This window comes from Nostoc paludosum FACHB-159, assembly GCF_014698835.1.
Lineage (GTDB): Bacteria > Cyanobacteriota > Cyanobacteriia > Cyanobacteriales > Nostocaceae > Nostoc > Nostoc paludosum.
On sequence record NZ_JACJTU010000006.1, the window covers coordinates 173,015 to 287,182 of the forward strand.

Annotated in this window: 86 protein-coding genes; 30 read left to right on the plus strand and 56 right to left on the minus strand. The window is 41.0% G+C overall.

What is annotated here, in order from left to right:
* The first annotated feature begins 297 nt into the window (after positions 1-297).
* Positions 298-570 (plus strand): hypothetical protein, encoded by a 273-nt coding sequence (locus tag H6H03_RS08535; RefSeq protein ID WP_190954702.1) that lies wholly within the window; start codon positions 298-300, stop codon positions 568-570.
* Positions 571-799: 229 nt separating this feature from the next.
* Here the strand turns inward: H6H03_RS08535 and H6H03_RS08540 are convergent, their stop codons facing one another.
* The 5 genes from H6H03_RS08540 to H6H03_RS08560 form a co-directional block, all read right to left on the minus strand.
* A complete protein-coding gene (locus H6H03_RS08540) occupies positions 800-1,459 on the minus strand; it encodes a DUF1361 domain-containing protein (RefSeq protein WP_190954703.1) in 660 nt (219 codons plus the stop codon).
* Between the two features lie 606 nt (positions 1,460-2,065).
* The gene (locus H6H03_RS08545; protein WP_190954704.1) at positions 2,066-3,313 is read right to left on the minus strand and encodes a hypothetical protein; all 1,248 of its coding nucleotides are present in this window, start codon (positions 3,311-3,313) and stop codon (positions 2,066-2,068) included.
* A gap of 139 nt (positions 3,314-3,452) precedes the next feature.
* On the minus strand, positions 3,453-5,279 hold the full coding sequence (locus tag H6H03_RS08550; protein WP_242065740.1) for an iron uptake porin: 1,827 nt from the start codon (positions 5,277-5,279) through the stop codon (positions 3,453-3,455).
* A 183-nt stretch (positions 5,280-5,462) separates the two neighbouring features.
* On the minus strand, positions 5,463-5,939 hold the full coding sequence (locus H6H03_RS08555; RefSeq protein WP_190954706.1) for a hypothetical protein: 477 nt from the start codon (positions 5,937-5,939) through the stop codon (positions 5,463-5,465).
* Positions 5,940-6,081: 142 nt separating this feature from the next.
* A complete protein-coding gene (locus H6H03_RS08560; RefSeq protein ID WP_190954707.1) occupies positions 6,082-6,312 on the minus strand; it encodes a hypothetical protein in 231 nt (76 codons plus the stop codon).
* Between the two features lie 627 nt (positions 6,313-6,939).
* Between H6H03_RS08560 and H6H03_RS08565 the strand changes: the two genes are divergently transcribed.
* Both H6H03_RS08565 and H6H03_RS08570 read left to right on the plus strand, forming a co-directional pair.
* Positions 6,940-7,731 (plus strand): hypothetical protein, encoded by a 792-nt coding sequence (locus H6H03_RS08565; protein WP_190954708.1) that lies wholly within the window; start codon positions 6,940-6,942, stop codon positions 7,729-7,731.
* Positions 7,732-8,127: 396 nt separating this feature from the next.
* Positions 8,128-8,490 (plus strand): hypothetical protein, encoded by a 363-nt coding sequence (locus tag H6H03_RS08570; protein ID WP_190954709.1) that lies wholly within the window; start codon positions 8,128-8,130, stop codon positions 8,488-8,490.
* A 396-nt stretch (positions 8,491-8,886) separates the two neighbouring features.
* Here the strand turns inward: H6H03_RS08570 and H6H03_RS08575 are convergent, their stop codons facing one another.
* The 3 genes from H6H03_RS08575 to H6H03_RS08585 all read right to left on the minus strand — a co-directional run bounded on the left by H6H03_RS08575 (position 8,887) and on the right by H6H03_RS08585 (position 11,301).
* Positions 8,887-9,651: an energy-coupling factor ABC transporter ATP-binding protein gene (locus H6H03_RS08575; protein ID WP_190954710.1), complete on the minus strand. Its 765-nt coding sequence runs from the start codon at positions 9,649-9,651 to the stop codon at positions 8,887-8,889.
* Positions 9,652-9,731: 80 nt separating this feature from the next.
* Positions 9,732-10,385, minus strand: coding sequence for an energy-coupling factor transporter transmembrane component T family protein (locus H6H03_RS08580; protein WP_190954711.1), 654 nt, complete (start codon positions 10,383-10,385; stop codon positions 9,732-9,734).
* Complete coding sequence (locus H6H03_RS08585; protein ID WP_190954712.1) at positions 10,378-11,301, minus strand: energy-coupling factor ABC transporter permease; 924 nt, start codon at positions 11,299-11,301, stop codon at positions 10,378-10,380. The genes H6H03_RS08580 and H6H03_RS08585 overlap by 8 nt, the downstream gene beginning before the upstream one ends.
* Before the next feature lie 1,427 nt (positions 11,302-12,728).
* On the opposite strand from H6H03_RS08585, the gene H6H03_RS08590 reads away from it, so the two are divergent.
* From H6H03_RS08590 to H6H03_RS08600, 3 genes are all read left to right on the plus strand, one after another.
* Positions 12,729-13,973: a glycosyltransferase gene (locus H6H03_RS08590; RefSeq protein ID WP_190954713.1), complete on the plus strand. Its 1,245-nt coding sequence runs from the start codon at positions 12,729-12,731 to the stop codon at positions 13,971-13,973.
* A 213-nt stretch (positions 13,974-14,186) separates the two neighbouring features.
* Positions 14,187-15,911, plus strand: coding sequence for a glycosyltransferase family 39 protein (locus tag H6H03_RS08595; protein ID WP_190954787.1), 1,725 nt, complete (start codon positions 14,187-14,189; stop codon positions 15,909-15,911).
* A 410-nt stretch (positions 15,912-16,321) separates the two neighbouring features.
* Entirely contained in the window at positions 16,322-18,850 is a 2,529-nt protein-coding gene (locus H6H03_RS08600) for a mannose-1-phosphate guanyltransferase (protein ID WP_190954714.1), read from the plus strand.
* Positions 18,851-18,922: 72 nt separating this feature from the next.
* Here H6H03_RS08600 and H6H03_RS08605 read toward each other — a convergent pair whose 3' ends face one another.
* Entirely contained in the window at positions 18,923-19,201 is a 279-nt protein-coding gene (locus H6H03_RS08605; protein WP_242057790.1) for a hypothetical protein, read from the minus strand.
* 805 nt (positions 19,202-20,006) lie between these two features.
* Here H6H03_RS08605 and fldA point away from each other — a divergent pair.
* Both fldA and H6H03_RS08615 read left to right on the plus strand, forming a co-directional pair.
* Positions 20,007-20,519 carry a flavodoxin FldA gene (fldA, locus tag H6H03_RS08610; protein ID WP_190954716.1) on the plus strand — a complete coding sequence of 171 codons (513 nt, stop codon included), beginning with the start codon at positions 20,007-20,009 and terminating at the stop codon, positions 20,517-20,519.
* Positions 20,520-20,704: 185 nt separating this feature from the next.
* Positions 20,705-21,457: an alpha/beta fold hydrolase gene (locus tag H6H03_RS08615; protein ID WP_190954717.1), complete on the plus strand. Its 753-nt coding sequence runs from the start codon at positions 20,705-20,707 to the stop codon at positions 21,455-21,457.
* 239 nt (positions 21,458-21,696) lie between these two features.
* Here the strand turns inward: H6H03_RS08615 and H6H03_RS08620 are convergent, their stop codons facing one another.
* Positions 21,697-21,975 (minus strand): DUF2442 domain-containing protein, encoded by a 279-nt coding sequence (locus H6H03_RS08620; protein WP_190954718.1) that lies wholly within the window; start codon positions 21,973-21,975, stop codon positions 21,697-21,699.
* Positions 21,976-21,984: 9 nt separating this feature from the next.
* Positions 21,985-23,280 (minus strand): ABC transporter ATP-binding protein, encoded by a 1,296-nt coding sequence (locus tag H6H03_RS08625; RefSeq protein ID WP_190954719.1) that lies wholly within the window; start codon positions 23,278-23,280, stop codon positions 21,985-21,987.
* Between the two features lie 322 nt (positions 23,281-23,602).
* On the opposite strand from H6H03_RS08625, the gene H6H03_RS08630 reads away from it, so the two are divergent.
* The 4 genes from H6H03_RS08630 (at position 23,603) to H6H03_RS08640 (ending at position 28,867) form a co-directional block, all read left to right on the plus strand.
* A complete protein-coding gene (locus tag H6H03_RS08630; RefSeq protein ID WP_190954720.1) occupies positions 23,603-24,859 on the plus strand; it encodes an FAD-dependent oxidoreductase in 1,257 nt (418 codons plus the stop codon).
* A gap of 389 nt (positions 24,860-25,248) precedes the next feature.
* The gene (locus H6H03_RS08635; RefSeq protein WP_190954721.1) at positions 25,249-25,815 is read left to right on the plus strand and encodes a single-stranded DNA-binding protein; all 567 of its coding nucleotides are present in this window, start codon (positions 25,249-25,251) and stop codon (positions 25,813-25,815) included.
* Between the two features lie 843 nt (positions 25,816-26,658).
* Positions 26,659-27,141 (plus strand): FHA domain-containing protein, encoded by a 483-nt coding sequence (locus H6H03_RS40180; RefSeq protein WP_242057789.1) that lies wholly within the window; start codon positions 26,659-26,661, stop codon positions 27,139-27,141.
* Positions 27,083-28,867, plus strand: coding sequence for an ABC transporter ATP-binding protein/permease (locus H6H03_RS08640; protein WP_242057788.1), 1,785 nt, complete (start codon positions 27,083-27,085; stop codon positions 28,865-28,867). Before H6H03_RS40180 ends, H6H03_RS08640 begins: the two co-directional genes overlap by 59 nt.
* Before the next feature lie 46 nt (positions 28,868-28,913).
* On the opposite strand, the gene H6H03_RS08645 is transcribed toward H6H03_RS08640, so the two are convergent.
* The 4 genes from H6H03_RS08645 to H6H03_RS08660 form a co-directional block, all read right to left on the minus strand.
* Positions 28,914-30,620 (minus strand): serine/threonine-protein kinase, encoded by a 1,707-nt coding sequence (locus H6H03_RS08645; protein WP_190954722.1) that lies wholly within the window; start codon positions 30,618-30,620, stop codon positions 28,914-28,916.
* 384 nt (positions 30,621-31,004) lie between these two features.
* Positions 31,005-31,172 carry a hypothetical protein gene (locus H6H03_RS08650; protein WP_190954723.1) on the minus strand — a complete coding sequence of 56 codons (168 nt, stop codon included), beginning with the start codon at positions 31,170-31,172 and terminating at the stop codon, positions 31,005-31,007.
* A gap of 355 nt (positions 31,173-31,527) precedes the next feature.
* A complete protein-coding gene (locus H6H03_RS08655; protein WP_190954724.1) occupies positions 31,528-32,247 on the minus strand; it encodes a Uma2 family endonuclease in 720 nt (239 codons plus the stop codon).
* Between the two features lie 52 nt (positions 32,248-32,299).
* On the minus strand, positions 32,300-33,073 hold the full coding sequence (locus tag H6H03_RS08660) for an HAD-IIB family hydrolase (RefSeq protein ID WP_190954725.1): 774 nt from the start codon (positions 33,071-33,073) through the stop codon (positions 32,300-32,302).
* A gap of 229 nt (positions 33,074-33,302) precedes the next feature.
* Between H6H03_RS08660 and H6H03_RS08665 the strand changes: the two genes are divergently transcribed.
* Entirely contained in the window at positions 33,303-34,106 is an 804-nt protein-coding gene (locus tag H6H03_RS08665) for a hypothetical protein (RefSeq protein WP_190954726.1), read from the plus strand.
* Positions 34,107-34,190: 84 nt separating this feature from the next.
* Here H6H03_RS08665 and H6H03_RS08670 read toward each other — a convergent pair whose 3' ends face one another.
* The 3 genes from H6H03_RS08670 to H6H03_RS08680 all read right to left on the minus strand — a co-directional run bounded on the left by H6H03_RS08670 (position 34,191) and on the right by H6H03_RS08680 (position 37,631).
* On the minus strand, positions 34,191-34,901 hold the full coding sequence (locus H6H03_RS08670) for a DevA family ABC transporter ATP-binding protein (RefSeq protein WP_190954727.1): 711 nt from the start codon (positions 34,899-34,901) through the stop codon (positions 34,191-34,193).
* A 126-nt stretch (positions 34,902-35,027) separates the two neighbouring features.
* The gene (gene devC / locus H6H03_RS08675; RefSeq protein ID WP_190954728.1) at positions 35,028-36,182 is read right to left on the minus strand and encodes an ABC transporter permease DevC; all 1,155 of its coding nucleotides are present in this window, start codon (positions 36,180-36,182) and stop codon (positions 35,028-35,030) included.
* A gap of 24 nt (positions 36,183-36,206) precedes the next feature.
* A complete protein-coding gene (locus tag H6H03_RS08680) occupies positions 36,207-37,631 on the minus strand; it encodes an HlyD family efflux transporter periplasmic adaptor subunit (protein WP_190954729.1) in 1,425 nt (474 codons plus the stop codon).
* Positions 37,632-38,461: 830 nt separating this feature from the next.
* Between H6H03_RS08680 and H6H03_RS08685 the strand changes: the two genes are divergently transcribed.
* The gene (locus H6H03_RS08685) at positions 38,462-38,803 is read left to right on the plus strand and encodes a hypothetical protein (RefSeq protein WP_190954730.1); all 342 of its coding nucleotides are present in this window, start codon (positions 38,462-38,464) and stop codon (positions 38,801-38,803) included.
* On the opposite strand, the gene H6H03_RS08690 is transcribed toward H6H03_RS08685, so the two are convergent.
* The gene (locus tag H6H03_RS08690; RefSeq protein WP_190954731.1) at positions 38,685-39,434 is read right to left on the minus strand and encodes a phycocyanobilin:ferredoxin oxidoreductase; all 750 of its coding nucleotides are present in this window, start codon (positions 39,432-39,434) and stop codon (positions 38,685-38,687) included. The two genes, H6H03_RS08685 and H6H03_RS08690, sit on opposite strands and share 119 nt — an antisense overlap.
* Before the next feature lie 203 nt (positions 39,435-39,637).
* On the opposite strand from H6H03_RS08690, the gene H6H03_RS08695 reads away from it, so the two are divergent.
* Complete coding sequence (locus H6H03_RS08695) at positions 39,638-39,871, plus strand: hypothetical protein (protein ID WP_190954732.1); 234 nt, start codon at positions 39,638-39,640, stop codon at positions 39,869-39,871.
* Here H6H03_RS08695 and H6H03_RS08700 read toward each other — a convergent pair.
* The 3 genes from H6H03_RS08700 to psbP form a co-directional block, all read right to left on the minus strand.
* Positions 39,855-39,998, minus strand: coding sequence for a histidine kinase (locus H6H03_RS08700; RefSeq protein WP_190954733.1), 144 nt, complete (start codon positions 39,996-39,998; stop codon positions 39,855-39,857). The genes H6H03_RS08695 and H6H03_RS08700 overlap by 17 nt on opposite strands.
* A 30-nt stretch (positions 39,999-40,028) precedes the next feature.
* Positions 40,029-40,622, minus strand: coding sequence for a Maf family protein (locus H6H03_RS08705; RefSeq protein WP_190954734.1), 594 nt, complete (start codon positions 40,620-40,622; stop codon positions 40,029-40,031).
* Positions 40,623-40,735: 113 nt separating this feature from the next.
* Complete coding sequence (psbP, locus tag H6H03_RS08710; RefSeq protein WP_190954735.1) at positions 40,736-41,281, minus strand: photosystem II reaction center PsbP; 546 nt, start codon at positions 41,279-41,281, stop codon at positions 40,736-40,738.
* A 499-nt stretch (positions 41,282-41,780) separates the two neighbouring features.
* On the opposite strand from psbP, the gene dapB reads away from it, so the two are divergent.
* Positions 41,781-42,617, plus strand: coding sequence for a 4-hydroxy-tetrahydrodipicolinate reductase (dapB, locus tag H6H03_RS08715; protein WP_190954736.1), 837 nt, complete (start codon positions 41,781-41,783; stop codon positions 42,615-42,617).
* 248 nt (positions 42,618-42,865) lie between these two features.
* Positions 42,866-43,555 carry a phosphate ABC transporter permease gene (locus tag H6H03_RS08720; protein ID WP_190954737.1) on the plus strand — a complete coding sequence of 230 codons (690 nt, stop codon included), beginning with the start codon at positions 42,866-42,868 and terminating at the stop codon, positions 43,553-43,555.
* 204 nt (positions 43,556-43,759) lie between these two features.
* Here H6H03_RS08720 and H6H03_RS08725 read toward each other — a convergent pair whose 3' ends face one another.
* The 6 genes from H6H03_RS08725 to H6H03_RS08750 form a co-directional block, all read right to left on the minus strand.
* The gene (locus tag H6H03_RS08725) at positions 43,760-45,172 is read right to left on the minus strand and encodes a right-handed parallel beta-helix repeat-containing protein (RefSeq protein ID WP_190954738.1); all 1,413 of its coding nucleotides are present in this window, start codon (positions 45,170-45,172) and stop codon (positions 43,760-43,762) included.
* 100 nt (positions 45,173-45,272) lie between these two features.
* Positions 45,273-45,899, minus strand: coding sequence for a precorrin-8X methylmutase (locus H6H03_RS08730; RefSeq protein WP_190954739.1), 627 nt, complete (start codon positions 45,897-45,899; stop codon positions 45,273-45,275).
* Between the two features lie 165 nt (positions 45,900-46,064).
* Complete coding sequence (locus tag H6H03_RS08735; RefSeq protein ID WP_190954740.1) at positions 46,065-46,871, minus strand: TPM domain-containing protein; 807 nt, start codon at positions 46,869-46,871, stop codon at positions 46,065-46,067.
* A gap of 271 nt (positions 46,872-47,142) precedes the next feature.
* Complete coding sequence (locus H6H03_RS08740; RefSeq protein ID WP_190954741.1) at positions 47,143-47,688, minus strand: DUF948 domain-containing protein; 546 nt, start codon at positions 47,686-47,688, stop codon at positions 47,143-47,145.
* A gap of 11 nt (positions 47,689-47,699) precedes the next feature.
* The gene (locus H6H03_RS08745; protein WP_190954742.1) at positions 47,700-48,050 is read right to left on the minus strand and encodes a YtxH domain-containing protein; all 351 of its coding nucleotides are present in this window, start codon (positions 48,048-48,050) and stop codon (positions 47,700-47,702) included.
* 299 nt (positions 48,051-48,349) lie between these two features.
* Positions 48,350-48,685 (minus strand): hypothetical protein, encoded by a 336-nt coding sequence (locus H6H03_RS08750; RefSeq protein WP_190954743.1) that lies wholly within the window; start codon positions 48,683-48,685, stop codon positions 48,350-48,352.
* A 936-nt stretch (positions 48,686-49,621) separates the two neighbouring features.
* Between H6H03_RS08750 and H6H03_RS08755 the strand changes: the two genes are divergently transcribed.
* Entirely contained in the window at positions 49,622-50,605 is a 984-nt protein-coding gene (locus tag H6H03_RS08755; protein WP_190954744.1) for a metal ABC transporter solute-binding protein, Zn/Mn family, read from the plus strand.
* A gap of 223 nt (positions 50,606-50,828) precedes the next feature.
* On the opposite strand, the gene H6H03_RS08760 is transcribed toward H6H03_RS08755, so the two are convergent.
* From H6H03_RS08760 to H6H03_RS08770, 3 genes are all read right to left on the minus strand, one after another.
* A complete protein-coding gene (locus H6H03_RS08760; RefSeq protein WP_190954745.1) occupies positions 50,829-52,397 on the minus strand; it encodes an HlyD family efflux transporter periplasmic adaptor subunit in 1,569 nt (522 codons plus the stop codon).
* Between the two features lie 172 nt (positions 52,398-52,569).
* Positions 52,570-55,575 carry a peptidase domain-containing ABC transporter gene (locus H6H03_RS08765; protein ID WP_190954746.1) on the minus strand — a complete coding sequence of 1,002 codons (3,006 nt, stop codon included), beginning with the start codon at positions 55,573-55,575 and terminating at the stop codon, positions 52,570-52,572.
* Positions 55,576-56,857: 1,282 nt separating this feature from the next.
* A complete protein-coding gene (locus tag H6H03_RS08770) occupies positions 56,858-59,407 on the minus strand; it encodes a DUF4114 domain-containing protein (protein WP_190954747.1) in 2,550 nt (849 codons plus the stop codon).
* Positions 59,408-59,748: 341 nt separating this feature from the next.
* Between H6H03_RS08770 and H6H03_RS08775 the strand changes: the two genes are divergently transcribed.
* Positions 59,749-59,937 carry a hypothetical protein gene (locus H6H03_RS08775; RefSeq protein ID WP_190954748.1) on the plus strand — a complete coding sequence of 63 codons (189 nt, stop codon included), beginning with the start codon at positions 59,749-59,751 and terminating at the stop codon, positions 59,935-59,937.
* A 40-nt stretch (positions 59,938-59,977) separates the two neighbouring features.
* On the opposite strand, the gene H6H03_RS08780 is transcribed toward H6H03_RS08775, so the two are convergent.
* The 11 genes from H6H03_RS08780 to H6H03_RS08825 form a co-directional block, all read right to left on the minus strand.
* Positions 59,978-62,653, minus strand: a complete 2,676-nt coding sequence (locus tag H6H03_RS08780) for an alkaline phosphatase family protein (RefSeq protein ID WP_190954749.1) — start codon at positions 62,651-62,653, stop codon at positions 59,978-59,980.
* A 529-nt stretch (positions 62,654-63,182) separates the two neighbouring features.
* Positions 63,183-66,365, minus strand: coding sequence for an esterase-like activity of phytase family protein (locus tag H6H03_RS08785; protein WP_242057787.1), 3,183 nt, complete (start codon positions 66,363-66,365; stop codon positions 63,183-63,185).
* Positions 66,366-66,636: 271 nt separating this feature from the next.
* Positions 66,637-72,084, minus strand: coding sequence for a phytase (locus H6H03_RS08790; protein WP_190954750.1), 5,448 nt, complete (start codon positions 72,082-72,084; stop codon positions 66,637-66,639).
* Positions 72,085-72,301: 217 nt separating this feature from the next.
* Positions 72,302-76,150, minus strand: a complete 3,849-nt coding sequence (locus tag H6H03_RS08795) for a putative Ig domain-containing protein (protein WP_190954751.1) — start codon at positions 76,148-76,150, stop codon at positions 72,302-72,304.
* Positions 76,151-76,173: 23 nt separating this feature from the next.
* The gene (locus tag H6H03_RS41190) at positions 76,174-76,305 is read right to left on the minus strand and encodes a hypothetical protein (RefSeq protein ID WP_277926140.1); all 132 of its coding nucleotides are present in this window, start codon (positions 76,303-76,305) and stop codon (positions 76,174-76,176) included.
* 690 nt (positions 76,306-76,995) lie between these two features.
* Positions 76,996-77,775, minus strand: coding sequence for a COP23 domain-containing protein (locus H6H03_RS08800; protein WP_190954752.1), 780 nt, complete (start codon positions 77,773-77,775; stop codon positions 76,996-76,998).
* A 207-nt stretch (positions 77,776-77,982) separates the two neighbouring features.
* Complete coding sequence (locus H6H03_RS08805) at positions 77,983-79,611, minus strand: M48 family metallopeptidase (protein ID WP_190954753.1); 1,629 nt, start codon at positions 79,609-79,611, stop codon at positions 77,983-77,985.
* A gap of 176 nt (positions 79,612-79,787) precedes the next feature.
* A complete protein-coding gene (psb34, locus tag H6H03_RS08810; RefSeq protein ID WP_190954754.1) occupies positions 79,788-79,958 on the minus strand; it encodes a photosystem II assembly protein Psb34 in 171 nt (56 codons plus the stop codon).
* A gap of 247 nt (positions 79,959-80,205) precedes the next feature.
* Positions 80,206-80,376 carry a photosystem II assembly protein Psb34 gene (gene psb34 / locus H6H03_RS08815; protein ID WP_190954755.1) on the minus strand — a complete coding sequence of 57 codons (171 nt, stop codon included), beginning with the start codon at positions 80,374-80,376 and terminating at the stop codon, positions 80,206-80,208.
* 320 nt (positions 80,377-80,696) lie between these two features.
* The gene (locus tag H6H03_RS08820; protein WP_190954756.1) at positions 80,697-81,743 is read right to left on the minus strand and encodes a DUF1611 domain-containing protein; all 1,047 of its coding nucleotides are present in this window, start codon (positions 81,741-81,743) and stop codon (positions 80,697-80,699) included.
* The gene (locus tag H6H03_RS08825) at positions 81,727-82,779 is read right to left on the minus strand and encodes a dipeptide epimerase (protein WP_190954757.1); all 1,053 of its coding nucleotides are present in this window, start codon (positions 82,777-82,779) and stop codon (positions 81,727-81,729) included. The genes H6H03_RS08820 and H6H03_RS08825 overlap by 17 nt, the downstream gene beginning before the upstream one ends.
* 117 nt (positions 82,780-82,896) lie before the next feature.
* Between H6H03_RS08825 and H6H03_RS08830 the strand changes: the two genes are divergently transcribed.
* Together H6H03_RS08830 and H6H03_RS39770 are read left to right on the plus strand one after the other, a co-directional pair.
* On the plus strand, positions 82,897-83,448 hold the full coding sequence (locus H6H03_RS08830) for an NUDIX hydrolase (RefSeq protein WP_190954758.1): 552 nt from the start codon (positions 82,897-82,899) through the stop codon (positions 83,446-83,448).
* Positions 83,449-83,634: 186 nt separating this feature from the next.
* A complete protein-coding gene (locus H6H03_RS39770) occupies positions 83,635-84,963 on the plus strand; it encodes a TIR domain-containing protein (protein ID WP_199338874.1) in 1,329 nt (442 codons plus the stop codon).
* A 20-nt stretch (positions 84,964-84,983) separates the two neighbouring features.
* On the opposite strand, the gene H6H03_RS08840 is transcribed toward H6H03_RS39770, so the two are convergent.
* Positions 84,984-85,907, minus strand: a complete 924-nt coding sequence (locus H6H03_RS08840; RefSeq protein ID WP_190954759.1) for a nucleoside hydrolase — start codon at positions 85,905-85,907, stop codon at positions 84,984-84,986.
* An 18-nt stretch (positions 85,908-85,925) separates the two neighbouring features.
* Here H6H03_RS08840 and H6H03_RS08845 point away from each other — a divergent pair, with 18 nt between their 5' ends.
* Positions 85,926-86,357, plus strand: a complete 432-nt coding sequence (locus H6H03_RS08845; protein WP_190954760.1) for a nucleoside deaminase — start codon at positions 85,926-85,928, stop codon at positions 86,355-86,357.
* Between the two features lie 424 nt (positions 86,358-86,781).
* Here the strand turns inward: H6H03_RS08845 and H6H03_RS08850 are convergent, their stop codons facing one another.
* The 3 genes from H6H03_RS08850 to H6H03_RS08860 all read right to left on the minus strand — a co-directional run bounded on the left by H6H03_RS08850 (position 86,782) and on the right by H6H03_RS08860 (position 89,651).
* A complete protein-coding gene (locus tag H6H03_RS08850) occupies positions 86,782-87,003 on the minus strand; it encodes a hypothetical protein (RefSeq protein WP_190954761.1) in 222 nt (73 codons plus the stop codon).
* Positions 87,004-87,026: 23 nt separating this feature from the next.
* The gene (locus tag H6H03_RS08855) at positions 87,027-89,351 is read right to left on the minus strand and encodes a heavy metal translocating P-type ATPase (protein ID WP_190954762.1); all 2,325 of its coding nucleotides are present in this window, start codon (positions 89,349-89,351) and stop codon (positions 87,027-87,029) included.
* 105 nt (positions 89,352-89,456) lie between these two features.
* Entirely contained in the window at positions 89,457-89,651 is a 195-nt protein-coding gene (locus tag H6H03_RS08860) for a heavy-metal-associated domain-containing protein (RefSeq protein ID WP_190954763.1), read from the minus strand.
* A gap of 368 nt (positions 89,652-90,019) precedes the next feature.
* On the opposite strand from H6H03_RS08860, the gene H6H03_RS08865 reads away from it, so the two are divergent.
* Positions 90,020-91,459, plus strand: a complete 1,440-nt coding sequence (locus tag H6H03_RS08865; protein ID WP_190954764.1) for an RtcB family protein — start codon at positions 90,020-90,022, stop codon at positions 91,457-91,459.
* A gap of 24 nt (positions 91,460-91,483) precedes the next feature.
* Here H6H03_RS08865 and H6H03_RS41725 read toward each other — a convergent pair whose 3' ends face one another.
* Complete coding sequence (locus H6H03_RS41725) at positions 91,484-92,374, minus strand: NAD(P)-dependent oxidoreductase (protein WP_190954765.1); 891 nt, start codon at positions 92,372-92,374, stop codon at positions 91,484-91,486.
* 190 nt (positions 92,375-92,564) lie between these two features.
* On the opposite strand from H6H03_RS41725, the gene H6H03_RS08875 reads away from it, so the two are divergent.
* The 3 genes from H6H03_RS08875 to H6H03_RS08885 all read left to right on the plus strand — a co-directional run bounded on the left by H6H03_RS08875 (position 92,565) and on the right by H6H03_RS08885 (position 94,845).
* Positions 92,565-93,011, plus strand: a complete 447-nt coding sequence (locus tag H6H03_RS08875) for a hypothetical protein (protein ID WP_190954766.1) — start codon at positions 92,565-92,567, stop codon at positions 93,009-93,011.
* On the plus strand, positions 93,008-93,157 hold the full coding sequence (locus H6H03_RS08880; protein WP_190954767.1) for a hypothetical protein: 150 nt from the start codon (positions 93,008-93,010) through the stop codon (positions 93,155-93,157). Before H6H03_RS08875 ends, H6H03_RS08880 begins: the two co-directional genes overlap by 4 nt.
* Positions 93,158-93,405: 248 nt before the next feature.
* Positions 93,406-94,845, plus strand: a complete 1,440-nt coding sequence (locus H6H03_RS08885) for an amidase (RefSeq protein ID WP_242057786.1) — start codon at positions 93,406-93,408, stop codon at positions 94,843-94,845.
* Here the strand turns inward: H6H03_RS08885 and H6H03_RS08890 are convergent.
* From H6H03_RS08890 to H6H03_RS08900, 3 genes are all read right to left on the minus strand, one after another.
* A complete protein-coding gene (locus H6H03_RS08890; protein WP_190954768.1) occupies positions 94,779-95,489 on the minus strand; it encodes an HAD family hydrolase in 711 nt (236 codons plus the stop codon). The two genes, H6H03_RS08885 and H6H03_RS08890, sit on opposite strands and share 67 nt — an antisense overlap.
* A gap of 1 nt (position 95,490) precedes the next feature.
* Positions 95,491-96,003: a GNAT family N-acetyltransferase gene (locus H6H03_RS08895; protein WP_190954769.1), complete on the minus strand. Its 513-nt coding sequence runs from the start codon at positions 96,001-96,003 to the stop codon at positions 95,491-95,493.
* Between the two features lie 170 nt (positions 96,004-96,173).
* Positions 96,174-97,043 (minus strand): CmcJ/NvfI family oxidoreductase, encoded by an 870-nt coding sequence (locus H6H03_RS08900; protein WP_190954770.1) that lies wholly within the window; start codon positions 97,041-97,043, stop codon positions 96,174-96,176.
* A 3,727-nt stretch (positions 97,044-100,770) separates the two neighbouring features.
* Between H6H03_RS08900 and H6H03_RS08905 the strand changes: the two genes are divergently transcribed.
* Positions 100,771-101,226 (plus strand): response regulator, encoded by a 456-nt coding sequence (locus tag H6H03_RS08905; protein ID WP_190954771.1) that lies wholly within the window; start codon positions 100,771-100,773, stop codon positions 101,224-101,226.
* Between the two features lie 54 nt (positions 101,227-101,280).
* Here H6H03_RS08905 and H6H03_RS08910 read toward each other — a convergent pair whose 3' ends face one another.
* Positions 101,281-102,420, minus strand: a complete 1,140-nt coding sequence (locus tag H6H03_RS08910; protein WP_190954772.1) for a hybrid sensor histidine kinase/response regulator — start codon at positions 102,418-102,420, stop codon at positions 101,281-101,283.
* A gap of 37 nt (positions 102,421-102,457) precedes the next feature.
* Positions 102,458-103,792 (minus strand): ATP-binding response regulator, encoded by a 1,335-nt coding sequence (locus tag H6H03_RS08915; RefSeq protein ID WP_190954773.1) that lies wholly within the window; start codon positions 103,790-103,792, stop codon positions 102,458-102,460.
* A gap of 1,517 nt (positions 103,793-105,309) precedes the next feature.
* On the opposite strand from H6H03_RS08915, the gene H6H03_RS08920 reads away from it, so the two are divergent.
* The gene (locus H6H03_RS08920) at positions 105,310-106,032 is read left to right on the plus strand and encodes a response regulator transcription factor (protein ID WP_190882817.1); all 723 of its coding nucleotides are present in this window, start codon (positions 105,310-105,312) and stop codon (positions 106,030-106,032) included.
* On the opposite strand, the gene H6H03_RS08925 is transcribed toward H6H03_RS08920, so the two are convergent.
* Together H6H03_RS08925 and H6H03_RS08930 are read right to left on the minus strand one after the other, a co-directional pair.
* Positions 106,001-106,273 carry a hypothetical protein gene (locus H6H03_RS08925; RefSeq protein ID WP_242065741.1) on the minus strand — a complete coding sequence of 91 codons (273 nt, stop codon included), beginning with the start codon at positions 106,271-106,273 and terminating at the stop codon, positions 106,001-106,003. The genes H6H03_RS08920 and H6H03_RS08925 overlap by 32 nt on opposite strands.
* A gap of 12 nt (positions 106,274-106,285) precedes the next feature.
* A complete protein-coding gene (locus H6H03_RS08930; RefSeq protein ID WP_190954774.1) occupies positions 106,286-107,650 on the minus strand; it encodes a lipid-A-disaccharide synthase-related protein in 1,365 nt (454 codons plus the stop codon).
* Between the two features lie 741 nt (positions 107,651-108,391).
* Here H6H03_RS08930 and H6H03_RS08935 point away from each other — a divergent pair.
* The gene (locus tag H6H03_RS08935; RefSeq protein WP_190954775.1) at positions 108,392-110,485 is read left to right on the plus strand and encodes a BamA/OMP85 family outer membrane protein; all 2,094 of its coding nucleotides are present in this window, start codon (positions 108,392-108,394) and stop codon (positions 110,483-110,485) included.
* Between the two features lie 406 nt (positions 110,486-110,891).
* On the opposite strand, the gene H6H03_RS08940 is transcribed toward H6H03_RS08935, so the two are convergent.
* A complete protein-coding gene (locus tag H6H03_RS08940) occupies positions 110,892-111,203 on the minus strand; it encodes a hypothetical protein (RefSeq protein WP_190954776.1) in 312 nt (103 codons plus the stop codon).
* A gap of 10 nt (positions 111,204-111,213) precedes the next feature.
* Complete coding sequence (locus H6H03_RS08945) at positions 111,214-113,208, minus strand: protein phosphatase 2C domain-containing protein (RefSeq protein WP_190954777.1); 1,995 nt, start codon at positions 113,206-113,208, stop codon at positions 111,214-111,216.
* A 416-nt stretch (positions 113,209-113,624) separates the two neighbouring features.
* Here H6H03_RS08945 and H6H03_RS08950 point away from each other — a divergent pair, with 416 nt between their 5' ends.
* Positions 113,625-114,059: an NfeD family protein gene (locus H6H03_RS08950; RefSeq protein WP_190954778.1), complete on the plus strand. Its 435-nt coding sequence runs from the start codon at positions 113,625-113,627 to the stop codon at positions 114,057-114,059.
* Positions 114,060-114,168 lie beyond the last annotated feature (109 nt).

Genomic DNA, 114,168 nt, shown 5'->3' on the forward strand with positions numbered 1-114,168 from the left:
ATACCCTTCTTTAGGTGGAAAAAAATACTGCTTCTCAGTTGGATGGAATACGCTAAGTTTGTTGGGAACTTAGAAAAGGCACAGCTGTACTGATATCGAATTCTATAAAATTGAGCGATTCTCTAAGGTAGAGATTACCTCGCCAATTTTAAGGGTAAACCTAAGTGTTAAAAAATCATTAAGTCTTTTTGCTTGTCTATCCTACAGTAGAAGTTAATAAGTTTGAAAATGTATATCTTTGAAAACTGAAAAGTAATTGCCATATTCCAGATTTAAAATTTTTATGAGCTTTTCCTGATGCAGCAAAAATTTGCACTGACACTAGAGGAAAAACAAAAAATATTTCACACACAATTAGTCAAGTACGGTGTGGAGTATGAAAAAGCAAGAAAAGCATCTGAAATTTTAGCGCGAGAGAAACCTGATGAAGTTTTGACACAAGAAGAGATACAGCTTACTAAAGAAGCTTGTAATCATTGGTCAGCACAGCGCAAACGCATCAAACAGTTAATGTCTTTGTTAAACTCTGACCACTCTGCTACTCTCCAATCACCAGATGAAATTGGTTAAAAGCGGTTGAAATTGAATTATAACAATTTGAAAAAAGAATGCGACAGATACACACGCTCAAACTTTTATAATATCTAGTTTTCTTAATTTTGAATTTTGAATTGGTATTAATGATGCTTGTTCTTATTTTAGTTTTTTTTGTGGAGAACCTACACCCGCCTATTCAGCTAAGGTTGCGTTTGCTAAACGTCTCTTAAGAAAGAAAAGGCAGGTGTGAGTAGTCGATCCATTAAGCGTTGGGAGTGTTGGGATTTACTGGTTGTGTTTTGATAGCATAATCATTTTTTGGTTGCACAAAAAAAACCAAAGTTACTCGTTTCATAATCCAGTAAAGTCCCGCAAGGATGAGAAAAGTGATAGCAATAATTACTAGTGGCTGTTTGCCAAGAATTTCTTCAACACCTTTGGTTAATACCGCATCAGGTTGAGTAACAAAATCCCAGCTATTAAAACGTAAGAAACGCCCCCAATAAATACCAATAGCACAGAGAGCATGGGTAATCAATTCAAGTCGCCAAATCCATCTACTCTTGCCGATGCGATGTAAATAGTAACCCCAATTTATTAACGATATTACATAAGCTTGAAATCCAGCCAAAATTACTAACAAATAGACAGGAAATAGTACTAAAGTAATTATCCACACTGATTGGATGGTGCGGATATCGTCTATCAGGTGAATTACATCGGTTAACAAATATGGTGCATTGGGTAAAAATGCGTAGAAGACTAAGAATCCTAGCCACCAAAGCCAAGTGCGACCACGCTTAATGCGAAATAGCCATACACTCAAAGCTAAAGGTATAAAAGCCAGAAATAAATTCCAAGTCATCCAACTCATATTAATTCGTAAGACCTGTACAACTCTGGCTATCAATTCTTCTTTCATAGGTGCTAACTCAGAAGATGTTTAATTGCTCTAAATTTACTTTGTAGTGTTAATGCGATTGAGAAAGGGGATTGGGAATTGGAAAATAGTACTTTTAATATTATTACTTAGTCTCTAGTCCCCAGTCTTCAATCACTTTTTGTCAATCGGCTGAAGTCACTAGTATAGCCAGAAAATCATAAGGGTAAAATCTACCACAGAAAGGAGGTCTGGCTTGTAAAACGCAACAGAATAGCTTATGGTAGACTTTTTAAATTGGAATATTACCCCGTCTTATACAAATTCACAATTTGCAATGGGCTACGCCCGGCTTTTCTACGAGACGCTACGCGAACGCTAACGCAATTAAAAAACTTAGATGCAGCAAGGCTTTCAGGGTTGAAATCTGTATCATATTTTTTGGGAAATGGTATTAGCTATTATATTGATTTCATTCTGCTGTGTAGGAGTTCCAGAAGTACCCTAAAGTTTTGATGAAAAGGTTTATATGAGGATGGGGAATAGGAAACGGGGACTGGTGAGTAGAAAAAAGTTTTTTGGTTATAAATTTCTCTTCGTTACTGTCCCCGAAAGCGAAAGTTACCATAAGACATGCGAATTAGTTATCTAACGCACCAGGACTCGACTGCGCGGGCCGATCGCTTGTTTGGGCGAAGCAAGTTTTGTACAGCTATCAACAGTATCTTTTGAACAAGCAGTTTGAGCCAGGGTTCCGGGGTTCATAACTACTTGATTAACTGTTGCAGAATTACCACTACTGAACTCCATGTTAGGTGTAGTAGACAGGGATGGAGAATTGGACTCAGATGTATAAGTTGTAGTTGTCGGCGAAGCGATCGCACTATCACTACCAACGATTGGTGCAGCGGTTATTGTGTCACCACTACCAACGATTGGTGCAGCAGTTATTGTGTCACCACTACCAACGATTGGTGCAGCGGTTATTGTGTCACCACTACCAACGATTGGTGCAGCAGTTATTGTGTTACCACTATCAACTATCGTTGGAAGAGTGGGTGTGCTACCACCGCTGACTACCGGTGCAGGAGTAGGTGTGCTGCTACCACCACTGGTTACGGGTGCAGGAGTAGGCGTGCTACTACCACCACTGGGTGCAGGTGTAGGAGTGATAAGAGTCGCATTTGCAGGTACTTTGATTGTCAATTTCCCGATAGGAGAGTTAGTCATTACCAAAGATTTCACTGTTGGTAGACCAGGGAGATCGGACTTGAAATCGAAGACTGTGGGGGTTGCACCACCATTGCGATCGCTATACCTGGGCCCATATCCACTCACTTCAAAAGTTCCCTGATACTGGTTTCCGGTTTTTGGGTCGGTAACAATACCAGTGTATAAGGCTTTTGTGAGATTAAATTCATCCTGAACCACTCCTTGAAACTTAGTTCCGGCTACTGTTCCCTGGTATTTAAAAGGTGTTAACTCACCGCCAGAGAGAACAGGCGAATTCAGAACGCCGTTGAAGGAGATTATGGGAATCCCTTTAAAGTCAACAAAATAATGCAAAGTACCATCTTTACGTGTTTCTACTTTGACATACTCTGACTTGTACACAGGAACGTAATTAGGATTGTTTTTAGTACCTAAGTTCCGCGAGTAAGTCCCCGTGTCGTCTGTGTCAACACGAGTAATGCTTTTATTGAAATTCGGATTATTGTTGGGAAGTTGAATCGTACCAGATAATGTCCCACTGCTTTGAATTGTGATTTGAGCTAAAGCACTTGTTCCACCTAAAGCAATGATGACTGCGGCTAAACTACTGCTGCTAAGAACTGCACAACCCAACTGATAGAATTTTGGATTTTCGTCAAAATTTCTTGTTGAATTTAATTTCATGAAAAATTTGCTCCTTTAATCACCTATGAAAAAATACGCATGACTTTTTCCTTGCTTCCACTGGAGAATGAAAGCATCTAACTACTGATTTTTTCAGTAGCAAAAAAGCGTATTTGATTACATATACATCAGTACAAAATTAAAACCGGAAGGTTGCTCTTAATGCTCCAACTACTAAAGCATCGTTAGCAGCATTGTGATCGGGATTGAAAATAACGAATAAGCCTGGAGTTAGGGCAATATTGTCACTTAGTTGGGCGCGGTAAAAAAGTTCTACATGAATTGATGTGTCAGTGCGTCCCCCTGGTGTCCCTCCATCAGAAAAGTTGGGAAGATTAAATCCCTCTGGTAAAGTACTAGAAGTAATTTTCGGTGGTTGTCCCACAAGAATGCCCCCTAAATTCCCACGGCGCAGCAAATTGGGAAAAGCTGCGAACACCATCCAGTTAGTAGTTTCTACACTTCCAGAAAGATTGGATGGTTTCGAGGAAGTGAAGCCACCCCAACCACCCACCTGTAAGTTAGGGTTAATTCGCCAAGCAACAGTAGCGCCAACTGCGTGGGTATTGAAAGGTGTAGCATCAGCAAAAGGGGAAATTAGTTGAGAATCGCCAATACCAGTTCCTAGTAGTCCATCTGGGGAGTGGGAATAAAGATAATGTATGCCGATATCAATATTATTAGTAGGTGCTAAACTTAACTGAGTGCCAGCAGTAAATCTACCACCAAATAATCCGCCCTGGTTGATGTCACCAGGAAAACTGGGAATTTCTGCACTATAAACACCTTGCAAACTGATGCGATCGCTAATTTGCCAGTCAAAACCTATACCACCAGTGCCGTTACCAATGCCTAAAATCGGGTTACGCTGACCAAATAGAGAAATTGCACCGTCGCTAGAACCTTCTAATGGGCTAATACCGCGAAATGTATTGATGGGGTTGACTCCCGCCGTACCGACGACAATTCCTAAGTTATCTGAGGCTAGAAATCTATAAGACAAATCACTAATAACTAGATTGTTGTCTGTGTTGGACTCGAAACCCAACCGCCCCATATTGGTAGATAGCAACGATGCATTAGAACCCAAATTTCCCGCAGACAGCCCTGTTAAGAGCAAATCTCGTCCGGTGAATGAAGTTGCTAAGGTTACTTGGGCGCTACTTGTGAAAGTCAGATTAGTTTTTCCTTGGCGTTCAGGTATGCCATCTCTGGGAAATAAATCTGCATTAGTGGTATTGCTTCCTTGAACGCTAAAAACGGCTTGACCAAATAATCTGGTAGTTGTAGAAAACTGATTAGCTTGTAATTCACTAGTCCGGTTTTCTAGAACCTCGACACGCTGCTGTAATTGTTGCAACTCTGCTTTGAATTCGTCTTGTAACCTTTGGAGCAGGATTAAATCTTGATCGTTAACAGTGTTAAGTTTACTGCTAGCGATTGCTTCGTTAATCTTTTCTAAACAAGCATTTAAACCAGCTGCAAATTCATAACGAGTAATAGTACGATTCCCCAAATAAGTACCATCAGCATATCCCGCAATGCAGCCATAGCGTTCTACCAAAGACTGCAAAGCACCAAAAGCCCAATCAGAGGGTTGCACATCCTCAAGCTGTGATACCGAGTTAACTTGAAACATTGGGTCGTCTGAGTCTGCGACTCCGGGATCGTTTTTGTCAAGTTCTTCGGTTAGAGGTTGGGTATTTTTTGATTCAGGCGAGTTAGAAGAACTGATAAATTGAATTTTTTCTCTGCTTTTTTTAAGTATATTTTCGTACTTATTTTCGGCAACTTTTGAAGTACTTATATCTGGCTGTACAAATTCAGGTGGTGTAATTTCAGCAGGGGTGACTACTTGAGATAAATTTTCTTCGGTTGACTCCTGCACCTGATTATCTGGCTCAATTACTGGCTGTTCTGGTAAATTAAGCGCAGATACTGGCGCTGTTGCTAGTACACTCGCCATCAGTAGACTCATATCACTCCTGGTATTTCATTTGACTTGCACCAACATTTCTTTTGACAGTCAAAGTTGGCGTGTATCAGGAATATTTCTAAAAAAAGAGTGATAAAAGTTACTGAATTTTAGTAGCAAGTTGGGAGGATGAGGGAGAGGAATTAATAAACCATGCCCAATGCCCAAATTAGATTATTCTGCTTGTTTACAATACTTATTCATTTCATCGACTAACTTATCTGACTGCTTGCCAATAGCTTCAGCAGCTGTCAGCGATGAATCAATTTCGTTTCTGGCTTTTTGAATTCTTTCCTTACCAGCAGCCGAGGCTTCTGCTATTTTAGTCGAACCTAGCGCTTTACCTGCTTTGGCGATCGCTTGACTGAGATTCTGAAAAATTTTAACAAAACCGCTTTGATATTCTTTCAGCTTGGGGTCTGCTAAATTCAGTTCCTGAATTGATTTAGTAATAAACTGCAAATCTTTAGACAGCTGGATGCTGGTTATGACTTGCGTTCCTTTATTTTTATCAATCAATGACGTTCCTTCATTAACAAGTTTAATCAATCGCTGGCACTGGGAGACTTTAGTTTCGCTGCAACTACTAATGAACAAAGCAATGCTCAGGCTTACAGGAGCAAGAACAGTATATTTGTGTGAAATAGACATTAACACCCCAAGAGTAATAAAACTGAGAATATAGTATTCAATATTACGAATAAAGATAATAACTCAGGTAGAGGGGTATGGGGCAAAAGTTTAACAACTTAGTTAATCTGCTTGTCTTGGAACTTTGTCAACTTTTCTTGCCCTATAAAAAAAGGAATAATCCGCTAATAGAAATAATATCTCCCATTGAAAGTGCACCCATGCCTACCCCAGCAATTCCCTCTACTGGTAAATAAGTTTCTCCACCCGAAAAATAGGCAATACGCCCAGATTCATCTAGCCAAGCTTCTTCAACCTCACCAAAACTATTAGCTGTTGAGCTATCTATTGCTATCCAACCGATAATTTGACTACGACGGACAACATTGAGCATACTTTTCCTCCAATACTCTCTGTTTCTCGTAGAGTTTGAGCAATAAACCCAGCGGCTCGCCTTTTGCCACCTTGTTGTTTGTTTGGAACATGGACTCTATTTTGAGGATAGGAAAAAAATGTGAGGAATATGTGAGGAATTTTCTAACTGATATCTTGCACTAAGCAACTGGAAGTTAATAACAGAAGTTTAAGAGACTCTTGCCATATAGAAGCGTATATTTTTAGTGTTTTGGCGCAGTTTGCTCAATTCAAAGGGATATTTGATTTCAGTGGCTATTATCTAACTTTTGACTGAACCTTCTCTAACTAAAGTTAGAGGGTTATATTTTGGGGATCAGAAAAATAGGAGTAACTCTAGTTTTTGTGTGAGCTAAGTCTAAGTGCGCCTACTCAATAAATCAAATCTAAATATTCGATATTACAAACAAAGATAAGCGTTTAGAAAGCAGAATAATTTACTTTAATATAGTTGTTAAGATGTATGAATTGGTGATTGTTTTGTTTAGCGATCGCTTGAGGTTTAGTTATTAATTTAAAAATTACTTATCTACACTTTTAAATGTTTTAATAACTTGCCCAGCATTTTTTATTTTATGTTATTTATTGTATACATTCGGAGTTTTTTATGAATAGCAAGCAGAACAATAAATCTATTTTCTTATCGTTTGGTATAATAGTTTTTATATGGCTATTAAGTGGTATAATTTATACAATTTTTGTTGTTCCATCTTCCGATAATATTATTAATTGGTTGATGCATAAAAAATCTTCAACAACACAACCTTCAGCATCTCTACTAAGCACACCAAATACACAAACACAAGCTTTGAATGATGAGCAATTTGACAAGATGATTGAAAGAAGTAATCGAATACATCATATTGTGGAACAACATGTATTCAGTCTTTTTATAATATTCGGAGGTACAATTTTTACCATATTAACTACAATGTTCGCTCTTGGAGGTAAAAAATGGATTAAGGATAACATGGATAAAGAGATGCAAAAACAATATCAAGACAAAGTTATGTCTTTCATAAACGAAACATCCAAATTAATGACTTTATTTTCTTGGATAAATGATGAACAAATTCTATCTAATTTCACTTTGAGTATTCCTGCTAATAACATAAAAATATTGCAGGACGATTTAGAAAAAATACTTAATAGCATCAAACAAAATTTTCCAGAGAACAAATACGTGCAACCTTTTTTTCATGTTAAAGAAGGAGATTTGTGTTATTGTGCGGCAAAATTATTGAATCGAGAAGCAGATTATAAAAAAAGTAAAGATAAAAAAGAACAAGCAAGGGATTATTATAATCAAGCCCGAAAAGCATATGAACGCGCTATTTCTGAAAAATTTGAAGATATCAAAATTTTTGAATCTATTTTCTGGAGTCAAATTGTAAACTAGCAAATGTATTCACTGATTTAGCAACTGTCTTTACTGATTCAAGAAGTTTTTATGGTGATGCAGATATAATGTATGAAAAATCTATAAATACTTGGAAAAATTATTATTGGGATCACCATAGTAAAGGAGACTTATTTGCAAAACAAAAAAATATTTTGAGGCGATTGAAAAATATGACGAAGCATTAAAAATACATCAAACCAATGCAGAGACTTGGTATAAAAAGAGGACTACGTTAGCATTATTAAATGACGATCAAAAAGCAATTAATTGCTATAAAAAAGCTTTTTACTCACGATAAAAGCTCGATATTAGATGACTTCGGTGATGTGTTAAATAAGTCATGGCGCTTGCCAAAAAATAAATCAGCTTTGAATTTAGAAAATAAATGGATTGATGAAAGAAAGCGATCAAAAAGCTTTAGAAATTTTTGAAAATACATATAAAGAGCATAAATATCTCTGGGAAAAATGGCAGAGTCATCAGAATTTAAATGAAGAAGATAAGAAAAAAATCGTTGACTATTTATACAATGAAGCTATTTTGTATTTTTTTATACCAAATATAGACGTAAAACCGCAATTAAAAGAGGTTGAGAGAATCCAATTAATTGATTATTTAGATGAATTAAAAGATAAAGACCTAGATTGGGGTTTATTCTTCAGAGATAGATCTAATCTAAATTATAAATTTGATTTAACTTTAATTCAAGCTGTTCTCAGTAATGTAAGAAGCGTAATCTCTCTGATTTTTACCTAGACGTAGTGCTGAGGAATTTTTATAATTTGCTACCAAAAGCAGATTTTTTTGACTGAGAAACTATCCTCATAAGGACATGGGTATTGTTTTACAAAAATTGTTAAAACTTAATAAAATTATTGAAGAAAAATTAATTATTGCTACGATCTAAAATCATTATTCATGAACTTAAAGTACCCATAAAAAATGGGCAGTTCATAAATTTAGTAGCAATACTGTAATATACAAACTTACTGTGGTATTTTTCGGATTTTTTAGGTTGATTTAAAATGTGGCGGACTAACAGAAAAAAAGGGGCTAAAGCCCCTTAAGGAAACCCACTGCGGTGGGTTTTATTTGTATAGACGCGGTTTGTAACCGCCCATTTAGCATCAAATTAACTCCACCCATCTCAAATCACCAATCTACTGGCAAACCTAATTGGTCTAAAGTAGTGCCATTTTGCAAAAGTGGCTGAATATCGCTGTCTATTTGAATACGACCACCAGATAACACCAAGGCACGTTGAGTAACTCTACCCAACCAATGCAGGTCATGAGAGGCAATTAATATCACTTCTACGGGTAACTTAAACAATACTTGTGCTAAATGACGCCGCCATGCTGGGTCAAGACCGTTAGTCGGCTCATCCAAAATTAGAATCGTTGGTTCTAGAGCTAAAATTGCGGCAAGGGCAGCGAGGCGTCTTTGTCCACCGGAGAGTTCGTGGGCAGAGCGATTGGCATAGGCTTCCAGACCAAAATCTGCTAACAACTTACGGGCGCGATCGCCAGCTTCTGCTGCTGACATACCATAGTTGCGCGGGCCGAAGGTGACATCTTCTAAGATGGTGGGCATAAATAGCTGGTCATTAGCATCTTGGAAGCTAAAACCAATTTGACGACGTATTTCAGGTAAAGTTTTCGGTTGTACGGGAATGCCATTAATCCTAATTTTTCCGGATTGCGGTTCTTTTAAGCCAATTAGGTTTTCCAGCAAGGTGCTTTTTCCAGAACCTGTGGCTCCCATCAAAGCCACGCGATCGCCTCTGTTCAAGTTAAAAGAAATTCCTTGCAATACTGCTTCTTGGCGGGAATATGCATACACCAAGTTCTCAACTTCGACTACAGCGGCGTGGGGTTTATTGGTTGATGGTTGGGAGTTGGAAGTTAAAGATTTCAAAATGTACCTATGCAAAAGAATGGGGAATGAGTAGAGACGCGATGAATCGCCTCTGATTCATCGCGTCTGCGGGGAGGAGGTTAAATTTTGTAGGAAGTTACGGTAACTGTGGCAGCGATCGCCCAAGCTAATAACAAGGCAAAGCGCTCTTTTGGCCTGAGACTGGAATCTATGGGCAATTGTCCGTTGTAACCACGAGCTACCATTGCTGCGTAAACTCGTTCTGCTCTGTCTAAACTGCGGAGATACAAGGCTCCAATCATGGCAGCACTCGCGTAGCGCAGCCATGCCGCAGTTCCACTTAGACCTCGTAATTGAGCGCTGCGCTGCATACGTGTGACTTCTGAGAGCAAAATCTCCATATATTGCCCAGCTAGGAGCAAGTTTTCTTTAATCGGTGCTGGTACCGGTAAGCTTTTGAGAGCAATACCGAAACTGTGGGGCGGTAAAGTTAACAAAAAACTATTCATGGCAATCAGACAAACCAGGGAACGAACTAGCAAAAAACTAGCCCTCTCCCATCCCAAGGGTAATGCCAGGAATGACAAAAAAATTAATTCTGTACCGAGTAATCCTCCCAACTTGCGAATTGGTACGCGCAATAGCCAAGCCCACAAAAGTGCGATCGCACCATACACACCCAGGCTATACCAAGCATAATGCTTTAATAATGCTGCCCCTACTACGATCGCTAGGGACAATTGCAAACGTAGCGGCAAGGAAAGTTTAAGCATTGTTCGGTTTCACTATTTTGGCAATGCCAAAGGCAACAGCAAAGCAAACCGCAGCCCCTACAAGCCCAGCGATACTAGTGCCAATTGCTCCTAAACCCTCAATTCCATAGTCAGCTAGAGGAGTTGGTACAATTATCCGTACTTTGCTGGCTAAGTCGATGAAACCTAAGTTTTCGGCAACTTTTTCTAAACCATCAGGCCATGCTGAAGCAAACAGTGAGAATACTCCTGCAATTAAAAAAACGCTGACAATGGGTATCGACCATCCACGAAATTCGTGCTGTTCCCCTGGTAATAAATCTGGCCGGGCAGTGGCTAAATAAGTCAGTACACCGCTGGTAATCACTCCTTCACCAACGCCAATCAGAATATGTACGCCAGTCATGGCTGGTAAAACGACTGCTACAGGTGCAGTTCCAGAGAGGGCTAATTCAAGGGCTGCTACTACCGCGGCTACTACTACACTGATACCAGCCCCAATGCCCGCAGCTAATGGTAAACGCCCTTTAGAACCTCCAAACAGCCGCTGTAAGGTTTGGGTCAAAATCCAGCCTACCCAAACACCAATTACTGCCATGTTCAAAATATTTGCGCCCAATGCTGTAATTCCACCATCAGCAAACAGCACGGCTTGAATAATTAAAACTGTGGCGATAGACAGCATTCCGGCCCAAGGGCTGCCTAAAACGATCGCTGCTAAAGTTCCTCCCAACAGGTGACCGCTAGTACCTCCTGCTACAGGAAAATTAATCATCTGGGCAGCAAAAATAAAGGCAGTGGTTAGCCCTAGCAAAGGAGCGCGACGCACACCAAAAGCTTCTTGCGATCGCCCTAAGGCGACAAAAAGTGCTGCCACACTCGCTAAACTAGTAGCCCCTGCTACTGGCACAGAAACAAATCCATCAGGAATATGCATAACTTACCCTGTATTTTAGATATTCACTTACTTAAAACAAGTAATAAAGTAACAAGCATATAAATTAATAACAAACAAAATTTTTCTCCTGTTTGCAATGCCCCAATGGGGGATTTTATTGTGTTACTTTTGACAGATTTACAATACAATATATACTTCTTAGTATACTTGATTTTTTGTTTTTATTAAGTTTTATGAATTTTAATTTTACATATATTACTAAACTTTAATTGATTATTGCAAAAGTCAAAAAATCTCGATAAATATCTGCGTTAATTGCTGTAATCAAAATTAAAAAAATAGCTATTCTATATTAAAATTTATTTCTCAACTAAAAATAAAATTACCCTAGTTGTCACTGTGACTTGTCTGATCAAAGGGCTTTTGCTCTATAGCAGTTGACGTTGTATTAGTTGAATATTTCCAGATAATTTGTCATGAAAAACATAAATATTTAGTGTCTCAATTAGCATCAATTAACATGTTAATGACAGTTGGTAGTATAAGGTTATCACTAGACTAAACACTACTCATCCTGCCTCTCCTACTTGAGATTTTTTTTATAGCAGATTGCAATGTGAGGTGGAGATAATTGCAAGGGCAACGGCTATTCGTCGCTACTAGCTCGACATTTATTAAAAAAGAATTAATTTTTATTTAAATAATTTTTTGTGGATAAAAAATATTAATAATTCAATATATGCCGATAAATGACTGCAAACTTATTGCTAAGCCGATTATATCCCAAAATTATTAAATCATTTGCGGCTTTGAATATTGCAAATTTTCACAAATTCAATATAATTACTATGTTTAGATTACTAAATAATAAAATGTCTAAAATTTCCTTTATTGAACTTTGCCAGCATTTCCAGCGTTAGACTTAAAAACTTTAACCGCTAAACTACTACACCATAAAGAAGTGTGTGTTGCTCACCCAAGGGACGAATAATTACTTTTATTTATAGTAAATTAAACTATTTATAAGATATAAAAATAAGGTATTGATTGAACAATGATTCTCTAGTAGCACTTAGAAAAGTTAAGTTTGCTAGCAGCCTTAACTCCAGAGCAGTTACTAGGAACACAAGGCACTGAGGTAGCACCAGCTTCAATTTTGGCGAAATCTCAAATCAAAAATTGTTTGACTAAGTTAGGTTAATGGTAGACTGTATTTATACTGGTATAAATAATATTTTTAAAATAAATAAAGATTATCACAGTAACAGCCAGCAAAATATAAAATTTAGATGAATTTAGTAAAATTACTGGAAATTAATGTGCGGGAATTACTAAACTTTTAAAATAGGAACCTGTAACAAAAGTAATTACAACACGTTAAAGAAAGTAAATTGGATCGACAAAGCTAGCAGATGTTCGGTTCTATTAATCACAACATCTACCATCCTTGTTATGTTATTTGAAACATGAAAACAAACTCATCGAATTCACTATTAACAGTTCCAACTGGTCTACTCAAGATTTCAGAATTACCTCCTAAGACTCTCGATATCAGTAGCGAATCGATCCGTCTTTCCTTAGTAATTCCTACTTATAAAGAGCGTGATAACATCAAGCAGATAGTCAGTATATTAACTCAAATACTAGATGAATCAATTCCAGGCAAGTACGAGCTAATTATCGTAGACGATGATAGTCCAGACAGGACTTGGGAAATCGCACAATCCTTGACAACAGAATATCCGCAGTTGCGCGTAATGCGACGCCAAAACGAACGTGGTCTGTCTTCAGCAGTGATTCGCGGTTGGCAAGCAGCCACAGGAAGCGTATTAGGAGTGATTGATGGAGATTTGCAGCATCCGCCAGAGGTGCTGATGGAACTGCTGCGTAGTGTTGACCAGGGAGCAGATTTGGCAGTGGCTAGCCGCCATGTCGAAGGAGGCGGTGTCAGCAGTTGGAGTGTTGCCAGACGTTTCTTGTCCCGTGGCGCTCAGTTGTTAGGTTTAATTATCTTACCGGGTGTATTGGGAAGAGTTTCCGACCCCATGAGTGGTTATTTTATGGTGCGTCGGAGTGCGATCGCCAATGCAATACTCAATCCCGTAGGATACAAAATTCTTCTAGAGGTAATCGGCCGGGGAAAAGTGAACCAAGTTGCCGAAGTTGGGTATGTATTTTCCGAACGCAAAGAGGGTGAAAGTAAAGTTACATGGAAACAATATGTAGACTACCTACGCCACTTAGTGCGGTTGCGACTTTCCACAGGCAGGGTAGGACGATTGAGGAGAAAAGTTAATTTTCCAGTTGATCGATTTGTGCGCTTTGGTTTGGTTGGCTTGAGTGGGGTATTTGTGGATATGGCAGTGCTTTTCTTACTGAGCGATCCCACTACCTTAGCTTTACCATTGACACGCAGCAAAATTATTGCTGGTGAAATTGCAATATTAAATAATTTCTTGTGGAATGATGCTTGGACATTTGCTGATGTTAGCTCTAGACAACAAGAATGGCATCAACGGGCCAAACGGTTTTTTAAATTTAATGTCATTTGCCTTGCTGGACTCATATTAAATGTACTGGTATTAAATTTAGTCTTCAATTTCTTAATTCCTAATCGTTATATTGCCAATTTAATTGCGATCGCAGTTGCTACTATTTGGAATTTTTGGGTGAATTTGAAACTCAGCTGGCGCGTCACGGATGTGAAATAATTACAACGATGGATTTGAGATTTTGATTTTTCTTTTTAGATTTTAGAACGAACCTAAATCTAAAACGTCAAATTTACAAATCCATCAGTGTGAGGCCCGGCTATGACAGTTTTTGGGGAAACATCCTATTTTTGCAAAAAGATTATCTTGTTGCTGCCGATTTGGGTAGCTCAGATTCTGCCACCAAAAGATCAAAAATCTGTCCCCCAACGGATGTTTTTGAACAAATGGTATGCTCCCCTTTTTCCTAGCTGGTTTCATCCTTTGATGTGGTTCATCATCGGTTTTGGTTTGCGCCTAAGTAACTTGACTGCAAAGCCTCCTTGGACTGATGAATTTTCTACCTTAGTTTTTAGTTTAGGAAATAATTTTTTAGGAATACCTCTGGATAGAGCGATCGCAGCTGATATCCTATTACAACCGCTACAACCAAACCCAGCTGCTAGTATTGGTGATGTAATTCATAACTTAGTTACACAAGATACCCATCCACCGCTGTATTTTGTACTAGCTTATCTGTGGATGAAATTATTTCCCGATGAAGGAGGATTAGTATCGCTATTCGCTGCGCGATCGTTACCAGCTTTCATCGGTGCTATATCCATACCTTGTGTTTATATATTAGGTAGAATAGCATTCCGCTCATCATTGGTGGGAAACTTTGCTGCTGCCATAATGGCAGTATCACCCTATGCAATTTTTTTGTCACAAGAAGCACGGCATTACAGTTTAGCAGCCTTATGGGTAATTGGTTCGCTCACCTGCTTAGTAATTGCCACGCGCCATTTACAAAACCGCACCCCGTTACCAATGTGGGTAGCATTTGCTTGGGTAGAAATTAATGCTTTGGGTTTTGCTACCCATTACTTCTTCAGCCTCACCCTCTGCACTGAAGCTGTAGTTTTGATATTTCTAGCTTGGCATCAAAAACAAACTAGCACAAAATTTTCTCTGTTTTCTTCTTCCTGGCAGCGCATCTATGCAGTTGCTATCGGTACTTTTGTTGCAAGTTTAATTTGGCTACCAATCTTTTTAGAAAATAGCAATCGCGATAATTTAACCGAGTGGATTCGAGGTTCGCGTGAGGGACTAGATTGGATTGCGCCAATTTTTCAAGCTTTAGGAACATTGATTACAATGATTTCACTGTTACCAGTTGAATCTGCACAACTATTGATTGTGATTCCTTCAGGACTGGTGATGCTGATTTTCTTTATTTGGGCAGTACCAATTTTAGTACGTGGGATGAAAGTTCAACTACAACAGCCAGAAAAGCGGATTATGATTCAGGTGCTAGCCGTAGTTGCTATTAGTGCGATCGCTTTATTCTTTATCTTTACCTACTTTTTAGGCATTGATTTAACTAGGGGCGCTCGGTATCACTTTTTTTATTTTCCCAGTATCATTGTTTTACTAGCAGCAAGTTTGGCAGTTTGTTGGCATCCTCCCAAAGAATTGATTGTTAAAGGCATAAACCGATGGGGAATAAATGGCAAAAAAGCTGTAATCTTAATTTTGTTAATGTCATTCGTCAGCGCAATTACAGTAATATGCAATCTCGGCTATCAAAAATATTATCGCCCTGACCTTTTTGTACAATTAATTCAACAAATATCATTAGCACCAAGATTAATTGCCACCACTCATAAAACTTACGTACACACTGGGGAAATGATGGGAATAGCTAGGGAAATTAAACTTGGAAATTCACCTCAAAATACCCTATTTCTCCTTGCCCATCAAGACCAAGACCCGAATACTCCTAGCATTGCTCTAGAAAATACTTTAAAAACACTACCGCGACCTTTTGACCTGTGGCTAGTAAACTTTGATGCCCCCACAGCAGAAGCCGTCAAAACATGTGTTATCTCTAATACTGAATCTTTACCAAATGTAGACGGCTACGAATATCAACTTTACCATTGCCAAGGGGGATGAGGGAGCAGGGGAGGTAGGGGAAAAGGATTGAAGAAGGCAGGAGGCAGAGGGCAGAAGGCAGAAGGTTGAATTTACAAGGGGATTCAATACCGTACTTAATTGAGGCCACCTTTCTTGAAATTTGGTGGAGGTCTTAAACCCTTGTTCCCTTTGGTCACGGGCAGAGGGCAAAAAACAGTATTCCTTCTGTCTTCTGCCTCCTGCCCTCTGCCTTTCCCGATAAATAATCTTTCCCCTTCTCCCCTTACCCCTTTCCTTTTTCCCATGCCCTGTTTGCCCCATGCCCAATACAGATGCATCTTGTGGAAGTTCCTCAAATATCAATATCCATAGGAGACTAGAGAAAGAAGAAAATAATATATCTAACACGTTTTCAAACAGCAAAGCCTGTAACTAGTTAAGGAGGATTTATGCGTGCAGTACTAATGGCAGGCGGTTCGGGAACGCGGCTTCGTCCGTTAACTTGCGATCTGCCCAAACCGATGGTGCCTATCCTCAATCGACCAATTGCCGAACATATTATCAATCTGCTCAGAAGACATCAAATCACAGAAGTTATTGCGACATTGCATTATTTACCCGATGTCTTGCGAGATTATTTTCAAGATGGCAGCGATTTTGGCGTCCAAATGACCTACGCTGTGGAAGAAGACCAACCTCTGGGGACAGCCGGTTGTGTAAAAAACATTGCGGAACTTCTTGATGAAACTTTTTTAGTGATTAGCGGCGACAGCATAACAGATTTTGACCTAACAGCAGCGATCGCATTTCATAAACAAAAAAAATCAAAAGCTACTTTGATTTTGACCAGGGTTCCTAACCCCATTGAATTTGGGGTAGTGATTACCGATGAAGAACTACGAATTCGGCGATTTTTAGAAAAACCCTCTACTAGTGAAATTTTTTCCGATACCGTCAATACTGGCACTTACATTCTCGAACCAGAAGTTTTGGAGTATCTGCCAGCAAATACTGAATCTGACTTTTCTAAAGACCTATTTCCTTTACTTTTAGCAAAAGATCAGCCAATGTATGGTTACATTGCTGAAGGTTACTGGTGCGATGTCGGTCACTTGGATGCCTATCGGGAAGCTCAGTATGATGCATTAGACCAGAAAGTGCAACTAGATTATGCCTACAAAGAAGTTTCTCCTCAATTATGGGTAGGTCAAAATACTTTTATCGACCAAACAGCCGTAATTGAAACCCCAGTGGTGATTGGTGACAATTGCCGCATCGGCGCAAGAGTCCAGATTGAGGCAGGAACGGTAATTGGCGATAATGTGACTGTTGGCGCTGATGCTAATCTCAAACGCCCCATCGTCTGGAATGGAGCAATCATTGGCGACGAAGCACATCTTTCTGCTTGTGTAATTTCCCGTGGTACTCGTGTAGACCGCCGCGCCCATGTATTAGAAGCTGCTGTTGTGGGTTCGCTTTCTACGGTGGGAGAAGAAGCTCAAATTAGCCCTGGGGTGCGTGTTTGGCCGAGTAAAAAGATTGAGTCAGGTGCTGTTTTAAACATTAACTTGATTTGGGGAAATATTGCCCAACGAAATTTATTTGGGCAACGTGGCGTCCAAGGATTAGCTAATATTGACATCACCCCAGAATTCGCGGTGAAATTGGGAGCTGCTTACGGTTCTACGTTGAAACCTGGTTCTAAGGTAACGGTTTCCCGCGACCAGCGTAATATTTCTCGAATGGTGACGCGATCGCTCATTGCTGGTTTGATGTCTGTAGGTATTGATATTCAAAACCTAGATGCCACAGCTATCCCCATCGCCCGCACCGTTATACCCATCATGAAGGTAGTAGGTGGTATCCATGTGCGCGTACACCCCGATCGCCCTGACTACATTTTGATTGAATTCATGGATGCCAAGGGGATTAATATCTCCAAAGCCTTGGAAAAGAAAATTGAAGGGGCTTACTTTAAGGAAGATATGCGGCGGGCACTAATTCATGAAATTGGTGATGTATCTTACCCCAGCCAAGTCATTGACAGCTACTGCACTGCTTTTGAAAAACTTTTGCACGTTCACACACTCCGCAATAGTCGGGCAAAAGTGGTAATTGATTATGTTTATGCCGTATCTGGGGCAGTTCTACCCCAAATGTTAGATAAATTTGGCGCTGACGCGGTGGTATTGAATGCCAGTGTCAATAAAACGGCCATGTCGGTAACTGACCGCGAAGGATTACTGACTCAATTAGGTCATGTGGTGGAAGCGCTGAAAGCTAACTTTGGCGTCCAAGTCTCGGCTAATGGCGAACAGCTGATTTTAGTTGATGAATCAGGCTACCCAATTCGCGGGGAAATGTTAACAGCACTGATGGTAGACATGATTTTAACTGCTAACCCCAGAGGCACAGTAGTAGTCCCGGTTCACGCTTCCAGCGCTATTGAACAAGTCGCCCGTCGCCATGATGGCAGAGTAATTCGCACCAAAGCCAATCCCACAGCTTTGATGGAAGCTTGTCAGAAAAATCCCAATGTGGTGCTAGGAGGTAGTGGAGAAACTGGTTTTATTTTCCCGCAACTGCATCCGGGATTTGATTCCATGTTCTGCATTGCTAAAATCATCGAAATGTTGACCATACAAGAGCGATCGCTTGCTACTGCACGGTCAGAATTGCCTCGTGTAATTCACAAAACTTATACAGTACGCTGCCCTTGGACAGCCAAAGGTGCTTTAATGCGCTACTTGGTGGAAACTCACCCAGCCCAAAATCTAGAACTCATCGATGGCGTGAAAATTTGCCAACCCTACGATGATAGTTGGCTATTAGTTTTACCAGATGCCAGCGAACCGCTCGTACACTTGTACGCAAATAGCAACGATCGCGATTGGGTAGATGAAACCGTAAGAAACTACCGCACTCGTGTCCAGGCTTTTGTGGAAAGACAACAAGAATATCAACCAGCGGAAGTTTAATTCGTAATTCGTAATTCGTAATTCGTAATTAAAGAATTCAATTACGAATTACGAATTAGCAATTACGAATTATTATTTAGGGCATTCTGGTAAACTTCTCTCGGCGTAATTGCAATCAAAATAAATTAGAGCTTCCCTACTAGAAGCAAATTCTCCAGTTGTGGTGTATGGACTACTTGTTGGACTTGCTTCATATGACCAAATTTTTAAGTAGTAACTGCTATTATCATCGCTAGACCATAGTTCATAGCGGTAATCACCTCCCGAACCCTGACTATTTAAATAGTCAGCCAGTGCTGTATTTGATGTAGATACAAAGGTAAATCCGCTCAAAACAGGAATTACAGCCATTTTTAGTATTTGGATTAATTTCATATATCGGCAAAGAACTAACTTTATCTAGCTTCTTTTACCGATGTATTTATTGAAATCAGTAATTATCGAAAATATCCTGTGAAGATATTGTAAGATGCCAATTTCAAACAATCTTTTGGCATCAGACCGAATTTCGTAGTATTCCAACTATGCTCTTGCACAGTCGGGTAGTTACTCTTAAAATAAAACTACGGTAAACCGATAGAACTACCGTAGTTTTATTTTGCAAAAGAAGATGATTATAAAACTCCCTCCAAAATCAAGCCTAACTCTTTGCTGAAATACTTTACAAAAATTTACAGCTAATAAATGATAAATGAAAAAATTTTTCAATAAGTCTGGTAGTATATCCTTGGACTTATTGATATAGATATTCATTAAGCTGGTTATATATTTCAGCTAGTTGCAAACTTTATCAGGAGATAAGACCATGACAAGCGTGACTGCTCAAACACTAAAGTCGATTGCCTGGTGGGCAACTTCTCAGGAAGACTTTTAGGCACTGATGTTGCTTATGCTGGATTCATTTCTAGGTGAAGAGCAATCAGAGCAATGACTTTCTTTTAATCGCCAAATACGACTTTGCACCACCGATGTATAAGCAGGGATGCCTGATTTGGCAACCTTGGGATTTGGTGTTGGCGAGGTTTAGATTCGAGATTTAAAATTGAGAATTTTTCTCTTAAAGATTTCGATAAATCTAGCTGTCGTTATCGTGTTTCAAATTGGGCGATGGTTCCGGAAATTATTGTGTTCGCAAAACTTTATATCAGGTGTCAACATGTCGAAAAAAATAGGTCTGTTCTACGGTACTCAAACCGGTAACACTGAATCTGCTGCTGAACAAATTCGAGATGAGTTTGGTGGTGATGTTGTAACACTACATCCGATATACGAGGCGGATGCTTCTACTTTTGATGAATACGAATTGCTAATTATTGGCTCTCCCACTTGGGATATTGGTCAACTTCAAAGCGATTGGGAAAGCTTTTTCCCCGATCTTGATGAAATCGATTTTAGTGGTAAGTTGGTTGCCTATTTTGGTGATGGAGACCAATTTGGCTATGCAGATAACTTTCAGGATGCAATCGGAATTCTGGAAGAAAAAATTTCCCAACGAGGTGGGAAAACTGTTGGTTATTGGTCAACAGATGGATATGACTTTAATGAATCTAAAGCTTTGAGAAATGGCAAGTTTGTTGGCTTGGCGCTTGATAACGGTAGCCAATCTGATTTAACAGAAGAGCGAATTAAAACTTGGGTCGCTCAGTTAAAGACAGAATTTGGTTTGTAGAAATTAGGGGCGTACAACTGTACGCAATACTTGTCGGGTTTTGGGGAAAAGGGAAAGAAAAAACCTTTACCCTTTACCCCTTTCCCTTTTCCCCAAACCAAATTCCGAGTTCAAAATGCTTAACCGAGGAGTATTGCAACTGTACGCCCTCAGTGAAATTGATAATTGAGAAATTATAGGTATTTATGTCTGATTCATTTGATGTTTTGTGGTTAAGTGCCAGTTCTGTTTTGCAGCGTTTCGATCGCCCATTAGTTCAATATTTATCTAGGCATCTGAGAATTGCCCATTGGGAATATCACCAAAGTCAAGATGAAGGTAGTTCCATAGACCAAGCTGTAGAGTTGTTGTATGAATTTTTAGAAGACTGCGATCGCTCTGTGCATTTAGCAGGACACGGTATGGGCGGTGCGGTAGCTTTAAGCTTTGCTCGGCGGTATCCCCAAAAAGTGCGATCGCTAACTCTACTCGCTGTAGCATCTCAACCCGCTAACACTTGGCACGCTCACTATTACTTTCAACGACAACTTTTTAGCATCAGCCGCGAACAAATTTTGGCAAGCAGCGCTCGCAGTCTTTTTGGCAATCAACCGCCTCATACTGCTAAAAAGTTAATAGCTGCTTTAGATAAAGATTTAGAACAATCTCCGACACAACACTCTTTATTTAAGTTAGTTTATTTGCCCAAAGGTGGAGTTTCTATGCCAATGATGATATGTGGTTCTAAGACAGATCCAATTGTTAACTCACCTGCCTTGCATGACTGGATGAATTGGTTCAAACCAGAAGATAAACTCTGGGAATGCTCACAAGGCTATCATTTCTTTCACTACTTTTATCCCCAAGAGGTTGGCGAACAAATTTTGAGTTTTTGGGAACGCCACGATTTGCATTTAGTAGAAGCATCTGCACTATCTTTTAGCGCTTCCAAAAGTTAGTTTTGAAGAATAATTGAGGTACTGTAAACCCAAAAAAATCTTGTTCAGAACAAGCGATTGGTTGTATTGATTTTGAACCGAAAACTTCTACCTGTAATGCTTGCCAAAAGGGACGGCGAAAGCTTTGTTGAATAGTTTAGCAATATATTGAAGGGGCGCGATCGCATTTGTCAAATTTGGTACGTGATGAGGTACGTAGCTTGCCGCCGTAGGCATCGCTAATTAAATCTTTTTTCCGGTCAAGCACTACGACTTAACTTATAGTTAGGAATAGGCTGATTACTAATCACTGCATAGAGAACATCTGGATCGAGGTCGGCTCCCGATCGCCATTGGATTGTGCCTACTTCGTGGTTTAATTCAACCTGAGCAAAGTATTTTTCGTCTTGCAAAGCTGCAAAAACGCCTGTAAATTGAATCAGCTTACTTGTATCAACTATTCCTTCTAGCCTATCTTCAAAACTGATATATAGCTGATAGTTTTCTCTGGGTTTTACTACAATAATATCTTTTAACATAAGATAGTTTTAGGGAAATATCGCCAATTCAGTTTCCGGGTCAAAAAAGTGAATTTTTTCTGGATTTAATGATAACCAAAGTTGTTCGCCAACTTGGACAAATCGCTCTGGTGGTATTCGTACTTGGAGATAATTATTTGTAGGACTAGGTTGAGAACCAGGTTCAGCAATCCTAACTGACAAGAAGGAATCGTTACCTAAATTTTCTACTAAATCCACTTGCACTGGTAAATTTTTAGTAGCAGGCATACTCAAATTTAAGTGTTCTGGACGAATGCCTAAAATTAGAGTTTTCCCATCATATTTTTGTAAAGCTTTTGCCCAAATGTCTGGAAGTGTTAAACGAAACTGCGAATAAGTAATCAACAGCGGGGCATGGAATTTTACAGGAATAAAATTCATCGGTGGCGAACCAATGAACTCTGCAACAAAAAGGTTTGCAGGATGATTGTAAATTTCTAATGGAGAATCTACTTGCTGAATTTTACCCTCAGACATAATCGCAATGCGATCGCCCATTGTCATCGCTTCGGTTTGGTCGTGGGTGACGTAAATCGTCGTTGTCCCCAGTTGGCGCTGCAATTTTACAATTTGAGCGCGAGTTTCCGCCCGCAATTTGGCGTCTAAGTTAGAAAGCGGCTCATCCATTAAAAATACTTGGGGATTCCGAGCGATCGCCCTTCCTAATGCAACTCGTTGTCTTTGCCCCCCAGATAGCTGCTTGGGTAAGCGTTTCAGCAATGTTTCGATTTGTAATAGTTGGGCTACACTACGCACCTGCTCATCTACAGCCCGTTCTTTGTCAGAAATATAACGGAGTCCTTTAGGTAGCTTTTTCGTCGCCCCGACGAGGAGATCTTCAGCGAAGTTGGGGAGTGGGGAATGCTGATTTCCGCTATTCTCTAATTGCCTGCGCCGTAGCCCAAAAGCAATGTTGTCATACACCGTCATGTGGGGATAAAGGGCGTAATTTTGGAACACCATTGCGATGTCGCGTTCTTTGGGTGGTAAATCATTAATCAAGCGATCGCCTACCCAAATATTACCTCCAGTCATCACCTCTAGCCCAGCGATTAACCGCAGCAAGGTGCTTTTACCGCAACCAGAAGGGCCTACCAGCACCATAAATTCCCCATCTGCGATGGTCAAGTTAATCCGCCGCAAAACATTGACGCTTTCTGCACGTTCTCGCGCGGCATCAGTTTTTTCCCCTCCCTTGAGTGGGGATTGAGTTTGTGAGGTCACTCTTTCCCCTTGACGCGGGGAAAAACTTTTATAAACGTTTTCTAAAATAACTTCAGACACAACTAATTATTTGATTAAGAATTGGAAATTGGGCATAGGGCATTGGGGCATTGAGCATTGGGCTAATGACTAATGACACTTTAGCGCCCATAATACACGTTCTATCTAAATACGAAAAGTTAAAAAAATAGCTTACACCATAAAAAACAAACTACCCTGAATTTTAGGGCTGTCAAAATAATTCGTAATTGATAATACTCGCCTCTGGCCAGAAGCAAGCTACGTAATTCCTAGTTCCAATTACTGGAGGCTTGTACCCATTAATTACGAATTACGAATTACGAATTACGAATTAGTAATTATTTGGTCAGGAGGTGTTGTTATGACTACCCATATACCTGCTAATTCTTCTCAAGATCCAAACGTTAACCCTGCTCATGACATTGTAGACGTACAAACTACGGATTGTTGCATTGTGGGTGGAGGGCCAGCCGGGGCTGTATTAGCGTTGTTGTTAGCGCGTCAAGGCATTTCTGTGATGCTATTGGAAGCACATAAAGACTTCGATCGCGATTTTCGGGGCGATACAATTCATCCATCGGTGATGGAAATTATGGAAGAATTGGGATTAAGCGATCGCTTGCTACAACTTCCCCATACCAAAATCCGCCGCCTGAGTATTCAAACTCCCCAAGATACTGTGACATTGGCTGATTTTAGTCATTTAAAAACCCGCTACCCTTATATTACGATGCTTCCCCAGGTGAAATTCTTGGAGTTCATCACCCAAGAAGCTGAAAAATATCCTAGTTTTCATCTGGTAATGGGTGCGAATGTTCAGGAATTAATTACGGAAAATGGTGTGATTCAAGGCGTCCGCTATCGGGGAGGCGGTGGTTGGCATGAAGTCCAGGCAATTCTCACTGTTGGGGCGGATGGTCGTCACTCACGTTTACGAAACTTGGGTGAATTTGAGTCCGTTGAAACCTCGCCACCAATGGATGTTCTCTGGTTCCGCCTACCCCGTCAGCCAGAAGACCCAGAGGGCGGAATGGGGCGCTTTGGCCAAGGACACATAATTGCCATGCTTGACCGTGGCGATGAGTGGCAAGTTGCCTATGTTATTCCTAAAGGCGGCTATCAAAAACTACGGGCTGCGGGTTTGGAGGATTTAAAAAAATCTATTGTGGAAGTGGTGCCGGAATTCCAGCAACGTATCGCAAATTTACATGATTGGTCGCAAGTAGCTTTTCTGTCTGTCGAGTCCAGTCGCGTCAAACGCTGGTATCATCCAGGGTTATTACTCATCGGTGATGCCGCACATATCATGTCTCCAGTTGGCGGAGTTGGCATTAATTACGCAATTCAAGATGCTGTAGTCGCAGCGAATGTACTCAGCAAACCACTCAAGAACCGACAAGTACAACTTAGTGACCTCGCAAAAGTACAGCATCAACGGGAGTTACCCACACGCATCATTCAAGCATTTCAAACTTTTGTCCAAAAACGGGTATTTGCCCCTGTTCTTAACTCAAATCGCGCCTTTGTACCACCTGGTTTTTTGCGCTTACCTGTCTTGCGCGACCTCCCAGGAAGGTTGATTGGCTTGGGTGTTTTTCCTGTTCATGTCAAAACTTAATTTTTGCTGAGAATTTTTGATATGTTAACGAAGGATGGTACAATTATACTACTCAAATGCAGAATTCAATGCTCATCCCAGTCAGGCGAAGGTGGCGAACAGCATACTTAATGCCGTTCAAAGCGATCGCTTGGCTTTTATGCTAAAAAGTAAGAATTCAGAATTCAGAATTCAGGATTCAGAATTAAATTTGTAGCTACTGGTAGATGAATCCAAGGTGAAATACTAAACTAATTTTCAATTTTATGGTCTTTTAGGTAGCAAGTCCCCATCCTCCACAAAGAGTGATTCTAAATTCTGTATTCTGAATTCTTCATAATATTAATTGGCGCTGTATAGAAAAACCCCTCTTTTTCAATTGGCACTTTTTTCAGTCAGGAGTAATTTTAATGAACAGCTGCGTTTTAATGGCGGAAATTATTAACGAGCCACAACTGCGTTACACGGCGGATAATCTGGGAGTCACGGAAATGTTGGTACAGTTTCCGAATTCTCAGAAACCAGAAGATCCGCCAGCAACTCTAAAAGTTGTGGGTTGGGGGAATTTAGCAACAGAAATTCAGCAAAACTATCACCAAGGCGATCGCGTTATTCTCGTAGGACGTTTAACTATGAATACTGTTGAGCGTCAAGAAGGTTTTAAAGAAAAACGCGCTGAATTAACAGTACAACAAATCCAATCTGTTGGAGGTAGTTTTAATACTACAACCTTCTCGCAAACCACAACTCCATCATTTACCGAAGCTCCACCACGACAAGCACCACCATCTCGTCAGCCAGAGACAAATTTTTCCACCTACGAGTCACAACGTCCAGCACCCACCCCAGCACCAAGTCCTGTTGGCGTTACTCCCCCGACAAATTATGAACCCACACCCCAACCTGCAAATTACGAGCGAACCACCTACCCAGCGGTGAAACAAGAAGAACCAGATCCAGATGATATTCCGTTCTAAAGTTGGTAGTTTTGCATGTATTCAACTTGCTAAACATACTTAGCAACAAGTATTACGATTAAATAATTTCTACAAGTAGCCATCCTTGAGGATGTGCTATTTTTTTATCTGCGTTTGCAAAAATTCACGATAAATCCCTATTGGTCCATTCTTATTGCGATGTAATCTCATTAATTTTTGAACAATACACTCATCAAATTGTTTCGCTGCCATTTAGTTATATCAATTACTAAATAAATTCTTTGATTCTCCGGGATTTTTTCATTTAACAAGGTTTGTATTATCGCAAACTAAATTGTCTGTATATTCATGATTGGTAATGATAATAATCTTTGAGTTTTATTGCGTCTACTTTAAAATAATATTGGTATCGGTAAGGCATTTGCTATTTTTTCTAGGCTGACTTTTTTAATATCTTGTACTACATTAATCAGCAGGTTTAAAAACAATAATTGACACTCAGATAGTTGATTTTATAAGTAGGTTTGATACAACAGAGGTAACATTTTTAATAGATAGGTCTTCTTGACAATGATTGACCTATCTTTTTCTACCATAATTCGGTCAAACCTTTATAGAATCTGCAATTTAGGCTGTATGTTGCCCCCTCAGCCAGAACCTAGTACCCTAATTACTCGATAACGATTGTTCAATATATTCAGTATTATTATAAAATCCGCATTTTATAAATTAAAACTATTTGATTATAGCATGATTCTATACTCAGATTTAATTGAATATACAGTTGTTAATTGGAATCCAAAATTTTTAAATAATTAATCATAATAATTATTTTTTAGAGAAAATTAGCTTTAACTAAACATTTTGCAATCAACTAAATTTATGAATGCAGGCAAAAATAATACCACGTTGAATTTGTATTTACAATTAGAAAACAAGGGAAAAATTTTATACTTTGAACTCAAAGAGCAACAACATATATTAGGGCGCGATCGCGCTTTTGCCGATCTAGTTGTCCCTATAGATTGGCAACTTGTAGGCAGATATCAAGCTCTCTTACGCAAAGATGGCGAAGATTATCGCATTTATGATGGAAATGGTGAAAAACCTAGTACCAATGGGCTTTATATCAATCAGATCCGCATAACTCCAGAATCTGGCTATAGCCTCAAAAACGGCACAGAAATTCGCATTGGTCAGAACTCTCAAGACCAGATAGTACTGAAATACTATAATCAAACCCAGCCCTCAGCGAACAATACATGGTGTTTTTATAAATGGGCAAAAAGTCAATGGCACTGCTGTATTGTCAGCAGGAGCAACAATTCGCATTGGGCCATTTACACTGGTGCTGCGTGGCGATGAGTTACAAATACTCGATCGCGGAAATAAAATTCGCTTGGATGCTTGCAATCTAGTAATTCAAGATCGAGACAAGCGGCGATTGGATGATATTTCCATACCCATTGAACCCGGACAGTTTGTCGCCTTGGTGGGGGGAAGTGGTGCTGGGAAGTCAACTTTGATGCGGACGCTATTAGGAGTTGAGCAAACAACCCAAGGCGTAGTTTATTTAAATGGGGAAAATTTGCGGAACAATTTCAACATGTACCGCACGCACATTGGTTACGTACCCCAAGACGACATTATTCACCAAGAACTCACCGTGTCTGAAGTTCTCACCTATGCTGCCAAGCTGCGACTACCGCCGGATATTGATGTGACTCAGGTGGTGGAAAAGACTTTACAAGATGTAGAAATGTCCCATCGTCGGGATGCTAAGGTGTCTGAACTCAGTGGAGGACAGCGGAAGCGGGTAAGTATTGGGGTGGAATTACTAGCCGATCCGAAGTTATTTTTCTTAGATGAACCAACTTCTGGACTCGATCCGGGATTGGATAAAAAGATGATGCAGCTGTTACGCAAATTAGCCGATCAGGGACGGACGGTTATTTTGGTGACTCATGCAACGACGAATATTAAATTGTGCGATCGCGTTGTGTTTCTCGGTCGAGGAGGAAAGCTATGTTATTTTGGCCCTGCTAGTGAATGTTTACAGTTTTTTGGCGTTAAAGATGACTTTGCCGACATTTATAATCAGCTAGAAAAACCAGAAAACATCATCGACCAAGCTAACAAATTTCGGCAATCAGATGATTATCGACGCTATATTGATAACCGTCTCAATTCTGGCACTCAATTACGAGAGTCAAATATTGTCAATAATCATAGTCATGGCATTTCTTTTTGGGAACAGTTTAAGATTTTAGCCCAACGTTACTTTCAAATTCAAAAGCGCGATCGCGTGAACCTCGCTTTAGCACTTTTAACAGCACCTATTAGTATTAGTTTAATGACATTCGCTATCCAAAATAAAGACCCTTTAGTATTAGGAGAACAACCAGATCCGACTCTTGCACCTTTAGCTTTGCGTGTCTTATTTGTTTTTACTTGTGCTGCCTTATGGGTAGGACTTTCTAGCTCATTACAAGAAATTGTCAAAGAGTCAGCGATTTACCTGCGAGAACGGTTAGTAAATTTAGGTTTATTTGCTTATCTTGCTTCTAAAGTTGCAATTCTTTCAGTTTTAGCAGGATTACAAACTCTGTTAATGACAGCAGTGATTTTCCTCTTTTTTAAATCCCCACAACCAGAATTAATTTCTTGGCAATGGGGATTAATTATAACTACATTTTTGACACTTGTAACTAGTTTTAGTCTGGGTTTATTTGTTTCAGCATTTGTCAAAAATACTAGTCAAGCCAATAGTGCTTTACCCTTGTTGCTGCTTCCTCAATTTATCTTTTCTGGCGTTTTATTCAAAATGGAAGGTATTGCCAGTAAAGTTTCTTGGTTAATGCTGAGTCGTTGGTCAGTAGGTGCTTACGGTACTTTGGTTAACCTTAATCAACTGGTTCCCGAACCGATTAAATTACCTGATGGTAGTACGCTTCCCCAACCATTTGAACCAACATCTGTTTATGAAGCAACATGGTCTAATTTGAGTTTGAATTGGAGTATTTTATGTTTACACGCATTTATTTATTTAACTATGACATTTTATTTACAAAAGCGGAAAGATATTTTTTGATTCAGAAGTCAGAATTCAGAAGTCAGAATAAAAAACAAATGTAATTCTACTTTGCGCCAGTTATAACCCATCTACTATTTCCCTCATCCCATAAAAGAAAGAAACTCACAGAGCTAGATGATTGTTTGCCATTTTTAAGTAAGTATCTCAATTGAGCATTAACTGTAGCTGTTTCTGAATTATTTTCTATTAAACTCACTTGTTCAACATCTACATTTTCTACTTGTCCTCCCCACCAATCAATATAAGAAAGATAACCTTTGGGGTGAAGACGTTGATTATTTTGATAGCTAGGAGATAACAGATTCCACGCTTCTTTATATTCGCCATTATTAATAGTTTGATAATAATCTTCCACTGCTTCTTCTGGTGAGGGTCGATTAATTTGTTGTTGTGTCGAAGTAGGTTGCTGTTGAACAGGAGGCGTAGTTTGTTGCACAACTGGAGAATCAACAGGCTGTTGAACAGGAGATGTAGTTTGTTGCACAACTGGAGAATCAACAGGTTCTTGAACAGATGGTGTAGTTTGTTGTGCAACTGGAGAATCAATAGGCTGTTGAGAACTTATCGATGGTGGGACGTTTTTGTCATTACTATTTGTTGAAAGTTCAGTTGATGAAGGTGTAGACTCCGCTATTGGTTGATTTGATTTATTAAGAGCAAAACCAATAACTATAGAACTACCAATTAAACCACCAGCAATTAAACTACCGAGAAGGATTCCCTTTTGTCCACTCTTGTGTGCAGTATTTTGATGGGTAGGTTGATTGCTAGAACCTGGACTGACAGCAACTGTATTTTGTAGTGTTGCAGGAGGTTGTACGTTGACTACCGGCGGTTGATTATAAGGTACTGTTGGCGCTACTGGCGGTTGATTATAAGGTACTGTTGGTGCTACTGGTGGTTGATTATAAGGTACTGTTGGCGCTACTGGCCCAAATTGCAAGGCGTCTAGCATTTCTCTGGCTGTGGCGAAACGATCGCGTGGATGGTAGGCGATCGCTCGATCTATGACTCCTGCTAATGTAGGACTAATACTCAAAGCATGTCTGTGCCAAATAATTTCTCCGCTACGTGAATCTGTCTCTAATTCTTGTGGTTGTTTTCCAGTGAGAAGATAAATTGCTGTCATTCCCAAACTGTATAAATCACTCGAATAAACCGGTCTACCTGCGGCTTGTTCGCTTGGCATATATCCCGGTGTACCAATCACAATCGAACTCGTAGGTAATCCTTGGGAATTCACCACTGTTCCCATCGATTCGCGGACAGCACCGAAATCAATCAGCACTGCTTTATGGTCTCGATGACGCAAAATGATGTTATCTGGCTTGATATCTCGATGGACAATCCGCTGATTGTGTACTTGTTCTAGTACTGGTAATAAATTTATTAATATTTCTCTGACGGCGCTTTCACTTAATAAGCCTTGTTCTTGGACTTTCGCTGTTAAGGTATCACCTTCTATCCACTCTTGAACCAAGTAAAATTGTCCATTTGACTGAAAATAAGCAAACAGAGTCGGAATTTGGTTACTTGTACCGCCTAAGTCTTCTAAAATTGCCGCTTCCCGCTGAAATCTTTCTTGCACTAACTGATAAATTTGCGGGTTGTTTTGAATTGGTCTTAGCTGTTTAATTACACAACGGCGGTTGGAAGGCATTTGGGTATCTTCCGCTAAGAAAGTTTCACCAAATCCACCGCTTCCTAAAGTCCGAATAACTCGATAGCGGTCGTTTAGCAGTGTTTCCATAAATTAGCACTAGTAACTATAAGGGTGTTTTGTGGTATCGTTTTATCTACTTTAGTTTGTATCTGATTTTTTTTTCCTATAGCAGTCCTAAATAATTTGTGAAAATTACATATCTCTTTCTTCTTTCTTACCTTTGCGTCCTTGGCGTTCTTGGCGGTTCGTTTCCTTATCCATATTTTTCACGACTCATTTAGGATGGCTATAGCAGCAATATAAATATTACTGAATATAATACCCATGAGAGTGAGAATCAGAAAATAGCGCTGCCCACTCAATAAGTGAGAAGCGCTATGCTTTTAGTAATGAAAATATTGCTATTTTGACGTTTTTCAGACGCGATCGCCACGCTGTTATAATACCTGAATTCACCAGCAAAAAATATTTCTACTGCTGGTCTTCTCGATCCTTAGGCTTGGATCTTTGACGATGTTGTTCGACTTGTTGATCGACGGTTTCTTTGATTTTTCGCTCAGTCGCGTCCATTGCAGAATATTTAAAGCGGTTGAGTATGCTACTGAATAAGTTACCAAAGAATCTCTCAATTTCTTGCATGATTTTATACCTCAATATTTAAAGGTAAATTATTGACTCTATATAGTAATCCGCTTTGATTTTTGAATTTATTTGTCTAGATAGGGAGTAGGAAATCAACCTTTTTGGATTGAGGGCAAGTTTTTTCAAAAATCAAATAGGAGTCCTAGTATTTGGTTTTGCACTTTCTGGTAGAAGTTGGAAATCAAACGCTAAACTGTTTTTTTGAAGTATCTATTAGCTTCTTAGCCTCTCTGGGTGATAGATTCAAACCCGTTAGACATCCATCTATTGTAAGATACTTAAAGTAATAAATTTGACTTGATAATAATTCGTAATTCGTAATTCGTAATTCGTAATTAAAAGTACAAAAAATTTACTTAATAGTATCGGGGTCTATGTTGAGCGATCGCAATTTTGCTTTTAATCGTTCTATTTCTAATTGCGCTTCTTCTGCGCGTTGGCTTTCTTGTTCGGCGCGTTCTTCTGCCTGCTGTCTTGCTACAACTTCTTGGCGTAAAGCTTCTATCAATTCATCCCCAATGAGTAATTTTTCGCCTGTATCTTCTCGATAAAATGCAATTAGCTTTCCTTCAATGGCTAAACGCAGTTGTAGCGGTTCACTGCGTCCATCCTCTATGGGTTCGTAGATTTCTCCCCGCAGCCGATAGCCGCGTAACTGTTTTTCTACCCACTCACCTTTTGGGTCAAATAACCAGTATTCTTTAACACCCAACTGCTCATACAGAGTCTTTTTGAAGATTTCATCCTGTCCTTTAGTACCAAAGGATGTCATTTCAAAAATCACCGTTGGTACTTGACCCTCTTCCCAAATTTTATAATTGTCGCGACCGCCGGGTGCAACATCAAAAATTACCATCACGTCTGGGGCTACCCGTAATTTGGGAAAGCCTTGTGCATAGTAAAGAAATTGATTTGCTAATACTGTTGCCTGACGATCTGCTAAATACTGTTTGAGTACTTCTAAAGTAGTTAATAAAGCATAAAGGTGGTCGTAGGTTTCTGCCAGTGGTTGACCATCAGCACTGGGGTAGAAAATTTCTGATTCGACACTAACAGGTAGAGTAGCTGTCATAGTTATAAAACTCAGTGCTACAAGATTATTTTAGAGCAAGTTCTGATTCTTCCTAATTTGGGATTTGGAAGGTTTGCAAAATGTAACTAGATAACTCACAAAATCCATCGCCTTCGGCAGCATTGGTAATATAAACAGGCTGATGTTGTAATTTATCTGCATATTCCAGCACATTTGCCACGCCTACAGAAACAGGAAAATAACGGCGATCGAATAAACTTTCATCATTGGGACTATCGCCTACAGTGACAATTTGTTCTGGTAAATAATCAGGGAAGTATTCGCGCAATACCTGTAACAATCCCACAGCTTTATCTTGCCCTTGGGGTTTAATGTGACACTGGACGTTACTGTAAGTAAATCCCCAGCCCATTTGTTGACAGAGGCCATCTAAAATTTGTAGTTCATCTTGACTCAAGCCAGCTACATCAAAAGTCCAATCCGTGATGCGAAAGCGATTATCAACAGATTCCTGAATTTGGGGAAATTGAGTTTGTAATTTTTCAAAAGTTGTAGCCAACTGCTGGCGATGCTGAGCTAAATCGGGAATGGGTGTTAAAACTGCTGGTTTCTGGTTTCCAGGTGGAAAGTACAAACCGCCATTTTCTGCCATAGCACCTGCCACAGGCATCAAACTACTCAATCCACTCACCCACCCAGCAGAACGTCCTGTGACAATCAGTACCTTAATGTTAGCTGTTGCTAAATCCTCTAAAGCTTGCAGCAGTGCAGGAGTAAATTTTCCTCGTTTAGTCAGGGTGCCATCCATATCTGTGGCGATGAGACGAATATTACTCAAAGCGTTAAGGCTCAAATGTTTTGGCATAAGAGATTGGGGATTGGGTACTGGGTATTCGGGACTAGGGATTCGGGAGACAAGGGAAGCAGGGGAAGAATAATAAAATAACTTCTAACTCAGCACTCCTAATCCCCAGTCCCCAGTCCCTAGTCACCAGTCCCCAGTACCTTGTAAAAAATAATAATCATACAGCAAGATGGCTTGAAAAATTTGGGAACCCTAAACATTAGGAGTCAAGTTTTTCAGTTTTCCAACCATGCCTACTTCGATGTTTCTTGCCCAATCCTCTGGGACAAAAACTAAAAAGGCATCCCAGGAAGTGCCAGCAAGTAATCCTCAAACACCACCATTCTTGGTGCTAACCTCTGGAGGACTGGCTTTAGTGGTGATTGCTTTGATTGTGTATAGTAAACTCCAGATGAGTAAACTGGAGAAAAAAATTAAGTTTGAACAATTCCGGGCGCGAGAATTAGAAAAAAAATTTAAGCTAGCTCTGGAAACGATTCGCAAAATGGAAACTAATCCCGATTTGGTAAATTCACGGGATTTCAACCTAGATTATCTACGAATGCGGATGTCAGAGGAAGTTTTTCACTTTGCGATTCTTAATCAAGTAAAGATTAAGGTCAAAGATAAAATTTCTCAAGCACTGCGCCCAAATCAAGCCCAACAAGGATCGGTGGGAATTGCTAACAGTGCCGGTCGGCAGGTGGATGAAATTTTTGATGTAGAGTATGAAACTGGTAATCCACCAAACTCTGCTAAACGCGTACTATTTCGGATTCAAGTCCGGTTAATGAAGTTACCGACGCAAGCAACTTCCGCAACTATTAGTCAAATTATTGATTGTATAGAAACTTATTTAAGTCCTATGGACGATGAAGATAGTTGGCAACCAACTATTCAAGGTCGGATTGCTACTATGCATTGGGATCAAAAGGCTAAGCCTACACCTTTATTGGTGTTGGAGCAATCAAATGAAGGCGTGAATGTGACGTTTCGCACTAGCCGCCAACCAGCTGCCCCAACTCCACCAAACCAACCTGGAATGAAAAAATAAGGCTCGGCTAAACAATAATTATGTTTGTTATTAGTCATGAGTCGCTAGCCATTTGTTCTTTGCAAATGACTAGCGACATCAAAATTATGACTGAATAACTGTATTTGAAGAATTACGAGTTAACAGGCCATCTTCCATTTCTACGATGCGATCGGCGATGTCTAAAATGCGGTTGTCGTGTGTGACTAACAAGATAGTTGTACCTTGGTTTTTAGCTAGACTCTGCATGATTTCTACGACATCGCGTCCTGATTGTTTATCTAATGCTGCTGTTGGTTCGTCTGCTAGCACTAGGGGAGGACGATTAACTAGGGCGCGGGCGATCGCAATTCTTTGTTTTTGTCCCCCAGAAAGATTATCTGGGAAATAATTAATTCTTTCTTCTAAACCAACAGCCCGCAGCATCATTTCTGATTTAGCGATCGCTTCTGCTTGAGAAACGCGATCGTTTAATTCTACTGCCATTTGTACGTTTTGTTTGGCAGTCAAGAACCCCAGCAAATTGTGAGCTTGGAAAATATAACCAATGTTACGCCGCATTTGCACGAGTTTGTTTTGACTGGCACCAAACACTTCTTCACCTAAAAATTTTAGACTTCCCTCTTGTACAGACCGCAAACCACCAATCAAACTCAGTAATGTTGTTTTACCTGAACCTGAGGGCCCGGTCATAATTACAATTTCACCAGCATAAATGTCTAGGTTGATGTCAAATAAAATCTGTTTCTTCAGTGAGCCTTTACCATAGTAATGGTTCAGATTTTTAATGGCAATTACAGGTTCTTGTCTCTTCATAAATTTGTTAGTTATGATTTATCAGTTCCGAGACGGAACTGTATTGATTGCCAGAAATTAGAATTACTTAATTATCAATTATATCTCTGAATTAATTATGAGAATTAATAATTAATCTTCAATTAATTAAAATATATCTGCTGGATCGGCAGAGCGTAATTTGCGGACTGCGATCGCACCGGAAACAAAGCACATGATTATGGTCAAAATCAACACAGTTGTGGCGCGATCGAAACTCATAAATACTGGTAAAAGTGTTGCTTCCCTTGCACTTTTATACATAAATAAAGCAAAAATTATTCCGGGCATATATCCTAAAACAGCTAGTAGAAAAGCCTCTTGCAGAATAACTTTTAATAAATAGTTATGTGTATAGCCTATGGCTTTGAGGGTGGCGTACTCAGCTAAGTGATCTGAAACTTCTGTATAAAGGATTTGATAAACAATTACAGTTCCTACAATAAAACCCATAATAGTTCCTAATGTAAAAATAAATCCGATAGCTGTACTACTTGCCCAGTAATTTCGCTCAAAGTCAATAAATTCTTGTTTAGTTAAAACATTTATTTCTTTAGGTATATATTTCTTTAAATCCTCAGCAACAGCATTAACATTTGCTCCAGGTTTCAATTTAATTAACCCAATATCAATTAATCCTTTTTGACGAGTATTGAATATCCGGAGAAAGTTAACATCACTGGTGATTAAGTTACCATCTGCACCAAATGATGCACCTAATGTAAATATCCCTACCACTTTAATTCGCCGTCTTCTGACTTCTGCTGTGACGGTCTTTCCTTGGTCATAATCAGCAGCAATTGGCCCATACTCAACCCTAGAAGAACGGTCAAATAAAACTACATCTGGCAGTTTAAGTTTTTCTAAATTCTCTTGAACTCCAGGCAAATTAACTAGATTAGTTTCTGGGTTCATTCCAAATACCAGGATACTACGAGGGCGCCCTGTTATAGGATTTTTCCAAGTTGTATAATCTAAATATATAGGATGTACTGATTGTACTGTTGGTAACTCTAAAGCTTTATATAATCGCCGTTGAGAAAAGCTTCTCATGGCTAAAACAGCACTAGATTGACTATTAATTAAAACAATATCGCCCTGTAAACTGCTGTGGAATCGAACGTTACTATAATACAATGCATCCCGAAATCCGAGTTGCATAAACATCAAAATATCAGCAAAAGCGATTCCTGCCAAAGCCACAGCAAGGCGAGTCCTTTCTCTGGTTAGTTGTAGCCACGACAGAGGGATTTTTTTATTCATTATTAAGAATTAATTTCTGAGGAGTTAGTTATTAATTTCCACCAAAACTTTCGCATAAGTTAAACCAGAAACTTTCAGACTATCTTCTGGAGACAAAGCAATTTTCACTTCTATGACTCTGGCATCAACATCTGCTGCTGGATCTGTATTTAGCACATCTTTTTTGCCGATTTTTCTGCCAATTTCAGTGACAGTTCCTTTTAGTTCTTCGCTAAATGCTCCATTATCGCTGGTGATACTAGCGTTTTGACCGAGGCGCACTTTGCTAATACTATCTTCAGGGACTTCAGCAACTACAAACATTTGATTAGTTTGTCCAAGTTCAGCAATGCCATTTGCACCGATAGCTTCACCCGACTTGGTGTAAATCTTTAAAATTTCTCCAGCAATTGGCGCTTGAACGTAGCTTAATTTCAGTTCTGCTTCGGCTTTTCTAACATTAGCGATCGCATTACTAACTTGCGCTAAGGCTACTTGCACATCAGTCGGACTAACCTCCAAAAGCCTACTCAATCTGGCTCTTTCTTCATCAATTTGCCTTTGCAAAGTTGCCACAGTTTTGTCACGGTTGACTTTGGCTTCAATCAGCTGCTGTTGCAAAGTTGCTAAATTTTGTATTTGAGTAGCTCTGGCTTCGGCAAGTTGCTGTCGCAGAGTTGCCAATGTCTGTCTCAGGGTAGCTTGACTTTCAGCAACCTGCTGATTAGCTGTAACCGCACTCAAGCGTCTGCGATCGCGTTCTTGCTGGGAAATCGCACCTTCTTTATATAAAAACTCATACCGCCCAGCATCGACTTGAGCATTACGCTGTTCGGCTTGAATACGTGCCAAGGTTGCCCTAAGAGCCTCTCTTTGTCCGCTAAGTTCAGCTTCTAGCCGATTCACCGTTGCTTGTTGGACGAGTTTTTCTCCACTTAACTGAGCAGCAATTCGAGCAATTGTCGCTTGTTGAGCATTCTTTTCGCCAACTAACTGCGCTTGTAGGCGAGCAATAACCGATCTTTGGGCTTGAATATCTCGCGGAGATCCGGCTCTGACTTGGGCTAAATTCGCACGGGCTTCTTGGACTTTAGCTTTTGCCTCTTCTAGTGCGGCTATTTGAGTATCGCGGTTGTCCAAAATTGCCACAATTTGGCCTTGTCTGACCTTTTCACCTTCTTTCACGAGAAGCTGCTGAATTCGTGAGGATGGCGCTAATCCTGAGGATGGCGCAGACAATTTAATAACTTCGCCTCGCGGTTCCAAACGCCCCACAGCACTAACGCCATTGGTAGATGGCATTACGGGTGCGGATACAGTTAGTTTTTTGAGCTGCTCGATTTTAGCTGTACCTAGTACCCCAGCAGCAATTACTATTGGCACCGCTACAGCAATACCCCACCAAATCTTAGGTTGTTCGGGATTAAATGTCTGCTCAGTTGGCTTTGGCTTCTCGGTCACCCTTGACATAGTATGTTGCCTGTTTATCTGAATTGTGCTGATGCGAGTAAAAAAGGGTTTTTAATCAATAGCCAGCCGCTTAGGACAAACAATGGGTATGGCTTAAAATCCATTGGGCGATCGACACTCAACACTCACACTAAAGCTTTGCAAAATGATGCCCTCTTGTAGCTGGCTATCTGAAGAAGAATACAGAATTCAGAATTCAGAATTCAGAATCCAGAATCAATTAGTGAGGTATTCAGATGTAGAGACGCAAGAAATCGCGTCTCTACTGAAAAATAAAACTACTATGATGCGGTACTGTACTGCTACATTCACTACCGCAAAGATAAACTAATTCACATTAACTAATCAGTGAACGCTAATAACTATTTACTGACAAGACAATTTTCCAACTCAGGAATCGAAGTCAGAATACTTGGAAAATCAATCTTGCACACCTGCTTGATTTTGTGCTAATTATCAAACCTGGGCATCCAAGCCTTATTGATTCTTAATTCTGGATTCTGAATTCTGAATTCTGAATTCTTAAGCTTAATCAGCGGAGGCTACAGTTATTTAGAACATTGAAAAACAAGATCAAAAATCATTTGTTTCAAAGACCTGATACCAATTGTCAAAAATTTTGCTACACATGATTCTCCGCGTCACTGTGTCACTGTGTCCCCGCGTCATTATCTGTAACCTAGTTAAAGCTAATTGGTTTTACTAATTTCCCTGCTTCTATTTTGGGACTCCATCAAACTCTCGTTGAATGAATTCTACATTTATTAGTTACGGAAAAACGTAACAGAACCTACAGATGGGGGAATAAGGGCATTGGACAAGCAAGGAGTGTGGGAGGTGTGGGAGGTGTGGGAGGTGTGGGAGGTGTGGGAGGTGTGGGAGGTGTGGGAGGATGGGGAAGCATTAATTCTCTTTCCCCCCACACTCCCCTCTCTCCCCACACTCCCCACACCCCCCACACTCCTCACACTTCCTCATCTCCCTCATCCCCGCGTCCCCGCGTCCCCGTGTCCCTGTGTCATAGCGTCTCTCGCCTTCTGGGTTGGAGATTTTTTATCTGGAAATCTCCTGGGGAAGGTCGAATAGAACTGTGGTCATGTAATGTTCTGCCCAAGCTGGGCCAAAGGCTTTTTCTAGGACGCGACGGGTTTTGTCGTTTTGCTGCTGTTTAGTGCAGTAGTTGTGTTGTCCGGCGAGATTTTGTGTGACTTGTTCGAGTGGAACTGGACTAGAGGCGATCGCTTGGGTACAATGAATCTCTAAAAATTCTCCCACACGAGACAAAAACATTGTTTCTTCTTCTGGGAAAGTGGGACGCACAAAGATACAAAAGTCTGAGAAAATGTTTCCCCATTCAGGTAATTCACGGGGTTGGGAAAAGTTAAGCACTGTTAACTGCGTGAGCGCAGCAGTATAAGATTCTGGTAAGGTACGTTCTACATGTATGGGAGAAAGGTCTGCGATCGCCGCACTAATTTGACCTCTACCCCCCACTAAATCACAACCAAACATCGGCAGGTTGTATTCAGGACGGGGAAACATGACGCAATGCAAAATATCGAGCATATTCCCGACTTTTGCCAGTTCCAAGTGCATTTTCCGGAACTGCGGGGTTTGATAGCAACGGTTTTCAATGGTCAGTTTTTCCCCTTCTAGTCTACCTTCCACATACCCCAACTCCGCTGGCAAATGGTAGGGCGATAGATCCAGATGCTGATGCCAAGCTGCCTCAATACAATCAGCTAGCTGACGAATTAGGGGATGTTGTTGCTCACGCAGCGAGGGCATAGAAGTAAATGACATATTCTAGTTGGGAGAATTGCGGTCTAGTAGCCAGTCTACAACTTGCCGTGCCTCACAGTCATAGCTTGCAATATTAAGCAAACACTTACATCAGCGAACGTAAAGTTATAAGACAGTTGCTTTTCACAAGTATTGTTTATTTTGTAGTCTAAGTTACAGAAATAATTTTTGATTAGCCCATTGGTTAAGGCTAAGGCGAAGATATGAAACTAGATTCTAATAGACCAGATTTTGCCGTCCAAGCAAGAAGACCCAATCTGGAAAGTTTACAGCACTTGAGAGTTTCTAGTTGGGTCAAGCTTTTGGAACTTCCCAACCCTTTGAGTTTTGACGAAGCACTTTTATTATGTCCAGTGTCCAAAGATAAATGGCTAGCTTGGATTCCAGATCACGGAGAAGCAATACTAAATGTTAAGCAATTTAGTTATTGGGTGTAGGGCATGGGGCATGGGGCATGGGGCATGGGGCATGAGACATGAGGAAGATGGGGAAACAAAGGGACAAGGGCAGAATAATAACTCTTAACTCCCAATGCCCAATGCCCAATACTTCGGCTTCGCTCATTACAAGTGCCCAATGCCCAATGCCCAATAACTATTGCCAAAAATCCGTAACATCGTATCCTAGTTCTGCTAACATCTGCCGCAGCAGGGGTAAACTGAGGCCAATTACATTGCTGTGACAGCCTTCAATTTTTTCAACGAACAAACTACCAAAACCTTCAAGGGCAAAGGCACCAGCACACTTGAGGGGTTCGCCTGTGGCCACATAAGCTTTAATTGCCTTGTCCGTCATTGGAGCAAAATAAACTCTTGTAACTTGAGACTTGACTAAAGCGCGGTTTTGGTTCAAGTCAATTAAGGCATGACCTGTGTATAAGTCACCAAAGCTATCTTGCATTATCCGCCAACGGGCGATCGCTTCACCAGCATCTACTGGTTTGCCATGAATCTCATTATTTACAGACAAAACCGAATCACAACCCATAATCAAAGCTGATTCAAACTGTGGCGCTACGGTTTGCGCTTTGTACTGGGCAAGAGTTTTAACTAATTGTGCAGGTTCGCTTAATTGGATTTGCGACTCATCAAAATCACTAGGTCGAACTATCGGTTCAATACCAACAGTTTGCAGCAAGCGCCGTCGCGCTGGGGAAGCTGAGGCCAGTACAAAAGGTGTAATGCTCATAGAAAAGCACGAAATGAGAGAGCAGCAAAGCAGGGGGCACAAGAAGCAGAGGGGCAGAGGAAGTATGAAGACAAATGCCCAATGCCCAATGCCCAATGCCCCATGCCCCATGATTAATAAACAGAAAAAGAATTTACAACTTCATCAATTGTTTGTTTAACTTTTGGCCAGCGTTTTTCAGAAATTGAAGCGTTGAAGGTAAAAAGTTTACCACGGCTAACAGCTACGCTGGCGATGTTGTGCCGTTGCTGTTGATTGGGGAGTTTAACTTCATACTCTAAAAGGTAGTATGTTTTACCATCGACTTCGCGCTGTGCGGCATTGATTAATTCGGCTGAACGACCAGAATCAGGAGGCGCTAGAGCGGCTTTTCCTAATTTATACCCTACTTCTGTTGGAGTCCCCAATTCTGCTAAGGTTTTATTTTCTGGAACTGGGCTAATGACTACAGAAACATTTTCAGATACCTCAATTAAATCGTGAAAAACCACATCAGGGCCGTTGGCAACTTTAACTTGCAGCCAGCCATTAGGATATAAAAACTGATAGCCATCATTGGTGTCTACAAAGCTTTTTAGTCCAGCTGCAACTGCTACGCCAGAATTACTCAGGCTGAAGCTCAACACCAATAGCAAAATTAATACAATTCGTTTCCACATTTATACAGGTTCCTTTGGGCTGGAGGCAATACCAGGCAAGCATCATTTCTCGTTTTTATTTTCCCACCAAGCGGTACGCTTCGGATGAACCATAAAGATGCGGAGAGCTAGAAAACAAAAAACCCCGACTTGATAGCCGAGGTAAATGGGAGAAGTCCAAATGTCGATGAGATATACCGATACCGAAGTCTATTTTTTAGTTAACATCTAAGCTAACCAAAACTAGAAAGGTCATATACAACGTCTAACCTTAGCTAGGTAGGTTGCTTTGCTGCTTTGTTAACCTATGTAAATAAATTTAACAAATTTTATTACGATTAGTCAACTAGACTTGACAAAAAAAGCTTAACACTTTTATAAGATTTACTTATCATAGCAGTGCTAATGAAAAAATTTTCACCGTCATCCATGAAAAACGAGCTAGGGACTGGCGATTGGTATTTTTACTCGCAAAAGTCTTTACAATTCCCTTGTTGACTTAAAAAGAATTTCTCAACGTATGACGAATCAAGCTCCTATCCCGGTTATTGTCAACGGTGCTGCTGGTAAAATGGGTCGTGAAGTAGTTAAGGCAGTGGCGCAAGCACCCGATTTGAATTTAGTGGGTGCAATTGATAGCAGTCCGGAACATCAAGATAAAGACGCTGGAGAACTAGCGGGTTTAAGCGAACCTTTGGAAGTGCCAATTACCAATCAATTAGAACCGATGTTGGGTTATGTGGCTGGAGAAAGACAAGGGCCTCCAGGGGTGATGGTAGACTTTACCCATCCGGATTCAGTTTATGACAATATTCGTAGCGCGATCGCCTACGGTATTCGTCCTGTAGTTGGCACCACTGGATTAAGTCCAGAACAAATTCAAGATCTCGCGGACTTTGCCGAGAAAGCTAGTACTGGTTGTTTGATTATTCCTAACTTTTCTATTGGTATGGTGCTGCTGCAACAAGCCGCAGTCGCCGCCTCTCAATATTTTGACCACGTAGAAATTATTGAACTGCATCACAACCAAAAAGCTGATGCTCCCAGTGGTACTGCGATTCAAACGGCGCAGTTATTAGGAGAATTAGGTAAAACCTTTAATCCTGCGTTAGTACAAGAAACTGAGAAATTACCAGGAGCTAGGGGAAGTCAAGCAGAGGAAGGCATCAGAATTCATAGCGTCCGCCTACCAGGATTAGTTGCTCATCAGGAAGTTATTTTTGGCGCACCCGGACAGATTTATACTTTACGACATGATACGAGCGATCGCGCTTGCTATATGCCAGGAGTACTATTAGCCATTCGTAAAGTCTTAGCGCTAAAGTCGTTAGTATATGGATTAGAAAAAATACTTTAGTAACAAAGAATTCAGGAGTCAGAACTCAGAATTCAGAATTTACCTGAGTACAACTGGTGAATGTACCTTGCTTCTCCGTAGGAGTATAAACGGTGAAACACCCGCGCGTGATTTTCAATTTACTAGTTTTCAATTAGTAGCAGCTCTGTAGCTTCCCTAAGGGAGCGTATCCCCCACTAATTGATTCTGAATTCTGAATTCTGAATTCTTCTTCAAATTTATTACCCATTACTCAGTACTCAGCACTCATGTTAGTACCACTGACTCGCCAGAAATTTGAACAAATTGTCCCCTTAATTGCCACTGGTCTTCAGTACAAGTACTACTGGGGAAAGTTTGCAAATTTTTTGCAACGCCTGTTAATTTCTGTAGTCGCCATAGTCGTAATTCTGCTTGTAAGAGCCTTATTTGGGCTAGAGTTTGGCCCGATAATATTTGTGCTGGGGGTAATTAGCGCTTTGTTTTGGCTGTGGTATCCGGTGTTTCAAGCAAGTATGCGAAATTTACAATGTCGCCGTTACAAATATAGCGGTTTTTTTCGCGGTCGAATTCTGGATTGGTGGATTACAGACCAGTTAATTGGCAAACAAGAAACCGTCAATAGCAAAGGTGAATTAGTAATTGTAGAAAACCGAGAAAAACGGATTAACCTAGAGGTGGGTGATGACACTGGATTTACCATTGAATTTGACGTACCACTACGTCCTAGCCACAAAGCCATAGCTCGCGGTCAAATTGCAGAAATGATAGTGATGTCAAATCGCCCAGATTTGAGCAGCATCGAAGAATTCACCGATATATACATTCCCAGTCGTGAGTTGTGGGTCAGCGATTATCCTTACTTGCGACGTGATTTCTTTAGCGAAGTCGGCCGTCGCTTGCGTGAAGATCCACAAGAAAGAAGGCCGCCTCGGCGTCGGCGTAGAGTAGAGGAGTGATTGAACGCACCCCATCTAAATCAGAGATTATAGATGGGGATTCTTACGCTGTTGAATCGCAAGATTCCTCAACGTCCCCAGAGTTATTGCGTTCCCAGTGTGTAGTAAGAAAATATTCCATTGTTATTGTTAACCGTTGACTGTGAACACTTAACACTCAACGGTCAACTACTTTAAGTAGGATAATTTATTTTTTGGAGTTGCCTAACGCGAACATCCCACCTTGATGAGTTTACCTCTGAGAGTATAACTCACTGGTTCGCAAACAACACTTGTTGAATCAAGCTTGATAGAATTTGGTGCAGAGAGATTTTGCTTAGATAATTGTGAGTTCCAATCACCAGCTATTTTTCTCAAAGTGGGATGTGTCCTGATAAAATCTGCATCTGCAATAATATCGTGAGGCCCTTTAACATTTGGAGAAGAAGTATTTAGGTATATATTGTAATCAAAAATAACGTTTTTACCTTTACTTTTGCTATTAACATTTTTGCCAGGAAAAGCATACAGAATATTATTTAAAATTTTCACGTCAGATGACGCCTGAGTAAATATTTGCCCTAGTTTAAGTTCTGGAGTCTGATTATTGAGAAAAGCTGTGTTGTTGATAATATCAATACGATCGCTATTAAATGTATGAATGCCTGAACCACCATTATGAAATGTCAGATTATTTTTAACTAAAGTACGTCCTTTATATGGAGGGTATGTTGAGTTTTTCTCCTTTGTGAAACTATCGAGAATAACGCCATTACCATCGGTGATAGTTCCTGTCTTAATCCAAGGAATATACTGTCGATTGTTGTATACCTTGTTGTTAGTTACGAATATCTTATATCCCTGGTAATTATCAAAGTTCCAATTACGCAGCAACGAAATACCACTGCTAGCATAGATACCGTACCAAGCATTATCAAACACCACGTTATTATCTATAGTCACATAGTCGGCTTCAATTACTCCAATACCTGAACCACCGCAGCTATGTGTCTTGTTGTTAACAATACGTATATGGTGAGGATGTCCTTTTTTTCGTCCATCTACGGTAATGCAGTTTCCATTTGTTAGTGGGTTTGATTTATTACTCTTTTGGCTCATGGCATAATCAAGAGTTACATTGGCATTATTTCCTATCACTTCAAGCCCGTTAACTTCAATATATGAAGCTCCATTGTTAATCAAAACTCCATGCCATCCATCGTGCTGAAGTTTTGGTGAATGCCCAGGATATGCTTTAAACTTAATCCATGCATTTGCAGTTCCAGAGCGAGTAATTGCTACTACCTCTCCTTTTGGATTTGCATTTGTGTAGACTCCGTTCATGATGAGTACGGTGTCTCCAGGCTTGGTCAGATTTGCTGCCTTTTGAATAGTTCTAAAAGGCGATGAGGTGGAAAGTCCATTATTTTTGTCGTTCCCTTTGCCACTAACGTAGTATGTTTTTCCAGCTGTTTTAGTGCTGATTAACTGGGGGCTGGGAGCGATCGCTTGTTGTTCGATAGACTCTTGACTAACATTTTTAATTACAGATACTTTTACATTGTCTCCCTCAAGTAAAAGACTTAAAACTACGGGGATTGCAATATAAGCGCTTAAACTGAAACCCTCAGTTACCACAGTATTAGGCTCCTTACTCGGTAGTATTCAATAAAAATATCAGGATATTCACTAATTATGAATACTCTTTTGGATACAGGATAGCACAGAGCCGACTTTCCTAGCTTCCTCGATTTTTATCTTGCCCGTAGGCTTGCCAAGCCAAATCTACCAATCCGTCAACGATCGCAGCTGCTATAACTGCATTACCTTTACGACTTTCTATTGTAATGTGGGGAACCAGAGAGTCTTGTAAACGCGCCTTTGCATCAACATTTACAAATCCCACCGGAGTTGCAATGATTAAAGCGGGTCTAATTTCCTCAGTCTCGATTAAATCTATCAATGCTGTTAATGCGGTTTGCGCTTGACCTACCACAAAAATACCTTCTGGATAACGCTTTGCCAGGGTTTCTATTCCCCATGCCGCCCGCGTTTTTTCTTTTTGTGGGCGTGTTAAAGCTTCCATACTGCAATACACTGGATTGGCAAAGGTATTTTGGATGTCGTAGGCAATACCTACTTGTACCATCGGTACATCTACCACAATCGTAGTACGCGCAGCTAAGGCTGCTGCTCCAGCTTGTAAGGCACGCTCAGAAAAGCGAATCAAAGACTTATACTCAAAGTCAGCCGTGGCGTAGATTACCCGACGCACAATCTCATACTCTGCTGGTGAAAAGACATGATCGCCAATTTCACTATCAATGATTGCTAAACTTTGAGCATCAGTTACGTGCCATTCCATTGTCGTTGAGCTTCTCAAATATTTAGCCTTCAGCTTATCAGTTTAAGAGAGTTAGGAGTTAGAAGTTAGGAGTTTGGAGTTAAGAGTTAGGAGTTGGAGTTAGGGGTTTGGAGTTAGAACTTACCACTCATAACTCATAACTCATAATTCCAAACTCAGCACTCTTCACTCGTTACTGGAAGAAGGCCGACTGAAAACAGGAGATAGATAAGCAACTAAGACGCCAATGAGAAACCCAGAAATATTACGAACTAGGGGTAACCAGTCGTTTGTACGTGTCACTACTGGGCCGATGCCAAAGGCAATAAATAAGATTCCCCACAAAGGAGAGAAAATTAAAGCCCATTGCCAAGCAAAAACTTGCCCTTGTTCGCGGGGTTGAGCTGCAAATCCACAGATTATCCCACCAATAACTGAAGTAATCAAGGTGAGAATCCACTGTTCTCGTGGCAGTCCGGGGACGACATTGCAACCGCCTTTGAGTAAACAGCCTTTAACAGATTCTAAAGCTTGCAAAATGGCTTGGTCTTCGCCTTGTTCGCGTACAAAGTATAAATTGCCGAACCTAGTTTGCAGTTCTATCCAGAAAGTCCGGGGTAAAAGTTCATAAACAGCATCGCCGACACTAAAGCTCAGGATGTTACCGCCACGAGAATCAGCAACTAGCAAAATACTTTTATCATCTAAGCCCCAATAATTAATCACTGCCCGACCGGGTGTGCGGTCATACTGAGTCAATACTCGCAATTTCCAGCCCGTATCTACTTCAAACTGCTCTAAATCTTTAACAAGTTTTTCTTCTTGCAATTCAGGAAGAGATTTAGCTAAGTCTACAACTGGGGTAAAGGTCTTTGGAAGCAAGTCAGGATTGTCATAAGCCAGCGCTGGGGAAGAATGCATCACCCAAATTGACCCAGCCAGGAAAAATACTGCAATGGATACCAGGATTCGTCGCCAAAAACAAGACTGCATGAACGTTTTTATAGAAATATCAAAGGTAAAAGTGAACAAGTTGTTTTAAAAGAGTACTGGAAAAATCATACTTCTTTACACTTGTTTACTTTACTCTAATCTTAGGGATCAAAGCAAAGCGTTTTTGGGCATTGGGAATGGGGCATGGGGCATGGAGCATTGGGCATGGGGATGAGGGAAGGACGAATAATAACTCCTCACTGAGCAGTCAATCAGTCAACAGTCAACACCCCAATGCCCGATGCCCAATGCCCAATGCCCATCCCTCAATTCACTCTTCATCATCAAAATCTGTTTCCCAGCTAGCAGTAGCAGCGTCGTTGTAACTGTCATTGGCGCGGTAGGCTTCTGGTTTGATGCGGTGATTGTCTTGTCTCAACACTTCTCGTTCTCGCAACGTCAGTGCTGGTTTTTCATTGCCGCCGAGACGATCGCTGATTCGTCTTGTTGGCTTTTGGCGCGTGAAGTTTCTCCAAGCTGCTTTGACGCCAACTAAGATGCTGCGCGTACCTACTTGCAGATTTTGAGCCTGAATTCTTGCAGTATCAAGGCTTTGGTCAACTTGTTTGACAACTTGACTGGCACTTTTTACGCCTTGACTGACATCATCAGTTAAGTCAGTAATTTCTAAACCCGTGACGCGGATAGCATCTAGGGTCGGTGGTAATTCTCGTGATAGCGTGTCAAATAGCTTTTCTGCACTCCGGGCTGCGCGTGCTAACTCCTGCAAAGCCGGTATGGCCGCCACTAAAACGGCAGTTAAGCTTGTGGCGACTAAGAGTAAGGAAAGTCCCAACCAAAACAGGGGGTCGATCACGGTTACATCATTTATAAGCGTTCTAATTGCTGGGGAAGTGAATCTGAGTCTTCAGGTGATGTTTGACGCTTCAAGACTTGGCTTTCTCGCTGACTAGCATCTACACCTGCGGCGATCGCTTCCTTTAATCTATCTAAAGTTTCATCCCAGTTTCGCAGTGCGCTGGCAGAAAGACGATCTGCCTGGATTTGCACGCTTGTCGATATATCTTCTGCCAATTCTGGGATAGCATTGGCAGATTTTTTCAATATTTTTCGCGTTTCGCGCCCTGTGCGTGGAGCAACGAGTAAACCAGCTAAAGCGCCGATGGTAGCTCCCAGCATCAAACCGCCAACAAATATTCCAGAACGATTATTAGACATTTTGTTGTTTCTCTCCTTAGACCCATTTTAGGTGGGTTTTCCCCCCTTGCAAGACTTAAACAATTTTATCTATACGTAGCACGGTGCAAATCCAGCTAGCATCTCAATTCAGCAGACTAGGGGTTTAAGTCCTTTGTTAAAGGTAGCCAGGACTTCTATCACAGTGCGATAGTTACTATCCTGACAAAATATCAGCCATAAATGTTGCTTTTATTCTAAGAATTCAGGAGTTATAATTTTGCTGTCAATCTTGACTTCTGGCTTAAGATTTGCTCAATTGTCATCTTTTGTTGATTAACTTATTTGATAAATGTTGTTTTCCCAGGTGTTAACCCTGGTCTTTGAAAATAACGTTGCCAGATTTGTCGCCCTAGCAAAATCAGACTGATAATTTGCTGCACTTGTTGAATTTGTATCTGTAGTGCTTGGTTTCTCTGCCGTAAGTTATAAATATTCTGCTGATTAAGATAAATATTTTCCGGTGCTTGATGCAGTGTTCTATGGGTACAAATTTCATAGGCAGTTAAGCTATCTGCTACAGATGCTAATCGCTGCTTAAGTTGCCACACCTGCAAAGCAATATAGAGTAGTATCAACGAAATCAAGGTGTTAATTGTAACAACGAAAATTACCATCGTTTATCTTGACTAATGTCAGCTTTGAGGAGTTGTTCTACAAGTAATCTGATTTGATTTTTGCAGTTATTTAGGTATATAGGGACTGGGGAGTAGGGAATCAGTGTTTTGGACTTGAGAGGAAGTTTTTTTTTACGCAATAAAGTAGAGGCTTTATATGAAGAATAAAGAATTTAGAACTCTAATGTACTATAGCTATCATAAATGAGTTACAAAATTACTCATAAAGGTAAGGAATAGGCAACAGGCAAGAAGAACGTACCAAATGTACTCTAGCTTTCACAAATGAAATAGGATTGCTATAAAAGATATTTTTTAGAAAAGCTTTGCTATTTTTTCAACTGCAATCTTAATATTACAATTCCAATGCTGCTATCAAAGAAAGGTTCGTTTGATTGCTTCTGGAGTTAGGATTGATTCAGCTGCTCTACACACGGTTAAGTTTTTCGCGAATATCCATATTAGTTGGCGATCGCTAGCTTTTCCTCAATATAGCTTTTTTTCAGGAAGCAACAGCAATTGATTAATCCTTAAAAATCACTAATTCAGCAATTTTGTAGCAAATACATATCCACACCTGATAAAAGCACAGCTACAATTGCCTTAGATTCACGACTTGCTTTGCTCCCTTCAACCCGTATGAGCGATACGCCCCTCCATTACCACATTCCTTCCCTGAATCAATTTGTGATTTTGACGGCACATCAGCGCAATGGTATAGTTGCTTGATGCAGATGGTAACAGGCTGCAACTACATTTTCTACCAAAGAGACACCCTAGCATCGCCTCGTATCTTGGTGCTTTTACCTTTAGCAGTTTTGCAGCCCGTCGCGTAAAGCTACATTTTGCTTGCAAAAACCTTGTCTGCTGAATTCTGACTTCAGAATTCTTGAATTATAATGATTATCTTTTTTATGCATCCAGTAGGAGATGAGGATGTCAGAAAAATCACCAAAAAATAATTTATTACGAGCTATTCTTGTTGTATTTACATTTGGATTTGTTGGGTGTGGGAATCAAGCTGTAAGAACTACGTTTACTCAGACCACCACTGAGGTAAATGAAAATCTTCCGCGAGTCGTAGCAACTACAAGTGTACTTTGCGACTTAACCAGACAAATTGCAGAGAATACAGTTAACCTCACTTGTTTGATTTCCCCTACTGCCAATCCGAAAGTTTATCAACCAAAACCGGAAGATCGTAAAGCTATTGAGCAAGCTAATCTGATTCTTTATACTGGTTACAATTTTGAGTCAAATTCCATCGCATTAATTAAAAGCACTAAAAATTCTGCATCAAAAATAGCAGTTGCTCAAGTTGCAGTGTCGAAGCCACAAAAATTTATACAAGGTGGTAAAAGGGTAAGCGATCCTTATATTTGGCATAATACTAAGAACGCGATCGCAATGGTTGAAGTCATTAATAGTAATCTGAAGAAATTACCATCAAGTGATGCAGAACTTTATACTAGCAATACCCAAAAAATTAAAAATGAACTCACTCAACTAGATAACTGGATTAAATCAACAATTGCCAGTATTCCCGTCAAACAACGCAAGCTAGTTACTACCTCTGAGGCATTTGGTTATTATGCTAAAGCATACGGTATTTCATTAGCAGGGGGAATGGAAGGTATTCGCACTCAGGAAAAACTGACAACTCTACGAGTAAACAATTTGGCTAAAAATATTAAACAGGCTAAAGTGCCAACTATTTTTCCTGAGGTAGCAATTAACCCAAATTTAATTCAATCTGTAGCCAGAGAAGCTGATGTGCAAATTTCTCAGAGGAGGCTATATTCTGAAGGGCTTGGAGAACCTGGAGGCGATGCAGATACTTATCAAAAAATGATGATTGCTAATACACGTACAATTGTTGAAGGCTTAGGAGGGACGTATTTGATGTTTCAAGCGAAATGACTGGGAATAGGTAATAGGCAATAGGCAATAGTTCAGTACAAACTACTATTTCCTATTTGTGTATACACCGTAGCTTGCTTCTACATAGAAATTTTCTTAACAGAAGCGTATTGTGCTATAAATTTTAGGTTTTTGAACGTTTATAAGAACAACAGTAGGGGCATACAGCTATACGCCCCTACTCATCAATTCCAAATTCTTAATTCACCAATTTTGCTACAAGTTAACGTACTTCTTTGAGAGTATCAACTTGCTTGGTAAATAACTCAGTGAAGAGACTCAAGACAGTTCGTTCTTCCCGCACTTTGATATTAGCACTGATAGACATACCTGACTGTAAAGTGACGGTTTTACCTTTAATCACTAACGATTGCCGATCCAAATGGATTTTTGCTGGGAATCGATAAAACTGATGTGTTTGATCTGGTGGTAATGCATCTGAACCTATCCCGGCTACTTCACCCTTAATGTCGCCAAACTCACTGTAAGGGAAGGAGTCAATTCTGACATCTACTTTCATGCCTTTTCGCACAAAACCGATATCTTTGTTGGTGATGAAAACTTCACCTATATATTTTTCATTGGGTACAATTTGCATTAGTTTTGTAGTTGGATTGGCTACAAATCCTGGGTTTTTAGCTTGCAAATCGAAGACTGTTCCAGATACCGGTGCGCGGAGTTCTTGGTATTTGACGTTTAACTCTGATTGAGAGATTTTACTATTTATATCTGCTAAACGTTGCTCGTTATCTAGCACAACTTTCATGAATTGGCTATCAATTTCGGCAATACGTTTTTTGTTGTCAGCTATTTTATCCAAAACGTTTTTGTCAGTGATAGCTACTGTATTGCTTACCTCTTCCTGGCTTTTGTCAATGTCAAACTGGAGGCGTTTAAGTTCTTCGCCTAATTGAGCTACTTCAGCTGTGCGGTTTTGTACTTCTTGTTGTTGGTTGAGATACTGAAGCTGAGAAATGCCACCTTCTTCTGATAGAATTTTTAGTTTATCTAAAATTCTTTGTTGAATAGCTAAACTTGATTTACTATCTTCTAATTTAACTTCAGTTTGAGTCAGTTGTTTTTTTATTTTTTCTACTTCAAACCGCGCCGCAGCTGAACGAGAATCTAATTCCTGTTTAGCAGCTTGTAGACGCTGCTGTTCATCAATTCCCAGTGCATAATTTTGACCGGAATTTCTTAATTGAGTCCGCAATAAATCATTTTCTGCTACTAGGGCTGCCCGACTTTTCAATAAGAAAGTGGTTTCTGGTGGCAAGTTACCACGCAAAAATAATAGTTCTGATGCAGTGGCGGTACTTGCTCCCAATAGTCGTCGATAAATTTGGTTTTCTTTTGTTAATGCTAGACGAATTTTATTCAAAGAATTTAATTCAGCAACAGAGGCAATGGAATCGAAAGTTAGTAGCAAATCTCCCTGCTTGACTTCTTGCCCATCTTTCACATAAAGTGATTTGACTACTCCACTGACAGGAGCCTGAACATCTTTGACTGTTCCTTCCGGTTTTAATTGCCCTGTTGCCGGTACTACTTGCTCAATTTTGGCAAAATAAGCCCAAGCGATTCCAAAACAAGCTAAGGCCATTAAGGTCACCATAATTGTACGCGACCACAGTGGAGATTGGCGCAAAATAACGGACTGTTCAAACTCTTGAGGAGTTGACTTAATTAAGGATTCTGGAGCAACTTTCTGTTGTTTTGTCACAACTGGTGAATCTTGTTTGGCTCCGTTTTTATAATTACCGTTGGTGTGGTTCCCATTAAGTTGAGTCATAGTGATTTTGGATTTTTGATTTTGAATTTTGGATTGAAAATGAGACTTTGACTTTTGTAGGGTGGGCACTATTTATGGATATCAGTGCCCACCCTACGGTTATTGCTGAATTATGACTTCTGAATTCTGTTAGCGTAGCGGGGCGTAGCGCATTTTGAATTCTCACTCATGCTCATAAGTTAACTTCTTGTTGATGATACAGGTAGTAATAATGACCTTTAGCAGCCATTAATTCTTGATGGCTACCTTTTTCTATAACCCTGCTGTTATCCATGACAACGATGGTGTCTGCATTACTAACGGTGTTCAGTCGGTGGGTAATAAAAAATACTGTATTACCTTTGAATGCTCTCGCTAAGTTGAGACAGATTTGTCGCTCTGTGGGATAATCTAAGGCGCTAGTTGCTTCATCTAAAACTAGTAATTTTGGCCGTTGTAAAACAGAACGAGCGATCGCAATTCTTTGTCGTTGTCCACCAGAAAGTGCAGAACCCCGTTCTCCCACCCGTGTGTTGTAACCGTTGGGCAAATTCATGATAAATTCGTGGGCACAGGCTACCTGAGCCGCTTGAATAATTTCTTCGGTTGTGGCATCGGGATTTGTGAGGGCAATATTCTCTTGAACGCTGCCATCAAACAACAATGTTTCTTGGGGAACTACACCAATTTGTCGTCGTAGTGAATAAAGTTCTACTTTGGCAATATCGTAACCATCAATTAAAATTCTGCCGGACTCGGTTTCATAAAGTCTCAGCAATAATTTCATCATGGTACTTTTACCAGAACCGCTTTGTCCGACAATCCCTACAAATTTACCGGGAGGAAATTCGAGGGTGACGTTAGAAAGTTGTAGAGGGCCGCTAGTACCAAATCGGAAGGAAACATTCTCGTATTTGACTTCTCCAGTAATTGCCGGTAAGGGTATATTGTAGCGGTCTGTTTCTGCTTCTTCTGGTGTATCGACAATATCGCTTAAACGTTCTATGGACAAGGCAGTTTCTTGGAAGCTTTGCCAAAGTTGAGCTAGGCGTAATATTGGGCTGGTAACGTAACCAGAGATAATTCTGAAGGCGATTAATTCACCTAAAGTTAATTCTTGTTGCAGTACTAAATAAGCTCCTACCCATAATACTAATAAGCTGCTGAGTTTGTTGAGAAAGTTACTGGTGGAGTTGGCGAGGGTAGAAGTGACAACTGTTTTAAAACCAGCAGCGACATAACGAGCATAACGCTCTTGCCAGGAAAAGCGCGATCGCAATTCAATATTCTGCGCTTTTACTGTTTGAATTCCTGACATCACCTCCACTAAATAAGATTGAGTTTCGGAGTTGCGTTCGGCTTTAGAGCGTAATTGTCTGCTAATAGTAGGAGATGCCACTAAGGTAATAATCACAAACACGGGAATTGTGCTTAAACCTACCAAGGTGAGTTGCCAACTATAAATCAGCATCACACCAATATAAACGAGGGAAAATAGAGCATCTAACCCTACTGTTAAAGCAGTACCGGTGAGAAACTGGCGAATATTTTCTAGCTCGTTAATCCGAGTAGAAAGTTCGCCCACCGGTCGCCGTTCAAAATAGCGCAGTGGTAGACGTAATAAATGGTCGATAATTTGCGACCCTAAACCCATATCGATACGATTGGTAGTATCGACAAATAAGTAGGTTCGCAAGGTAGTTAACACCGCTTCAAATAGCCCGACTACTAATAGTAAAATTCCCAAAATATGTAGGGTACCAATACTATTTTGGGTGATTACTTTGTCGATAATTAACTGCACTACCAAGGGATTTGCTAATGCTGCTAACTGCACGAAAAAGGAAGCAATAAATACTTCTATCAATACTCGGCGATAGCGTGACAAATAAGGGATAAACCAACGCAAACCAAAACGTTCTTGTGGTGTTTCTTTGGTAGCTGTCAGCAGTAATACCCTAACTTGTGGCGGAAAGTTGGTGGGGTCGGTATCTAATTGTTCAACAAATTGAGCCGGTTTGCAGCGGACGATTCCTTGGGATGGTACACCCACAACTATATTATTGGCGTCGGTTTCATATAAAACGGCAAAATTATCAGCGTACCGAATTAATGCAGGTGTGGGAATCCGAGTCACTGAGGCCACTGGTAGATCTACAAGTTGCGCCTTGAGTCCAATTAACTCTGCTAGGTAAGCAAGAGCTGGAAAAGAAATATTACCCTGGCGTTTGATTTGCTCGTTTAAAATGCGACGAATCACTTCTCGACGAAACGGCATTTCTAAGTGTTTCGCAAGCATTTGGAAGCAGGCAAAGGTTGTATTTAATTCTCCTTTTCCGCCAAAAAATGGATATTTTATGCGTTTTCCTGAGTTCTTCGAGGTCTGACCGGTTGTTTGTGATAGAACTATTTCATCTGATGCGTAGGGAATATCTAGATCTTCTTGGCTAGGTGGTTGGGTGTCACTAACTGCAAGTTCTAGCTGACGAGTATCCTGCAAGATTAAAGTCGAGGGATTTAGCCCAAGTAAACGTGCAGGAGTTTGACTTGTAACGTGTATCTTGTCTCGATCGTCCTCTGGTTCTAAACGATCGCCAGCAGCAAAGTTGGTGACGGTACCACCACTAACAAACCAAACCCGACTGCTATCTAGTTGGGTGAATGAAGTTTTCCCTGGACTCAGGTACTGAATTGTCGCATCTACTAAAGCTGTTTGTGTGAGTTCTTTCAGGTTTAATGTGGCGATCGCTTGCTTTTGCCAATAAGCACCGAGAATATCGAATACTTCTACTAAGTTACTGCGGTTTTTACGAGCTTCGGCAAACGCTGGGTATGACTCTAATAGCTGAAAATATACTGCTGCGCTCAAGGTTAAACATACTACCTCGGTGGAGGCGATCGCTGTTTCACAAGGAATGTCGCGCAATAAACCAATTTCGCCGATGATTTCCCCTGGTTGCAGTAATTTCAAGGTGGTTGGGATTTGCGTCTGGGGTTCGTATCCCAACAGCCGCACCTGTCCTTCATAAAGGATTGTTATCTGTTGCGGCAGACTTTCTTTGCCGATGATTTTTTGGCCCAATCGATAACGCCAAGCTTGCAGCTGTTGGGAGACGTTGGCGATCGCTTCATCTGGTAGGCGATCGAACCCCTCTATGGTTGTGAGAAATTCCGGAAAAGCGTTCTTAATATAAGTCATGTCAAATAAGTCAAAAGGTAAAAATGAGTCATCAAGTTATCAGCTAGGGATAAAGAATTAACACAATTCTTAACCCCCACGGGGTTCATCATTTGCTTATCTAAAGAAACATTTAAGACTGCACTGCCTCACTTCTAACTCCTAATTTGACAATGTGGCATTTAGTGTATGTGGATACACGATCCCACAGATAACAAATTTGCTAATTACAAACCTACATTTAGATCCACGGTTATTACGGTTATATTATTCAAAATAAACACAGTTTGTAATATTTCTTAAAATTAGGCGATCGTGGTAAAAACCCACAACCAAGCACAAACAAAGCTTTCCTCACCTACTCCCTTACAGAAGCGATTAATCACGTCTGTACTTACTCTCCACCCCTTATTTCCAAGACAATCAATCACGGGAAAATCCCACAACTAAAGATAGAAAACGAATATACCCTACTCCCTACTCCCTAGTTTTAATAATAAATTGAGAATAGATTATTACTTGGTTAATGCTACATAGATTTATACAAAACGAAATTCCGAATTTACTATTGCAACTATGGAGAATGAATACTCACAACTAAACTGATACATCCAGACTTGTTTGCTAAATTTAGCCCGGTGCATTTCAAGTTATGATAATCAACATGAAAATATCACAAATGCTTTCCTAAGTAAATACCCTAATTAAGAATTAGTAATAAAAAAAACTTTAAATTTTGGAATTATTTTTTACAAATTCTTTGATATAAGGAACAACAGCATCACTGATAAACAAAGACAGCGGTCTTTCCTCATAAAATAGCACCCATACCTAACTCTTAAAAAATTCCGCATCACTGTTTGTCAGTTAAGTCCAATATGAATAACTGAAAAAGTACTGTAGAAGAATCAACTATTAAATCTATGAAGGAAAGACAATGACTGGCTTCAGTATATTTACTAATTTAATATTTCCGGATTTTCGGCCGATTCTCGTTGTCGCGTGAAATTGTGCAGTTTTACTATGTAATTACCGAAATTTTATCTCCAAAAAAGTAGAAGACGTAATTTATAAGTATCAATAGAAACCTTTGCTCTGAGTAGATGGTGTTATTTGATTGTTAGATTATTGAAAAAATTCTGCAAATGATAAGGCAGAAGGTAATAAATCTTTCGCTATTGCCTTCTGCCTATAGCAGTCCTAAATCATTTGTGAAATCTTGCTACCTAAACTGTTGGCTGTCAACTGTTAACAGTCAACAGCCACCACTGACATTTTTTACAACTTAAATGAGATTGCTATATTACACAGCATTAGCAGTCAAATTTATCTGGACAATGATATCGTTGTAATCTTTGTCACCACCATTAGCTAAATCTTCAAAACCAAATGTATTATTTCCCAACAACCGAATGTGATCTGTTTTATCAGCGTTAGCACCTAAGAATGCAAAATAAACCGTGGGATTATTATTGCTATTTTTATCAACAAACGCATCGGGTTTACCATTGACAATAATAAACGGTGCAAACAGCGAACTAGCTGCAAAAGTGCCATTGTGAGAAGCTTTACCTTGGTTAATCACTGTTAAATCAATGCCTGTAATACGCGCACGCACAGCAGCTTCGGCGTAACCAGCTTGTCCCACAAGAAGATCTGCAACACCATCATTATTGGTATCAATGCCACCACTCTCATCAGCAACTTGATAGAACCCAACACAGTTGTTGAGTGCAGCTTCTCTGTGAACTTTAAAATCAGCTTTTACTGATTGTTTCACATCCCGTAAATCAATCAGTTCGCCTTCTTTTTTGCCTTGTAAACCTGTGCCCAAAGTTACTTGTTGATTTGTTGCTTCAACCGTGACAACCAAACTCTGGAAGTTGAGAGAAAATCCTCCATTTTCTGAGCTTTCTGAGTTGCTACTCGTACTTGAAGAAAAAATTACACTTGACAATGAGGCTTTTCCAGACAGTACATCTTGAGTAGTACTGTTGGATACCATATAAAATCGGAGCTTGGTATCAGAGTCGAATTGTAAGATACTTGTCAAGTCAGCGGTACTAAAACCATTCGGCAAATTACCAAGGGAGCAGAAAATCACTTTTGAACGCAAAAGAGCCGCTTTTGCATAGCCTTCTGCACCAGGCGCTATGCCGTCAATCTTACCTTCATCATCATCAACATTAAATACACACAGTTCCTCCACTTGTTTGGAGGATTTGGTTTTAATCTTGATTGAGAGTTTTGCTTTATCACCTTTAATGTTGAGCTTAGTCTTGACACTAAAGACATCGCCTTTAATTATTGTCAGTAGGCTAACCGGCAGGATAGTGAGATCGGCCTTTTGCTCGACTGCTAGTTTAAATACATCACTGGCTTCATCTCCAGCAATATCGGTAGCAGTAACTTTGATGTTTAGACTACCCACATCTTTATTTGTTGGAGTACCCGTGAAGGTAAGGGTATCAGGATTAAAGTTCAACCAAGTGGGTAGTAGCTCATCATTTTCCAGAGTTGCAGTGTAAGTCAGGATATCCTCAGCATCTGCATCGCTGAAGGTGTCCTCTGGAATAGTGAAGTTGAAGACACTATCTTCGGTGGCTTCTCGATCCTGAATTTCATTCGCTACTTCTGGAGATTGATTTACCAAGTAACGAGCGATGGCAAAGTCATAATCAGTGCCGTTATTGCTAACTCCCGCCACCAAAATCTTGTCGTCATCTTGGACGATAATGCTGTTGCCACCCTCATCATTGCCGTTAAAGTCGCTAGTAAATTTACCAGTAGTGTTGAATGTTGTGTCGAGAGTACCATCGCTGTTATAACGGGCGATGGCAAAGTCATCATTAGTGCCGTTATTGCTATATCCGGCCACCAGAACCTTGCCGTCATCTTGGACAGCGACGCTGTTGCCAGCCTCATTACTGGCGTTAAAGTCGGTAGTAACTTTACCAGTGGTGTTGAAGGTAGTGTCGAGGGTGCCATTGCTGTTATAACGGGCGATGGCAAAGTCATCATTAGTGCCGTTATTGCTAGCTCCCACCACCAGAATCTTACCGTCATCTTGGACAGCAATGCTGTACCCACCTTCATTACTGGCGTTAAAGTCGGTAGTAACTTTACCAGTAGTGTTGAACGTGGTGTCAAGGGTGCCATCGCTGTTATAACGGGCGATGGCAAAGTCATCATTAGTGCCGTTATTGCTATATCCGGCCACCAGAATCTTGCCGTCAGATTGGATAGCGATGCTGTTGCCAGCCTCATTTTTGCTGTTAAAGTCAGTAGTAACTATACCAGTAACGTTGAAGGCGGTGTCGAGAGTGCCATCACTGTTATAACGGGCAATGGCAAAGTCATCATCAGTGCCGTTATTGCTATATCCAGCCACCAGAATCTTGCCGTCAGATTGGACAGCGATGCTGTTGCCACCCTCATCATTGCCGTTAAAGTCAGTAGTAACTTTACCAGTAGTGTTGAACGTGGTGTCGAGAGTGCCATCGCTGTTATAACGGGCAATGGCAAAGTCTTTATTAGTGCCGTTATTGCTATATCCGGCCACCAGAATCTTGCCGTCAGATTGGATGGTGATGCTGTAGCCACCCTCATCATTGCCGTTAAAGTCGGTAGTAACTTTACCAGTAGTGTTGAAGCTAGTGTCGAGAGTGCCATTACTGTTATAACGGGTGATGGCAAAGTCATCATCAGTGCCGTTATTGCTATATCCGGCTACCAGAATCTTGCCGTCATCTTGGACGGCGACGCTGTAGCTACCGTCATTACTGGCGTTAAAGTCAGTAGTAACTTTACCAGTAGTGTTGAAGGTGGTGTCGAGAACTACTTTTCCGGTCATAATTGTTTTGAAGTAATATCGGTTACCTCACACCTGTTTCTCTTGAGATTGCAAAATAGTTAGTAAGAGTAATATTCTTTGCTAGCAAGGTGAGGAATGCACTATACAGCTTATTGTCTAAATTTTTGGAAAACCTCAGTAAATAAACTGAGTTAATAGCAGTTTAGGGCTGATGCAAAGATTATACTGATAATTGCATATACACTTATACAAGCTTTACACTGGCTTCATTCAAGTTCCAATGCAAGTATCCGCCAACAAAATAACCCCACCTGCAATTCAGATGAGGTTAGAAACTTGTACAAAATCAGCGTTGCTCAATTGAGGTATGAAATTTAAAAATGAGGCATTTAAAACTCTTACTCTGGAGCGACTGGGCGTCCACCGTTCGCGTAGCGTCTCCCTTAGGAGAAGTTTTGATGCCTGCGGCAACGCCAAAGGCGAACAGCAGAAGCCGTCGCTCAAACTTCTCTCTGGGTGAGACAAATTCATACTTTGAATCAGCAATGCCACAAAATCAGTTAGCTTAACTGATTTTGAATGTTGAATTTAAGCTGTAATTACTTTTGGCTAAACCACACTAGCAGAAAAAACGAAATTATTAGCAGTAAGGCTAGTTGAGGTAATTCCAACTAATGAAGCCAACTCTGTATTTCCGGCTTTCACCAAAGTATCGCTACCCTGTTGCAATAGCGTTAAGGCACTAAATTGAGTGACGCCAATACCACCAAGCCCAATTTTATCAATACCGATCGCAAAATCAGTGACGATATTGTTGCTAGTTGGTAAACTACCATTAGCAATCCAGAATTGGTCTGCACCTGCACCACCAGTTAGGCGGTTACCACCTGCTTGACCAGCAAATAGCACATCATCTCCATCGCCACCAAACAACGAGTCATTGACACCAGAGAAGAGTTTATCATCTCCAGAACCACCATACAGGCGGTTATTGCTGCCATTACTCTTGAGGGTATCTTTACCTGAGCCACCGAAGGATAATTGGTGAGAACCTTCAACTACAGTCAAAGTATCACCGCCTGCACCACCAAATAAGTTATTACTACCACTGGCTTCGACTACGGTAATTTCGTCATCACCATTGCCACCATCAGCAGTTGTATCACCAGCAGTACCATTTTGACCGACAAAGACACTATCATTATCATCTCCCGCCGACACTGAAGAGTTACTGCCAACTAGTACCGTATCTTCACCGCCTCCGGTCAGAATTGTGTTACTTTTAGTACCTTCTACAAAGTCTGCTCCATCACCTGTGAATAAGGTTTGGTTCGACTTGAGAGTGACATCATCACTACTTGTAGTGCCAAAATCGACATCTAATGTATTTAGTCCAACGGTGCGATCGGCAAACCCCGCTGCTGTAAAGTACTGAGTATTGCCTACACTCTGATAATTAAGGATTGTTGTTTGACCATTAGCAGCTTCTTCTGAAGTCAAAGTTCCTTGGGTGTAGGAGACTGAATCAGGCCCTCCTACTAATGCCTCTGCGATGACGCGACCTTTCAAATCGCCATTACTAGGAATATCCAAACCCAGAATTTTAGCTAGGGTGGGTGCTACGTCAGCATTACTGATAGGTGCATAGTCTACATAACCTGATTTGAAGTCGGGCCCAATAGCGATCATATTATTGAAGGTATCGCCTCGACCAAAACTGCCATGCATCCCTTGTCCCTGTTGTAGGCTGGTGTCAGCAATTTCTACCTCAGCTTGGGGGTTGTTTGGGTTGGTTGGGTCGGTGCTAAAGGTTTTGAAATTGATTACGATCGCTGGAGTGGGCGTTTGAGCATCACCTTTTAGCCCGATGGCACTTAACGGTAAAGCACCTGGAATGTTTCCATAGGCATCGTCTACGAAAATACCGCTAATGTAGTCTTTTTGCGAGAGCAAATCCACTACTTGTTTCGCCAGTTCAGCATTGCCATTAGGCAAATAAATCAGATCGGAACCACCATTAGCAGCTACAACAATCTTTGCACCTGAGTCGAGTTTGCCATTGATTACTTGACCACTACCGCCAATTACGCCATTCCCGGCTGTGGGACGTTGACCCTGGGTGGCATCAACAGCAGCATACTGAATGTTATTGATGTCTAGAGGAGCGACTGTATTTTTATCGGGATCGTATAGAGGTAGATTTAGATCGTGAGCCAAATCAATTGCAACGAAACCTGGTGGTAGAAATCCCGAATTGACACCAGCGTAGGTTTGAGTCGCAGCATAACTATTAGTTGTTGTGCCTTGGTTATCAATAGCTTGTCTGCTGATGGTGGAAAAACCGTGGTCAGAAGTGATAAACACATCTGTAGTCTTGTCCAAACCCGTACTTTTGAGGTAATCAAGCAGCTGCTTTAAGTTATTGTCAGCATCCTTGATTCCAGCTTTGGAAGTCTCACCATTGATGCCTGGTGTCAAACTGTTTAAGCTATCACCTTGATTGTGTTGAGTTCCATCAGGGTCTCTTGACCAGTAGACCAATGCAAATGGTTTATCTTCTTCCTGAAACTTCGGGAGAACTGCCTTGGTAGTGGCATCGATAAAAAATTGTTGCTGGTCAGCATTAGGAACTGTAGTTCCTGGAGTTGTGTTATTGCCAGAATTACCATTTGCTCCTCTACCTGGAGTTGTGGTAGGTAGACCAGCTGCTTCTAAACGAGCCGCTATATCAGGATCGAGTGGTACAGCTTGAGGTGAACCAGTTATGGGATTAGCTGCTGCGCCTGTGCGATCGTCAATAATTACAGTATCTGGCGTGGGAATAGTTCCTGCGGTACCGCCTTCTCGGTTCACTTGTGTGACATCTTGAATGGCAACTGGCCCTAGCTTACCAATTGCAGCGGTGTTAAAGCCTTGCGCCCGTGCGTAGGATAGCAGTGACTCTTCATCAAGAAAGTTATTACCAGGAAACTTTTCGTCAATATCGCCCAGAACCGCATCATTTTCGATGAATGGCGTCACACTACCGTTAGCATTAGGGGTAGGAAAACCAGTGTAGATGGTGTTGCTAAAATCACCTGTATCGCCGAGGTAATGTCCAGTGGCGATCGCCGAAGCATTCGGTGTGGTAAATGTCGGAAATAGCGAATGACTATTGGTAAAATTAACCCCCTGCTGGCGGATGCTATATAAAGTCGGGGTATCAATGGGATTTACAGAACCATTACGCAATCCATCTGCAACAAAAATAATGACATTTCTACCGTTGCTGTTTGTATCAGCCATGCCGACTACTCCTTAAGGATTGTAAGCTACGAGCGATGCCTACGACTGGCTTCGCCTACGCAGTAGTTATGTATCTGTAGGCTGGGTGATTAATTACGCTCAACCAATGCAAAAAATATTACCTACAGAAACGTGAGTAGTATTTGGCGACAAAATGCTTAATGTCTACACAAATTAGTGCAGAAAATTTTAGTTAACCTTTCACAAGATAGTTGTTCAATGTTTAAGGAAAGTTATGGAAAAGTTAAAATTTTGGACTTTTTAAACATAAATAACTTCTTATTACTACCGAATTTCTCATGCCTTTTCTCTCTACAAAATGTTTTCAGCAAAAGTCAAAACTTTAGTGGAAAAATGCTGTTTAAACTTCTCTCTAAGGTTAGGTTTTAGATTGATTGTGCGTAATTTTTAAGATATAAAACTAGCAAACACAATCCCAGACGGCTAATAATTACTAACAGCGAGGTAGTGATACTACCTCGCTGTTAGTAAAATTAGTACAGCTATTTAAGCTGTAATTATCTTTAGGCTAAACCACACTAGCAGCAAAAACGAAATCATTGGCTGTTAGGCTAGTTGAGGTAATTCCAACTAACAAAGCCAACTCTGTATTTGATGTTTTCACTAAAGTGTCGTTACCCTGTTGCAATAGCGTTAAGCCACTAAATTGAGTCACGCCAATACCGCCAAGCCCAATTTTATCAATGCCAATTGTAAAATCACTGACGATGTTTTTGGCAGTTGGCAGACTGCTACTAGCAATCCAGAATTGGTCAATACCATTGCCACCACTGAGTTTATTACCACCTTTTTCACCAGCAAATAGCACATCATCTCCATCTCCACCAAATAATAAGTCATCGAGATTTGAGAAGAAAATGTCATCGCCAGAACCACCATACAAACGGTTCTTGTTACCTTCACTGCTGAGGGTGTCGTTACCATCTCCACCGAATAAGAATTGGCGAGAACCTTCTATGACTGTGAGAGTATCATCGCCTGCGCCTCCGAATAGATTATTACTACCACTGGTTTCCACCACGGTAATCACATCATCACCATTGCCGCCATCAGCATCGGTATTTTTAGCCGAACCGTTTTGACCAATAAATATTTGGTCGTCACCGTCTTGTGCAGATACTGAAGATTTGCTACCTACCAGCACAATGTCGTCACCCTTTCCGGTTTCGATGGTGTTGCCTTCACTACCTTCTACAAAGTCTGCACCATCACCTGTAAATAAGGTTTGATTTGGCTCAACAATGATGTCATCGCTGGTGGTGGAGCCGAAATCAATGTCTTCAGCTGGGGGTTGACCTAAACCAGGAGCAAGATTGAGAGGATTCTCTAGTTTTAGCAGAATGATTTCGTTGTTGTCTATGACTGGATTTTGAGGATCGTTGCCAGGACGACCTGTTGAGAAGGGATAGTTGTTGTCATTAGCTACCAAAATGGTGTTTTTGTCAACAACTAAAACATTTTCAATTGTGACAAATGGGAAGTCGAAGGTGGTTTTGCCATCGCCATTGAGGTCGTTGGGGTCTTGGATATTTAACAAGTCTGCAACTTCTTCTTTTGCTACGTAGCCATCTGAATCTGTTTTAGACAAGTCAATTTTGTAGATTTTCTTGAATTGAGCAGCAGCACCTTGACCATTATCCCGTTCAATCACAAGGTACTCATTGTCGTTAATGACTGCTAAATCCCCGATCGCATATCCAGGATTTTCCAGTTTGTAGTAGAGTTTCTTACCAGTATACTCTTTGCTAGCAATATCAAATTCATTGATCCGCAAAGCACCAACGGGATCGCCTTGGACTGTACCCTCTAGCAGCATGTAGAGTTTGGTTTTGCTGGCGTTAATTGCTCCACCTTCAAAACCTTTGGAGCCAGCCAAATTAGGAAAAGCATCCCCTGAGAGGACATCTGGGTTTTGTGGCGATCGCACTAAGTTGTTCTCAGGATCGCTCAAGAAATCTCGAACTTCATCCCCTGTATCTGGAAAGTCTGTGAACAGTGCGTCTACACCTAATTGAAAGAACTGCTGAAATTCTAGTTCTGGATTACCTTTGTAGTCTGCTGCTAAATACAAGTCTTCATTACGGAAGGTGTAGGGATGCACCTCTAAACCTGCATTGTGAGCATCTTGAACTAAAGTCGTGGGAGCTACCAAGTTTTTGTCAGCATCATTCACTACGCCATCGTTGTTGATATCATCTGCCAAACCATCGTTATTAGCATCAGTACCTTTGACACTAACAATCATCCGCTTCCAAGGGCCGATACCATCAGCGTAAGTGGCAATTTCAGCTAAGCCTGCTGGAGTTCGTAAATCACCATAGGTGCGTGGGTCATTACTAACTTGGAAATCATAAGGCTGACTTTCGATTAGAGTACCATCTAGTTCAATGCCAACTGCGTCTAGAAGTTGGATGAGTGGGATATCTACACCCGCATTCGGCATAATGCGATCGTTTAGATCCTTGAGGTTACCAACTTCAAAGGACTGAATGAAAATGCGATCGGGATCGGTGAAATTCTCAGCTTTGAGTGTGTCGATGAGTATTTCACTGATGTTTCTGTTAATTTTCTCTGTGGTGCCTACATAGGTGGCTTCTTGGGCAAAATAGGTGGGATGCTTGGTTTCAGGATAGATGCCAATTTTTTTACCTGTCTCGGCTTCTACTTGTTTCACCAAGTCAATAACTTCCGCCAGAGTGGGAATTTCAAATTGACCGTTAAAAGATTGGTCGCGGAAGGGTAGACGCTGGATAGCTTTTAAACTCTTGATTTCTTCGAGAGTAAAATCTTCAGCAAACCAACCTGTGATTTCATTTCCATCGAGGCTGACTGTTTTCTTGCGATCGGCAAACTGTGGATACTTGGTAATATCGTAAACGTCTGTGGTTGTATTGCTGAAATTGACAGTGCCATCGGCGTTTAAAATTGCCAAAGCAGGTTCATGGCGAGCAATTAACACACCATCTTTTGTAACAACTAAGTCAGGCTCAATAAAGTCAGCGCCGTCTTCAATTGCTTGTTTGTAGGCTTCTAGAGTATGTTCTGGAAGCTTTCCACTAGCACCTCTATGACCAATAACTAATGGTGCTTCCCCATCTAGAGTTTTGAATTTGTCAGGTGTAGCAATGGGAGCTTCTAATAACTTACCAGCAGCATCAAAATGCAGCAGATAAGGGCCAAATTCTTCTCCTACCCAGATTGTGCCGTCTTTATCAAAGACAAATGACTCGACATCAAAGTCTGCACCAGTTAGGAATCTATCGGTGGTGCCTTCATTAACTATTTTGAAAGGAATCTTGTTGTTTGGGTCAGACAGTTGAATGTAATCTAAAACTTTAACAGTGCCATCGCCATTTTCTATCCCCTTGAAGTTGGGGTCTAGACGATGGATACGTAACAAAAAGTCTTCACTATTATCTTTGCTACCATAACCATTATCTGACAGGAAATAGAGAGAGTTATTATTAGCAAACTGTACACCGCTAAACCCTTGTATTGGCTGTCCTGGGAAAGGCCCGGTTCTACCATTCCCGGAGATTTCCTCGCCAGAAGCCGGCCCCTCACCATAGGTATCAGCGGGTAAAGAGGCAAAACCTACTAATTCAATTGCCATAATTAGAATATTTTTGGGTGTTTGGTTTGAGAGCGATCGCAACAATGAGAAGGTGAAATTTTGACTGATAACTGTCAACAGCTAATATTGATGTTTTTCACAACTCGATAGGATTGCTATAGCCTTAAAGATGTTTTCATTAAAAGATTAAGAAAAGAATAAATAAAGCTGAAGAATCGATTAAAATCAAGTTATTTTTGAATAATAATATTTATCAAATTTTATCAAGAAAATGTTCAAAAAATATATTTTAAATTACGCCCGATAAATTCAATATCCCCGACTTCTTTAAGAAGTCGGGGTCTATATTTTTCAGTAATTTTGATTGAGATTATGCTAGGCGAAGCAATTAGCTTACTATACTAGCCGAGAAAACAAAATCATTGGCTGTGAGGCTATTTGAGGTAATTCCAACTAATAAAGCCAACTCTGTATTTGCGGTTTTCACTAAAGTGTCGTTACCCTGTTGCAATAGCGTTAAGCCACTAAATTGAGTCACGCCAATACCGCCAAGCCCAATTTTATCAATGCCAATTGTAAAATCACTGACGATGTTTTTGGCAGTTGGCAGACTGCTACTAGCAATCCAGAATTTGTCAATACCATTGCCACCACTGAGTTTATTACCACCTTTTTCACCAGCAAATAGCACATCATCTCCATCTCCACCAAATAATAAGTCATCGAGATTTGAGAAGAAAATGTCATCGCCAGAACCACCATACAAACGGTTCTTGCTACCTTCACTGCTGAGGGTGTCATCGCCATCTCCACCGAATAAATATTGGCGAGAACCTTCGATAACTGTCAGAGTATCATCGCCTGCGGCTCCGAATAGGTTATTACTACCACTGGCTTCCACCACGGTAATCACATCATCACCATTGCCGCCATCAACATTGGTACTGTTAGCCGCGCCATTTTGACCAATAAATATTTGGTCGTCACCTTTTTGACCGGATACACAAGAGTCACTACCTACCAGCACAATGTCGTCACCCTTTCCGGCTCGGATTGTGTTGTTTGTAGCACCTTCTACAAAGTCTGCACCATCACCTGCGAAAAATGTTTGTCCTGGTTTAAGTGTCACATCATCGCTGTTGCTAGAACCAAAATCAGGGATAGTAGGCTCTACAGTTATCAGGTTATTAGGTAGTTCCAGAATACCCAATCTCTCAGCAGGGGTATTTCCCGTAATGTTGAAGTCGTTGTCATTCAGCAAAGCTAGGGTGTTGGGTGCTACCAGCGCCAAACCTTCTAATTTTTCCACTCCGGTGTAACCCAACTGAGCAGCATTAGCAATTAAACTCTTGGTCACAGGGGTGATATTAGCAGCAGTTAATTCAGCAGAGGTCAGTTGCTCAATGGTTTTCCCTGCTGGCAAAGTAAAATTAGCAGGGTTGTTGATGTTGGTCGCCCCGGCTAAATCAATTTGGTAAATTAATTTATTGCTAGCAGATGTACCATTGTCATCTCGCTCAACTACTGCAAATTTGCCGTTACCCAAGGAAACTGCATCACCAATTTTATCAGTTCCTGGCAAACCTTCCAGACGATACAAATACTCTGCTGTTACTTGCTTGGTGACAATATCAAACTCTAGAATTCGCAGGTTAAGAGAAGCTTTAGAAGTCGCATCATTAGCAACATCTGGATTGTCAATTGGGCTTTGAATGAAGGCATATAATTTATTACCTTCCAATGCCACAGCTTCAAATCCCCGGTTATTGCGGCGTTGGGCATAAACCGCTGGCAATACTTCAATACCAAAGGTTCCGGCTGGTTGGTCTGAGTCGGGTGCAGTGGCGGTTCCTTGAGGAATAAAGCGCTCAATCAGTTTACCATTGCTATCAAAGTGGTAAATGGCAGGGCGATATTCATCTACCAACCAATAGTCGCCATTTTTGGCAACTACAATTCCCTCTAAGTCTGCACCCAAAGGATCGTTAGCTAAAACATTGTTGTCTAAATCAACAGCAATTTCATCTGTGTAAGCTAAACCGTTTCCTACAGCTTGCAGGTTAGGTAGCCCCGTTAATGGTGTCGTCCCATCTTGCCGGAATAGCTTTGTTCTGTTGGTGATGGTGATTTTACCTGTGGTGCGGTTGAGTTCAAAGCTGACTATTTCTGGCTGGAAGTCGGGTAATAAAAATGGTCTTTTGACGCCATCAGGTTCTCCATTGGGGCCCCGGTCTGTATTGGTGACAAACTTCAGGTTGCCATTTGCGGCAATTCCTTGGAAATACAACCCAGAAAAACCACCCAAGAAAATATCTTGATTTTTAGAGGTTGTACCTAACTTGGGTAAATTTTCAAAGTCATAGATAGTCAGTTTGGGTTGGGCAACAGGATTGCGGGGATCGTAACTAGTGGTGTCAATATTTAAAGGAGTGGGCAAGGCGTTAGCAATATTTTCCCAGGGTACGAGTTTGAAGTTTGAACTGATGTTTTCTTCTTCACCTTCATCGCTAACTATTTTGCCTGGTTCGTTGGAGCCATCTTGAGTCACAAATAAACCAAATGGGAAGTTAGGCCCCAGTGGCACGTTAATGACATCTGCACCGTCTGACTCTTGTACGCTGTCAATTGACCCGCTGTTTCCAACGGCGAAGTTACCGACAAATTCGTTGTTACCTTCACGGGTGTAAGCAACAAAGGTGTTGTCACCTTGGCTGGATGCTAGTAAGTAGCCTGTGCCATTTTTACCGTAATAAATGGTCAAGCCTTCGACATCGTTGGTGAGGTAATTACCGCCCAAGTCTTTAACTTTATCAATTAACTTGCCAGTGGTGCCACCGTTTGGTTCTGCTTGGTACTTCCAAATTCCCACATCTTCCTGGCCGATGTAGAGGAAGCCTGTTTCTTGGTCTACCACCATACCCTCAGTTTGAGGTTCGCGTTCGCCCTTGGCGTTGGCGGAGCCATCGCCTACTGTCGGTACAGTAAATTCTCGTACTCTCTCAATGCCAATTTTACCATTGCCTTTATCGATCAGTTTATACTGAGCTACATCTCCAGTTTCCCGGCGATTGACAAAGACATAGTAATCGTTGGTGATAGGACTGCGATACAACGCCAAGCCGTAAGCACTGCGAGAAGATGAAGAATAAGGTTCTGCAAAAGGTAGCCCTTGGAAGAGAGTGCCAATGCTGCTGTCGGTAATGTCTTCTAGGTATTGTCCGGGGGTGGTGGGGTTGGGGTTAATTCTGAAGATTGCTAGTTTATCATTTTGGCGATCGCTAGCTACGGCAATATCTATCGATTGATTGCCTAATTTAAATCCGTATTGCAAATCAATGTTGTTGTAGCGAATTCCACCAGGATTAACTGTTTGCAACAAATTACCAGACAAATCATAAACCCGCAGCCCGGCATTTTTCACTGAGGTTAATACTAGGCTATCGGCAGAATTTGTGGCATTAACATAAATGGCAGGGTCGTCAGCATCGCCCTGTTGATCTACTGGCAGTGTTTCATCGTCCAACAAATCGGGGGTAGTTTCTACCGTGGGTGCAGCGGTGGGAACTAAATCTGCACCCAAGGTAAGGATTTGGGTAAATTGGCTGCTGTTGAAGTTGTTGTCACTCACTAAAACAATCGACTGACGACCATCTGCAAGTTTGGGGCCAAAAGCGATACCTTCAATGTTATCGGTTGGCAGATCTAAGTCATTTAAATTCAACAGTAAGCGTTTTTGTGCAGGTGCGATCGCTGCTAGTTGCTCAGCACTCAAATCATTCAGAGAATCGTAGAAACTGATGTCTGTTGCACCTTGCAAAGAAATTTCGTAAATTTGGATGGTGTTGCCTACACCTTGTGCAAAGGAACGTTCTAGCGCCAGTAATGTGCCACGATTATCTATTGCTAGTAAATCTACCAAACCATTGTCAGCAGAACCTGTGCTGGGGTTTGGTGCTTCGGGGATTGCATCGGTGATGTAGAGGTATTCTTTTTCTGGTTGTCCAGTAACCAGATTGTATTGCAAAATCCGGGAACGGCTACCACTGGTGAGTGAAGCCTTTAAGCCATCTTGGGATAGGGCGTTTTCAGTGGCGGTAAATAAAGTTTTTTGGTCGGGTGTGATGGTGAGGCTTTCAAATGCCAAATTATTGTAAACGCCTGATGTCTGCGTGTCGCCTGCATCTACAATTCCGTTGTTGTTGGTGTCTGCAACTACTGGCAAGAATTTGGTAGGGATAAGTAGCGATCGCACTTCTTGACCTGTAGTCAGCGAAAACTCTTTAATAAAGGGATTAGTAACGCGACTTGCACCCAAATCCGGTCTAACTTCGCCTTCTGAAGAGATAAAAACAGTACCCTTATCAGTTAAAGCTATACCTTCTGGGTCAAGGCTAAAAGCTGTAAAAAAGTCGCCATTGCTATCTTTGAGAGGTGTGACATTGGTGAAAGTCACTTCACTACCAGCAGTGAAAGTGTAGAAGCGAGCCAAACCGTTAGTATCCGACCGAGCATCAGAGATAGCGTAGTAGACCTTGTTAACAGCATCGTAGGTGACACCAGATAGCCCGCCCACTGGAGTTGGTGTACCATTGACAGTTCCCGCCGCACCAGTAGGAATAAAGCCAGTTACAAAAGTACTTTGCGCCACAAATTCCGCACTGGGAATGGTTTTGCCTGGTTCACTTGGCCCAGTTTTGACATCCGCGAATACCAAGCGATGGTCAGAACTGGGGAAGGGAAAAGTACCTACTGGGGAGAATGTCGGGTCAGTATTTAGCGGCCAAAATACTCCTGAGTTGGCAATTGTCAAGTCAGCGGAGGGTAGGACATAATCAGTCCGTAGGTTTCCAGGAGTAGTATCAGGAAAATCCGCGGTGTCAAAAGCCGGATTACCCGTTTGGTTAGCGTTTGCACCACCCTGTAAATCTGCTTGTTGGGGGCCACCGAGACTGCTAGGAATGACATTAGTATTAATACCAGGATTTTCCAACAATTGGCGGATAGCAAAGTCAAAACTATCACCATCTTTTGGGTCAGCATTTTGGTCGCCCATAATGACAAAACTTGACCCAGCATCAATACCGCCCGTTTTACCCTCATCATCATAGATGTAATCGCCTTTACCAGGGCTAACATAGTCTGCCCAAAAGCGGATTTCATCGTGATTGCGTTTGCCGTTGCGGTCTTCTGGCCCATCAAATACCGGTGGTGTGGGGTGGCTGGCGAGGACATGAATTGTCTCGCCGTTTACTTTGATGGGTATATCCCAGTGACTTTTAGAAGAAAGGCGTAGAACTGCCAGTTCTTCTGGAGAATACCAATCATTTGGCTCTGGAGTCGCAGGATCGTCAGGAAGCAAGGCATCGGGCATATCCTTCCAGAGGAACTTTTGGAAAGTGCGGATATTGGCAGTATCGATGGGATATTTGGACAACAGCAACATTCCGAATTGCCCAGGAAAATTACCGAATCCCAAAGCATCATCGCCGTATCCTGCTTGGCCTGGAGTTGTAACTGCTGTACCGTTGTTATTTAAGTCAAATCCAGAAGCAATACCCGTATTGGAAGGAGCGATGTAGAAGTAAGGATAGTCAACAGGAGTTGCACCATTTTGACTGACCGCTAAATAATTTTGTTTAAATAATTGAACTGCCTCTGGAGAGTAATCAAACTCATTAATCAGCAGGACATCCGGATTATTACGCTGGATAATTTCTGCAACCGCCTTCGCCTGAGCATTATCAGGAGTAGAAAGATCGGTGACTAACTGACCTTCGGCATTGCGATTCAAAGAAGCATTGAACTGAGAAAAGCGAATTGTGCTTGTAGTTACCATAAGAAAAAATGGGGAATGGGGAGTTAGGAGTTAGGAGTTAGGAGTTAGGAGTTATTCTCCCCTCTGTTCCTCCGCGCCTCTGCGTGAGCTTTAAGGGACATCCAAATGAAAAAAATATCCAACTATTTGTTGTGGGGTGGGCGTCTCGCCCGCCCGTAGTCAAAGGCGGGCAAGATGCCCACCCCACAATATTGGATAATTTATTTCTTGGAAGTCCTTAAACAAAAACAAAACGAGTATCTGTTGCCAAATTTGTATTTTGGTTTAACCCGGTTTCGACAACAGCAATCAATTCCGTACCGTTGCTGGTGAAAATACCGACAGCAGATTTAATGATGGATACAGCCGACGCTGACCCTAATGAATAATTGTTAGCAACTCCTTTGAGTTCAACGCGATCGCTCGTCTGTAAGTTGAGAATATCTGCGTAGTCACTGTTACCGGAACTAGCATAGAAAACAGAAGTGCCATCGCCCAAAACGTAAGTATCTGCGCCCTGGTCGCCGTTGAGAAGGTCGATTTCGTTTGTGCCGCCTCCCCAACCAATGAGGCGATCGTTGCCATCGCCTCCAGAAACTATATCTTTGCCAAGTCCGCCTAAGATTGTGTCATTACCGCCATCGCCAAGGAGTATGTCAGCGCCTCCTTTGCCATCGAGGAAATCATTGCCTGTTCCACCGTTGATTAACTCAATGCCGTTGGTGCCGATAACGCGATCGCTCCCACCTAAAGCGTTGACTATGTACCGATCCAAACCAGTAAGCTCTTCGACAAAGATGATGTCGTTACCAGATGTGGCCTTGTTGTTAGCAACGGTCAATTCAAAAGTATCGCTGGCTGTTAGGCCTTTCTCATCAGTAGCGGTGACTGTGACTGCAAAAATACCAGTTGTCGGGACAGTGCCGGAAATAACGCCAGTGTTAGCAGTGATACTAGCTCCCCCCGGTAAACCAGTAGCGCTATAACTGAGGGTATCATCTGCATCGATGTCAGCAAATTTATTACCGACATTGAAAGAGAAGGGTTTGTTAGTAGAGATGATTTGGTCGTTGATGGGTTGCACTACCGTGGGTGCTTCATTAATGTCGTTGACTTGGATGGTCAACACCTTTTCCACAGAAAGCCCACCATTATCGGTACTGCCTAACCGAATGCTGTAGGAAGATTTGGTTTCAAAGTCTGGGGAAGCTTTGATTTGTAAGCTGTTGCCATCAATTGTGAAAGCAGCGTTATCAGTATCGCCAGTTCCAGTAACCAAGCTGTAGGTGAAAGTGTCACCTGTATCCGGGTCGGTGGTGATAAATGTACCTATGACTGTGTTTGCTGGAACATTTTCATTAACGCTGGTAGCACTCAATGTTATGTCTGTGGGAGCATCGTTTCCAGATATGTTAAACCGAGCCACACTAGGATCGTGGTCGCTATTTTGATCGGCAAATTCTGAGTTGATGTGGACTACATCATACCCATCAAGTTTACTGAGCAAATTGCCACTTACTAAAACGTGGTCAAGGGTTTGGGCGTTGCCTTCAAAGTTATAGGTGTAGCGCTCATTTTGAGGCAGAGTTTCAATCAGAGAATTCAGTCCAGCACTTTTGACGGTGTTGACAGGGTTGGAAAACTCAAAGTCATTCAAGTCACCTGCTACAACTATATTGGCATTGGGGTCGATCGCTAAAATGCTCTGGACAAAGTTTTTCACCAAGGTAGCTTGTTGTTGGCGCTGCACTTCGCTAGTCAAGGTTGGCGGTTGATTCACACCAAATAATGGTTGATCGCCACCTTTAGAATTAAAGTGATTACCAATTACATATACGGTTTCGCCGTTGAAAGTAAATTCACCCACTAACGGTTTGCGACTGCTATTGAAGGCCGAGTTGGTGGGATCGATCAAACCAGGACTATTAGAAATTGTGGGAACACCAGAGTTATTGGTAACTGTGGTGCTGGAGGTGGAACTACCACCAGGACGATCTACAAAACTGACGCGATTGGGATTAAATAAGAAACCGACCCGGATATTTCCCCCAGGTTCACCGCCATTGGTATCATCCACTGGGTTAATTTGGCGATATTCGTAGGTGGGGCCGCCAGCAGCAGCGATCGCATTAATTAATTGTTGGAAGGTAACGCTGGCATCAACTACGCTATCGTTTATCGGGCCATTATTGTCCTGAATTTCTTCCAGAGAAATGATATCTGGCGATTTCAAATTATTGACAATGCTGTTAGCAAGGTCGCTAAACTTGGTTGGAATATCGTTTGGGTCAAGATTTTCGACGTTGAAGGTAGCAATTGTCAGTTGGTCAGTGGTAGCAGTTAAATTGGTGACTTCTTTTTCAAGAGTACTGTTCTGTACTACTGTGGGAGCAGTCGATACTAAAACTTCATAGTTGCTAAAGTCGTAGCTAACGACACCTACAACAGTGCTAAGTTGGGTACCAACATTAACTTCAGGTAGCACTAAGGCATTGTTGAGATCGTCGATCTGAATCCGTTCAGGATTGAAGTCTGAGGGACTAATTAGGCTACCACCACGAGCTGTGCGCCCAGTGGCATTTGCTCCATTGTCTGCTAATACCCAAATTTCCTGTGATGTACCAAAGTTTCCAGTAGGTGAAGTGGCGATGGGGTTATTGACCTGTACAAGCATTCCTTCTAAGCTTTCATAGAAGTCGATGCCATCTTGGGCAGGGTCAAAGGTGGTTGTTCCAGTTTCGATATTACCGCTAGTATCGTTATCGATTACTGTAGTTGGGATGGTTCTGCCGCCATTACCGAGAATTGTGGCAGTTGGCAAAGCATTGCCACTGGAGAGTGTGACAATTGTAGGGGTAGTAATTTGTGTTATCGTCAGGTTATTAGCATTATTACCGGGACGAAACTCGGTGACTGTTCCAGTGACTAATATAGAATCGCCGACAGATACCGTTGGTGCTGATGAAGTGAAGACAAAAATGGCTTCAGAGGTGCGATCGTCGTTATCTGGGTTGGGGTCTTGCAGGTAAAAACCGTTACTTCTGAGTACCGTGACAATTCCCGCGACATTGTTAACTGTCTGGCCTACCAAAGCTGAGATATGCGCCGTTCCCTGAATCTCGTTAATCTTAATGGATGGGGCTACTTCGTTATCTGTCACCGTAATATCTGCACTGCCGTTAGTAAAATTTGTAGCAGCAGCAGTTATGGTTACTGTTTGGGAACCATCAAGTATTAAGTCGTCTACAGCATTAACCGCAAAGGTGACAGTCGAACTATTGCCTGTGAAGGTGACAGTTGTGGGTACTGTTGCCTCGCTTGTATCGTTACTGCTTAAATTGACAACTAAATCAGATGTGGAAGTGTCTGAGCGTGTCAATGTGGCTGTAGCAGCATTAACCCCAGCATTTTCGGCAAATGAGCTAGGAGTAATACTTAAAGACAAAGTTGGTAATGGCGGAATCGAGCGTAGACTATTGATATAAGTCGTATTAGCTCCGCCATTGGGCAAACCAGGTGTAGTGGAAGCAAATGGAATTCCTGTTGTCCAGTTAGTAGTGTTTGTTGCGCCAGCAACGTCAGAGTTTAATGCATAGCCTGTATTGTTTGTGCTAGTTCCAAAATTGACATTTGCAGCACTTGTGAAGGCTCCTGTTGCAGTGCCAATATCTACAGCAAATCCGTCTGCGGAAATGGTTGCGCCAGTATTTGAAGTATCAACCCAAACAACATCATCACCAGCAATATCTCCGGTATTTCCGCTGTTGGCATTAGGTAGGAACGAACCGCCAGCATTGAGAGCTATATTCCAGTCATTAGCTGATGGATTGTAGGATGTATCCTGAGTAACAGCTGTAGTTCCACCGACTGTAATGATAGTTCCTGCTTTAAAGGTAGAGGCTATGGAACCAAGATTTGTAAATTTATAAGCAGAAAACTTAGAGGCTTTGCTACTTGTGGAATCTCCCACAAAGAAAGACTCAAGCTGTGTCGCAGTCAAGTCTTCAGTAAGCAAAAGCTCGATGAATTCGTCAGTTGTGGTCAGGGTTCCACCACGATAAAACTCATTGATAACGATCTTGGACATAAAAACCTCTTGCTTTAATTGTGTTAAAGAGCGATCGCAGCATCACTTTGTATCAAGGCCAAACCAACAACATCAGAAGTCTGAGGGCTAGTACCGGCAGCGTCAATGCCACCTTCAAAGTCCGAAGTGTGGAGAATTTGGAGTGTAAGTGCCATTTTTTTGCCAGTAAAACTACGTTAACTGCAAAGATGCACTTCGCAATTACAGCGAAAGCAATACTAAATAGAACTTTCAGACCACCATTCTTGGCAGTTAAGAGAAGTTATTTGTACAAGTTTTGAGCATTTAACTATTCAGCCACCTTAAAGTATCTGAATAAAGTTAAGAAACAGCTAGCAAAAGGTTAAAACAACAGATAGTTGAGTTGATAAAAGGCAAAAGGCAATGGGCAAGAGGCAACAGGGTTAAAAGTCTCCTTGCGTCCAGCTTTGAGGGTTAGTTTATATTCTCAGCTATGGTGCTACTGCGATAAATTACAGCCAAAGATACAAACATTTAAAAATTTTCAGGTAAAAATTTTTAAATGGCTGCACACCACAATTTATTGAAAAAAATCAAAAATAAATATAAATTTTTCTAGATATTATGTAAGAAGCGATACACGCTGATATCGTATCGCGTGTGATTAAAGACTTATCATTTAGACCTCAAGGGAGCTAGGGAGCTGAGGAGAGGAACAGTCGCCTTGAGTCTATAAATTGGAATAATTGGCGTTGCTGAATTTTATGTATGAAAACCATTGTGCATGATATCAAAATCCTTGTAGAGACGTTGCATTGCAACGTCTGTACGCATTGCAACGTCTGTACGCATTGCAACGTCTCTACGTGTGTATTCATACTCAATTAACGGAAGTTACCAGGATTTAGGCGAACAGAGTTTGGCTGAGACTGGCGACGAATTGCGACTCCTTTGCGGAGGTTTCTGGCGGTACCACCATCTTTGGCATCAAGGAAAGGCTTGAGATTAATTCCACCTCTATACGAACTAACTCGATTATTGCCGTTGCCTAAAAGTGTGCGTCCTAAATTATATATGCTGCCTGAGCGATCGCCATAGGTATTAACAGCTACGGTTTGTTGGCCGCTATCAGCAGTAGTCAAGTTTTGGAAAATGCTATTGCGGATAACAACGGGATCTTTCCCACGGGGTACTGTCAACACAATTCTACAAGTTGGGTTAGCTTCGGTTGTCACACAGACAATGTTTTCGTTATTTTGTACAGATGTCTGGAGTTCTTGTAACCCATCTGGACGATACTGTTCTAAGCGGTTGGCAATTGCTACACAACGTTTTTCGGCATCCCAACCACCACCTAAAGTTGCAGGTGCCGCCCAAGGAAAGTATTGTCCTGGTTGACTTTGGGGCTGATACATCACGGTGTACTGCCCATTGTAAGTCTGACAACTAAAGCGAGTTGTACTGTCAGATGTAGGTGATGTTGGTATACCTGTCGATGTGTCTATTGGTACTGGTGCTGATGTGCCGCCTGATGGCACCGTTGGTACTACTACTCCATCTTCAGTAGGATAAGGATCGTATTGCGCCATTGCTGCCGAATTGCCCAGACACAAAGATAAACCAATACTGCCCAAAGATATCAATCGCAGCAGTTTTGATGACATAGCCATCCTCCAGTATAAATATGTAGGGAATTGATAATTTAACAAGAAAGAATTCAGGGGTCAGTCGTCAGAATTCAGATAAATTCTGTATGATTGGCGGATGAATAACTGGTGAAATCAAGCATTACTGAATTCTGAATTCTGAATTCTGAATTATCGCTTCTGTGTTAAGTGACGAATAATTCTATTTTTTGATTCATTAAAAACCTATTTTTTTTCCTCTCTAGCTTTTTTCTCTTGCAGCAACTTTTTCACCTGTGCTTGAATTTCTGTATGACGCCCGACTCCTTCATAGGCGTAACGATTGTAACTACTACGGGTAATCAGGTTTTCTAAATTACTAACTCGTTCCCCGCCGCCGGGATGGGAAGATAACCAACTAGGAGGTGCATTTTTTTGCTGTTTATCTAATGTCACCATTAAGTTACGTAAGCCATCAGCAGCGTAACCACTGGCTACAATTAGGCGGGTGCCGAGGGTATCTGCTTGACGTTCCATGTCGCGGCTGTAACTGAGGGCAAAGAGTTGGCCGATGGTTCCACCTAAAGGAAGATATTGAGTAACGTTAGAAATTAAGTTGCCTTGGGTGATTAATTGAAAACCGTGAGATAAAACAACATGAGATAATTCATGGCCTATTAATCCAGCTAATTCTGCTTCGGAATTAGTCTTGGCGATCGCACCTGCATTAATAAAGATCTTACCTCCAGGTAACGCAAAGGCGTTGAGACTTTCTTCTGGAATTACAAAAAATTCGTATTTAAATTCTTCACGTCCAGTGACTTTAGCTAATTTCTGTCCAATTTCGTTGACATATCCCAAAACAGTTTCGTCTGTAATCACATTCAACTGTTTTTTTGCGTCTTTGGCTACGGAATCGCCTATTGCTCTTTCACCTTGTAGCAGAATAATGGTAGAATCAATAGCCGAAAATGGCCCAAGCAAACTGCCAGTAAGAGCGTAACCTAACGCACCTGTAATAATATTACCGATGACGTTGCCTCGAATTTCTGCTCGGATATGTCTTTTGTAACGTTCGAGATTTTCTTGGGCTAAGTTTGTAAACTCAGCTGCTTGGGGATCTTCGGGGTTGAGAATGGCAAACTGACGCGCCGCCAAAGATGCTTCCATCCATTTTTTCTCACCAGCCAAGGCGTTGACTCTCGCTTTAATTAATTCTGGTTGGTCTGGATAAAGAGAAGATGCTCGTTCTAATATATCTAAGGCTTCTTTGGGGCGATCGTATTGTTTTAAAATTTGAGCATATAGGATATGACCGGGAATAAATTCTGGATATTGCTCAACTAATAATTGCAAAGGTACAACCGTTCTTGTTTGTAACTTAGTTGCTATCCCCGCCTCTGATTCTCGCCAGTATACCTTACCTCCTGGTGATAGTTGCGTAGGATCGAGTATGGCTGGTTTACGTTCTTGGGGTGTGCTTGTTTTGGTAAAAGGTTCTTTTACCTCGCGGTAAATCTTTTCTGCCTCTGGAATTTGTCCGGCGAGATAAAGCCTATCGGCTTCAATAAATTTTAGCTGACGGCTAATTTCTTCAGGACTAAGTGTCGGTTCCTGCGGAGAATCTGGCTTTTTCGGTTCGGAAACTTCCGGGGAGGCTTCTTTTGTTGATGAACGTTCTATGGCTTCCCGTAATTTTTGATCTTTAGTCGTTTCTGAACTGGGTGAGTTTATGGTTTCAACTGTAGTAGACGCAGCAGGTTCTTGTGCTGGAACTGGCGCTGTTGGCTGCGTCAAGATAATCAAAATTGATGTTCCAATCGACAGTAATACCCAGTTACAGGCTAGCAGTAGAGACTTCCAGGTTCGTTTCATGCCAGGTGCGACCTATGCAAAAGGCTGTTTTTTCAATGTTACGAGGAATTGGGAATTACGTATATGGAGCCATCGCCGCTATTTTACAACACAAAAAGCCCCGGCTAAATTAGCCGAGGCAAAGTCGAGAAGTGAGAATGACGATGAGATATGGCGATACCGAAATCTAAAAACTCTTAGCTGACGCTGAAACCAACCAAAATTAAAGTAGCGACGATTAATGTTGCAAAAGTACCTTGAATCAAGTATTTACGTTGTTCCCAAATCGCGGGGTACTCTGCATAGTACATTTTGGGTTCGGTTGCGTAGTTATTGAGAATGCCGTCTTCATCTACAGTGGTGTACATAATTTTTTCTCTTGGTTGTTTTTTAACTTATGTAAATAAATTTAACAAGTTTGTTACAAAATGTCAACTAGACTTGACAAAAAAGAGTGATAGATGTAATAAGATCTGCTTATCAGCGATTGGAGATTCTAGCGAAACGGTTCCAGACAATGAAAGCTCAAATACAAAAAACCCCGGCTAAATTAGCCGAGGTAAAAAGAGAAGTACGAATGGCAATGAGATACAGCGATATCGAAGTCAAAAAATCTTAGCTAACACTAAATCCAACTAAAACTAAAGTAGTGACGATTAAAGTTGCAAAAGCAGCTTGTATTAAGTATTTACGTTGTTCCCAAATTGCTGGGTACTCAGCATAGTAAATTTTGGGTTCGGTTGCGTAGTTATTGAGAACGCCGTCTTCATTTACAGTGGTGTACATAATTTTTTTTTTGGTTTTTTAACTTATGTAAATAAATTTAACAGTTTTGTTACAAAATGTCAACTAAACTTGACAAAAAAAGAGTGATGTTTTATATAAAAGTTATTTATGAGCGCCAAAACCGGATATTCATTAATACCAATTCTCTAAAATCTGGCAACAAATCAATCTCCGCGTCCCCGCGTCCCCGTGTCATCATCTGTAACCATTTTTTGAAAAGCTGGTATAATTTGTTTCTGCGCGTCACATGAAAAACCCCCAGTAAGTTGGGGGCATCAATTCTGGTTTTTGACTTTTGATTTTTGCAAAGCGGTACTAGCCTAATTTTTTATCACCGCATCCAAAAGCACATTCGCATCAAAACGGACAACATCGGTGCAAGGTAGTCCTGTTTCTGCTGTTGTGTGAGCGATCGCTTCATTTGCCGCAGATTCATCTAAATGGGCTGTGTTTAATGCTATACCCACCACATGTACAGTACCAAAGGCACCGCCGGCACTGGCGACACTTTCATAAAGCTGGATGACCTTACGTAAAGGTGGAATTACTACATGGGGATGATTGCGGATATGAACTTGTCCTGCTCGATGTGCCAATACTAGTTGGGTTGGTTGGGAACCACGAATCAAGGGTAAGGTTGCGGTGGAACCAGGATGTAGTAGTGAACCTTGTCCTTCAATGTGCAAGATATCGTAGCTTTTGCCATACCGCATGACCATTTGTTCCACAGCACCGGCGGCAAAGTCTACGCGCACAGCATCCAAAGGCACACCATCGCCTTCTAACATCACACCAGTTTGACCTGTAGCTAAGAATTTAGAACTCCATCCCCGCAGTTTTGACGCCCGATGTAACTCCAGGCTGGTTGACATCTTACCGATGGCCATGTCAGTTCCCACAGTCAAGACTCGCCGACATGGGAGAGTGCGTGCCATGCCGCTGGCAATAGGTATATTAGACGGTTCTTTCCGTACATCCCAAATTAGTTGACCTGGTTTGAGCAGTGCATTTAAATCTGGCATATTTGCCATTGCTGTATGTAAACCATTCACTAAGGACATTCCAGCTTGTAAAGCCTCTTTGATTTCCAGCCAGTAATCATCTGGTACGGCACCACCTCCTGGGGCTATGCCAATTACTAAGACTTCTGGTTTGTACTCCAGGGCGGCGGCTACAGATGCCACAATTGGGACATCACGGTTGATACCTGTTAATTGTGGCAAGGATTTGCCAGCAGAGTCGCGATCGATGACTGCTACAATTGGGGCTTCACTATAACGTAAAATTGCTAGCCCTGTTTTACCTTGAGACCCGGTAATTCCCTCATGAAGTAAGATAGCTACTCGTTGATTAAGTGGCAAACGCACTGTGTTGTACCCCCAAACCTGGTAAATCGTTCGGCAAAACTCTCCCTTCTTTTAACAATGCACCCGTAAATGGGTCATCGATTAAGTTAAGGTGACTGTCTAAATCTAAATAATCAGCTAGTGGTGCTAGCTGTGCTGCTGCTGTATTGGCTAAAGAACTATCAGAATAACAACCGAACATTACTTGTAATCCATAGGATCGGGCTACATGTACCATTCGCATGGCTTCAGTTAGTCCCCCTGATTTCATCAGTTTAATATTTATCCCATCCACGTAGTTTGATAGGTGGGGAATATCAGAACTTGTAAAGCAACTTTCATCAACAAAGATGGGGAGAGGAGAGTTTTCCTTGAGTTTTGCCAAACTTGTTTCTTCTCCCCGTGGCAATGGCTGTTCTACATACTTTATACCTAAATCAGCCAGCCAATTGCACATGGCGATCGCGTCTTCTAAACTCCAGCCACCGTTAGCATCAACGAAAAATTCTGGTTCTGGTGCTGCTTCTTGTACAGCTAGGAGCATTTTTCGGTCTGCTTCTATGCCATCTGGGCTACCTAGTTTGACTTTGAAAACACGAACATCGGTAAAGTTTAACCAATCTTTTGCTCTGGCGATCGCACCTTCTGGTGAATTAATACCAATTGTCAGGGAAGTTGGGACGATAGCGTGGCGATCGAGTCCCCAAATTTGCCATAAAGGTAACCCAACCCGTTTACCAAGCCAGTCGTGCATTGCTATATCCAAAGCTGCTTTCACAGCAGAAGGAGCTTGGTGTTGGGTTAACACTTGCTCAATTTCCTGCCGCTGTAAAGGACTGAACGGTTGCAACAGTGGTATAACTTGCTCTAGCGCGTCTTTGATTGTATCAGTTGATTGGCGATGATTACCCACACCAAACGGCGATGCCTCCCCCCAACCTTCGATGCCATCTTGTGAAATTTGCACCCAGACATTCGTAGTCTGTGCTGTTGTCCCGCGACTAATAGTCAACGGGAATCTCTTATTAACTGTAAATAAATTTACATTTATTTGCATAAATATAGAGCGTATTATGTTAAAGCAAAAGCCAGTGTAAGTTCAAAATTTAGATTATCGGACGTATCCGTTATACTTTTTTACATTCACTGCATGATTCCTTTTGTTATTTAATTTATGAGCAACTTAAAGAAATGGAAAATTTTGAAATCCAAAATGGTCTTAGATCATCGCTGGTGTAAGGTAAGGCAAGATGAAATAGAATTACCGAATGGAAAAATTATTGATGATTATTTTGTCAGTATTAAGCCTGATGTAGCGATGGTTTTACCCATTACCAGTAGTAGAGAAATTATTTTCGTCCGGCAATACAGACACGCCGTCGGTGAATTTTTCTTAGAACTGCCAGCAGGGAGTTTCGAGCCGACAAAAGAGAGTCCTGAAGTAGCAGCAATGAGAGAATTTACAGAAGAAACTGGTTATATTGCCCAAGAATTTCAAAAGATAGGAATTTTATACGATAAGCCAAGCAAAGACACCAATCAAATACATTTATTTTTAGCCGAAAATGTAATCAAGGTTCAAGAGCAACAACTTGATATTACAGAAGAAATTGAGATCGTATTAATTCCTGTAGAATCAATTTTAGAGAAAATTATTCAAGGTGAAATTTCTGTGGCTGGTACTGTAGCAGCTCTGTTTTTAGGTTTAAAATTTATTAATTGTTAATAATAAGTGTATTTTTCTTATATTTTGTAATAAACTTAAGTTTTGACAGCAAGTTTTTTGATATTTATCCAATAAAAAATATTCTTAAATTTTATTTTTAATGTATTTTTACGGATGACATTTATAAAATTTTGTTATTACTATAACATATACAAAAAAAGCCCTTATAAGAATGACCTGGTTTTTATGGATACCTCACTTTATTCTCTTAAAGATGCGTTTGAGAATGCGGCTCTTAGAGCTAAATACAACAGTAATCAAGGTCTTTATGCATTTATTTTAGTAACACCATCTGATAAGTTTGCTTTCCAAGAATTAGTAGGTTCTTATGAAGAGATTCACTGTGTAACTGGCAAGTATATTCTAGTTATTGGTCCTTCAATTATAGTTGATAATCAACGCGTCCCACGAGAAAGTGTAGCAGAACTTATCACATCAGAATTCAGCGTAAAATATTTTTCACAATTCAAATATAATCAAACTAGAGAATCATATGACTTTGCTCAGTTTATCGATCTTCCTGAGAATAATCTTCCTGCTATAGTATTCTTTGATACACTTATTAACCCAACTGAATATGCAGTATGGAAGATAGATCCTAATAATTTTAGCTTAATAACATCGTTCCGTAGTCTAGCTACTCACTTAAATGAAAAATGCTGCTGGCGAGATATCGAGACGCTTCAAAAGTTAGATAAAGATGGGAGTCCTAAACTACGTACTCTCGAATCAAAATTACAAGGGCAAAAATCTCGTATCGAGAGCCTAAAACTAAGGCTACAAAAATCTTTTGACATACAAGAAAAACAAGCTATTTCAGACGCTATCAGACAAGCAGAAAACTGTCTGAGAATAATTGTAAAAAAGATGGAAGAAGAGATAAATAATATCTATTTAATCGAAGAAAAACTAGAATGTAAAATCAAGAAACAAATTCCTGTACTAGATGCTATTTATGATTGGAACAGTCAACTGATAAGTAAATACTCGATAGTTGATAATACAGGGATATGGTCTTCAATGATTAAATCAGCCAATTTTGATCTTGAAGGAAAATGTGGATTAAAAAAACTCACGATAGAAACTTTTATTTCCTATTACCGCGAGGATGAAGGCTTACGAAAAGAATTAGATGGGCATCTTTCTAACTTGAAGCGGCAGGGCAAAATTGTTGTGTGGCATGAGGAAGTAATTGAGCCAGGAGTAGAGAGAAAAGTTGAGATTAAAAAACGTCTAGAATCTGCCGATCTGATTTTACTGTTGATCAGCCCTGGATTTATGGCATCAGAGTATTGCTATGAAGAACAAATGCAGCAAGCAATGGAGCTGTATGAGGCTGGAACAGCACAAGTAATTCCTATCATTTTAAAGCCTGTACACTGGGAGGGTACCCCATTCAGTAAACTACAAGTGCTTCCAAAAAATCGGAAGCCAATTACTACTTGGAACGTCAGAGATGAAGCATTTTTGGATGTGGTTGAGGGCATTCACCGATTGGTTGAAAGCCTAAGGTAAATGTTTACAGTTTAACTTTTTTACCTCGCCCATTGCTCCAATATATAAGCATAAAAAGCATCTTTATCTACTTTATCCATTGCATATATCTTACGACCACCCGATACAACTTTAGTGCGTCCCTGACTAAGACCAGTGGTGATAATTTCTGTTTCCCATTCGCGCAATTGATAAAATTCTGGATGTCCTAAATAAGCCGTTGCTAAAACATCCCAAAAATAATAATCTTGAGGGATAACTAATGCATAACATTGTCCTGCTAAATCGGAGGCGGGATAGTGGCGTTGTCGCCCCATTTTTTGGACTAATTCTGATGTGACTGGGACATTGTTTGTTAAATCCAAAGGACACATAATAATTTCAATTTGGGTTTTCCAAACTCGCGCTGCTGAAATTGCGTCCCAATAAACATTCCATTCAGCAGAACCATCTTGTCCTGGTTCTAAACTTTTTTCTACATTACCAGGAACATTCAAAGCACCTCCCATCCAAACAATTTTCTGAATTTTGGCTTCAATATCTGGTGCTTTCTCCAAAGCGACTGCAACCGTTGTCAAGGGCCCAGTTACCATCAACATTACGGGGTCTAATGCTTCACGTAACACCCGAATCATAAAATCTTGGCCTGTTTCGGCAACTAAAGGCGTAGTGATGGTTTCGCTTTGATTGAGAATTGGTAAATGATCGACAATAAACGAATCGCGGCGATAGATGCTGGGAAAGGGATTGATACCACGCACAGTACTTTCTGCAACCGAAATGTGAGAAAATCCCATCAAATCGAGAATTTTTCGTGTGGCGCTAACAGCTGGTTGGATATAACAATCGGCTGGGGTGACAACAACACCGAGAAGTTCAATATTATCCATTGTCAACAGCAGCATGGTTGCTAAATAATCATCTACACCGCCATCATGATCCATTAATACAAGTTGTTTTGACATATTTAAGGAGAATAAAAAATGGATGAATTTATGCAGGCTGCAATTCAAGAAGCAAAACAAGGCAGACAAGAAGGTGGAATTCCTATCGGTTCGGTTCTCGTCAAGGATGGCAAAATTCTCGGCAAAGGACACAATAAACGTGTCCAAGATGGCGATCCTGTTACCCATGCCGAAATTGATTGTCTCCGCAATGCTGGCAGAGTTGGTAACTATAGAGGTACAACACTATATTCAACCTTAATGCCGTGCTATTTATGCGCTGGGGCAGTGGTACAATTTGGCATTAAAAAAGTTATTGCTGGAGAATCCAGAACTTTTCCTGGTGCCAAAGACTTTATGATATCTCACGGTGTAGAAGTAATCGATCTCAATCTTGATGAGTGCGAACAAATAATGAGTGAATTTATTGAAACTAATCCCGAACTTTGGAACGAAGATATTGGTAAATAAAAAAGAATTCAGCATTTACGTCTGATGGGAATTATCTATAGCAATCCTAAATCATTTGTGAAAATTATATATTTCTTTCTTCTTTCTTATCTTTGCGTCCTTGGCGTTCTTGGCGGTTCGTTTCCTTATCCATATTTTTCACAAATCAAATAGGACTGCTATAAATCAACGAAATATCAATAATTATCCGTCCTGTAGAGATACGTTGCATTGCAACGTCTCTACAACGATAAATCAACGCTTTTAGCGTCTAATCCACATAATACGTAATTTTGAATTCGGAATTCAGTGATGCTTGAATTTAGATGAGTAAGTTGGATTGAGGCGCTAAACCCAACAAATACTCATAAAAAAGGTAAATAATACATCTTTAGGCTGTGTCAAAAATATTAATTCATCCGGCATTTATGCAATGTCGAATTGCTTATTTATCTGCTGGATAGAAAAGAAACCACCATAACTCTAGCCCCATTAAGGCTAAACCAGCGATCGCCACACCAACTTTCAAGCCCAAAGGTTGCTCTATGTGCTGAAATTGGCTATTTTGCTCTGAATGCACTGGCATTTCTCCTAAGGCTAGGGTTGATGTTCCAGTCAGAAGGACTAAACTAGCCAAACTTCCCCAAAGCATTTTTTTGCTGAACATTAGATCAACTCCTTTAGAATTTATCAGGTAGCTTTTGGTTGAAAGTTACGCAATCTTAGGGCATTGCTAACAACAGAAACTGAAGAAAGTGCCATTGCGGCTCCGGCGATAATGGGATTGAGTAACCAACCAAAGATTGGGAAGAGAATTCCAGCTGCAATAGGAATGCCAATAACGTTGTAAATAAAAGCAAAAAAGAGATTTTGCCTGATATTGTTGATAGTAGCGCGACTAAGTTGAATCGCCGTCACAATTCCTTGTAAATCGCCAGAAATTAGCGTGATATCGCTAGCAGCGATCGCTACATCTGTTCCCGTCCCGATGGCAATTCCCACATCAGCCTGTGCTAGCGCTGGGGCATCATTGATGCCATCACCTACCATTGCTACCAGGGATTGGGGATTGGGTACCGGGGATTGGGTACTGAAACGAATTTTTCCCAGTCCCCAGTCCCTATTCCCCAGTCCCTCTTTTTGCAGAGATTGAATTATCGCCGCTTTTTGATCTGGCCGGACTTCGGCAAATACTCGTTTGATGCCGACTTGTTCAGCGATCGCTTCTGCTGTTTTTTGATTATCTCCAGTAAGCATTATTACTTCTAAACCCAACTTCTGTAGTGTTTTTACTACTGCTGTGGATGAAGGTTTGAGGGCATCGGCAATACCCATTACTGCTTCTATTGCGCCATCTACGGCTATTAAAATAACTGTTTTTCCAGCAGCTTCCCATGCATTTTTATACTGTTGGAGAGCCGTGGTATTAATTCCGAGTTCTGTTAACCAGCGTTGGGTACCAATTTGCACCAAGCGATCGCTAACAATTGCTTGCACGCCGCTACCTGCGATGGCTTGAAAGTTGTTAGCCTCTAATAAATTCACTTCTTGAGACTCGGCATACCTGACAACAGCGGACGCTAGAGGATGTTCAGAATTTCGTTCTACTGTTGCTGCTAACTGTAAAACCTTGAGTTCGTTACCATCGGCTGTGCCCTTGACAGTGACAAAATCTGTAACCGTAGGTTTACCCACAGTTAAAGTACCAGTTTTATCTAAAACGATGGTTTGGATTTTGTGTGCCAGTTCTAAGCTGTCTGCGCCTTTAATCAAAATTCCATTTTCTGCACCTTTGCCGGTTCCCACCATTACAGAAGTCGGGGTAGCTAAACCCAAAGCACAAGGACAAGCGATAATCAATACACCTACCGTTGTCATTGTTGCTAGGGTGAGGTTGCCTGTGAAGTTAAACCAAATGATAAAAGTGGCGATCGCAATGGCAATCACAGCTGGTACAAACCATCCCGTCACTTGATCTGCCAACCGCTGAATTGGTGCTTTAGAACCTTGTGCTTGTTGCACCAATTTGACGATTTGAGCCAAAAACGTATCTTTTCCGACTCGTGTCGCCCGAAACTGAAATGCACCCGCACCGTTTATCGTCGCCCCAATCACTTCATCTGGTGGTTGCTTTTTGACTGGCAAACTTTCACCAGTCACCATCGCTTCATCTACCGTGGAAACCCCTGCAATGATTTCGCCATCTACCGGAATTTTTTCACCAGGACGCACCAAAATCACATCGTTGATTTTCACTTCGGCGATGGGAACGTCAATTTCCACTCCATTACGGATGACTCTGGCATCTCTGGCTTGGAGTCCCATGAGTTTGCGGATAGCTTCAGAAGTTTGTCCCTTGGCGCGATTTTCCAACAATCGCCCCAGCAAAATTAAGGTAATGACAATAGCAGCAACTTCATAATAAACATGAGGAATCAAACCCTGAGCAATAAAAAATCCAGGGAAAACGGTAATAAATAAAGAATATAGATAGGCTGCACTTGTACCCAAAGCAATCAGCGTGTCCATCGTCGCTGTATGACGCCTAAAAGCTTTGAACCCATTGCGGTAAAAAGATCCACCACACCAAAAAACGACAGGTGTTGTCAGCACTAGCTGTAGCCAAGGATTCCCCAGGAAACTGGGAATCAAGGGCAAATTTAACCCAGTCATCATCGGTAGCGATCCTAAAAATAGGAAACTGCTGATTACGCCTCCCACCGTTACTTTGAGAAAAAGTTCGCGTTGTTTTGCTTGTCTAGTTGCTATCTCCACATCATCTTCTTGAGATAGCATTTCTTCTGAGAGTGAGTAGGAAGAGTAACCGGCAGCCGCGATCGCACTTTGGATTTTTTCCAAATTAGTAATAGAGCGATCGTAATTGATGGTGGCTTGCTCAGCTCCAAAGTTAACGTTGCAGTCAATTACCCCGCGAACCGAGCGAATCGCTTTTTCGACGTTGTTGGCACAAGCCGCGCAGCTCATACCTCGAAGTTTGAGTGTGAGAGTATCCATATTGGGGATTAGGGATTGGGGACTAGTGACTGGGGATTAGGGACTGGGGATTAGGGAACCCAGTACCCAATACCTAGTACCCAGTCCCCAGCCCCCAGTCCTCGTTTACGCGACTGGATAGCCAGCAGCAGCTAACGCTTCTTTAATCGCTGTTTCTGATGCTTGAGTTTCTACGCTGACAAGCTTGGTTGTTGGATCGGCCTGAACGCTAGCATTGGCATCGACAGCCTGAAGTGCTTTGGTGATGGTGTTTGCACAAGCAGAACAAGCCATGTTGGGAACTGTAAGTTGGAAAGCCATAGATTTACGGGATAAAATGAACAACCTCGCCAAGCCAAGCTGGATGACTGGGACGTATACCTGACACCCCAGAAATTAGAAATTTCTGGCTGAGGATTCGCCTTGAATTTATCCTAAACTCTCCATCTGGCTGGAGAGTCTAGAGATTTTCAAAAGTTTCAAAAATACAATATGCTACAAAAACTTGTCACCTGATAAAAGTGTGTGTTATCAAGGTGATATAACTACATTAGTAAGAATTATCCTGTTGTTTTCCTCACAATTCTGGGAAAATAGCTCCCCACTACCTGAGGCGCGGCTGCTGAACCGAAGTCTCCTTTATCTCTTCATCACAAAGAGTCTTTTTTAAGACTTTATTTGGAATTTTCATGCAGCCAAAAAATTTAAAACGTCTTCTCCGTGCGTTAGGGCGGCAGGGTTTGGATGTAACTTATAACAATCATACTTATTCTGTCCGTCTAGCTAATTCCCCTGATTTTCCTGTAGCAGAAGTGCTATTACCGGAAGGCTTCCCCATAGAAGCCAAAGCACTCAAGCAGTTAACGAATTTGGCAAGTGTTCGTCATCCGTCGGGTGGATGTGTGTGCCGTGCCTGTGCTACGCCTGATTTTCATCCTGGCGATGCAGGGGTAGCCATTGGTTCAGTCGTAGAAACTGTGGGTCAAGTAATCCCTAGTGCTGTCGGTTCTGACATTAATTGTGGAATGCGCTTGCATGTAGCTGATTTGACAATTGAGCAATTTCTCGCCAAGCGCGATGAATTTGTAGAACGTATGAAGGGGGATTACTTCTTTGGTACGCGTGATGTAACGATGACTGGTCAAGCAATGCAAGCGTTATTTCAGTACGGAGTTCCCGGTTGGTTAGATGCAATGTTAGATCGACCTACGGGAAGTGTAGTTAAGTCTGATTTACAACAACTTGCCGAAGAAAGCGATGCCATCTTCTTAGGTGGTTCGATGGATGGTGACTGGAAACTCGCACCTGAAGAATTGGTTCCCGATGCTGGACTGGTGCGCGATGGCGGACTAGCAACCATTGGCGGCGGCAACCATTTTGTAGAAGTGCAGCGAATTGATAAAGTCGAAAATCGCACACTTGCCCACGCCTGGGGAGTGCGCGAGGGACAGCTAGCTTTTATGATTCACTCTGGTTCTCGGAATGTGGGTAAGTACATCGGGGGAATGTGGCGAGATAAAGCTAAGGCAGTTTGGCCAAAAAATTTGAAATACCCTGATTCTCAGATTTTTCCTCTTTCAACTTCTTCTCATCCCGAATTAGTTGCGAGTTATCTGCAAGCTGAGGCCACAGCCGCTAACTATGGGTTTGTCAATCGCTTACTATTAGCAGAACTACTACGTCTGCGTTTGCGAGAAGTATACAAAGATGTGGAAGCACCTTTAGTTTATGACTTACCCCACAACATCACTTTGCCAGAAGGTGAAGGATGGGTAACGCGTAAAGGCGCTTGTCCAGCACATGTAGGACAACCAGTGATTATTCCTGGTTCAATGGGTGCTTATTCTTATCTAATGGTGGGCAGAGGTAATCCAGCATTTTGTAATTCTGCTTCACACGGGGCGGGAAGAATTCGTTCTCGGTTTGACCTCAATCGCAGAGGTGCATCCGAAAGTGAGGCAGAACTGGGATTAACTGGAGTAGACTGCATCACCTTGCGTGAAGAACGCCGCATTGAAGAAGCACCAGCCGCTTACAAACCGATTCAGTCTGTGATTGATGTCCAGGTTGCGGCAGGAATGGTTGATGTTGTGGCGCGGTTGAGTCCGGTGCTGACGTTTAAGGCGTGAACGTTGGCTGTTGACTGTTGACGGTTAACCATCAACAGTCAACGTTTCTTGGGAAAGGGTAGTAATTATGTCTGGTAGTGGACGATCGCGATCATTCTCTTCCGGCGTTTCCCTACCCAAAGATGTTTCTTTAACTAACCGATAAACATCGGCTGCTCCTTGAAAAATGCGCTCTGTCAAATCTAAAGCTTGAAAGGTGTCTGCAATCTCTTCCATTTCTCCCACCCATCGATGTGCTTTTGGTGTCATGGATGGTAAGGAACGAGTAAGTATTTTCGCTAATTCGGGTTGGCTGCTAGACACTTCATCCCACAGTTGTTGGTCTAAACCTAAGCGATGGGCTGCAATCAGCAATTCTGTACCGATCGCTGTCAGCCCTTTTGTTAGTGCTGCATAGCACATTTTTAACCCAGAAGCTTGACCAATTTCATCGCCAATTACCCGCACATCTAATCCATAATCTCGGAGTTGTTGGAGTTCAATGGCCTGTTTTCCTGATGCATAAATGCGGGTACGATTGGGAACCCGTGGAGGCGGGCCGATGATTGATGCATCGACAAATTGCCCGCCGTTTGATTCAATTATTTGGGCAATACTTCTCACCTTTTCGGGTGCGATCGCGTTGGCATCAACATATAAAATACTTTTACCAACGCTGGCTATTGCTTGAGCTACTTCTTGGGCTGCCTGTGTGGCGGCGGCGGGAACTAGCACTGATAGCACCACATCGGATTCAATGACCAATTGTTTGAGCGAACCGACATCCTTAATATTGGCTGCGGCGGCTAATTGTCGAGTGCGATCGCTTCGGTCATCCAACGCTGCAATCGTCTTCAATCCATGTTGATTGAGTACGGCGGCGATGGCCTGCCCCATGTCACCCGGACTTAAAATACCAACAGTTTGAATTTGCATGGCAAACTTGATTCCAAATTGCTGCTCAAAGAGTACTGATGTGCTTCGTTTATCTACGCACCCAGTACTCCTTGTTTGGCATGGGTTTGGAGATTGAGTTATGAAACAAAATACGATAAGTTGATTGAGTTACCGTATTTTATCTAAACAGGAACTTACCACAAATTGTTCTCAAGAAGCAAGCTATCGAATGACTCAAAAAACAGAAGTATATAAATTTATCCTAGCTTTTGTTGCTGGCTTTCTGGCAGTACTGGTATTTCACCAAGGTGTACTGGCGCTGCTACATGCAATTAATTTTACCCCACGTCCAGCCTATCAAATTACACCCACACAGCCTTTGGGTATACCGCAATTCCTCTCAAGCGCCTTCTGGGGAGGAATTTGGGGTTTAGTTTGGGCAGCGATTACAGTACGCTGGCAAGTAAACAAAAATTATTGGTTAGCAGCGCTCATATTTGGTGCTATTGCACCGACATTGATTGCTTGGTTTATTGTTGCACCATTGAAAGGTCAGCCCATAGCAGGAGGTTGGAAACCAGCCGTGATGATTACAGGTTTATTAGTCAATGGTGCTTGGGGATTGGGAACAGCTTTATTCTTTAATTGGTTTGCCAGAAGACAAGTATTACAGTGAAGGCGACAATCAGACTAGCCAATGAAAACGATGCATCACAAATGCTCTTAATTTATGCACCGATTGTCCAAGAAACTACAATTTCTTTTGAGTTAGAAGCACCCAGCGAAACGGTCTCTACAACCACAGCAATCTTTCTTGAGTGATGGCGATAAACCTATAAATCCACCCATTTCTATGCCAGAAATACAGAAATCGCCTTTGTGGGATGAAGCTTTAACAAATGGACTGTTGTTGCTGCGAGTTTAACTTCATACCAAATTTCACGAGTTCCTCCCAAATTAGACTCCAGAAAACTCTGCGTATCTTTGCGTTAACTTTGCGCGACGGCAGTCGCTACAACGGGGGGAACCCCCGCAACGCGCTGCCTCCCCTCTGCGTTTAAAAACTTTCCATGAGTGAGACACCAAAAATTATGTCAGAAATTGCTGATTTCTCTGCATCTCAACTCATATCACTATACCGCGATCGCCAGTTGTCACCAGTTGAAGCCACCAAAGCCGCCCTAGAACGGATTGATGCTTACAATAGCTCAGTTAACGCCTTTGCCATCGTCGATGAAAAGACTGCTCTTGTTGAAGCCCAAGCTTCTGAAGTACGCTGGCTCAATGGTAATCCCCTTGGCTTAGTGGATGGTATACCCTTTACTGCCAAAGATTTACTCTTAACCAAGGGTTTACCAACACGTCGCGGAAGTAAAGCGATTATTGCCAATCAACCTTGGGAGGAAGATGCACCGGCGGTGGCGCGTCTACGGGAACAAGGAGCAGTATTACTCGGAAAAACCACAACTTCAGAATTTGGCTGGAAGGGTGTCACCGATAGCCCCCTGACTGGTATTAGCCGCAATCCTTGGAATACAGAACTAACTCCCGGAGGTAGTAGCGGTGGGGCGGCTGTCGCTGCTGCGTTAGGGATGGGTACTCTTCACCTGGGTACAGATGGCGGCGGCTCATCAAGAACACCGGCGGCGTTAACTGGTGTGTTTGGTTTCAAACCCACTTTTGGGCGCGTGGCTGGTTATCCATCAGCCCATACTGGAACTTTGTTTCATATTGGCGTTGTGGTTCGCACTGTTACCGATGCAGCAGTGGCGTTAAATGTGATTGCCCATCCTGATGTTCGTGATTGGTATGCTTTACCAAATGAGCAACAAGACTATACTGTGGATTTAAATCGGGGTGTTGCTGGATTACGGATTGCTTACAGCCCGAACTTTGGATACGCCGATGTAGATCCTGAAGTAACCGCCTTAGTTAGAGCCGCAGTCGATGTTTTTGCCAAACTCGGTGCTGTTGTCGAGCAAGTCGATCCTGGTTTTGCTAATCCTCGGAGTATTTTCCAAACCTTCTGGCAAGTCGGTGCAGCCAAGCTATTACGCGGTTTTAGTCCAGAACAACGAGCTGCGATCGAAGAAGGATTACAGGCTAGTGCTAGAGAAGGCAATCGCATTACTCTATCAGAATACATCAGCGCCCAAGATGCTCGTGAAGCTTTAGGAAGACATCTACAACGCTTTCATGAAAACTATGATTTGCTAATTACTCCTACCTTACCTGTAGTCGCCTTTCCCGTCGGGCAAAACAGACCCCAGTCATATATTGACAATCCCCAGCGAGATTGGTCGCCTTTTTCTTATCCTTTTAATTTGACACAACAACCAGCCGCTTCTGTGCCTTGTGGCTTTACCAAAAACGGTCTACCTGTAGCTATACAAATTGTTGCTGCTAAATACAGAGATTTACTAGTATTGCAAGCAGCGAAAGCTTATGAAAATGTATCTCCTTTTGTAATGCCTGTAGCCTTTTTTAAGGCGAGTAAAAAACTCTCGTAGTCATCATAGTTGGGAAAAACATCAGTCGCCCCTTCATTGAATAATGCTTGAGCTTGATTATCGCAAGCAATACCGATGAATGAATATCCTGATTTTTTAGCTGAGCGAATATCCCAAACACCATCCCCAATGTAAACAACTTCCGAGAAAAGTTGATCGTAATATATTTCGGCTCTAGAATGAGCGATCGCCATTATTCCCTCACGGGACTCATCATCATCTGAAAAAGCATAAGGAATATTATCGATAGGAAGATTAGCAGATTTTAATTTGAATATCGCTGATGCTGTCCAACCTCCTCCAGCATAGGCTACCTGATAGTCACCAGATGCAAGGAGGTTTTTCAACATATCAGATGAACCTGATATTGCTTTTACTCCACCGCGTGCTTTTGTACCATCAAGAAGTAATTCTAAAAAACGCTGTTGAAATGCCTCCACTTCCTTAGATAAAGGAATGCGATCGAGTTTATTTTGAAAGATTTCATTTAAAATACAAGCATCTGTGACATGAGTGTATGATGTCCAATCACTTGATACTTCTGAAAAACCAAATACTTCATACAATGCTTGTAAATATGATTCATTGTCCAGGTTATTTGACTCAGTAAGAGTGCCGTCAATATCAAACATTACTAATTTCATCCTATTCACTATAATTCAGACAATCGTTCCGATATTCTTGCTCTAAGATGGACATAACAATTAATGAATCATATTTGCCATTTATTTTCAAACATTCACGCAGCGTCCCTTCTTCTATAAAACCTGATTTTTTATAGACAGCTTGGGCAACTTTGTTTTGTACTTTGACATCCAGCCATAATCTATGAGCATTGTAAGTCTCGAATGCTAATTGCTTAACCATTTCAACTGTTACTTTGCCATAACCTTTTCCTTTTTCAGTAATCACAATTCTCCGAAATTCAATGTTTTGATTAAAATCAAGCAACCCTGCAAGGATAACGTAGCCTATCCTGGTTTGATTTTTAACAATTAGATGAGCAATATCATGGTTGAGCATAGCTTGTAAATGTTGTTCGCGCGACCAAGGAATTATATACTGACGATTTTCATCATCATTTTCAGCACTGATAATATAATCAAGGTCAGCTTTCTCAGTTTTGCATAGGCGTAAGTTCGGCTTGTTTACTTTCATGAAAGTAGGGAGTACTTAGAGATGCGATTAATCGGGTTTGTACAAAACTTAGAAATTTTCATTTAAATTTATGCAGAAAATACAAAATATTAATACACCGCTAAAATGTAAACCATTTAGCGGCGAGATTGTCAATATTTCGGACTCAAAATTTAGTATCTGGTACTGAATTATTCAGGGAAGAACACAAATGTCCGCAACTCGATACTCTCCCGTGGAGGTGCATTCGGTGGGCTGGTGGGATCGTCAAATCCTGTATGGAGTGCAAAGCGGGCGCGTCCATCTTCTGCGGAGTCGAAACACTTGATAAGTACCGCTTCGTTCCTTTGCATTTGCGGGAAGTAGTACCATTTATGTTGTGGGTTGTAAGTGACGGCGTAGGTTTCACCAATGCGATCGCGGTATATTAGGTTATTAACTACCAAGTCTGTTGGTGCAACACTTTGGGCATCACATAATGTTAATGGCGATTCTTGAATTGTGTCACCAATTCCTCGCCAAACATTGATAATCGCAAACCTTCGTTGTAATAGGCTATCAATGTTATCTATACCCTGTGCTGCCAACTCCCTGCGTGCGCGTATATGTCCGCTGGAAGCGGTAAAGTCGTTGTGTACGCGCTTCACAGGTTCTCTAATGCCACTGTTGATATCCTGCTTCATCAGTGCGGCATTACGCAATGTGTAATCGAATATAACGACCTCAGTTGCACCAGTCGCTTCTTTTAATAACTGTTTCGCTTCTGGGTAGTAAACTTGGCGTATCTCCTCTTCATCGTAAAAGTTACGGACGCTGGTATGATGCTGGGTGAATGCGAAACCTTCTCGATCTAACGAGATATTTTCCGCGATCGAACGAGCATTGTAAATTGGCACTTTGTATGACTGATAGCCGCCATTGGAACGGAGAACGCCTGATGGTGGCTCATAAACGTAGCTAAAAAGCTTGTCTGTAGTTGGTAGCAGGTAACTGAGGTTAGCCTCTACAGATGGCAAATCCTCAACAATCGGTCTGTCTAGAACTTGGCTATTTAAGCTCATAAGTCATACCATTTGTAATTTTGTGATTAGACCTAAGTTGCAAGAAAGTGGGGAATGGGGAGGAGGAGACAAGGGAAGATTTGCGCCTTTTATTTGCAAAATTTATTTCTATCAAACACCAAACAATAGACGTGATGAAAAGAAGGCATCTCTGCATCATCATTACGGAGATATGAATAATTTAGCTCTACAGTACTTGCCCCATCATAAAGTACTGTTTGCCTACCGATTTTACGGTGTTTATTTTAGGAGTATTACATGGGCATAGGTAAAATTCAAGCCCTTCGACAATAAAATATATGGCTGGTTAAATTTATGTAAAGCTAATAATTAGTTTTACTAAGTATAATTTCGTTGTTATACGCACCATTACCAGACTTAAAAGTGTGGGATTGAAAAAATGACGCTGTTTTTTGCGTTTTGCGTCTGGTAAAAACATCTTACTGGAAAATTACTGCATGGATAACAATGCGATCGCCTCTGGCAGGGTGTAGCCCATAGCGGCATTTTACAGCAAATCAAAAAGCCCCTGGTTAAGTCAATACCAGGGGTATCCATCTTTATTCCCTAATACTAGAATGGCATCTGCTTGAATATAATACATAGGTAGCCATGCAATAATCTCATCGTATCCATGATAATTTTGCAATCAACCCCGCAATTGCCGCAAAAACTCAGTAAAAAGGCTTAGCACTGAGCTAAGCCTTAACACATTTAGTGCTTAAAAATACATCCAAATTAATTTAGGCTGAGTTTAGAGATAGTTCATCTTCCTATAGGCTGTGTCCAAATATTCTAAAAACTGCTAACAAATTACCTAATAATTAATAATAAAAGGCTTGGTTAAACCAAGCCTCTATATATACCAAGCATTTACTACACCAAGATTAATTTAGACTCACTCTTACTTTAGTTCATCTTCCTATAGGCTGTGTCCAAATATTCGGAAATCTGATATATAATTTTCTGGCTACTAAATAAAAAAAGGTTTGGCTCTAAACCAAACCTGGATAATTGCTGTGCTTAACAACGTACTAAATTAATTTAGTTCTACTATTTCTACAGATCATCATCCTAGAGAATGTGTCTAAATACTGTGAAATTTGATATTAATTTATTTTGTAAAAATATTTACTTGTTTTTTTAACGTATATAAAAATATACAATCACGTAGACCTTAAGGATGAAAATCCTTCATTAAGCCATAAATTATTTTATACTAAATCTCTATGCGGTTAAATGCTAAGTTTTAAACAACTCTTCTTGAACCGAGAAAGTCTAATTTTCGCTCTTTACTCACTAACGCCACTTGAGGGTAGTTGCTCATTTGCTCCTCCCTGCTGATGGCGCTTGCGCTACGCTTCCCGCCCCAGACGAATAAGTTCAAAAATTAAGGCAGATTAATGGATATATGCCTGTGCCAATGCTAAGCACAAACATAATTTCTAACAGATAGATTTGAAAGTTTGTCTTGAGCTAATATTAAGATTTGAAAAAAAACCCTGGGTATTATTCCAGGGTACATACACGTTTTTCAGGCATTAACAGGCTGAATACTAACTCTAGAAAATAGTTATTTCTACTACCCATAGAATGATACTAAGACTGCTATATATATGATATATATCCTTTTCTGCTGCATGAACTATCTATATACAGCAGATTTCAAGAAATATGAACCACATTATCTATGTCTCTAAATTAAGCACAGAGCCTATTTTAATTCTGAATTATACTGTCTAGTATTATAAAACACTGCTTTTTAGTGTTTTATAAATTTTTTTATTGCTTTAGTAGGGTATCAAATAGATTGGAGCTTGGTATTCATGTTTTATTTAAATCGAATTATCGTTAGAGGATACCAAGCCAGGATATTACTAGCTAGTTAGAATCTTTTTTAAATTACTCATGAAAAAGGCATGACTAAAAGCCATGCCTTCTATATACCAAGTGTTTACCATACTTAGCTAATTTAAAATTACTTTTATTAAAGTTCATCTGTCTATAGTGTGTTTACAAAATTTGTACTATCTGTTGAGAAATTAACAATTTATAGATATAAAAAAATTATTCATTTTAGACATAAATACAATACTAGTAAATTATACAAATTATGTTCAAATATACCTAATTATTTTAAAGATAAATCGAAACATGAAGGTAGAAGTATAATTTAATAATTAAATATAAATAATAAGATCAAAAAATATGCTTGGAAAAATACTAGTTAGAGGTTGTTTTAAAAGTGGTTGCCTATATAGCAATCCTATTTGATCTGTAAACATCGACAGGCTCAGATCCCCGATTTATTGAAGAAGTCGGGGATCTTTTTGTTCGTAACTAATTTAGGACTGCTATAGCAACTGTAATTAATAAAGAAAGGCTTGGTCGTTAACCAAGCCTTAGGTAAGAGTAGAGTCTATCAGGAGAATTTAGTCATTTTAAATTCAGAATACATCTGTCTAAAGAGAGTAGACAAATATTTTATAAACTTTATTCAAAATAAGAATATTTATACTAATAATAAAAAAGGCTTAGCTGATTGCTAAACCTCCATAGAAAGCAGTTATTCGACACACCAAAATTAATTTAAACTTGGTCTTAATTATAGTCATCTTCCTCTAGGATGTGTTTAATATTTATTAAATCTGATAAGCTGCCTTTGCATCTAAATCAGCACATATTTTCAGGTTGGCTGTTGACGTTGACCGTTAACTGTCAAATAACCTCATGAATAATACTAATTCTCTAACATTCAGTAACAGATTCAACCTTGGAATTTAGATAAAATCCAATACAGTTCAGTTAAGAAAAATTCTAGGTTGGGTTATAAACCATTTAACAAGTAAATCTTAAGTAGGTGAGTAGGATGAGCAAAGGAAACCTCGATTCTAACTGGCATTGCGTCAAGCTCAAGCCATAACGTACCACCATACAAGATGGTGCGTTAGGGACTTAGAGTTAAAAAAATATCCCATCCCTGGGGAACGCTCCGCGAACGTAGGGTTAATCGTTTAGTGCAGCTTCAGAGGAAATTGGTATTAAGAACTTGAATTTATTTACACGCAAGTACTTAATGTTTTTATTTCCGAGAATGTTAAATAAGTGCAATCATTTAGAAACAAATTTCTGCATCAAGTTTATGGTAAACTAATGGACAGTCTAAAGCAGAAATGTTTAAATGCTTCTGCTTACTAAGACCCGATTATACTTAGTTTATTTTTTACTAAGTTGAAACTGTACTAAAATATTACTTCTGCACTAATGTATTTTATTAACTTTGTCAGAAACCTAAATTGAATTCGTGAAATTGAATGCAATAAATGATAACAGTTAAAATCCATTCATTACTTAATGCGTAGTAAGCAATTTAACAACTAAGAGTAGTTTTGCTTAATTTAAAGTATCTTTTAATCTGACAACACATAGTATCAGCAATAGTTTTGCAAATAATCATTTGAACTTTCTAGAGCTTTACTATATAAATTTATTATGAACGAATTAAGAAAATATTTTGTAATTTTGCGTATGATTGAAAAGTATCTGTTAACGCTATAAGCTTGAGGCTCTTTTACCTCAGCCTTTTTTGCGTTGGCAAGGATTATTAGCTAAGCCGAAGTAAAAGAAAACCATTACTTCACTAAGCATTATTTTATCCTTTTGGCGAAGCCTCGTCTGTATATCTCAAGAAAGACAATGAATCCTAATAAAATCTTCTGGAGAAGAGATGTATTTGGCAAATTCATTCACGAGTGATGAAAAAAAGCAAAACTCTCACCAGCCTTTGATTTTGGTAGTTGAAGACAATAATGATAGTCTTCTGTTGATTAGCTATGCTCTAGAGTCAATAGGTTGTAGATTCATTTGTCAAACAGATTGTTCTGCAACGGTGTTGGTGGCTAAAGAATATCAACCAGACTTGATCTTGTTAGATATTTTGTTACCAGGTCTCAGCGGTATCGATGTTGCGTGTCATTTGAAGCAAGAACCTCTAACTCACCAAATTCCAGTGGTTGCAGTCACAGCTTTAGCCGCGAAGGAGGATCGAGAGCGTATTTTGAGAGCTGGCTTTGATGATTACATTAGCAAACCCTACATGCTTGAGGATTTAGAGGCTGTAATTCGTCGTGCGCTTGAGGGAAAATTCAGTCTTCATTCGGCTTTTGAGGTTTACCAAGATTAGCAATGTAGCAGGCAATAGGCAACAGGGAACGGGCAATAAGTTTGAGAAAATTCTTCAAGAGCTAGAGTCAATGTTTTTGGGTAGTTGGACAGTGAATAAACTGCCTTTACCTATTTCAGAGGTGACTTGAATAGTTCCTGTGTGTGCTTCTACAATTCGGTGGGATAGATGTAGTCCTAAACCACTACCTGAGCGTTTATTTCTACCTTGACGAAATCGCTCGAAAATTGTTGCTTGATCTTCAGGCGCAATTCCATATCCTGTATCTTCGACTTCAATTGTTACCCAATCTTGATGTTTATAATTTGGTGATTTTTCAAAAATGCGGACTGTGATGCCTCCTGTGTCTGTAAATTTGATAGCATTTGCAATTAAGTTGTATAATACTCGCCTGAGTTCGAGGCGATCGCCCATAACTCTACCAGCCTTTTTATCTTTTGGGTCTAATCCGCTGGTATCTACTTTCAAAGTCAATCCTTTTTCGTTAGTCAAAGGCATGATTTCGCTCACCACTTCTTGAGCAATTTCAGGCCAATCACATACCTCCCAATTTAAAGTTTTTTTACCTGCTTCAAAGCGATAAACTTCTAGGAGAGTGTTCACCATCTGCATCAAATTTTCGTTACTGCGAATCATGACTGCGATCGCTTTTTTCATTTCTGGCGAAATTTTGCAGAATGTTTCCATCTCGAACAAATTCAACATGCGATCGGCGGCTACCAACGGAGTTCGCAAATCGTGAGTCAAACGGGAAACAAAGTCTTCTCGCTGGCGGGCCATTTTTTGTTGTTCGTCGAGACTGTGTTTGAGACGTAAAAGCGATCGCACTCTTGCCAACAGTTCATCGGTATCAAATGGTTTGCGAATAAAATCGTCAGCACCAGCATCCAAACCTTCAACAACGCTGGATTCGTGAAAAGCAGTAATCAACAAAATTGGGATATAACTAGTAATTTCACGGTTATTACGAATCCGACGTGTAACTTCATAACCATCTATTCCCGGCATCATCACATCTAGCAAAATCAAATCCGGTGCAGATTGTTCAATTTTTCGCAAAGCTGTTATTCCATCAGAAGCTAAATCAACTTCATAACCTTCACTTTCTAAAATTGTTTGTACCAAAATCAAATTGTCTCGCGTATCATCAACTGCCAGAATGCGATCGATTTTATAATGTTCAACTACAGACATGATTTATCAACTTTTATCAGTTTTTTTAGCAGTAATTTTATAGTTTAAATTTGGGAGAACCTATTCGTGATTTTCTCACTGGAGCAGATGATTGATGTGGATTTTGAGCAGAACAAAAAACGCCGTCTTTTTCCCAATATAAACTCGGAGGATCGACTGCTACAGTTCCTAATGTTACTTGACGCGGCAATTCAATTCTAAACATTGAACCGATTCCTAATTGGCTCTCCAGAACAATTTTGCCGCCCATCATTTGTACCAGTGAATCTACAATTGCTAAACCCAGACCAGTGCCTGGATATTTACGAGTAATACTTTGATCGACTTGGCGAAATGCTTCAAAAATAAGTTTAAAATCTCTAGGTGCTATACCAATACCTGTATCTCTAACAATAATTGCCACTTGGTTGGCGGGTAGTTCCTTAACCTCAACCCAAATCTCACCAGACTCTGTGAATTTAATGGCGTTAGACAGCAAGTTAATTAAGATTTGTTTTACACGAAATGGATCGTTAAATCCCAAAGGGTTTTGCAAATCTGTTTGCACCAGCAATGAGAGATTTTTGGCCTCAGCTAGAGAACGCATTTCTCCTACAGCAGTGTTTATTACCTTGGGAATATCAAATATTTCTGGTTTTAAGTCTAATCGTCCGGCCTCCAATTTAGAGAAATCCAAAACTTCATTGAGCAACATTAACAAATGCTTACCATTATTCAAAATGCGCTCAACCATATCCGTTTGTTGGTGCGTTAATTGACCAAACTTCGGACGCAAAAGTATTTGCGAAAAACCAATAATCGCATTCATTGGCGTTCTTAGTTCGTGAGACATGGTAGCTAAAAAATGTGATTTTAGCCGCGATGCTTCCAATAGCTTGAAGTTTTGGATTTGAATTTGTTGCTGTTGTCTTTCCAATTCTTGGTTCTTACGAATCAACTGCTCATGACTTTCTCTGAGTTGCTGGTTTGCCAAAGCTGCCTGCATTTCAGCACGATAAACTCGAATGGCATTCCGCAAAACATATGCCAAGATTTCTGAAGATATTCTAGACTTAGAAAGATAATCTGTAGCACCAGCTTTCATTAATTCAACAGCGATTTGTTCATCTCCTTGCCCAGTTAGGACTACTAGAGGAACTTTAATATCCGAAGCGCGTATGTTTTGGATGAGAGTTAATCCATCTTGGTCTGGTAAGCGATAGTCAAGGAAAACACAATCATAGGTAGTGGTGCTTAAGACAGAGAATGCATCATTACCATCGCCTACCTCAGACAGATTCATTTGCACACCTGCTTTAGTCAGGGCACGACGTACTGCCATCCGGTCTACTTCGTCATCGTCTACAACCAAAATTTTCAGCGTCTCTTCCATCGGTTTTTATTTTCGCCGTAAAACATAGGTTGATGTATAACATTTCTCTTTTGAGATTATTCTATTAAACAATAGTAAGGTTTTCTGATATATAAAATCTGTAACTTAATTAACTAAGACCTTTTGTGTTATATCCAAGTATGTTAAAAATTCAAAAATCAGAAAAATTTAAAATCAAAACAATATTCACTAAATCAGTATACCAATCATTGTAAACTCGCGATCGATTCTGACTTCTGAATGGCAGTTGCCATAATTCCCTTGACCAGAGCAACAGACTACCTCATAATGGATGCTAATTTCTGACACTAAATTCAGCAAAAGCAAGTTTTATTTGGCATGTCTTCAGGAAACTAGCTGCGATCGCTGCCCAAAATTAAACTGTCTCTAGTACACCACCTGTAAAGTTAACTAGGTTAACAATATTAATTTTGATGAATGCCCACTTGACATTGATAATATTAATTCCCTTATCCTCCATGAGTACTATACTTATCACAGTTGCAAGCCTTTCCTGAGACTGAATTGGGCTTGTTATATCCTGAATTTAGGTAGTTTGGTAAGTCTTGAGACTAAACTGCTAGCTGATAACCAATGCCTCAAAAACAATTAGTAATTAACAAACTGAAAAATATTGAACTGAAGATAGCAAGCAATGGCGGTATAAAGTAAAATAAAATACTTTATAGACCTCAAAACAATTGTAAATGAGTGAGCTGACAACCGTCGTCAGTCATTAGTGAGAGTTGCACACCGCTATTGTGTACCATAAGCCTGAGCAGTTTTACCCATCAGTTTGCTTGGACGAAGTAGATAAAGAAGTACTAGGTGTACTTAATTGGGAAATTTTAAAAAATCTTAAACCTCCTGAAATTATTCGGATTATTGACTGTTGAGTTAGCAGTAGAACCGCAATTAACCCTTGCTCGTACAGGAGTTAGGAGTTATAATTTTTGCTCCTGCCCCTGTGCTTGCCATCCCCCCAGCCCTCACTCGTGGCTTTGTACAAGGTAATAGCAAATAACTAAGGGATCATAGAAACTAAAAGCTGAATTTTGCACAAAAGTGAGCAATTTAGTATTCGTATCAATATTTCATCCTTTTTGTGCAACTCACCATATATCTTCAGCTAGATTTGTACTCTATCTAAATATAAAAAAATAGGATATTTATTATTTCTATCGGTGGATGCAGAGTTGTCAAAAGATCATCTATCTTTGGTTTGGGAAAATAAAATATAGGTAAGAATTCGGCGCTCAATATGAGGCAGTGCGCCAAGAATGTTTATTGACTTGTACTCCTTCCCTGCGGAACGCTTCGGGAAAGGAGAACCCTCAGGGTAGCAACTGCCGTTGAAAAATCATAATTCAAAATGAATGTAAATATGCTCCATATATTGATTCATTAAATATTATTGTGATTCTTGAACTATTTTGGCTCCTAAATTCTTAACAGAAAAAGTAATTACAAAAGGTAATACTTTTAAAGATGCAAACAGTGTAACAGTGAGTGTAGCGATGAGTGAAATTAGCATTATCTTAATTGAAGATCACGATTTAACGCGAATGGGACTACGGGCTGCATTACAGTCTCACAGTGCATTAAAAGTGATTGGCGAAGCTGCAAACGCTACTCAGGGATTAAAACTTTTAGAAACAGCAAAGCCAGATGTAGCCGTTGTCGATATTGGCTTGCCTGATATGGATGGCATTGAACTTACCCGTAAATTCAGACGCTACCAAGCTGAAACTGGGCAGACAGCAACCAAGATTCTCATCCTCACAATGGATCATACAGAGGATGCTGTACTTGCGGCCTTTGCGGCAGGGGCAGATTCTTATTACATGAAAGAAACAAGTATCAGTAAATTAACTGAAGCTATACAAGCAACTTATGGTGGTAACTCTTGGATCGATCCCGCGATCGCCAATGTAGTATTACGGAAGATGCGCCAAGGAATTCCCGGAGAAACCCAAACCTCTGACAAACCAAAAACTGTAAAAATCGAAGCCCTAGCCACAGAATACGAGCAAGTTTTGGAAACATACCCCTTGACTCAACGAGAATTAGAAATTTTAGAATTAATTGTCGCTGGGTGTAGCAACGGGCAAATTGCCGAAAAACTCTACATTACAGTTGGCACCGTCAAGACCCATGTTCGGAATATTCTCAATAAACTCTGCGCTGATGACCGTACCCAAGCTGCCGTTAGGGCTTTGCGTTCTGGGTTGGTAGCGTGAGGGGACTGGGGAGATGGGGAGATGGGGAAGTGGGGGGAGTGTGGGGAGAGAGGGGAGTGTGGGGAGAGAGGGGAGTGTGGGGAGTGTGGGAAGAGAGGGGAGTGTGGGGGGAAAGAGAATTAATGCTTCCCCATCCTCCCACACCTCCCACACCTCCCACACCTCCCACACCTCCCACACCTCCCACTGCTCCTACACCTCCCATACCTCCCACCCCTCCCACACTTGCCCCATGCCCCATGCCCAATGCCCTTCATCCCAACCTTTGTTGTAAACATTGGGCAATGCGTAGTGCTGCACCTGGTTTTCCCATGCGCTGCACGCCATTTTCAGCAATTATTTGCAAATTATCGGGATCTTTGAATAAAGACTGTACTATTTTTGCAACTTCCGCTGGCTGGTCAACTAAAGTCAAAGATGAGCCTAAGAGCCGACTTTGGGCTTGAGCGAAGCCAGGGTTATATTGAGGCCCTTTTCCGGGAATAGCGATCGCTGGTTTGCCTAAACCGATAAACTGTTCTGTAGCTGTACCCGCCATCGCGATCGCCACATCTCCTAAATGCAAACAGTCATTATAAGCTTGTTGTGTTAACAGTAAATATGCATTTCTTTGCTTAAATGTCAAGAGATTTGGGTCGGGAATTGGGATAGGAGATTCTGATACAATTCGCCAGCCTTGGGATTGCACGCTTTGAGATAAGATATTACAGTCTAGACCAGGAGCGATCGCACCTAAAAACACCACCGTGCCAGAAGTGTGGAAAATGGAATTTCGCTGTTGAAAACTGGTTAGCAATGCAGACACAGCGATCGTAATTGTTTCCCAGTTGTTGTACGCTTCTGGTGGACGGGAACCAGGCAAAAGAGTCACCACAAAAGGTCGAACTGTCTCCTGCTGGTGGCTAGCTAGACTATAAAATTGTGCGGAAGAAAAGGTTGGTTCTAGGCCATCCATCATTGGATTACCCAAACTTAAAGCTGGAATTGGCCATTGTTTTAATATTTCCGTCGTCAGCGCATCTCTGAGGAACACTGCTTTACAACGGCGACGGCTCATCAACCAACGTTCCCAAGGGTGATACACTGAACCAGAAAAGTTTTCCCAACTTATACCTTTGGATTTTTTTGGTAACAATCCAGCTTCATCTCGGACATGATATTCCGATTTTGCTGTACCAACGAAAGCATAATTAGCACCACTCAAAGCTGCAAACAAGAGTGGTACAATATCTCCCACAGCTAAAATTGCTCTGTTGTTACCTAATTTTTTTTGAGAACTTACCCAGCGGCGAATCGCTTTAATTTGGCTGAGGGTAAGTTGCAATAAACCACCGCGAACATCCCGCGCCAATTGGCGTCCATCCATATATATAAAGCCACCAGAAGGCATATTGTGTACTGAACCGATGAAGGGAATATCCAACTGTTCGTAAGCACGTCCTTCACCCACCAGAGGTAAAGCAAATATTTCTGGTGGGTTTGGTTGTCGTTGGAGTTCTTGCAAAATTCGGACTGCAATTATATCTTCCCCATGTCCGTTACTTAATACAAGTAACCGCAAACCAGAACTTGCAGCTTGGGAATTAGAAGCTTGGGAGAACCTAGAAGCATTACTCATAAAATTTTAGAAGGCAAAAGGCAGAAGGCAGAAGGCAGGAGGCAGAAGGCAGAAGGCAGGAGGCAGAAGGCAGAAGGGAAAAGCCAGTTTTGATCGGGGTTTTAAAGTTTTGTATTTTACATTTAATTATGTCTACCTACTTAGTTAGTACTGTGAGTAGCAAGTAATGTTGATATCATGCCGTAAATTTGATTTTTATGATTATGCAATTTACCGATTAATACCTAGCCAATCTAATAGTTTTTCAGCATATCAGGAATTTATAGCGTTTTTTTTGGGAAGGTGCGCCAAATCTTAGGTTTTTTTCAACGCAAAGGTACGCGGAGATTAACGCAAAGGTTCGCAGAGGTTTTTTAAAGATTATTCGCTATGTCCCAGAATAATTGGGCGCATTTTTATAGAGAATTGGTATTAGATAAAAAGTATTTTTAAATAAAAAACATTCAATATTTTTCAACTAACTTTCGTAGTGCTGATAATATCCAAGGCAAGATAGCAAAGCTGCTGTGAAACAAAAAATCGAAATTAACTGTCTATGTGGGTAAGAGGCATCAATAGGGAATTTAGCAAAGTAGTTTGGAAGTTAGGATGATCCTTACTACTTTACTTTCCTTTAGCTAACACTAAATTTCCAAAGGATGGATTGTTTGAAATTTCTCAAAAAGTCTTTTATTCAAGACTTATAATCCGAAATCTCAAATCCAAAATTCGTATAAATCATTATTAATTAAGTTAGATATTATGAAAATTTCTACGACTGCAATTTTTACTTTAGCAACTTTGACTGCTGGCAATGTTACCCAGCAAGCGACGGCTGCATCTGCTAAAACCGTTACACCAACTGCAAAAGCCGATAACTTGGTCGTGCCAGTAATTGAAGAAACTCCCGCACGGGTAGAAACAATTGCTTCTCCAGAAACTATAGTCGCACAACAATTTTCCCAAAATCCCCTGCCAGTAACAACAACTGGAAACAAAAATTCTCCGGTAATCTTAAAACCAGCAGCTACGTTAATACAAAACCAAAAAGATAAAGATAATTCGTCTGTAACACCTCCTCTCATTCCCTCATCTCCCTCTCCCCAAAAGCCTGCTACTAACAATGATTTGGTAGTCACAGCGACAAATGTACAGATAGTGGGAGCTAATCAAGAATTGCAAGAAATCCTTCGCAAAGTGATTAAAACTCAGATTGGTGGAGAAACTAGTCAAAGTCAGTTACAAAAAGATGTCGCAGCAATTTTGGATACAGGTTTATTTAGCAATGCTACTGTAAATAGCCAAAGTACATCTGCTGGATTGAATGTAGTTTATCAGGTGCAACCGGTAATAGTGCGATCGCTACAATTATCCGGTGCAAAAGCCCTGACTTACCAAGTAGCACAAGAACGTTTGCAATCTCAAATTGGCACCGCTATTAGTCCGGCTGGACTCCAGCAAGCAGTGGCACAAATTAACAAGTGGTATGCTGACAACGGTTATAACTTGGCACGGGTGCTATCAATTAAACCCAGTCCTCAAGGAATTTTGACTGTGAATGTTGCTGAAGGCTTGGTGGGTGATATTAAATTTCGCTTTGTTAGTGAGGATGGTAAAACCGTAGATAGTAAAGGTAATCCTGTGGGAGGACGCACCAAACCAGATTTTCTCCAACAGCAACTCAAGCTAAAACCCGGTCAAATTTTCCAAGAAAATGTAGTTAAACAAGATATACAACAGCTATATGCCACAGGCTTATTTCAGAGTGTAAATGTTGCTTTGGAAGGAGACGCGACAAAAGTTGATGTTGTCTATCAACTCAAAGAAACTGGGGCGCGTGGTGTTAACTTGGGTGGTAGTTACAACGCCGAGCAAGGATTAATAGGTACAATCAGCTATCAAGACCGGAATGTCGGCGGTGTTAACGATACTTTAGCGTTGAATGTTGGGGTAAGTAGCCGGGACTTACAGTTTAATACCAAATTTATCAGTCCCTATCGAGTAACTAACCCCGATCGCTTAGGTTACACTGTAAATGTTTTCCGTAATCGGGAAGTTTCTGAAACCTTTGATGATGAGATTCGCTTAGCTAACGGCGATAAAGTCCAAGAAGGTCATATTGGTGGTGGTATCAGCTTCCAGCAACCAATTGAAGGCTGGAATACCTCATTAGGAGTCAATTATAACCGCACTAGTATCCGCGATCGCCAAGGTAATGTTACCCCAACCGACGCTCAAGGCAATCCTTTATCTTTCAGCGGTACGGGTGTAGATGACCTCACCACCGTATCCTTCACCGCCACCAAAGACCAGCGAGATAACCCCATCAACCCCACTAAAGGTTCCGTTTTGAGTCTGAGTACAGAACAATCTGTGCCCATTGGTCAAGGTAATATCTCTCTCAATCGCCTCAAAGCCAACTACAGCCAATATTTACCAGTTCAAATATTTAGCAGCAAACAGCCACAAGTATTTGCAGTTAACGTCCAAGCTGGTACCGTCATTGGCGATTTACCGCCCTATGAAACCTTTAACTTGGGTGGTTCCAACTCAGTGCGCGGTTACGATTCCGGAGAAGTTGGGAATGGTCGCAGTTATGTCTTAGCTTCGGCGGAATATCGCTTCCCGGTTTTACCAATTGTCGGCGGTGTCTTGTTTGCCGACTTTGCTTCCGACTTGGGTTCCGGTGATACTGTATTGGGAAACCCAGCCGGTGTGCGAGACAAACCAGGTTTTGGTTATGGTTATGGTGCTGGAGTGCGAATCGATTCGCCCTTAGGCTTAATTCGGGCTGATTATGGTTTTAATGACCAGGGAGAAAGCCAATTACATTTAGGTATAGGGCAGCGGTTTTAAATGGCAAATAGGCAATAGGTAATAGGCAACAGTGTCTTAGCTTTAACACGAGAGTCAATGAGGATGGGTCACTGGTCGCTTAAAGATAGCTGGACAAATTTTTCAGCAAATCTCAAACTCATTAAATATAGGACTCATATTTGATTGCGCGAAAAAAAACTCAATACACTTAATCTTCTAGAATCCTATTGCCTATCTACGCATTACCTCATCGCATATTCAAGTAATACATGATTTGATAACTTCCCAGAGCGATCGCCTTTGCCAAAGTCAAGTAAAGTTATCTGTGGTGCGATCGCTTCACACTGTTCACTTCACCAATTAAACTTTTACTACACCGCTTTTGACTTAAGCGAAGCCGCTATTGTTTCGACGAAAGCCACTATTGTCTTGAAGATAGCCGCTATTAGTTTTGAGGATAGCCGCTATTGTTTTGAGGAAAGCCGCTAATATTTCGAGGAAAGCCGCTAATGTTTCGAGGAAAGTCGCTATTGTTTTGAGGAAAGTCGCTATTGTTTCGAGGATAGCCGCTATTGACCTGAGGAAAGCGAATAGAATTTGCTGCTACACAAACGAAGTCCGCAGTTCGACAAGCCCAGTGACCACCTGCGCGGACTAACGGAAAATTAAGGTTTTGAACCCACGGAGGTGGGTTTTGTGTGTGTAAACGCGGTTTATAACCGCCTGTTTCGCTAACACCCCATACCCAACGCCCCATGCCCAATGCCCTATTTCTTACCTGGACACACTTGCTGTACTCTTGCAGGAAGTTGCCGACACACTTGCCCAAACCCTTGAGGATTAATTTGCCACCAAGCAAATAATCCTATACCTGTACCCCCGGCAAGCAACGCCAACACTCCCCCCAGCATTAGCAAACGTTTACGCAAACGAGGTTTTTCGATTAAAGTTGGTGGAATTTCTGGGGTTGTAGGGGTTGTGACTGGTTCCTCTGGAATATCTAAATCTAAATCCAAGTCTAGTGATTCTTCGGAACTTTCTGTTAAAGAAATTGGTTCTTCTAGTTCTGGTAATTCTTCTGGTTCTACTAGTTGTTCTATTTCTGGTTCTACAATTTCAACTGGCGGCGTCGGAGTAACGGGTGGTACATATTCTGGAGAAACACGGCAATAAGTCAGAACAACCGAAATATTATCACGCCCATTTTTTTCATTTGCCAGGTTAATCCAATTGCTGACAGCATCTTCAAGTGTCACTTCACCCGCGAATACAGGTTTTATATAATCTTGCCAATATTGTTCTACCCAATTGCGATCGCTTAAACCATCAGAACACAGCAACAATATACCATCTTCTTCCAGAATGAAACGCCCAACCGTCAGACGCAAAGATTCTGAATCTCTTGTTCCCAAAGCTTGAGTTAAGGCAGTAGCATCTGGTCTTAAAAGTGCCTGGCGATACAAGCTTTTTGCAAAACGTACTTCCCGCGCCGCTACATCATCATCTATTGTTAATAGCTGACAATAATTTGGAGTAATCCAATAGGCACGGCTATCACCAACATGAGCTAAGTATAGTTCATGACTGTTGTTTGATTGCCACCCAGAAATAGTTTCAATTCGTTGGGGAACTTGCACAGCCATGACAATAGTTGTCGCCATGCGTTCTCTGCCTTGGCGATTTTGCTCGTCATTGCGGGCAGAAATCACATTATTCGCTACTCGCAAGCTTGCTTCTAGTTGTTCTTGCAACAACTGTGGCGATACAAGTTGATTTTGGGCGGCTACCTCCGCTAACAAAACGCGAATTTGCAACTTGACAGACTCCACTGCTAAGCGGCTAGCAACTTCACCGCCTTCATGTCCGCCAATACCATCGCAAACAATCGACAACTGAGGTAGTAAGCGATCGTCAAAGTCACTCAAAGCATTAGGATAACAAGTATCTTCATTTTGCGGCATTACTTTGCCAGTATCTGTAGAGCCTGCCACCTTGAGACTTAACGGCAACTCCGCCGCAGATGCTAATAATAAATGATTGAGTTGAGTAGCGATCGCATCTAACTCCACCTGAGTTTCACACATCTGCTGGACTATATTCTGCAATTGTTTGGCTATAGATGTTTTTGCAGACGCTACCCAAGGCTGCCAACATAGTCCTAAATGTCGCAAACTCAGTTTCTCAACTGTTGGTTTTTGGTAAAGTTGCAACAGTCGCACACACCAACCTTGGACTCTCAAATTATCCCGTACCAATAAACTGCGGCTAAGTCCCCATTCTGATAGAGGCGTCCAAAGTTGGAGAATTTGCCACAGCCAATAAACTTGTCTTACCGCCGTTGCTTGCTCCCATGCCTCAGTAATACTGGGGTAAATATGTCCCGTTTCATCTATCGGCACATTTTCCAATAAGAGAATATCACCTGCACCTTCCTCAACGCCACGAGCAAACCCATAAACCTGGGGTAAATGTAACCGTTCTTGATATAACCGTAAATAAGGAATTACTGCTTTTGGCAATTGCTCAGGGACATCTGGCAGCAGTCCTGGTTGACTATCTAGCCAAACTTGATATCTAATTACATCATATCTATTTGCTACCTTCGTACCTGGCGGTATTGTGGCGGACACCGAGCCAACAGCCCAGAGATAGCGGCGAACTAGGGGAGTTTGACAACTAGCACATACAGCATTTTCCTCAGGATTAATCGGGTCATTACACGTTGGATTTATACAATAAATTTTCGGCTGGATAGAAATCATAAGAAACAAATCAACTCATGAATTTCGATTAAATTTAGCTGTCAACAACTTGAAGGCTAGAATAGACTGGACTTGTGTACCCCTGGCTACACCTTGTTACTGAAATTAATCAAATGTTCAGGAGGTAGGAGGCAGAAGGCAGAAGGCAGGAGGGAGCAGGAACCCACCTTTAAAAAAGTGGGATTCAAATAAGGACACTTTATACTTTGCTGCAAGTAATGACAGTATAATTACTGCTTTTTACTCAGCCAGACCTAGAGCTAAAGTTTTAATTAGTACTCGTAACCTCCTGCCCCTGCCTTTTAACCCCTGCCTTTTTGGTAAAAAAACCAAATTTTGCTTTCCGTTAACAGCCTACGTCTGGGTGTATCTAATCGTATAAATGCATTTACGTCAATGTAGATTAGGATAGCGCTATGCCAAGTTTTACTTTAATTTGGCTTCTTGCAGGAGCAGTTCTATGTTTAACCGAACTGTTCTTACCATCAGCGTTCGTTGCTTTCATGATGGGAATTAGCGCTTTTATCGTAGCGCTGCTGTCTGGAGTCGGTCTAACAAGTGTATGGTTGCAAATTATAGTGTGGCTGTTGCTTTCCACAACACTAACTGTGCTTTCCCGTCGCTTTTTGCAACCGCGACGGCGCAAGTCAAAAATTCAAGATGCAGTCATAGCTGAAACCCTAACAGAAATTCCACCTGGTAAAACAGGGCGAGTCCTGTACGAGGGAAACTCTTGGCAAGCGCGATGTGATGATGACAAATTCAGCATAGCGCCCCATCAAAGAGTTTATGTAGTCAGAAGAGAAGGCACAACTTTGATTGTGATACCGGAAAATTTGTTGCATTCGTAATGCGAGTGGGGTATCGGGGTGTGGGAGGTGTGGGAGGTGTGGGAGGTGTGGGAGGTGTGGGAGGTGTGGGAGGTGTGGGAGGTGTGGGAGGTGTGGGAGGATGGTGAAA

Excerpts from the sequence above, each read along its gene's own strand:
- H6H03_RS08535 (WP_190954702.1), top strand. The coding sequence starts at position 298 with ATGCAGCAAAAATTTGCACTGACACTAGAGGAAAAACAAAAAATATTT.
- H6H03_RS08540 (WP_190954703.1), bottom strand. The coding sequence starts at position 1,459 with ATGAAAGAAGAATTGATAGCCAGAGTTGTACAGGTCTTACGAATTAAT.
- H6H03_RS08545 (WP_190954704.1), bottom strand. The coding sequence starts at position 3,313 with ATGAAATTAAATTCAACAAGAAATTTTGACGAAAATCCAAAATTCTAT.
- H6H03_RS08550 (WP_242065740.1), bottom strand. The coding sequence starts at position 5,279 with ATGGCGAGTGTACTAGCAACAGCGCCAGTATCTGCGCTTAATTTACCA.
- H6H03_RS08555 (WP_190954706.1), bottom strand. The coding sequence starts at position 5,939 with ATGTCTATTTCACACAAATATACTGTTCTTGCTCCTGTAAGCCTGAGC.
- H6H03_RS08560 (WP_190954707.1), bottom strand. The coding sequence starts at position 6,312 with ATGCTCAATGTTGTCCGTCGTAGTCAAATTATCGGTTGGATAGCAATA.
- H6H03_RS08565 (WP_190954708.1), top strand. The coding sequence starts at position 6,940 with ATGAATAGCAAGCAGAACAATAAATCTATTTTCTTATCGTTTGGTATA.
- H6H03_RS08570 (WP_190954709.1), top strand. The coding sequence starts at position 8,128 with ATGAAAGAAAGCGATCAAAAAGCTTTAGAAATTTTTGAAAATACATAT.
- H6H03_RS08580 (WP_190954711.1), bottom strand. The coding sequence starts at position 10,385 with ATGCTTAAACTTTCCTTGCCGCTACGTTTGCAATTGTCCCTAGCGATC.
- H6H03_RS08585 (WP_190954712.1), bottom strand. The coding sequence starts at position 11,301 with ATGCATATTCCTGATGGATTTGTTTCTGTGCCAGTAGCAGGGGCTACT.
- H6H03_RS08590 (WP_190954713.1), top strand. The coding sequence starts at position 12,729 with ATGAAAACAAACTCATCGAATTCACTATTAACAGTTCCAACTGGTCTA.
- H6H03_RS08595 (WP_190954787.1), top strand. The coding sequence starts at position 14,187 with ATGTTTTTGAACAAATGGTATGCTCCCCTTTTTCCTAGCTGGTTTCAT.
- H6H03_RS08600 (WP_190954714.1), top strand. The coding sequence starts at position 16,322 with ATGCGTGCAGTACTAATGGCAGGCGGTTCGGGAACGCGGCTTCGTCCG.
- H6H03_RS08605 (WP_242057790.1), bottom strand. The coding sequence starts at position 19,201 with ATGGCTGTAATTCCTGTTTTGAGCGGATTTACCTTTGTATCTACATCA.
- fldA (WP_190954716.1), top strand. The coding sequence starts at position 20,007 with ATGTCGAAAAAAATAGGTCTGTTCTACGGTACTCAAACCGGTAACACT.
- H6H03_RS08615 (WP_190954717.1), top strand. The coding sequence starts at position 20,705 with ATGTCTGATTCATTTGATGTTTTGTGGTTAAGTGCCAGTTCTGTTTTG.
- H6H03_RS08620 (WP_190954718.1), bottom strand. The coding sequence starts at position 21,975 with ATGTTAAAAGATATTATTGTAGTAAAACCCAGAGAAAACTATCAGCTA.
- H6H03_RS08630 (WP_190954720.1), top strand. The coding sequence starts at position 23,603 with ATGACTACCCATATACCTGCTAATTCTTCTCAAGATCCAAACGTTAAC.
- H6H03_RS08635 (WP_190954721.1), top strand. The coding sequence starts at position 25,249 with ATGAACAGCTGCGTTTTAATGGCGGAAATTATTAACGAGCCACAACTG.
- H6H03_RS40180 (WP_242057789.1), top strand. The coding sequence starts at position 26,659 with ATGAATGCAGGCAAAAATAATACCACGTTGAATTTGTATTTACAATTA.
- H6H03_RS08645 (WP_190954722.1), bottom strand. The coding sequence starts at position 30,620 with ATGGAAACACTGCTAAACGACCGCTATCGAGTTATTCGGACTTTAGGA.
- H6H03_RS08650 (WP_190954723.1), bottom strand. The coding sequence starts at position 31,172 with ATGCAAGAAATTGAGAGATTCTTTGGTAACTTATTCAGTAGCATACTC.
- H6H03_RS08655 (WP_190954724.1), bottom strand. The coding sequence starts at position 32,247 with ATGACAGCTACTCTACCTGTTAGTGTCGAATCAGAAATTTTCTACCCC.
- H6H03_RS08660 (WP_190954725.1), bottom strand. The coding sequence starts at position 33,073 with ATGCCAAAACATTTGAGCCTTAACGCTTTGAGTAATATTCGTCTCATC.
- H6H03_RS08665 (WP_190954726.1), top strand. The coding sequence starts at position 33,303 with ATGCCTACTTCGATGTTTCTTGCCCAATCCTCTGGGACAAAAACTAAA.
- H6H03_RS08670 (WP_190954727.1), bottom strand. The coding sequence starts at position 34,901 with ATGAAGAGACAAGAACCTGTAATTGCCATTAAAAATCTGAACCATTAC.
- devC (WP_190954728.1), bottom strand. The coding sequence starts at position 36,182 with ATGAATAAAAAAATCCCTCTGTCGTGGCTACAACTAACCAGAGAAAGG.
- H6H03_RS08680 (WP_190954729.1), bottom strand. The coding sequence starts at position 37,631 with ATGTCAAGGGTGACCGAGAAGCCAAAGCCAACTGAGCAGACATTTAAT.
- H6H03_RS08690 (WP_190954731.1), bottom strand. The coding sequence starts at position 39,434 with ATGTCATTTACTTCTATGCCCTCGCTGCGTGAGCAACAACATCCCCTA.
- H6H03_RS08695 (WP_190954732.1), top strand. The coding sequence starts at position 39,638 with ATGAAACTAGATTCTAATAGACCAGATTTTGCCGTCCAAGCAAGAAGA.
- H6H03_RS08700 (WP_190954733.1), bottom strand. The coding sequence starts at position 39,998 with ATGAGCGAAGCCGAAGTATTGGGCATTGGGCATTGGGAGTTAAGAGTT.
- H6H03_RS08705 (WP_190954734.1), bottom strand. The coding sequence starts at position 40,622 with ATGAGCATTACACCTTTTGTACTGGCCTCAGCTTCCCCAGCGCGACGG.
- psbP (WP_190954735.1), bottom strand. The coding sequence starts at position 41,281 with ATGTGGAAACGAATTGTATTAATTTTGCTATTGGTGTTGAGCTTCAGC.
- dapB (WP_190954736.1), top strand. The coding sequence starts at position 41,781 with ATGACGAATCAAGCTCCTATCCCGGTTATTGTCAACGGTGCTGCTGGT.
- H6H03_RS08720 (WP_190954737.1), top strand. The coding sequence starts at position 42,866 with ATGTTAGTACCACTGACTCGCCAGAAATTTGAACAAATTGTCCCCTTA.
- H6H03_RS08730 (WP_190954739.1), bottom strand. The coding sequence starts at position 45,899 with ATGGAATGGCACGTAACTGATGCTCAAAGTTTAGCAATCATTGATAGT.
- H6H03_RS08735 (WP_190954740.1), bottom strand. The coding sequence starts at position 46,871 with ATGCAGTCTTGTTTTTGGCGACGAATCCTGGTATCCATTGCAGTATTT.
- H6H03_RS08745 (WP_190954742.1), bottom strand. The coding sequence starts at position 48,050 with ATGTCTAATAATCGTTCTGGAATATTTGTTGGCGGTTTGATGCTGGGA.
- H6H03_RS08750 (WP_190954743.1), bottom strand. The coding sequence starts at position 48,685 with ATGGTAATTTTCGTTGTTACAATTAACACCTTGATTTCGTTGATACTA.
- H6H03_RS08755 (WP_190954744.1), top strand. The coding sequence starts at position 49,622 with ATGTCAGAAAAATCACCAAAAAATAATTTATTACGAGCTATTCTTGTT.
- H6H03_RS08760 (WP_190954745.1), bottom strand. The coding sequence starts at position 52,397 with ATGACTCAACTTAATGGGAACCACACCAACGGTAATTATAAAAACGGA.
- H6H03_RS08765 (WP_190954746.1), bottom strand. The coding sequence starts at position 55,575 with ATGACTTATATTAAGAACGCTTTTCCGGAATTTCTCACAACCATAGAG.
- H6H03_RS08770 (WP_190954747.1), bottom strand. The coding sequence starts at position 59,407 with ATGACCGGAAAAGTAGTTCTCGACACCACCTTCAACACTACTGGTAAA.
- H6H03_RS08775 (WP_190954748.1), top strand. The coding sequence starts at position 59,749 with ATGAGGCATTTAAAACTCTTACTCTGGAGCGACTGGGCGTCCACCGTT.
- H6H03_RS08780 (WP_190954749.1), bottom strand. The coding sequence starts at position 62,653 with ATGGCTGATACAAACAGCAACGGTAGAAATGTCATTATTTTTGTTGCA.
- H6H03_RS08790 (WP_190954750.1), bottom strand. The coding sequence starts at position 72,084 with ATGGTAACTACAAGCACAATTCGCTTTTCTCAGTTCAATGCTTCTTTG.
- H6H03_RS08795 (WP_190954751.1), bottom strand. The coding sequence starts at position 76,150 with ATGTCCAAGATCGTTATCAATGAGTTTTATCGTGGTGGAACCCTGACC.
- H6H03_RS41190 (WP_277926140.1), bottom strand. The coding sequence starts at position 76,305 with ATGGCACTTACACTCCAAATTCTCCACACTTCGGACTTTGAAGGTGGC.
- H6H03_RS08800 (WP_190954752.1), bottom strand. The coding sequence starts at position 77,775 with ATGTCATCAAAACTGCTGCGATTGATATCTTTGGGCAGTATTGGTTTA.
- H6H03_RS08805 (WP_190954753.1), bottom strand. The coding sequence starts at position 79,611 with ATGAAACGAACCTGGAAGTCTCTACTGCTAGCCTGTAACTGGGTATTA.
- psb34 (WP_190954754.1), bottom strand. The coding sequence starts at position 79,958 with ATGTACACCACTGTAGATGAAGACGGCATTCTCAATAACTACGCAACC.
- psb34 (WP_190954755.1), bottom strand. The coding sequence starts at position 80,376 with ATGTACACCACTGTAAATGAAGACGGCGTTCTCAATAACTACGCAACC.
- H6H03_RS08825 (WP_190954757.1), bottom strand. The coding sequence starts at position 82,779 with ATGCAAATAAATGTAAATTTATTTACAGTTAATAAGAGATTCCCGTTG.
- H6H03_RS08830 (WP_190954758.1), top strand. The coding sequence starts at position 82,897 with ATGAGCAACTTAAAGAAATGGAAAATTTTGAAATCCAAAATGGTCTTA.
- H6H03_RS39770 (WP_199338874.1), top strand. The coding sequence starts at position 83,635 with ATGGATACCTCACTTTATTCTCTTAAAGATGCGTTTGAGAATGCGGCT.
- H6H03_RS08840 (WP_190954759.1), bottom strand. The coding sequence starts at position 85,907 with ATGTCAAAACAACTTGTATTAATGGATCATGATGGCGGTGTAGATGAT.
- H6H03_RS08845 (WP_190954760.1), top strand. The coding sequence starts at position 85,926 with ATGGATGAATTTATGCAGGCTGCAATTCAAGAAGCAAAACAAGGCAGA.
- H6H03_RS08850 (WP_190954761.1), bottom strand. The coding sequence starts at position 87,003 with ATGTTCAGCAAAAAAATGCTTTGGGGAAGTTTGGCTAGTTTAGTCCTT.
- H6H03_RS08855 (WP_190954762.1), bottom strand. The coding sequence starts at position 89,351 with ATGGATACTCTCACACTCAAACTTCGAGGTATGAGCTGCGCGGCTTGT.
- H6H03_RS08860 (WP_190954763.1), bottom strand. The coding sequence starts at position 89,651 with ATGGCTTTCCAACTTACAGTTCCCAACATGGCTTGTTCTGCTTGTGCA.
- H6H03_RS08865 (WP_190954764.1), top strand. The coding sequence starts at position 90,020 with ATGCAGCCAAAAAATTTAAAACGTCTTCTCCGTGCGTTAGGGCGGCAG.
- H6H03_RS41725 (WP_190954765.1), bottom strand. The coding sequence starts at position 92,374 with ATGCAAATTCAAACTGTTGGTATTTTAAGTCCGGGTGACATGGGGCAG.
- H6H03_RS08875 (WP_190954766.1), top strand. The coding sequence starts at position 92,565 with ATGACTCAAAAAACAGAAGTATATAAATTTATCCTAGCTTTTGTTGCT.
- H6H03_RS08885 (WP_242057786.1), top strand. The coding sequence starts at position 93,406 with ATGAGTGAGACACCAAAAATTATGTCAGAAATTGCTGATTTCTCTGCA.
- H6H03_RS08890 (WP_190954768.1), bottom strand. The coding sequence starts at position 95,489 with ATGAAATTAGTAATGTTTGATATTGACGGCACTCTTACTGAGTCAAAT.
- H6H03_RS08895 (WP_190954769.1), bottom strand. The coding sequence starts at position 96,003 with ATGAAAGTAAACAAGCCGAACTTACGCCTATGCAAAACTGAGAAAGCT.
- H6H03_RS08900 (WP_190954770.1), bottom strand. The coding sequence starts at position 97,043 with ATGAGCTTAAATAGCCAAGTTCTAGACAGACCGATTGTTGAGGATTTG.
- H6H03_RS08905 (WP_190954771.1), top strand. The coding sequence starts at position 100,771 with ATGTATTTGGCAAATTCATTCACGAGTGATGAAAAAAAGCAAAACTCT.
- H6H03_RS08910 (WP_190954772.1), bottom strand. The coding sequence starts at position 102,420 with ATGTCTGTAGTTGAACATTATAAAATCGATCGCATTCTGGCAGTTGAT.
- H6H03_RS08915 (WP_190954773.1), bottom strand. The coding sequence starts at position 103,792 with ATGGAAGAGACGCTGAAAATTTTGGTTGTAGACGATGACGAAGTAGAC.
- H6H03_RS08920 (WP_190882817.1), top strand. The coding sequence starts at position 105,310 with ATGAGTGAAATTAGCATTATCTTAATTGAAGATCACGATTTAACGCGA.
- H6H03_RS08925 (WP_242065741.1), bottom strand. The coding sequence starts at position 106,273 with ATGGGGCATGGGGCAAGTGTGGGAGGGGTGGGAGGTATGGGAGGTGTA.
- H6H03_RS08930 (WP_190954774.1), bottom strand. The coding sequence starts at position 107,650 with ATGAGTAATGCTTCTAGGTTCTCCCAAGCTTCTAATTCCCAAGCTGCA.
- H6H03_RS08935 (WP_190954775.1), top strand. The coding sequence starts at position 108,392 with ATGAAAATTTCTACGACTGCAATTTTTACTTTAGCAACTTTGACTGCT.
- H6H03_RS08940 (WP_190954776.1), bottom strand. The coding sequence starts at position 111,203 with ATGGGGCGTTGGGTATGGGGTGTTAGCGAAACAGGCGGTTATAAACCG.
- H6H03_RS08945 (WP_190954777.1), bottom strand. The coding sequence starts at position 113,208 with ATGATTTCTATCCAGCCGAAAATTTATTGTATAAATCCAACGTGTAAT.
- H6H03_RS08950 (WP_190954778.1), top strand. The coding sequence starts at position 113,625 with ATGCCAAGTTTTACTTTAATTTGGCTTCTTGCAGGAGCAGTTCTATGT.